Genomic DNA, 115,343 nt, shown 5'->3' with positions numbered 1-115,343 from the left:
CGCTATGCATATGGTTTATGAACCTAAATCGAGTTGGATATCAAAAATCACGGATAGAGATGGTGACATAACAGAATACACGTATGGCGTTTTCTATAAAGAAGATGGCTCTAAAGACAATGAACATTACTCCACAAAAGTTACTAGAATAGATGAATACGGCGATAAAAACACAAATAGTTATGAGTATTTTATTGGTATAAAAGAAAACAGTGAGCGTTATACTAAAAAAATCATAACAACTATTCGTGGCATTGTTACTGAAACTACTTATGATGAATTATGTAGTAGTCCCATTGAAATTATTAGGAGCAATAGAAAAACTACATTTAAGTATAACAATAGGTGTTTATTAATAGAAAAGTTTAGCGCATCAGATTCTATTTATATGAAGTATCATCCAACACTTGAAAAATTAAACTATGTAAAGAATTATAATGGCGAGTATATCTTTGAATATAATGATAATGGAAATCTAACTTTTGCTCAAAAAAATGAAGAAACTTGGGTTAAATTAATATATAACAACGAAGGTAAAATAACCGAGATGCAACAAGAAGACAAAGTACTTGTATTTAAATACAATAACATAGGTAAACCTATTAAAATTGAAATTAAAGACGTTGGCGCTATAAATGTAACCTATGATGAATATGGTGAAATAGAAAACGTTTCAAGTGACGATGGTCATAAAACAGCTCTTATAGTAACTCAAGCCTTTCAAAACCTATTAGCGTTGGTAAAACCAGCAGGTGTAAATTTAAACATGTAGCATCTAAATTATTTGCCTAAATTAATTTTAACTTGAAGCTATATTTCAGGGTAACTTTTCTATTTACACACTTGACAGGACATTACCATTTATGAAGACTTGTTTAAGTCTAATCATCTATTATTTTAATTATTTCATTTATCAACTCTTCTTTGGTTGAGGCATTTAAATTAAAAGACCTCAATTCTTGACCACATCTAAGTTTTAAAGAGATAGCAATTTTATCTTCACTAATAGTATAACCGCCACTTATTTTACAGGCATTAGGGAATTTTGCAGAGTCAAAGTAAACCAATGAAGAGCTTCTCCCTTTTGAAGACACAATTGACAATTCCTGATTCAGCATTTCAGACAATCCTAAATTATCTTCAAACTCATCTGCATTAATTAATGTAGATCTAACAAATACGGTCTTTGGACTTGCTAGTGGTATCGCACCCCTATCCTCGAGTCCTAACATTCCAATATCAAATGAACCTCCTCGGGGTACAAGTAATTGTGGTTCTTGTACTCCTCCAATACCTTCAGCTAACTTTGGAACAGTTTCCCTAGCATAGTTCATTATTGTAAAAATATCAACATATTTATCTTCTTTTAAAGCAGCACCTTTTATTGCTTGTAAAATTGAGTACGTAAGTAAACCTTGACCATACATGCTTGCTTCATAACTAACGGCATCAGCAGTACAACCTGAAATTATATACATCCCTGTACGGTCTTTCATTCTGTCAATAGCTTTTATTTGAGATGGTTCAATATCACGCTCTGAAATTAGATTATCAACTGCTTTTCCTGAACCACAAGCATCTATGATCATAACTTGTTTTAAAGCTGGAATATCTTTTAACCAATCTACCCATTCCGAAGTAGAAATTGTATTATTTTCTCGTATTACTGGATCATTAAATACTTCATTACTCGTTGCTGTCGCATCTGATGTGAGAAAATAAAAATCTCCCTGGTCTCCACCCCAAGTTATGCCATGACCACTTAAATAAACGGTGATAATGTCTTCTGCATTAGCCTTAGCGCTTATTTCTTGAAATACGCTTTTAATGTTTGCTTTGCTTGGTAATTTATCAGTTTTAGAAGTTATCGTGTAAATATGAGTCCTATCTTTATTAAATAAGTTCTCTGCACCTAATTGCATTGCTTTAGATATGGCTTCAGCATCATTTACAGTGTATTTTAAATTTAGTTGGCTATTGGCATAATCTCCAACACCAATAACAACTCCAAAAAACTGAGGTTGCTTTAGAACTTCTTTTGTTATTAATGTCTTTGATTTAGAACCTCTTCCTTGTACAAAACCATCTTCTGAAGATGCTTTTACTGTAATTTCATTTTCACCATCTAATAGATAAGGATGGTCTTTTATAGACACAATAAATGTTTGCTCATTTAAGGTATAATCCATATCAGGTGGTCTTACATCATTAATAGCCTCTTTACCATTAATAAATAATGTTACCCTACCATAACCTCCATCACGTTTTATCAAATGAATTGTGACACTTTCATTTGTAATCATTAAAATTTCTACTTTCGGTTGAAGCTTTAGTTCACTCATATTTCGAACATCTGGCAGCTTCTCACCTTTCATCACTTTATCCCACAACCCAGGTAACCAATAGCGATCTTTTAATTGTGAAAACTCAATAACTTCTAATCCTTTTGTCCAATACATTAATTCCATGGCTTCTGGTGATGCATCGAATAATCCTGATGGATGTAAATGAACCCATTTTTTTGGGTCATTTTCAAAAATAAAATGTCTTATAAACTGTTTACCTGAATCAAAGTCAAACACAATAAAACTCCCATCTAATGAGGCGGTTACAATGTATTTATTTGTTGATGAAATATCTGAGGAGGTGACTCTTGAACTATGGCCAGTAAAGGTATTTAAAAGCAATCTAGATTCTACTTCATAAACTTTAGAAGTTTTGTCTTCAGAAGAGGTAACAGCATATTTACTATCTTGACTAAAACTTGTTGAAAACACCCAAGATGTATGGCCTTTTAGAGAGTGAATAAAATCGCCTGAATTGATATTATATATCTTTGAGTCATTGACATATTGGTCATTCCATGCCAAATAAGTATCATTAGGACTTATTTCAGCAGAGATTAATTGCATTCCCCCGGTATTTAAAACATCAATGGTTGACCCTGTTTTTGCATCAAGTTTTCTTAACGCTAAATCTTCACAAACTGCAAAAATAAATTTGCCTTCTGAGCTAAACTTAGAGGAAGCGATATAGATAGAATCTAAATTGAAAGCTCTCAAGGTAGCTCCTGTTTTAAGTGAATAAATTTTAACGTTTTCTTTATTTATTTTTTCTAAATCGTAATTGTAAAATAATGTTGCTAGCAATTGATCACTTGTTTTGTTAATATCGATAAATTCGATTGAAGCATTGGGGTTTTTAATTGAATTTAATAAATTCCAATTTTTAGCGTCAAAAACATTTATTGTTCCATTTTTTGCAGCTGTTACAAAATAATTTCCATCTAAACTATATTTTAAATCTAAAAGCGCGTCTTCACTTTGAGTGATGTATTTTAGCGTTTTTCCTGAATTTAAATCAACTATTAAACTCTTTCCATTTGTATTTGCTGTTGCTATTTGATTACTATTTGGACTAATTTTTATTGAATTTATTGGATGAGATCGGCTCTCAAATAATTTTATTAACAGTCCAGAATTTACATCATAAAGTTTAGATTTATCATCAGTTGCAAAAACAATAAGTTTACCATTATCACTAAAGCGAACATTGTTTAACATTCCTATAAAATCATTAAATGAATGGATTAATTCACCGGTTTTAACATCATAAAGTTTACAAGAAGCAGGCTCAGCTGACGTGGTTAAAAAAAAATTTCCATCTGGACTATACTGAACTGAATCATTAGGTGAAAAATAAAATGTGTTCATCAAAATTCCAGAGATTGTATTATATAATTTTACCTCACCATCACTAGACCCCAACAGAATATATTCATCATTTGTACTGAATTGTACAGAATTAATAGACTTTAATTGGTCATTAAATGAATGGATTAATTTGCCAAACTTAATATTATAAACATTAACATCATTATTTTCATAGCCCACCACAACTAAATCGCCATTATTACTAAAATTTAAAGAAGTAACCCATCCTTTTTCATTTGTCCAAGAGAATAGTGCTTTTTCAGATTCGAGATTAAACACATCGACTGTTCCGTATTTACTAACTACAATAGTGTTTTTTAGAGGACTGAATTTGACAAATGCTTTTCGCTCAGATGATTCTGTGGACAAACTTCGTATCCAATCCCCAGAAGAAAAATCATATAAACTTACTTTACCATACTCTACTGAAGTTACTACATAATTACCATCATGACTAAAAATTGCTGAGTAGGAATTAAAATCTCCCAATTCAAACATGAATGTGCCTGTTTCAACATCAAATACTTTAGGAGTGCCTTCTTTTGATGTTGCAATTATATATTTTTCATTTGGACTAAATTGAATAGAGGAAACACCCCCACTCTTAGAAACGTCCATTGTGTGTAATAGTTTACCAGAAGTTGTTTCAAATAATTTAGCTGTACCGTCCCAAGATGCGGATAAAATGTATTTTCCTTTTTTACTAAATTGAGCATCGATAACGGGTCTGTCATGTCCTAATGGCAACCCTAATTTTACTTCTTGACAAAATGAAACAAATGAACTCCAAAAAATTAGAATAGCTAAATAAATATGTTTTTGTAGTACTTTCATTTTTACTTCACGATAATTAATTTTTCTCAAAAAACAATTTGTTTGATACCAATATACCCAAATTATTATAATTTAGTTTACCAAACTCTATAATCAACTGAAATATTCTCTATCCTTGACGTTGGTTGTTGTTTTCCATTTGATAATTGTAAAACCTGCTCACCAACATAAGCTTGAAGCTCGCTCAACATAATTTCACCATCGTTGTTTAAGTCGGCCTTTTGAGTGCTTATACCATTTAACATACAATAGGTAAATAAACCATTTTGCCATTTTTCTCCTTCATAAGCAAACTCCATTCCGCCTGCTGAAGAAATAATAGTGGTTCCATTACCACGACGAAGGTCTGAAAATAATAGTTTGCTTAATGTTGAAATTTGGTCCAAACTTTTATTTTTGGTCTTGAGTAATTTACCCTTAGAACCTCTACTGTTTACTGGAGAATCCTTGATTTCAGCATTAACAACAACTTCATCAACATCTACTTCTCCACTATGACAGGCATCAACAAACATCATTTTTTTTAGAGGAGCAATATTATCTAATTGTGCTTCTAACAAGTCAAATGGAATACCTTTTGAAGCTGGTGCATTAAAATCAATATCGTAACTGGCCAAAAAGTAATTGTATTCTGCATCCAACAAGCCATGGCTAGCTACAAAAACCATAACAACATCATCTATATCAGCAGATTGCAAAAAGTTTGATAACGCTCCAACACTTTCTATAGTGACCTCAGTATTGGTTAATAGCTTGGTATGGATTTTACCGTACAGACCGCTTTTTGAGAATTGAGACACCACATCACTTGCGTCTTTTGCTGCATATTTTAAATTAAAATCTGAATTTTTATAATCACTTACACCTATTGAAATCAAGTATAAATCTGGTTTTTCCTTACCAGTGGTAGATTCTATAAAAACAGTTTCTTTTAAGCTTTCAACACCCGCATTGTTAAGTACACTTAGTTGTATTTTATTTTCTCCTTTAGTTAAGTTCAGAGTTATTTCTTTATTTATTTTTTTAACGTTCAAAGTTGAAATGTCTATTCCATTCATTCCATAAATAGGTGTGTCATTAATCCAAACATTTATTCGATTTAAGTCATTTTTACTATCCCACATACTTAATTTCAACTTAAGTATATTATTACTCGTAAATGCTGGTAAATCTTCTTTGTTTTTGATAATAATTTCAGGAATATTAAGATCATCTTCTAAAACAGAATAATCAACACCCATTTTTTTTAATCTCTTTTTATATTGATAGTTGTAAGCAATAACAGTTGTGCTGTCAGCTTTCCCTAATCGATTCAAAACAATGTCAGGTCTGTTATATTTAAGATCAAATTGTTCTGGTCTATAAACTTTATTATTATGTAAAAACCAAATATATTTAAAGATTCCTTTTGATGCCATATAATAGTTGTCATCAAAAAAAATAATAAATTCATTAGAATCTGTTACAATAATATTTGAACTCTTACTGTAATCTTTTTTATTTATTAATCGTATAGTATTTTCATCAGTTATTTTATTTTCAATAAATTTAGATTCATCATTCTCTATCCAACTATATATTTCATCAAACTCAGTTACTTCAAATAATATCTTTTCTGTATTGCCTTCTGTAAAAGTATCATTGAATAAATAATCACTGTTAATTTTTAAGAAATGTTCGTTTAATGTATTTATATAATAATAATTATCAAAATTTATTATTGGTTTTTTATAATTTAACAAAATCGTTGCAACTCCATTTTGCTGTCCAACTCCTGACCTAATTTCTCTACTTTCTAATGATTGTTCGGGTCTATCAAAATCTAACTTCAATAAAGAAAATAGTAATTCATTTTCATAAACCCCACTACTATTATCTTCATAATTTATTTTAATAGATTTTTCAAGCAGATTATAATGCTTTTTGAGTTTACCTTTATCAAAACCCCCTTCTTGCATATATTCAGGATAGTACCAATTATTTAATTTCCAGAAATTTTTAATTAAAAGGGTATTATTATTAAAATACATTACATCATAAAAAAATTTATGTTTTAATTTATCTGAATTTGAAAAATCTATATTGTCGGAATAATTTAAAAATAATGGCCAAAAATGATCAACTGAATTTAATCTTAAATATAATTTATTATCATTATTTTCTAGTGTAAAGAGTGATGATATATTGTCTTTTTGATGTTCTATTATTTCATGAGATAAAAGGTTTATATTTAGAACTTCAGCCCCATTTTTTAAAAACGAAATTGTTTTGTTGCTTACTTTTATATCATTTATATCTATTAACGAATTAATATCATTCAAGTTATAAACTTTAGTTTTGTCATCTCTCCTAAGTCTAGTCTCATTTTCAACAAGAGCATTTTTTTGGACTAAAATCTTTTTGCCATCAATTAAAAAGTAAAAAGCATTTGGTTTGAAATCCACATATTCAAATGTGCTTTTGAGATAAACATAACTACCAATATTTTCTTTATAAGCAATTACATAATTATCATTATTTGTTAAATACATTAAATCATAATTGTTGTTTTCAATTACTGGAATTTCCAAAGACGAATCAATATCGTAAATTCTATTCTCTGTGACTACAATATCATCAAAATCATAATAGGACCCCAAAGTAAGCCTTTTTGAAAATAATGCAATTTTATTATCTTTTGATATTTTTAAATCTCCAAACCATTTGTAATCATCCATCTCCATAGAATAAAGAATTTTCTCTGATTTCAAATCAAGCTTGATTAATTTACCTGATGCCCCATTATTACTATTTTGAGCAGTTAAAAATAATATATCACTAGAAGATATTACAATATTGTTAATATCACCAGAATCTTTAATTTCAATTGTCTTCCATTCTCCTGTAGAGTAATTGAAATAATTAATAGTATTATCAAGACCAAAAACGAAATAATTCTTGTTAGATTTGAACGTTTTTATTTGACTATCTCCATAAAAAGAATCAAATGCTTTTCCACAATTATAGATAAAATTATTAATTTTATTTTTATTAATTGGGCAAAAATATATTTCATTATCTACGCTAATAATTATTTTATTATCAATTTCAATATATTTTGTATTTTCTTTGCTTAAAACTGTTATTTTATTTATTCTCTTTTTTTTATTTAAATTGTACACGCTAATGTAATCTGTAACATCAGGACTTTCGACATTATTTTTTTCTGGAAATATAAAATTTTCATTATCTTCAGTAAAGCTTCCTTCTAAATTTTTAGGTTTACAATATAGACAAACACTATTATAATTTGGGATTATATGCTCCTCACCTTTTACCAAATCAAAAAATTTTATGGCATACCCTGAATTTAAACTTATAAAATTATGGTTATTTGAAATTTCAAACTTATAATCATCCTTTAGATATGGTTGTGAATAAAAATCTTCAGGTATTTCTTCTGTAATTATATGCTCCTGTTTACTTGAATTAACTAAAATCAGTTTTTTATCTTTTAATACAATATAAACTACCTCATTACCTATGTTTTTAATAAGAAATAAGTGAAAACTATCTATGTAATCAATTGAATTATTAATTGACAGTGTATTATCTATGTAGCTCCAACCATAAAAATCCCCACCATAACCTCCTAAAATCAATTCTTCGTTGTTATTAAATGCGAAGTTGGTAGGAGAAATATTTATACTTGTATCGTTTAAAAGCAACCTACCCAGTTCTTTTTTATTTTCATAATCAAAAATAAAAATATAACTGTCTGAAAATTTAATTCCACTAATTAAATAGATTGCAATCTTGCTAGAATCTGGACTAAAAAGTATTTCTTTTATAATTACATTTTCATCAAGAGAAAAATCATCTTTATTAATTTGATGTCTTAATACTCTATTTTTTACATCAAAAACACTTATATTTTCACGTGAATTGTCGTAAGTCACAAAATATTTATTGTTAGGAGATTTAACAAGTTGATCAATATTACTTAAGTTATTTAAATGTATTTCAGCAACTTGGGCATTTAATGTAAAAACATTTATAAAGATAAGGAGTAAAATAATATTCAATGTTTTCATACATAAAAAGTGTTAAAATAGTTTAATGTTTTTCGTATTGTTCCACACAATATAAAAAATAGACTTATAACGAATAAAATAAATTACCAAATTCTATAATCAACTGAAATATTCTCTATCCTTGACGTAGGTTGTTGTTTTCCATTTGATAATTGTAAAACCTGCTCACCAACATAAGCTTGAAGCTCGCTCAAAATAATTTCACCATCGTTGTTTAAATCGGCCTTTTGAGTGCTTATACCATTTAACATACAATAGGTAAATAAACCATTTTGCCATTTTTTTCCTTCATAAGCAAACTCCAGTCCACCTGCTGAAGAAATAATAGTGGTTCCATTACCACGACGAAGGTCTGAAAACAGCTCTTTAGATAAACTAGTAATATCATCTAAATTTTTACTCTTAGACATCAACGAATTCCCTTTTGAGCCCCTTACATTATTATCTAGAACTTCGGTGTCGTTTATAGTACTTAACTCTACTTCATCAACATCTACTTCTCCACTATGACAGGCATCAATAAACATCATTTTTTTTAGAGGAGCAATATTATCTAATTGTGTTTCTAATAAGTCAAACGGAATTCCACCTTTAGAGGGATTGTTAAAATTAATATCATGGCTTGCTAAAAAATAATTATAATTCTCATCTAAGACTCCATGACTTGCAACAAATACTATAACTGCATCATCTATATCCGCTTTATTTAAAAATTTAGAAATATTTGAAATTTCTGATTTTGTAACATTTTCATCAATAATTAATTTAGAATATACATTTTCATATTGCTTACTTTCTGAAAATTGATTTAGGATATCTTTTGCATCTTTTGATGCATATTTTAAATTATAATTTTCATCAAAATATTCACTCACTCCGATAGAAACAAGATATAAATCTGGCTCTACTTTTCCGGCAGTACATTCAACTTCAATTGTTTCTTTTAAACTTTCAAAACCATTTTCATTCAAAACACTTAGTTGTATTTTGTTACTATTTATTGCGAGTTCAACCTGAATTTCATCTATTAAACCAGCATCATTTTTACTCAGTACCTCATAGTTTACTGGAACATCGTTTATCCAAACATTTAATTTTACAATTTCAGATTTTTTTGAGATAGAATTTAATTTTAAAACAATTGATTTATCGTTTGTTATAGAAGGCAATTCAAATTTATTTGGAACATTAACAATGGGTAAATCCATATTATCTGTAAATTGCTCCTCATTAACACCGCTTTTCTTTAATCTTTTATGATACATATTATTGAGAGCTCCAATTATTTTACTCCCATAACCAAGTCTTTTTAATACAATATCTGGGCGGTTATACTTAAAATCGAATTGCTCTGGTTTATATATTATATCTCCTTTTTGAAAATACGAATATTTCAAAAGGTCCTTAGTTCCCATATAATAATTGTCTGCAAAAAATATTGAATAACTATTGTCTTTTGTAAAGAATACTTTTGCATTTAAAGTTGAATCTTTTAAACTTATCAAATCAAAAACGCCTCTTTGGTCAGAATTTTTAGATAAAAAAAATTCATTCCCTTTTTTAGATTTCCAGTCAAATAACTGAGTGTAAGGCGTGATTCTTGATTCAAGATGATCTTTTTCTTTTTTTAAGTTTAACCTTAATGTTCTATTAGAAGATTTGTCACTCACAAATATTTCGTCATCAACTGCAATAAATGGAACTTTTGCTAAATGCTCAAAAGCATCTTCTAATACAAAACTACTCTTTGTTTGATCTTTAAAATTAATAAACTCATAAGTTACTGATTCAAAAAGAACTTCCTCTTCCTTTTCCAAATACTTATAATTAACAGTTGTAAATACATTCTCAAATTCAGTTTCATTAGAATCAAAGGGTCTTGTTTCGGCATCATAATAATTAATATCAAAAGACATCTCGATACTTGGATAATTCCAATATTTTTCTGGAACCCAAGGAGCTAAGTATTCATAATCTTCTGGAGATTTTATTACACTTATCATTGAATTATAGGGTGCACTTAATACCACTTGAGTTTTATTGTTAATATAACCTAAATCATAGATTATATCTAACCCTTCAAACTTTGTTAGTTTATAACTCTCCTCATTTAAATTATCTGTATATGCAATATTATACCCTAACTCTAACTGCTCTATTTCATTATTCATATCATCCTCTATAGGCTGAGAGTCCTCTTCTATTCCAACTAAATAATAATCTTTGTGATTGGCATTAATCTTGGGAAAGTACGGATATTCATTTAAACTATCAGACACCTTACCGGTCTTAAGGTTAAGCTTTAAAAGCAAATTACCACGAGATTCAATTGCTACAATTTTCCCTTTTTGTTTAATGTTGATTAAATTTTCATCAATTTCATCAAATAGAGAGGCTGTTATTTCTCCTAAATTAACACTTTTAACTCCCTTAGCTGATTCTAACTCAAATTCATTTGTAGGCGTTTTTATAACTTGCTTAACTCCTTCTTTACAGTTCTCACAAAAATCCTCATATTCATAAACTTCTTCAGTATACTTTAAATGCAACGAATATTTCTTGTCTTTTTCGTAAAAAATAAGATTGTCTGGAAAAAACTCAATAAACTTAAAATCATCTTTATTGTAAACATAGCTACCTTGCCCCTTTATATAACCAACAATAAATTGATTATTGTTGGTCGCATAAATTGTATGGTAATATCTACTCTCAAATAATCCTTGTTGTGTTATATCCTTAAACGATTCTATATCTATCAGTACATCAACAAATCCCAATCCCTCCGAAGGTTTTAAATTTAAAAGAAGGTTTTCATTATCTTTGGTTATCTTAAGTTCACTGCATTCCTTATAGTCTGCAAGATCGAGAGATCGAGCTATATTTCCAGAATTTAAATCTACCTCCAGAAGTTTTACCACACTCCCTCCTTCAACATAATAAGTATATGCAAGTAAAATTTTGTCATCATACAATTCAAGAGCATTAATTCTTGCCCATTTTAAGTTGGCTTCATATTGTTTTAATTCATTAATTTCGATTAAATCTAATGTTTTATTACGACCTGTCGAGGCATTAAATATCGAAACTTTTAAACCATTAAATACCGAAATAAAATATTCATTATATATTTCAAACAAGTAATTCTCTGGCAATAATGCCCTACAAGATGTCTTGAATTCAATTTCAGCTTTTAATTTTGAAAAATCATATTTTTCAGAAATAGAGCCGCTAATAAATTTAAACATTTCATAATCTGTATTTTTTACGGATGCTACATCTGTAATTTCTAGAGACAGCATATTGTAATTTTTAATATTGCAAATCCCTGTATTCTCTTCTATTGAAGAGACAAAAATAAATTCTTCTCCATCTTTTGAGACTAAACCGTTTAGTCCGTATGTTTTTTCATCAGAATAATTATATAGAGGAATACTATCTGCAATGAAGTTATTATTTTTTAAATCTAAAACACTCAATGTTCTTAAACCTAAAAAGATAGCATGTTTTAAATTTGGAGTTAAGTTAATATCTGTAGCCCAAGTCTCCTTAGGGTCAAAAAATTTAGGGGTTGCAATTATTTTTTGGATCAAAGTATCATTTGGGGTAAATAAACTTAATTGATCATCATCAAGCAAAAGACTGTATTTTACTTTATCTATAGATATAGATCCTAATATTTCAAACCCATCCCAAGAACTAGCTTCTAAACTATTAACTAATGTTTTTTTAGTATTATTAATGTTTAATTTAAACCAATTAATCTCGCTACAATAGGAGTTGCAATCTTTTAGCAAAACTTCATTTTCAGCTATAAAACTTCCGTAAAAAACCCCTTCGAGTGGAATTTCTTTAATGAGCTTTTTCATACGTATTTCATAAACAAAATATGTAGCTTCCCATGCTTCCTTTTGTTCGGAATAATAAAAACAGATATAACCTAGGTAGTTTCCTTCTGGGCTGAAACTAATTGAAGAAAAATGAGGGTAATTATCACCCTTAACTTTTTGAGGGTTTGAATCAACCGAATATAAAACAACGTTATTATTTAAATCCCATAATGTTATTTTAGAATTATTACCTGATGTAGAACGATTCAATGCCATTAGTGCATTATCTGAACTTAATACACCAGAGCGGCCATCTTGTCCGTCGTTTCCAAAATTAGTTTTAAATTCTACTTTTTGGGCTAGAACAATGGTTTGACAAAAAGTTATAAAGAGCAGCTGTAATAAAATTCGCTTCATACTTACCACATTTTTAATTTAGAATTTTTATTAACTTCTCTTAAATCTGGAACCTGTTTACCTTTTGTAATAATCATTACTTCTTTCAACAGTTCTTCTATTGTTTCATTCGTAATATCAACTGATTTTTGAAGGCTAGCTTCATCATAGGTGTAGTTATTACCTTTAAGTTTCTCCTTCAATAAATTTACATAAGATGAAGTAAATGCTCCATTTCCTAATTCTCTGTGTTCATAAGCAACATCTTCTCCCGAAGAAGCCGAAATTATCGTAATTCCACTTGTAGATAAAAAATCTTCAAATAAGGTTGAAACAATATCTGATACTTTAAACTCTGATCTAGTACTCGTAGATTTTGATTTAGAACCTCTTTTACTTGGGTCTTTGCTATCATCAACTATTACAACTTCAGATTTAGTCATATCTAGCGTGTTTCCAGAATGGCAAGAATCCATTAGTAGTAATTTGTGATCTGATTGACATTCCTTCAAACTTTCTATAATAACATTTAAGGAAACTCCATTTTTACTCACATTATTAAAGTCCATATCATAAGGCGCAAAATAATAGTTAAGTTCTTTATCTAAAACACCATGACCTGCTAAGAACACAATGACTTGATCATTGGGTTTCACATTTTTAAAAAAACTTATAAGTTCCTCTTTGATTTTTTCTGAATTGGCATTTTCATTGGTTAAATACTTAACAAATGAGTTTTTAAAAGAGTAAGGTTTGTTTTGAGATAATAACCGGCTACTACTATCATAAGTTTCTTGACTTACCAATGGACGAGATTTTTTTATCCAAACAGGTTTATTGTTAAAAAAGCTAATTCCCCCAAAATCTAAGAGATCCTTGTCCTTAAAAATCGATGTATTTATCAATTCTCCTAAAACTGAATATGATGTGAGTTTATATTTAAAATCATCAGCATATTCATCTAAAATGGAAAAGAATTTACCATCCTCAGAACAATAAATTTTTGGTGAATAACCAATAGGCTCTTTTATTTTAACAAGTAAAGGAATAATGGTTTCAGCAGTTAAATCAACAAAGAACAACTCATTACTTTCTGCTGATGTTGAATAAAACAAAAAGTTACCATTCCTTGAAACTCCATTAAATTGACATGTGTAGAAATCTTCTGTTGAAGTAATTAGCAATCCATCACTGTCTAATTTATTGAATTTGTTAATATTGAATTTGATGGTATTATCAATAGTATTTGAATTAACGTTACCTATGCTTAAAGTAGCTTCGTTATTAAGGTAATTAAAATAAGCCCAACGGTTTTGACTTAAAGGAATTAAACTTTCAGGAGGTGTGATTGAGTAATCTATTTTAAATGGTAACGTGATTTTTGTAAATAATTTAGATTTAAAATCATAACTAAAATTTTCGCCATTACTAGCCCTCATATAGAATCCTGTATTGTCTGGATTAATGAAAATTATTTTATCGAAATCGTGCTCAAATTCCGATATTTTAAATTCATTAGGTAAAGTTATAGCCTCAGTAGTTTGTAAATTAAAATCCCAAATAAAGTATTTACCATAATCATGTTCTAACCATAAAGTTCTATCAGCGTTTATAGCATATAATCCTCCTATGTTTTTATATTGCTCTAAATATTTTTTTAAACTTTTTTGATTGTCTCCAGTTTCATCAGCTAAACTATAATTTGTACCATAAAACTTTGTATTGTAATTATCTAATGTCTTCTGATCGAGAATACCATAAATTTTAGCGATATCTAAAGCGTCTTTATCTGCAAAAGTGAGATTAAAATCAGATTGTATATAATCTGAAACACCTACCGCAAGGACATACATATTTGGGTCATCCAATATAATATTTTGAGGCTTCTCATTATTTTGAATAGCTGATTTTTGATAAATTGATTCATTGTTCTTAGATCGTATTTTAAGTGCTTCTTTTAGCGTTGTGAGATATTCATTATTTGGTTGTCCAAATTGTGAAAGTATTTCTTCTGGATTATAGAATTGATCATTAATTGTATTAAAATTTACTCTTTTATTATTGTTAAAGGCAATTAAATAATCGTCAGGATTGGTATTACTAAAATAATTACCCTTTTCATCTAAAAACACTTGGCTTTTTTCATCTGGATGAAGCATTGTGACATTCGCTTTTAAAGAGTTTGTGTCATAAATGGAAATTTTACCATTGTTAAAGCTTATCATTAGTTTTGAAGCATCATCATTTAATGAAATGCTCTCAGGAAATTCTGAAGGAAAAAATTGAAGTTGATCATTATTTAACAATACACCAAAGTCTTCAACTATTAATCCAATTTTTTCATTTGAAAATGTGATATCCGTAAAAAACAAACAATCTAAGGTATTACTATTAAAAGACTTATTTTCAGCATCGAAACTAATGGTTAAAGATTCTTTATTGCACTTATCAATATCAATAGCGTTAAAACTAATGCTTATTCCAAACTCATTTTCATCTAATTTAAAAACTTTATAACTTCCATCTGTAAGCTGCTTTTCGAAGATAATTTTTAAACCATCAGTAGTTCTAATTTCTGCTTTATTATTTGCATTAATTGTTAGTAAATAAGTGCCACTGTTAGACAGTTTTCCAAATTTAAATTTGCCATTAAGTAACTTGATGTCTTTGTTTTGAACTAATGCAAATTCTTGTGGTTCAGTGTAACCTCTATTATAATAAACAGCTTTACTTAACAAAAGATAATTTAATTTATTATTATAATCAAGTATGCTTTTGTACTTAGGGTGCTCATCTGCGATTTTAGAAATTTGGTCTTTAATAAAGTCATATTTGTAAAAAGCATATGTATTTTCATTTCCAATTTTGTAACCATAAAAAGGGTGAACACCATTACTTTTATCAAACATAAATGTTGAGGTCGTAAATTCTTTAGTTTTATGCTTCACTTCCAAGTAGTTACTAAAATCTAGTTTCCCAAATCTATTATTAAAGGTGCCTGTTTCAAAATATTTAATTCTATATTTATATGAAGCCAATACTTCGTCAGAGTTAAGTTCATTTCCAACAACCATCCAATTACCATTTGGTAAAAAAGTTCCTGAATAAAACTTTGCAGCTCCTTTAGGGTAAGTATTTTTGTGAATTTTGTTTTTATTGTCAAATACATTAAATCGTAATGTACTGGTACAATTAACATTATTACTGTAAGTAACAAATGGTTCAAAAAAAACAAATTCATTCTTAGATTTCAAATAAACACTTCTTGTAACACCTTCTTTATAATTTGGCATGAAAGAATAAAACTTATCATTTTTTTTCTCAATCACAAAAGGATTATTAGGTAAAGAGCCTTTTCTAGTAAATACAATTTTGTAATTCCCCTCTGATTGATAGCTTGAAACATTCACAAACCTATCAAAATAAAAATCTGTAAGAAACAGTGGGTTATTAAAGTTTTTATTTTTTGATATGTTATATACAGCAATCGTATTGTTTTTTTGATGAACTAATAATGCATACAAATTATTTGTTATTCTATCAAAGAACAAATGAGCTAAATAATTATTTTCAGGTATTGACAATGCTATTTCTTCTTCAGCTGTTTTAGTATTAACTACCTTTAGTTCAACCTGTCTACTTATTTCTTCACCTACAAAAGCAACCGAGAATAAATCATTGGAAACTGCAGCTACTTTTACATTGTACGTTGAGTAGGCCGATGTAATTTTGTTCAATCTGTTGTCGAATATTTCGAGTACATGTAAATATTCATTTTTTGATTCACCAATAATCACATTGTCTTGCCTATCAATAAAATTTCCAGAAATTTGATTTTTATAAATTACTTTCTGATCAAAAACTCTAACACCTATTAAAGAATCTTTTGAGGCATCTCCATAATCAAACTTTTGATTAAATATTAAAATAGAATCATTTACTACTAAACGCATATTTTGGACTGGAATCCCAGTAGCTTTGCGTAAAGTTTTTACAAAACCATAATCTAAAGTATTGTACATTAAAATTTTGCCTGATACATCACTTGAAATAAAAAAAGATTCATCTTTTGTAAGAATAACATCTGTTATTTCAGATGAATGAAAATCTTTTAACTTAATTGATACCGAATCTGAAGATTGAGAAAAAGTAAAACATGCTGTAAATGCTAATATTATCGTAAATATTTTTTTTGAAACATTCATAGCTTAATTACAAAGATTATACGTTTGACAAAGAATTGATTCAATTTCTTTGTCTGATATTCCTAAAGATATTAAATCATTAATAAAAGCATTATACTGTTGTAAATTTTCTATATAAGCCTCTCTATCTATGAGTTCAAATCCAAAAAATGGAATATTGTTTACATTTGGAAATGCTTGTGTTGTTACGCTCCACTCAAATTTGTTACTTTCATTAAATATCAAGTTATCAGCGTATAACGAAAGTTCTGACCCATTAGTTTCAAACTTAACACTTTCACCAGTTGTTAAATTTTTAACGAATACATAATAGTAGGGTTCGTCAATTTCTAAATCCCATTTTAAAGTAATTTTAGAACTTGCTAATTTGGTTTTATTCTTTGGAAATTGCATTAAAACTTCACCTCTAAAAACCCCTGCAATCATAGTTTGACCTGCACTTTTATTTAGCAATTCAAGCCATATATATTTTAAATAATTTGCGGTTAAGCCTGAGTTTTGTTTTTTTTGGTAAAAATTAAGCAATTCATTAAAACTGTAACTGCCTTCTTCATTTATAAAATAAACATTTCCTTTATTATCAATAGCTGTGATTTGAGATTTTTGAAGTACTTGTAAACTCTCTTTACTTTTAATAAGACCTCCTTTTGAGAGTGTTTTTTGACTATTTGAAAAGGTTTTTAACACCGTTCCGTATACTTCAAAAACACACAAACTATCTTGCGCCAAAGCTGAATTAAAAAAACATAGGACTATAATTAATCCAACAAGTGACTTTCCCATTTAAACCTTTTTTTTAAATAGACTAATAAATGAATATAAAACACGACCATTTCTAAACCTAACAATGTCAAAACTAAAACTGGAGTTATATAAATATGCCAATTAAATTTTAAAAGTAAAAGTGCTAAATACAATAGTACAATAGACAAGACCAGCTGAACTATTTTAATTAAGAAATCATACAAAAACGGGCTCTTTTCAAATAACTTAAGACCAAATAAAACAGAAAAAAAGCAACAAATAATTGCGAAAAAATAACTTAAGCCTTTTGGCATTTTTTTTATAAAATTTTCATCTGTTAGCATTTTTATAATATTTGCATGGATAATAATGCCATACATATCAGGAATAGATTTCCCTGCAACAATAGGATTTAATGGCGTGAAATGCTTGTCCTCAATATCATAATTATTACCTGTAGGGGTCCCTAAATAACCAAACAAAACTATTGAATTATTTATTGCTGGAATCGACTCCTTATCGTTAATTTCCTCAATATCAAAAGTTAAGAAAGAACCTTCGTTTCCACTGTAATTAATTGGAATTCTATCTTCTAATCTTTTCAATACTTTTTCCTTAGATATATTTCCAGAAATCATGGCTAACTGTGAGGAAAAAGAATACAAAGTATCTGATTCTATTGTAGCGCCAACAAAATCCCTAATTATAGCATCCTGATTTTTTAAGTTAACATTAATATAACCCTCATTTTCATGATTATTATTAAAATAATCATGATTTTTTACAATAGCGTTATTATCTAAAAAGTAAGAAGTAACAATATTAGGATGATTTAAAGCGGATTTTAATATTGAATCCACATATGGATATCTTTGCTCTTTAAATATAATATCCACCCCTATTGCTTTCGGGTTTTGCCTAACTACATTATCAATTGCCTGAGCTATAGTTAACCTATCATGATGCTTTACATTTACAATAATTATATCACGATGAACCTTTGAATCAAAAAAGGTTTTAGAATAATAAACATCGGTAAAACTAAAATCTTTAAAAGCTTTTGTAAAAGGATTTAAAATAGAGACATTTATTAGCAAAGAATAAAAAATTCCAGCTATAGTTATTGTAAAAATTGTACAATACAATGCATCTAGCCATATTTTGCTATATCTTTTTTTAAGCATTATGTAATTTTTATCTTTAATAGTTCAATTTTTATGTCATAAATATAACAATATAATTGTTTAAAATTTAAAAACCCACATATTTCCTAAATTACATCTTTTAAAAATAAAACTAATTTGGCAAATAAAAAACCTCAATATTAAAATAGGTCATGACAAGTTCTATCATTTATTAATAACTTATAAGCTACTCATTCCTAATGTACTTTCCTGAAATAGATTGACTAAAAATTTGACAACTTAATATTCAAAAGCATGAAAGAATCAATTATTTCATGCTTTTGAATATCACAACACAATCACCAATTACAATTACTACATATTTATTTTTGATACCAAAAAATCCATTAAAATAGAGGTTTTAATTATATATTTTTACTGTTGCAACTAGAACAAATATTTGTGATAATTTTTTATCACATTTTTATCACGTGTTTTATCACTATTTATTTTTAGCAAGACCTATATAATCAATAGTAGGATTTAAAAGGTAATCTTCTAATACTTGATAATCAAAATTTTTATTAGTAAATGAATGCTTACAAAAACTAAATGACCGATAAGAACTATCATCATTTCTCACTTTCATCAAATCAAAAAGAACTTTATCAAACTCTTCCCTCAGTTTTAGAGGTAAATTATCATCAATTCTTTTAATTGTTTCAATATACCTGTTTAATACCTGATTTGAAGTTTTACATTCACTTTTACTTCTTTTGGCAAATACCCAAGCTACTAATTGTAAGAATTCCGTTGAATTTTTAAAAGTTTTACCTTTTAAATGAGCTACCTCTTTTTCATACAGGCTTCCATCCACAAACTGGACTTGCAACAAAAAACTGTACAATTAATTGCGAGATTTAAGCAGCTACATTTTGATTATACATTTCTATTTCAAATTCATTAATAGTTTTACACCCTAAAGTTGAGTGTATCCTTCTTTTATTATACCAAGTTTCAATCCAAGAAAAGATAGATAATTCAGCTTGTGATCTATAATTATACTTGTGTTTATAAACCCATTCCGTTTTTAAGCTTTTAAAGAAGGATTCTGCAACAGCATTATCCCAACAATTCCCCTTTCTACTCATAGATTGTATCACTAAACCTTCATGTTTTTTTATGATATCTGTAAAGCGACAACTAGCATACTGAACGCCTCTATCAGAATGAAAAACGAGTTCTTCAGTAATTACATTAGATTTAATAGCCATATTCCATGCAGGTACTATAGTATCCTTTGTCGTTAAATTATCACTCATAGACCACCCAACTATTTTTCTATTAAACAAATCTATAATTACCGTTAAATACATCCAGCCTTGCTTCGTTTCGATATAAGTGATATCTGAGACCCATACTTGATTTTTTCTAGAGATTTCAAAATTTTGATTTAAAATATTAGCAGCTACAGGGTATTTATGATTGCTATCTGTAGCAGCTTTAAATTTTCGCTTTCTTCTAGCAAATAATCCATTAGCCCTCATAATTCTGGCTACTCTTGGCTTTGAAATAAAATGTCCCAACTTTTCTAATGCTACTTTTATTCTTGGAGCACCATAACTTTCAAAGCTATCGTTAAAAATAGTAGTAATGGATGCTGAGAGTATTTGATTATATGACCATAGTTTTGATACCTTAGCCTTTAACCAGTTATAATATCCACTAGTACTAACTTTTAGAACTTTACACATCTTCTCAACTGAAAACTTAAATTTATGGTGTTTTATAAACCTAAATTTTTCTTGTCGCTCTTGGAGAAGATGCTCACTGCCTTTTTTAATATCTCATTTTCTTCTGAAACGTCTTTCAACTGATGCTTTAATAGTGCTATTTCTTTTTGTTCATCTGTTAATTTTGGCTTACCACGACCTAAAAAACTGTTCTTTCCATAATCTTTTGACTCGCTTCTCCAACGATGTATTACAGAATAAGGAATATCTAACTCTTCACATATTTGCTTAACACTACCACGTGCATAGCTTAATTCCACTGCCTTTTGTTTAAATGATGTACTGTAATTTCTGTGTTGTCTTTTCATAATTCAAAGTTAATTGATGTAACTCTAAATCTCGCAACTTTATGTCCGGTCTAATATAGTAAGTCCTCTTATTAGCATCTCCATAAAATGGAGTTATACGTTTTAATCTTCCTGTTTTAGGATTTCGGAAAGAAAAGTAAACGTACCAACGTTTCTTTAAATCACCATTGGCTGTATAAATTTTTGGGGTAGAAAAATTCTTCTTCATTGATAAATCGTATGCAAAATCGTATGCACTCTTGCTTTCAAAGGTAAGGATTTCATTAAAATTAGACATAAAAAAAACGGTTTAGAAAGCTAAACCGTTGTTTTTGCAGGACTTGATCCTTAGTAGCGGGGACTGGACTCGAACCAGCGACCTTCGGGTTATGAGCCCGACGAGCTACCTACTGCTCTACCCCGCGATTTGGATTGCAAATATACAACTAAATCACAATAAAACAAGCATCTTTATTTTAATAATTAAATTTTTTCTTTCAAAAAAAAGACAAGCGCATGCAACACTTAAAGTAACCTTATGAACTACAAACACATACGTCATTATTAAGAACAACCTGTTTTTAAAATAATTCTGAAATAAAGTTAAAAAGCAGTCTCCAAACACTATAGAACTACCATATTTTTCTTGAAATTATTTAGTCAAAAGCTATTAGATCACCTAAAAATGTAAAACCAAACGCAAACAAATTCTTTTTAACCACTAACTTTTCTATAAAACCTATGGACATCAAATTGAATTCAAGTAACTTTGCAACTCAAATATTTTAATTTATGGCACACAAAGCAGGTTTTGTAAATATTATTGGAAATCCGAATGTTGGTAAATCAACTTTAATGAATGCATTGGTTGGTGAGCGTTTATCAATTATTACTTCAAAAGCCCAAACTACGCGTCATCGTATTTTAGGAATTGTAAATGGTGATGAATTTCAAATTATTTTTTCTGATACTCCAGGAATTATAAAACCAGCCTACGAGTTACAAGCATCTATGATGGATTTTGTAAAATCAGCTTTTGACGATGCCGATGTGTTAATTTATATGGTTGAAATTGGCGAAAAGGAATTAAAAGATGAAAACTTTTTTAATAAAATTAAAAATTCTAAAATTCCAGTTTTACTATTAATCAATAAAATTGATACTTCTTCACAAGATCAAGTTGAAGAAAAATTATTGTATTGGAAAGAAAAAGTGCCAAATGCTGAAGTTACATTGGTTTCTGCTCTTGAAGGTTTTAACGTGCAAGGTGTTTTTGATCGAATTTTAGAATTACTTCCTGAATCTCCTCCATTTTACCCAAAAGATCAATTAACCGATAAACCTGAACGATTTTTCATCAACGAAGCCATTCGTGAAAAAATATTATTACATTATAAAAAAGAAATTCCTTATTCAGTTGAAATAGAAACTGAAGAGTTTTTTGAAAGTGAAAAAATCATAAAAATCCGTTCAGTAATTATGGTTGAACGCGAAACGCAAAAAGGAATTATTATTGGCCATAAAGGTGCGGCTTTAAAACGTGTTGGTGTTGAAGCTAGGAAAGATCTTCAGAAGTTTTTCGACAAAAAAATTCATTTAGAATTGTACGTTAAAGTAAATAAAAACTGGAGAAGCGACAAACGACAATTGCGCAGGTTTGGTTATAATGATTAAGTTTTTGGTTGAAAGGGGGAAAAGTTTGACACTATCCCGTAAAGGTTGAAAAGTGTAATTTGGTTGTTGACTATTCCGTTTTACACTAACCTTCATTTATACTTTTTCGTTTGTGACTTCTCACTGCTGAGTTTACATAGCCACTTCTCACTTCTCACTTAACTTACGCTCTAATGTTTTCATCATAAACTTATAAAGTTCATCCATTTGTTTATGACCTGTTTTTTTTCCTATTCGCCCTAAAAAATACATGATAAACCATATCGCTGGCAATGCTAAAACCATGGTTAAAGCAAAAGAATAATCGGTGTGTATAGACCATTGCACGTATGCCATTACCGAAAAGCCAATAAATGCAACCGCCACTGCAAAATGAAAAAACATAAATAAAGTCCAAACTTGTGGCTTTGGGCCAAACAAACCTTTTACTATAGTTTCTTTATCGTTGATTTTTTCAATTTCAATATTTAATTGTGGCGACCAAAAATGATTTTCTTCCGCAGGTACATCTATAATAATATGTTCATCAACAATTTTACTGCAATACTTACAATTTCCTTCGTTTAAATTGGCTTTAAATTTTGAAATAATCTCTTGCTGACTCTCACTAAAATCCATTTTAAATCGCGGTCGTAAATGTATATCACTGTTTTTTTCGGCTTCCATTTAGTTAGTTTTGGTTTGTAATATACTATTTTTTAACAAATTATATATTTAGAAATTTACAAGTCACCTATTTCAAATTAAAATATTGTACTTTTGCGAAAAATTAAAAAAATACCAATGAGTAATATTGTAGCCATTGTAGGAAGACCAAATGTAGGGAAGTCAACATTATTTAATCGTTTAGTTCAACGAAGAGATGCAATTGTTGATTCCGTTAGTGGAGTTACGCGTGATAGACATTACGGTAAAAGTGATTGGAATGGTAAAGAATTCTCTGTTATTGACACAGGTGGTTACGCCGTTGGTTCTGATGATATTTTTGAAGAAGAGATAAGAAAACAAGTTGACTTAGCAATTGATGAAGCTGATGTTATTGTTTTTGTTGTTGATGTTGAAGAAGGTATTACGCCAATGGATACTGAAGTTGCAAACCTTTTGCGTAAAGTTAAAAAACCAATTTTTATGGTGGTTAACAAAGTAGATAACTCTATGCGTGAAGATGATGCTTTAGAATTTTACAATTTAGGCTTGGGTGAATTTTTCACCATATCATCAATAAATGGTAGTGGAACAGGAGATTTATTAGACGCTGTAGTAAAGGATTTAGAAGATGATATAGTTGTTCAAGATGAATTACCTCGATTTGCAGTAGTTGGTCGTCCTAATGCCGGAAAATCATCGTTCATCAATGCATTAATTGGTGTAGAACGAAATATTGTAACCAATATTGCTGGTACTACAAGAGACTCTATTGATACAAAATACAACAGGTTTGGATTTGAATTTAACCTAGTTGATACTGCTGGAATTAGAAAAAAATCAAAAGTAAAAGAAGATTTAGAATTTTATTCTGTAATGCGTGCAGTACGTTCTATTGAGCACTGTGATGTTGCTATTATAGTGGTAGATGCTACGCGTGGTTTTGAAGGACAAGATGAAAATATTTTTTGGCTAGCTGAAAAGAATAAAAAAGGGGTTGTTATTTTGGTAAACAAATGGGATTTGGTTGAAAAAGAAACCAATACCATGCGTGATTTTGAAGCACAAGTACGTAATGAAATTGCGCCTTTTACTGATGTACCTATTATTTTTACAAGCGTTTTAACAAAACAACGTATTTTTAAAGCTATTGAAACGGCTGTTGAAGTATATGAAAATAGAAAAAAACGTATTCCTACAAGTAAGTTAAATGAAACAATGTTGGACATTGTAAAAACGTATACACCACCTGCTTACAAAGGTAAGTTTGTGAAAATTAAATATTGTATGCAGTTGCCAACTCCAACACCTCAATTTGTTTTTTTCTGTAATTTACCACAGTATATTAGAGAGCCATACAAACGTTTTGTTGAAAACAAGTTGCGTGAATTATACGACTTTAAAGGAGTTCCAATTGTAATTTATTTTAGACAGAAATAAACATTTACACACCTATATAAAAAAGAAACCCATACTTTGTAAAGTATGGGTTTCTTTTTTATAATTTAATTGAAAAATTCTTATTTACCAGCCTCCGCTAGCTCCACCTCCGCCGAAGCCTCCGCCTCCGAAACCACCACCGAAGCCTCCACCTCCAAAACTTCCGCCTGAGCTTCCGCTTCCAAAGCTACCGCCTCCAAATCCACCTCTACCAGCTCTACTTAATAATATGGCAGTTAAAATATCAGTTGCATTACCTCCTCTATTCCCTCCATTACGTCCTCCTTTATCTTTCTTAGAAAAAACGATCATTAATATTATGAAAATAATAAAAATGATAACTCCAAAAGGCAAACCTTCTTTTCCATTTTTATTTTGAGGTTGCTTATTTTTATAAGAACCATTTAAAACTTCAAAAATAGCGTAGGTTCCGTAATCTAAACCGGCATAATAATCCCCTTTTTTAAATTCAGGAATTATTACCTGTTGAATAATTCGTTTTGATAAAGCATCGGTTAGTAAATGTTCAATTCCATAACCAGTTTGTATGGCAATTTTACGATCATCTCTAGACAACAAAACAACAATTCCATTATCCTCTTTTTCTTGACCTACACCCCATTTGTGGCCCCAATTTGCAGCCAAAATATTGATGTTTTCTCCTTTTAAACTTTCAATAGTAATTAATACAATTTGTGTTGAAGTTGAATCGGAATACTTTATTAATTTATTTTCTAAAGTTGCTTTCTGGTTTTCTGATAATACTTTTGCGTAATCGTAAACGCTGGTTTGAAAATCTGGCTTTTTCGGAATATCAAACTGTCCAAATGCCAAATGAACAAACAAAACCGCTATTAAAACTGATACGTATTTTTTGTATAATGTATGAATTTTTATCATTTATCCTTTTGAAATTTCATCAGACAATTCGTTTGTATCATCTGACATATATGGAAAATATTCTTTTAGTTTTTTTCCTACTTCTAAAATAGCCAATTCTAAGCCTTTAGAAAATTCTCCTTTTTTAAAATAAGAAAGTACCAATTCTTTTTCTTCGTCCCAAAAATCACCCGGAACCAACTTATTAATACCTTCATCACCTAAAATGGCAAACTTCTTACTTTCTACAGCAATGTAAAATAACACGCCGTTTCGCAACTGCGTTGCATCCATTTTCAACGTATGAAAAACTTCTAAAGCTCTTTCAAACGTTGGCAATTCTGTTTCTTTTTCAATATGAACCCTTATTTCACCCGAGGTATTTTTCTCGGCTGCCTTTATGGCCTGTATTAAAACTTGCTCTTGAGTGGCTGTTAAAAAATCTTCTACTTTCGACATTCTTAGATCTAAAATTCTACTTTTGGTGCTACTTTACTCCCTTCTGCAGCTTCAAAACGAGTCATTTCTTCAAAATTTCCAAAGAAATTATTCAACATATTGTTTGGGAACGTTTTAATATGCTTGTTAAATAAATTCACCTCTCCGTTGTACCTGTTTCTTTCCACATTTATGCGGTTTTCTGTTCCTTCTAACTGACTTTGTAATTCTAAGAAATTTTGATTCGCCTTCAACTCAGGATATTTTTCAACAGTCACTAACAATCGTGATAATGCACCTGATAATCCTTCTTGTGCTTTTTGAAAAGCAGCCATATTTTCAGGAGTAATATTTGTAGGATCAATCGTTGTTTGTGTTGCTGCTGCTCTAGCTTTAATAACTCCTTCTAAGGTTTCTTTTTCATGTGCTGCATAACCTTTAACTGTTGAAACCAAGTTTGGTATTAAATCTGCACGTCTTTGGTATGCACTTTCAACATTAGACCAGGCCGTTTTGGCATTTTCTTCTAAATTAACTGATGCATTGTAAAATCCTTTTGCCGAACTGTAAACAGCAAAAACTATAACTCCAATAACTATTAAAGGTATTAACCACTTTTTCATTTGTAACGTTTTAAGATTAATTATTATTTATTTGATTAGTTGTTTAAATGCGTATGTTGTTACACTTGTAATTAAACTATTTTATGATAATTGATTTTTTATTTTTATAAGTTCGGCCTTGATACTTTCCAATCGTGTTATAATTTCATGATTACCTTTAACCGTTTTGGGGCTTTCTTTCATTTTAGTTTTTGCGCCTTCTAAAGTAAATCCTTTTTCTTTAACTAAATGATAAATTAGCTTTAAATTTTGAAGATCCTCATGTGTAAATAAACGATTGCCTTTGTTATTTTTTTTCGGTTTCAGAATATCAAATTCTTTTTCCCAAAAGCGTATATGAGAGGTGTTCAACCCAAAAGCTTTAGCTACTTCGCCTATTTTGTAATATCTTTTTTCTGGTAAGTCTATATACATTAATCAAGAGATTGTCCTTCAATTTGAGCCGCTTTTTGCATAGCTTCAAATTCTTCAGGAGATAAATTTCCGTAATAAAAATTAATTGGGTTCAATTTTACTCCATTTTTATGAACCTCGTAATGTAAATGAGGAGCTTGAGATCTTCCAGTGTTTCCAACAAAGCCAATTAAATCGCCTCGCTTCACTTTTTGATACTTTCTTACATTGTATTTACTCATATGCGCATATAAGGTAACATAACCAAATCCGTGATCAATTCTAACATGCTTTCCATAACCTGCTGAACCTTGATCAACACGTATTACTTTACCATCACCAGAAGCATATATAGGCGTTCCTCTTGGTGCTGTAAAATCCATTCCATAATGTTTTTTTCGTGCTTTGGTAAAAGGGTCCGATCTCCATCCAAAACCAGAAGCCATACGAGTTAAATCTTGATTTTTCACTGGTTGAATTGCTGGCATTGCTGCCAATAATTCTTCTTTATTTTCGGCTAGTTTCACTATTTCATCCAATGATTTTGACTGCACGTACAACTGCTTTGATAAAATATCCATATTTCGTGTAACATCAATAATCATTTCTGAATTATCAAAACCTTCCAATGCTTTGTATCTATTTACACCTCCAAAACCTGCCATACGTTGTTCCTCAGGTATAGGATTTACTTCAAAATACAAACGATAAATATTGTTATCTCTTTCTTGAATTTCTTTTAAAATAGTTTCTAATTGCTCAATTTTTTTATTGTGTAATTGCTCATTCAATTTCACAAACTCTAGCTCACGCTTTAATTCTTTTTCCTTAGGTGATTCAAAAATTGGAGTAAACACAACAAAACCTAGTAGCATAAAAATAAATGCTGCAAATACCGTAAATAATATTCTTTTAAATTTAGTACTCTTTTTACGATGTATCTTTTGATATGAAAGTGTTTCAGAATCGTAATAATATTTTACCTTCGCCATCTATTAAAATTATGTTATTTTTGTAAGTTGAAACGTGCAATTATTTAATAAAATTGCGGTTTAAAAATAACAAAATTACAAAATGTTTTACAAAGGTGGTTAAACACCTATTCTTTTAGCATATAATTAACGATGAAATCACAACAAATACGTCAACAATTTTTAGATTTTTTTGCTGCAAAAAAACACACCATTGTACCTTCAGCACCAATGGTATTAAAAAATGATCCTACGCTGATGTTTACCAACGCAGGAATGGTTCCGTTTAAAGAATACTTTTTAGGACAAAAAAAGGTTGTTAACAAACGTGTTTCCGATTCTCAAAAATGTTTGCGCGTTTCAGGAAAACATAACGATTTAGAGGAGGTTGGTAAAGATACCTACCACCATACCATGTTTGAAATGTTAGGTAACTGGAGTTTTGGTGATTATTTTAAAAAAGAAGCCATTGAATGGGCTTGGGAATTATTGACTGAAGTTTATAAAATAAACAAAGATTGTTTGTATGTTTCTGTTTTTGAAGGTGCTAAAGAAGATGGTCTGGAATACGACCAAGAAGCACACGACATTTGGAAGGAATTGATTGATGAAGATAGAATTATACGTGGAAATAAAAAAGACAACTTTTGGGAAATGGGAGCGCAAGGACCTTGCGGACCATGTTCTGAAATTCATGTAGATATTCGCTCTGCGGAAGAAAAAGCCATAGTCTCAGGAAAAAGTCTGGTAAATATGGACCATCCACAAGTGGTGGAAATCTGGAATTTAGTTTTTATGGAATTTAACCGTAAAGCTAATGGAGAATTAGAAAAACTTCCTGCACAACACGTTGATACTGGAATGGGGTTTGAGCGTTTATGCATGGTTTTACAAAATGTACAATCTAATTACGACACCGATGTTTTTATTCCAATAATTAAAGAAGTTGAAACTATTACTGGAAATGATTATGGTAAAAACGAAGAAATTGATATTGCGATTCGAGTAATTTCAGACCACGTTCGTGCTGTTGCTTTTGCAATTGCAGACGGGCAACTACCTTCAAATACAGGTGCTGGTTATGTTATTAGAAGAATTTTAAGAAGAGCCGTACGTTATGGTTTTACTTTCTTAAATACCCGCGAGCCTTTTATTTATAAATTGGTTGCTGTGCTTACCAAACAAATGGGCACTTATTTTCCTGAGTTAAAAACGCAAAGACAATTAATTACCAATGTAATAAAAGAAGAAGAAAACTCTTTTTTAAGAACCTTAGATCAAGGTCTTGTTTTATTAGACGGAATTATAAAAAATACACAAGGAACAGAAGTTTCAGGTAAAAAAGCCTTTGAATTATTTGACACCTATGGTTTTCCTATAGATTTAACGGCATTGATTCTTTCTGAAAAGAAAATGACGTTAAACGAGGAAGAATTTGAAACGGAGCTTAAAAAACAAAAAGCCAGATCAAGAGCTGCTTCAGTAGTAGAAACGGATGACTGGGTAATATTAGATGAAAATGACGATGAAGAAGAATTTGTTGGATATGATACCCTTACAGCAAAAGTTAAAATAACACGATACCGAAAAGTTTCTTCTAAAAAAGATGGAGACATGTATCAACTTGTATTTAATTTAACGCCTTTTTATCCTGAAGGTGGTGGACAAGTTGGTGATAAAGGTTATTTAGAAAAAGAAGATGGAAGTACGGTTTATATAGTAAACACTAAAAAGGAAAACAATTTAATCATTCATTTCACAAAATCATTACCGAAGGATTTATCAGGAACTTTTAATGTAGCAGTTGATGAAAAACAACGTTTTAGAACGGCTTGTAATCATACAGCAACGCATTTACTACACCAAGCTTTAAGAGAGGTTTTAGGTGAACACGTTGAACAAAAAGGTTCTGCAGTACATTCAAAACATTTAAGATTTGATTTTTCACATTTCTCAAAACTATCAGTAGATGAACTCACTGCTGTTGAAGATTTTGTAAATGCTAGAATTGAAAATAAATTGCCTTTACAAGAATTTAGAAATATTCCAATGGAAACTGCCTTGGAAAAAGGCGCTATGGCTTTATTTGGTGAAAAATACGGAGATACCGTAAGAGCCATTCAATACGGTCAATCTGTTGAATTATGTGGAGGTACTCATGTGCAAAATACAGGCGATATTTGGTATTTTAGAATTCAAACAGAAAGTGCTATCGCATCAGGAATTAGACGAATTGAAGCTATTACTGGTGACGCTATGAAAACTGAATTTTCTGAAAACAACAGAACACTTTTCCAAATTAAAGAATTGGTGAAAAATTCTAAAAACCCGGCAGAGCAAGTTTTAAATTTAATTGAAGACAACACTAAGCTAAAAAAACAAATAGACCAACTATTGAAAGAAAAGGCAAAAAGTGCTGCCGCTGGTTTAGTTAATGAAACTGAATTAATTAATGGTATTCACTTTTTAGCGAAAAAACTAGAATTAGACCAAAATAGCATTAAAGATTTAGCGAATGATTTAGGAAATAAAATTGAAAATTTGTTTTTAATAATTGGATCTGAAGCTGAAGGCAAAGCATTTTTAACATGTTACATTTCTAAAAACTTAGTTGCTGAAAAAAAATTAAATGCAGGGCTAGTTGTTAGAGAGTTAGGAAAACTAATTCAAGGTGGCGGTGGTGGCCAACCATTCTTTGCTTCTGCTGGAGGTAAAAATCCTTCAGGAATTGAAGAGGCTTTAAAACAAGCTAAAAATTATATTGTGTAAATGAATTTTAGAACCAATATACAGCTAAAAAAAGAGCGTAATCAAATTGATTACGGTTCTAGATTAATGCTGTTTGGTTCTTGTTTTTCTGAAAACATTACTAAAAAATTAGCCTATTTTAAATTTAATTCAGCTAGTAATCCGTTTGGAATTTTATTCAACCCAATTGTCATTGAGCAATTAATTACCAACGCCATTAATTTAAAAAAATATACTAAAGAAGACATTTTTCAATTAAATGAACGTTGGCATTGTTTTGATGCACATTCTGATATAAGTGCTGTTGAAAAAAGTGAGTTGCTTCAAAATTTAAATACTGCAATTACAACTACTCATAAACAACTTACTAAAGCTTCACACCTAATAATTACTTTGGGAACCGCTTGGGTATATCGTTTTATTGAAACAGATAGGATTGTTGGAAATTGCCATAAAATTCCGCAAAAAAAGTTTTTAAGAGAATTGCTTTCAACAGAAGAAATTATAGCTTCTTTAGATAATATAACAACACTTGTAAAAAGCATAAATCCTTCAGTAACTATTATTTTTACCGTTAGTCCGGTAAGGCATTTAAAAGACGGTTTTGTAGAAAATGCTCAAAGTAAAGCACATTTATTAGCTGCAATTCACCAAATTACAAACGTTAAAAATCAGCTTTATTATTTTCCTTCTTATGAAATAATGCTAGATGATTTACGAGATTACCGCTTTTATGCCAATGATATGGTGCATCCAAATGAAACGGCTATTGACTATATTTGGGAGCAATTTAAAATGGTTTGGATCGCTGAAAAATCACTTTTAACAATGAAAGAAGTAGCTACTGTTCAAAAAGGGTTGGCGCATAAACCCTTCAACCCAGCATCTGAACAACACAAAAAATTTCTTTTGAACTTAAAAGAGAAAAAAGAACGTTTATTCAACAATTATAAAATAAACTTTAACCTATAAAACAAAAAAGAGAAGCCAACACTTCTCTTTTTTATGAAGTATTTTAAAATATTTAATTTACAAACTTTGCAACATTCTGCCAAGGACCTCCATTAATTATATCAATCCCATTCTGACTTAAAAAAGACGTTGCTTGTCCACTTCTTGCTCCACTTCTACAAACAGCAATTACTTTTTTATTCATTGCTTTTATTTCAGCAACCTTAGTTGGAATACTGTTTAAAACAATATTTTTCGAACCATTTACATGACCACTAGCAAATTCATCAGCAGTTCTTACATCAATAACAACAGCCCCATCTTTTAAGTAATCTTCAATTGGTGATTCACTGTTACCTCCTCCAAATAAACCAAAAAAACTCATATTCTTTCTTTTAAAATTTTGTGCAAATATAAACGATTAAATACGAAACCTAGTAACACCTGTTACTAATTATTCTATCAAATTTTTATTAAAACATCAATTTTTAAAAGAATCTGTTAATTTTTAAATAGAAAATGAAGCCTATAAAACGTGTTGAAACCATCATTTATATGAATTTTGAACTATGAATTGTATATTTATCTTTTCAAAATAAGAAAAATGAGAAGAGGTTATAAAAAAGCAAAATTACTAATTGGCTTAAGTCTAATTGTGTTTGCTATATTTCAGTAATATTCAAAAAGAGAAGTAAACACCTGAAAGAACAAGTACTCACCCCGAATTGAAAAAACAAAGAGGCTATTTAAAAGTTACAAAAGTAACTTTTAAATAGCCTCTTTGTAGTTTAATTTAGTAAGTCTGAATCTTCAGATTCTAACTTAACATACACATCTTTTACTTTTTGAGCATGCTCTTTATGTAAAATTAAATTTGCCGATGGTGTAGTCACAAAAATAGTGTTTTGTAATCCTAAAAATGCCGTAAAATTATCGGTACCAATAACCATATTTCCATTCTCATCTGTTGAATGACCTTTTGAAACCAGATAATCATATACAGAGTCAAAAGAACCTAGATCAGACCAATTAAATTTAGTTGGAATTACCTTTATTTTCTTACTTCTTTCCATAACAGCATAATCAATACTTATACTTGGAATATCCATAGACAATGCTAAATCAAGTTTACCTTGCTCATTGTTCTCCCAAGCAATTTTAGATTTTTCATATACTTCTGGGGTAAAATCTTTTAATTCACCAAGCATTACCCCTGCTTTAAAACAAAACATTCCACTATTCCACAGAAAATTTCCTTTTGAAATAAATTCTTTTGCAGTTGATTCATTTGGTTTTTCTCGAAACGAAATTACATCGTCGTTTTTGTATTCAATATAACCGTAACCTGTTTCAGGTTTTGCAGGCACAATTCCAAAAGTAACAATTGCTCCTTCCTGTGCTTTACTAACTGCTGATTCAATAGCTGTTTTATAAGAACTATCACCTTCAATTACGTGATCAGAAGGTGTTACAATTAAAACATCATCAGGATTTGCTGCAAAACAAGCAAATGCAATTGCTGCTGCCGTATTTCTTGGAGTAGATTCAATAATATCAATATAGCTTAAGTCTAATTTATTTAGTACTTCTTTACTTAAATGGCAGTTATCTACATTTCCAACAACCATTACCTCATCAGTTAAAATGTTGTTTCGCTCAACTGTCATTTGAAATAATGATTTTTCTTCAAAAATCTCTAAATACTGTTTTGGACGGCTTTTTCTTGACAACGGCCATAACCTACTTCCTACTCCTCCAGTTAAAATAACATTTATTGTTTTACTCATAACATTTCTTTATTTTATATTTAAAATCTCTTTTATTTTTCAAAAGGATGCTTAGCCAACGGTTTTTTAGCAAACGGATGGTAATTTCCTTTTGTTCCTATTGGTTGTGCATGCCTAACTTGGTGTACTATTTCAATTGCTTGCCTTGGTGCTTCTAATCCATAGCCATTTCCTTTCAATATTTCTTGATAAGAAATAGTGTGCAAATCTGTAAATCCGCCACTAAACTCTAATTCTTCCCCTTCAATAGTAATTGAACGATACGTTGTTTGACCTTTTGCTTTAATTTCTTCAGGCAGAACATCATAATTAATAGATAAAAACCAACGCACTCTTGCTTTTTCAAACTCTAAATACCCTGCAGAACGATCGTGTGTATTTATATGAACATCATTTTGTTTTAAATCACCAAAAATCCACGAAAGCATATCAAAAAAATGAACTCCAATATTGGTTGCAATTCCACCAGATTTTGAAACATCTCCTTTCCAAGAAGTATAATACCAATGGCCACGTGATGTTAAATAAGTTAAATCTACATCGTATATTTTATCTTTTGGACCGTTTTCAATCTTTTGCTTCAACGCAATAATGCTTGGATGCACACGCAATTGTAAAATATTATAAATTTTATTTCCTGTTTCTTGTTCAATTTTAGAAAGTGCGTCAATATTCCAAGGGTTTAACACCAAAGGTTTTTCACAAATAGCATCAGCTCCTTGGCGTAATGCAAAACGAATATGTGCATCGTGTAAATAATTTGGTGTACAAATACTTACATAATCTAGTTGCTTATTTTGCTCAAATGTCAACTTTGAAATATGACGGTCAAAACGTTCAAATTCAGTAAAAAAATCTGCATTCGGGAAATAACTATCAATTACCCCAACACTATCAAATTTATCTAGCGCAGCTACTAAATTGTTATTTGTTTCTTTAATAGCCTTCATATGTCTAGGAGCAATATAACCCGAGGCTCCAATTAATGCGAAATTTTTCATTTTCCTGTTTTCAACTTTTTTTGAATTGACTTTTTAAGTTAACTCAATTATAATTTTCCGTGTACTTCACAATCTAACACTCCTTTAACATCGTAAATAACGCCGTTTTTATTTAACAAACTAGTTAAATTTAATGCTAAAAACTCTTTATGTGCCACTGTTAATACAACTGCATCATATTTTTTGGCAGGAATTTCAGTAACAATATCAATTCCATATTCTTTTTTTACTTCGGAAGCATTTGCCCAAGAATCAAACACGGTAACTTCAGTACCAAAATCTTCCAAATTTTGAATGACATCAACCACGCGTGTATTTCTAACATCTGGACAATTTTCTTTAAACGTGATTCCTAACAACAATATTTTAGACTCGTTAACTTGAAAATTTCTTTTAATTAACAACTTCACTACTTCAGCAGCTACATAACTTCCCATACTGTCGTTCATTCTTCTTCCTGCTAAAATAATTTCAGGATTGTAGCCTACTTCCTGTGCCTTTTGAGCTAAATAATAAGGGTCAACACCAATGCAATGTCCACCAACTAGACCTGGCTTAAAAGGTAAAAAGTTCCATTTTGTTCCGGCAGCTTCTAAAACATCTTGAGTGTTTATATCTAATAAATTAAATATTTTAGCCAATTCATTTACAAAAGCAATATTAATATCGCGCTGTGAGTTTTCAATTACTTTGGCTGCTTCAGCAACTTTAATTGAAGGTGCTAAATGTGTTCCTGCGGAAATAACGGAAGCATATAAATTATTTACACTTTCTCCAATTTCAACTGTTGAACCTGATGTAACTTTTAATATTTTTTCAACGGTATGTTCTTTATCTCCCGGATTGATTCGTTCAGGCGAATAACCTACAAAAAAATCTTTATTGAATGTTAGACCTGATAATTCTTCAAGAATAGGCACACAAACTTCTTCGGTAGCTCCTGGATAAACAGTAGATTCAAAAATAACAATATCATTTTTCTTAAGTACTTTGGCTACTGTTTCACTAGCTTTTAATAAAGGTGTTAAGTTTGGCTTGTTATTTATATCTACAGGTGTAGGCACTGTAACAATGAAATAATTACAGCTTGAAATCTCTTCAATTTCAGTAGTACAAAACAATCCGTTTTCACTTGTTGAACTCTTAACTAATACCTGTTGAAGAATTTCATTTTCTATTTCTAAAGTGGTGTCAACTCCTTTTTTAAGTTCTGCTACTCTTTCTTCATTGATATCAAAACCAATAACTGAATATTTTGTAGCAAACAATCGAGCCAATGGCAGACCCACATAACCCAATCCTATGATTGCTATTTTAATTGTTTCTTTCATTAAAATTAAGCCAATTTCTGAGGCTTTTTATTGGTATTTTTCCAAATACCATTGTACTGTTTTTAAAATACCCGATTCAAAATTTTCATCGGCCTTCCAACCTAAATTTGTTTCAATTTTTGTTGCATCAATAGCATATCTAAAATCATGACCTGCTCTATCTTCAACATAGCTTATTAAATCTTTATAGCTTTTATTTTCTAAAGGTTTTAAAGTGTCTAAAATTTCACAAATTTGACCTGCAATATAGTTATTATTTCGCTCGTTTTCCCCACCAATATTATAAACTTCACCGCTTTTTCCTTTAAAAAAAGCTACTTCAATTCCTTTACAATGATCTAACACATACAACCAATCTCTAATATTTTTTCCATCTCCATAAATTGGAATATGTTCACCAGCCAAAGCCTTACGAATTACTGTTGGAATTAATTTTTCATCATGTTGCTTTGGACCGTAATTATTAGAGCAATTTGTTATTACAGTATTCATTCCGTAGGTGTGATGATAGCTTCTAACAATTAAATCGCTACTTGCTTTTGATGCGCTATATGGTGAGTTTGGAGCGTAAGCTGTTTCTTCTGTAAACAAACCTGTTTCGCCTAAGGTACCATAAACCTCATCGGTAGACACATGTAAAAAACGACTTTCTTCAAATCCGTGTTTAAAAACAAATGGCTTTTCCATCCAATATTTATAAGCAACATCTAACAATGTAAAGGTTCCTTTTACGTTAGTTTCAATAAAAACATCGGGGTGACTTATAGAATTATCTACATGAGATTCGGCAGCTAAGTGAATTACATCTGTAATTAAATAATGTTGAAAAACACGTTCAATTAAACCTCTATCACAAATATTTCCGTGTACAAATTTGAAATTTCTAGCATTTTTAACCCTGTTTAAATTATGAACATCTCCCGCATAGGTTAAGGCATCAATTACTACTATTTTGCAGTTGTGGTTTGATTTTATTAGATGCTCAACTAAGTTTGCGCCAATAAATCCTGCTCCTCCAGTTACTAATATTGATTTCATTTTTGTCTGTTTTTATAGATGAATACTATATATATTTTTAAAGGATCTTTCCTATTAGGAATTTCAACATAAAATATTTCTTCATTTTTCCGCGTATTTGGCTAACTGAATTTCTGTTAATTTATCTTCGATTTATCAGTAGCAACCTTTTTGAAAATGGAACACAAGCTGAAAATAATTCCTATTATATGATTCTTTCATTGATACCGCATGCGAAAATAACCAATTATTATCTATTTTCACTTACGTACAAATATAGATTTCTAATTACATAAATAAAATAACACTATTTTAAGAAGCAATCTAAATTACCCATTAAAAATATACTGCTTTTCCACACAAATAGACGTTTTTTCCATACAAACTACTGTTTTTCAGTGCTAAACGGTAAATTCACTTGATTTTTAATTTAAATTAAGCTAATTTTATAGCAACAAAAATTAAGCATAAATTATTGTTAATATTATTTAACCCCTAATTCTATTCAACATGAAATCAAGTTCTATATATGAGTATTGCACTTCAGATGCAGTTATTCAGTTTGCTAAAAGAAATTACCAAACATATTTAGCCCATTATAAAGCAAGAAATTTAAAACCAATGCCGTTTGAAGAGTTTGTAAAAAATTACAGCAGTTAAGCTAATTAATTACTATATACATATTCTTCATTGGGATATTACCCCATAATATCTTTCGTATTCTAACTACTGTTTTTAAATTCATTTAATACTCATTTATTAATTCGCTCTGCTCTATTAATAAATCAGTAAACTAACGTATCATTACTATAACTACTCCATCTACAAATTAAATCTTTTTAATTAATTTTTTTTTACTAAGTTTGTTAATAGCCCCCTTTTATTGCTATAAAAAAATCATAAAACCTTTAAAATAAGTTTAAAAACCTAAAATTAAATGAAAAATTACTCACTATTTTTTGCATTGCTATTTTCTATTTGTATCACTGCCCAAACAAAAAAAATTGACCCTACAGCCATTCTTATTTTAGATCATATGAGTGATGTAATTGGAGAACTAGAATCGTGCTCTTTTAGCTTATCTAGTTCTTTTGATAGTAAAGATCCTGATTATGGTTTGATTAAAAAATTCATTACATCAGATATTATTTTCTCAGGCCCAAACAAAATGTTATCACATATTGAAGGAAATAACGGTAAAAAAGGGTTTTGGTATAATGGAGAGCAGGTTGCTTATTATTCTTATACTGAAAATAATTATGTATTAATTGAAGCTCCGGAAAACACTATTGCTACAATTGACAAATTGCATTTTGATTATGGAATTCAATTTCCTGCTGCTGATTTTTTCTACCCTGCTTTTACAGATGACTTATTGAATGATTTTCAAAACATTCAATATATAGGAAAAGTAGCAATTGAGAATGAAGAGTGTTTTCATATTAAAGCTGAAAATGATGAAATGATTGTTCAATACTGGGTATCAAATAACGCCTACAGAACACCTAAAAAATATTTAATTATTTATAAAGAAAAAAACAATTCACACTATGAGGCTACTTTTAGCAACTGGCAACTAAACCCTAAAGTTCCTGAATCTATTTTTGAATTTACGCCTCCAGAAAACGCAAAAAAAATTAAAATACTTGCTAAGAAAAAATAAATTGAACATTTAACGATCTTATTATGACATCAAATAAAATTATAAAAAATATAAAATCTATTATATTTATATTCTCACTAACAGTGGTACTTCCTTTAGGAATGAATGCTCAAAGAATGGGACACTCAGCTTCTAGAGGCGGAGGAGGACACTCAGCTTCTAGACCATCAACTAGCAGACCAACAACTTCAAGACCTTCTACAAGTAAACCAAGTACAAGACCTTCAACTAACAATAGATCAATAAATGGAGGTCATAAAAAAACAACAACAAGACCTTCAACAAGACCTAGCACAAATAAAGCGACAACAAATCGCCCAACAACACGTCCTACTACAAATAATAAAACAACAAATAAGCGACCTACCACAAATAATAAAAACAAGGGTAATAAGATAGATAACAGCAAAAGAAACATAAATATTGACAACAGTAAGAACATAAATATTAACAGAAACAACACTAGAGTAAACGCTAGTTCTAGACATTATACTAGACCGCCATACAGATATGGCGGACATAGATATTACTGCCATAGACCATACTTCTACCATCCTTACAGACCATTTTACTGGGGACCTGTTTGGCACCCATGGGGTTTCTTTGTGGCCACACTAGCAACAACTGCAATTATTATTAGTATCGAAAACCAAAAATATCATTTCGACTCAGGGGTTTATTATGTTTCTTCAGATGGAGGTTATACAGTTGTACAAGCTCCGGTAGGAGCAACAGTTAAAACACTACCAAAAGAAACTGAAAAAGTCGTCGTCAACGATACCACCAACAATTACTATTATGGTGGTGCCTACTATGAAAAATCAGATGAAGGTTATACGGTTGTGCCTGCCACAGCAGGAACCATTGTTCCTAACTTACCTGAAGGTGGAGAAGAAGTGAAAATTGGAGATATTACCTATGTACAATTTGGAGACACCTATTACCAACCTATACAAGTTGACGGAAAAAACATGTATGAAATAGTTGAGGTTAAAGAAGACGAATAAATCTTACCCTATTTTTAAATAGAAAAAAACCAGAGGAGATAGTCCTCTGGTTTTTTTATGCTTTTAATTTTATTTTTTATGAATTTAAATAAATCGCATAAAAAAAGCATCTCAATTGAGATGCTTTTTGCGGTCTGGACGGGACTCGAACCCGCGACCCCCTGCGTGACAGGCAGGTATTCTAACCAGCTGAACTACCAGACCGTTGCTCTTAGCGGATGCAAATATACATATTTCATTTAAACTAACACTATTAATTTTAAATAAATTGCATAAAAAAAGCATCTCAATTGAGATGCTTTTTGCGGTCTGGACGGGACTCGAACCCGCGACCCCCTGCGTGACAGGCAGGTATTCTAACCAGCTGAACTACCAGACCGTTGCTCTTAGCGGATGCAAATATAAGCGGGTTTTTTATATCTACAAAGGTTTTTGTGAAAATTTACAAAAAGTTTTTTCTACTTGTTAAATATGATATCAAAATTTGATGAAATCCTTTATGAATATCCACAGGAACATATTCTATTTTATACTGCATACATTTCATTTTCAACTCGTTAAAATATTTTTCAACTTCAGCTTTGTATTGTTGTTTTACAGATGAAGCGTATAAATTAATTTCTTCACCCGTTTCTACATCCACAAATTTTTTGGGAGAATTTTCAAAATCAAAGTTATACTCAAGCTTTCCATCGTAGGTATGAAACAAAACCACCTCGTGTTTATTGTATTTTAAATGGCGTAAAGCTTCAAACAACTCTTTTTCGTTTTTATCGGTTTGAAACATATCTGTAAAAAGAAATATAAGTGACCGTTGATGAACCTTCTCTGAAATTTCGTGTAATACCTTATAAGTCTCTGTTGTGGCTTTAGAATCTTCTTTTAAAAGTTGATCTAATTTAGACAACAACATTCTTCTATGCCTATCACTACCTTTTGCTGGTGAATAATATTCAACTTCATTACTATACACACTTAAACCAACCGCATCTCTTTGACGCTTTAATAATTCCATTAAGGCAGCCGAAGCAATTGCTGAAAATCCAATTTTTGATAAATTATCTAGTGTCGGGTTTTTAATTATGGGATAATGCATAGATGCAGAATTATCTATAATTAAATAACAACGCAAATTTGTTTCTTCCTCGTAGCGCTTTATAAATAACTTTTTAGTTTTCGCATATAGTTTCCAATCAATGTGCCGAGTACTTTCACCTTTGTTATATAGCCTGTGCTCAGCAAATTCGACCGAAAAACCGTGAAATGGACTTTTATGCATTCCTGTAATAAATCCTTCAACAACCTGACTCGCTAACAATTCAAGGTTATTTAATTCAGAAAGATGTTGTACTGATAAATTATCCATATGCATTTATTAATAAAGTAAATATACTATATAAATAGAAAAAGCCCGGCAAAATTGCCAGGCTTCCTAAAAATATTTTTTAAGTATATTTTATAAATGTGCGTCAATTTTTTGAGCATATGTTGCTTTTGGAGCAACACCTACTTGCTTTTCAACAACTTCTCCACCTTTAAAAACTAAAACAGTTGGAATATTTCTTACTCCATATTTTGCTGCAAACTCTTGATTTGCATCAACATCTACTTTTGCAATAACTGCTTTTCCTTCATATTCTGAAGTTAATTGATCCATTATTGGAGCAACCATTCTACAAGGTCCACACCAAGCAGCCCAAAAATCAACCATTACTGGTTTATCTGATTGTAAAACTACTTCGTTAAAGGTTGCATCTGTTACTTCTAATGCCATAATATATTTTTTAAATTAATAACTCTAATTAAACTTCGACAAAAGTACATAAATATTTCACCATTACAATTCAACATTTATTACTTTTATTTATGAAACTATTAAAAAAACTGATTTTTAAGGTAATTAAAACACTTCTTTCGCTATTTTTTTAATATTGTCCGATTTACCCATAGAGTAAAAGTGTACTACAGGCGCTCCGTTAGCAATCAATTCTTTAGATTGTTGAATTGCCCACTCAATTCCTACCTCACGAACTTGCTTATTATCCTTACAACTTTCAATGGCCGAAATTAAATCTTCAGGCATATCTAATCTAAAAATTTGCGGTAAAATTTGTTGATGTCTTTTTACAGCCACAGGTTTTATACCTGGAATAATAGGCACGGTAATCCCAATACTTTTTGCTTTTTCTACAAATTCAAAATATTTCGCATTGTCAAAAAACATTTGGGTTACCACGTAATCGGCTCCAGCATCAACTTTCTCTTTCAATCTACGCAAATCTGTTTCCATACTTGGTGCTTCCAAATGTTTCTCAGGATATCCTGCAACACCAATACAAAAATCTGGTTTATTATTGGTTTCAATAATATTATGTAAATACTTCCCTTCGTTTAATTCTCTTATTTGAGCTACCAAATCTGAAGCATATCGGTTTCCTCCTTCTGTTGGAATAAAAAACGATTCGTGTTTCATAGCATCACCACGCAACGCCATAATATTGTCTAAACCTAAATAATGGCAATCTACCAACACATATTCTGTTTCTTCTTTGGTAAAACCTCCACATAAAACATGCGGAATTGCATCTACATCATATTTGTATTTTAACGCAGCACAAATACCAACAGTGCCCGGACGCATACGTGTCATTTTTTGCTCTAACAACCCGTTTTCCTTCTTAATATAAACATACTCCTCACGAGAAGTTGTTACATCAATAAAAGGTGGTTTAAACTCCATTAACGGGTCTACATTATTGTATAAATCCTGAATATTCTGCCCTTTTTGAGGCGGTACAATCTCAAACGAAAACAATGTTTTACCGTTTGCTTGCTTAATATGATCTGTTACTTTCATTCTTTTATGCTTTTTGCATTTAGCAATTCGCCTTTAGCTTTAACAGCGAAAACCTTTACAACTTTTTAACTTTCTCTTTTTGGGCGTTTCCTTTCAGGTCGCGCTATACGTTATATCTTTTTTTACGTTGCACTTCAAAAAAGGATACCACTTCTATCGCTAACGCAACTTTTGGCTTTTGGCTTTTGCAAACCTAACAGGTTTTTTTAAATTTCAATTAATTTTCCGCCAAATTAGGATTCAACCATTTTTTAGCCGTTTCTAAATCCATATTCTTTCTAATTGAAAAATCTTTCACTTGTTCTTCAGTAATTTTACCAAGACCAAAATATTTAGATTTTTCGTTCCCAAAATAATATCCCGAAACTGATGCTGCCGGCCACATAGCCAAACTATCTGTCAATTCAACCCCAATGGTTTCTTTTACACTTAATAAATCCCAAATAGTCAACTTTTCAGTATGATCTGGACAAGCAGGATAACCTGGCGCCGGACGAATACCTTTGTATTCTTCCTTAATCAAATCTTGGTTAGATAACACTTCATTTGAAGCATACCCCCAATATTCTTTACGTACTTTTTCGTGTAAATATTCCGCAAAAGCTTCAGCCAATCTATCAGCTAATGCCTTAATCATTATCGAATTATAATCATCGTGGTCTTTTTCAAATTCAGCAGCTAATTCAGCCGTTCCAAAACCTGTAGACACACAAAATGCTCCCATATAATCTTCAACTCCCGTTTCTTTAGGTGCTACAAAATCGGCCAATGCAATGTTTGCAATACCTTCCTTCTTTTTTGATTGCTGACGCAAAGTCACAAACTTAGCTTCCACTTCATTTCTACCTACATCACCATAAATTTCAATATCATCACCTACAGCATTCGCAGGAAAAATTCCAAAAACAGCTTTTGCCGTTAATAATTTTTCATTCAAAATTTGAGCTAATAACATTTTAGCATCGCTAAACAAATTTGTAGCCTCCACTCCAACTACTTTATCTTTTAAAATGGCAGGATATTTCCCTGCCAATTCCCAGGTTCTAAAAAACGGAGTCCAATCTATATAATCAACTAATTTTGTTAAATCAACATCTTCAAAAACTTGAATTCCTTCAAAGTTAGGTTTTGTAATAGTTGTACTATTCCAATCAATGTTGAATTTATTTTTTCGTGCATCAGTCAAAGAAACATATTCTTTTTTACTAGATCTGTTTGCAAAACCTTCACGAACTTTTACATAATTAGCCTTTATATCTCCAACATACTGTTGATTGGTTCTCTTATTTAATAAATCTCCAACTACAGTAACCGCTCTTGATGCATCATGCACGTGAACTACTGCATTTTTATATTGAGGGTCAATTTTTACAGCAGTATGCGCTTTTGAAGTTGTAGCACCACCAATTAACAACGGAACTTCAAAATTTTGACGTTCCATTTCTTTTGCTAAATACACCATTTCATCTAAACTAGGTGTAATTAAACCACTCAAGCCAATCGCATCTACATTTTCATCTTTCGCTGCCTGAATAATTTTTTCAGGAGGAACCATGACTCCTAAATCTACAATATCATAATTGTTACAACCTAAAACAACACCTACAATATTTTTACCAATATCGTGTACATCACCTTTTACAGTTGCCAATAATATTTTCCCGTTCGATTGACTCTCACCCCCTTTATCTAATTCAATAAAAGGTAACAAATAAGCCACTGCTTTTTTCATGACACGGGCTGATTTTACTACTTGAGGTAAAAACATTTTACCCGAACCAAACAAATCTCCAACTACATTCATACCAGCCATTAAATTACCTTCAATAACTTCAATTGGTTTTGAAGCTTCTAGTCTAGCCGCTTCAACATCTTCAACAATAAACTCATCCAAGCCTTTTACTAAAGCATGTGTAATACGCTCTTGCAAAGGTTTTTCTCTCCAACTTAAATCGACTTTACGTTCTTTTGAGGTGCTCACCACACTTTCTGCAAAATCTAATAAACGCTCTGTTGCATCTTCTCTTCTATCTAAAATAACATCTTCAACGTGCTCTAATAAATCCTTTGGAATATCATCGTAAACTTCCAACATTGCCGGATTTACAATTCCGATATTCATACCTGCTTTAATGGCGTAATATAAAAATACCGAGTGCATTGCTTCACGCACGGCATTGTTTCCTCTAAAAGAAAACGACACATTACTTACACCTCCACTTACGTTTGCGTTTGGTAAATTCTCACGAACCCAACGTGTAGCTTCAATAAAATCTATGGCATTTCTTCTATGCTCTTCCATTCCTGTTGCAACTGGAAAAACATTCAAATCGAAAATAATATCTTCAGAAGGGAAGCCAACTTTATCAACTAAAACATCGTAAGAACGTTTTGCAATTTCTACACGTCTTTCATAATTATCCGCTTGCCCAACTTCATCAAAAGCCATTACAATAACAGCCGCACCATACATTTTTATTTTCTTTGCATGCTCAATAAATTGAGCTTCTCCTTCTTTTAAACTAATAGAATTCACTACACATTTACCTTGAGCTACTTGCAAACCAGCTTCAATAATTTCCCATTTAGAGCTATCAACCATGATTGGAACACGTGCAATATCTGGTTCTGCAGCAATTAAGTTCATAAACCGAACCATTGCTTCTTTTCCATCTAACAAACCATCATCCATATTAATGTCGATAATTTGCGCACCACCATCAACCTGATGACGAGCAATTGCTAGCGCCTCATCAAATTTCTCTTCTTTTATCAATCGTAAAAACTTACGAGAACCAGCCACATTGGTACGTTCACCAACGTTTATAAAATTACTTTCTGGAGTAATTACTAAAGGCTCTAGACCCGATAGTTTTAAATATTTTTTTTCTGTATTCATTTTTTTGAAAATAGATTCCTGCCTACGCAGGAATGACAGTCTAAATTTAATTTATTAAAACCCAACAACTAACAACCAGCAACCAATCTTGGCTTATATCCTTCAGCAATTTCAGCAATAGCTTTTATATGTGCAGGAGTTGTTCCGCAACATCCTCCAATAATATTTATTAAATTCTTATCTAAATACTCTTTAATTTGATTCGCCATCATTTCTGGAGTTTCATCGTATTCTCCAAAAGCATTTGGTAAACCTGCATTTGGATGCGCTGAAATTCCTAAATCTGATTTTTGCGCCAACACTTCTAAATGTGGTGTTAACTGACTTGCACCTAACGCACAATTAAACCCAACTGTTAACAAAGGAATATGCGATACTGAAATTAAAAATGCTTCAGCCGTTTGACCTGATAAAGTTCTTCCACTTGCATCAGTTATTGTCCCACTTAACATTATTGGAATATCAATATTACGTTCAGCTTTTATTTCTTCAATAGCAAATAAAGCCGCTTTTGCATTTAAGGTATCAAAAACAGTTTCTACTAATAACACATCTACACCCCCATCAATTAAAGCTTCTGCTTGTTGCTTGTAAGCCACTCTTAAATCTTCAAAACTAACGGCTCTAAAACCTGGGTCATTTACATCTGGAGACATACTTGCCGTACGGTTTGTTGGACCTATAGAACCCGCTACAAAACGAGGTTTATTAGGATTCTTTGCTGTATATTCATCTGCCACTTCTTTGGCTATTTTAGCCGACTCAAAGTTCAACTCATACACAAAATCTTCCATTTCATAATCAGCCATTGCAATGGTTGTACTTGAAAATGTATTGGTTTCAATAATATCAGCTCCTGCTTCTAAATATTTTCCGTGAATGGTTTTAATAGCTTCAGGCTGCGTAATTGAAAGCATATCATTATTTCCTTTTACTGAAACGTTGAAATCTTTAAATTTTTCACCTCTATAATCTTCTTCAGTAAACTTATACTGCTGAATCATAGTTCCCATAGCTCCGTCAAGAACAAGGATTTTATTTTTTAATATATTTCGGATGTCTTCCATGGTATCATTTTTACATAAACAGTCGGAAGTTATTAAGCAGCATTACTCAAAGAGTAGGTGTTATCTGTCCATTTTAATGGTAGAACGTAGCACCTTCTTTAGTTTAAAGGGTTGCTAAGGCTTCAACAGGTCTATTCCCTCAGCCTTTCTTAATAACTAATTAAGTATGTTTATGAACTTTGTGCAAATAAACGGCATATTCTTATGAATTACAAACAACTGTTCTATAATATTCAAGAATTTCACAAGTTTATATTAATTGTAATACGAGTTCCATTATTTTTTGAAGAATTGATAAAAATTCGTCCATTTATATAACTTATCCGCTCTTTCATAAAAAACAAACCCATTCCCGCTTCACTCTTTTCTACTAATAATTTTTCAGCGTCGAAACCTTTCCCATCATCGTCAATCACAATACTTAATACCTGATTTGAATGACTAATTGAAACCAATATATAATTGGCTTCAGCATATTTTAATGAATTATTTACAGCTTCCTGAACTACACGATACACATTGGTTTCTACCAAAGAATCAAACCGACCTTTAAAATCGGTTTTATTTTCAAAAAAGATTTGTTTTCCTGTGAAACTAGCTAAACGCTCTGTTAATTTTTGAATGGTTGGCACAATACCATAATCAACCAATTCAGGTGGTGTTAAATTAAACGTAACCGCCCTAACTTCCTTAATCAAACTCCCTAAAAGCTCTTTTAACTTTTCAACTTTAACTGCAGTTCCTTCAACATTTTCAGAATTAATAGATTCAATATTGAATTTTAACGCCGTTAACATTTGACCAATACCATCATGAATATCTTTTGCGATCCTCTTTCGTTCCTCTTCCTGCGCCTCTACTATTTGACTTGCTTGTATTTTTTGCCGATTTACTTGTTCAGTAAAACGTTCTTCATTTAGCAAATCAATTTCACTTTGCGACTCTTTTCTACGGGTAATATCAGTACACAAAATCAATACACGTTGATTATTCCTCAATTGATTCATTGGGATTATAGACATTTCTAACCATAACTTTTGTGATTTTTTAGTTGTAATCTCTAATTCTCCTACCCAAATAGACCTTTGCTTTCCTTTTAACAACTCTTTTACAGCTTGCTGCTCCCCACCTTCTAACAGCAATAATTCTTCTAAATAGGCTTTTTCATCATTAGGCGTATCAATACCCAACAAGGTTTTAAACTTTTTACTCATATGAACCATAGATCCATCTTGAGCAACACTCACAAATAAAGCGGCATTGTCTAATGCATAATTTAAACCTTTTAATTCTTGCAGTGAAGCTTCCTTTGCAATGTAGAGTTCTTCTATTTTTTTCGCTTTCTCCTGAGCTTCTTTTTTTGTAACAATTAAATCGTGAATTACTTTTTTAATATGAATTGAAATTGGTTTGAACAAAAACAACATTTCAAATAGTAAAATCAACAAAGAAATTACCAGCAAAATAAATTCTTTCCTTTTTAACTCTTTTACTTTTTGTTGACTAATTTCATCATATTTAAATACAATTTCATTCATTTTATTCAAAAAAGGACCTTCAGCTTTTTTTAAATTTGAAATGTATTTCTGGATAGACTCAGGTGCAACGGCTGAGTTTTCCGAAACTAGATAAACAATGACATTACAAGAACTCACAATTTGCTGATGATCTGAAGCTATCTCTTTAAATAAGGTATTTAATTCTGGGCTGCTTTTAGTTAGTTCACCTAACTCACTTAATTCATTTTGCAAGTTTTCATGTGATAATAAAAACGTTTGATTGCTTTGTTTTATGACTGCAACTATTTTTAATTGTTCACTTTTTGTAGCGCTCAATAAAAATAAAGATTCCTTTACCAACTTTTGACTCAACATACGTTGACGCCCTGCAATGTTGATAATTCTTGAATCGTTTAATTGAGAATTTAAGTGTTTTTGAATTAAAATTTGAGCAATGAATATGGAAGCTGCTATTAATAAAAACGCCATTAAATATAACCTTCTAAATTTATAAAAGGTTGAATTATCTAATGATATGTCATTATTTGATTCACTCATAAAAAAGCTTAAAAACTCACTTAGCTAAGTGCTTTTTTAATTAAAGCCAGTGCAGCTTCTGGAAGCTGTAATTCTAAAGCAGCTTTATGTCCTTTCTCAGACATTTTTATCCAAGTTTTCTGAACAATGTCAATCAACTTTTCTTCAGGATATTTTTCAGAAAATTTAGCAAAGTAAAATTCTAAAAACACCAAACAAACAACATCCTCTAATGTTTGTGTATCGGCATTTTTTTTCAATTTTTTTTTCAATAATAAAAAAGAAACTTCATTAATAATATCTTGTGAATAGCCACATTCCTCTAAAATTTCAGCAGCTTTTTTTGCATGAAAATCTTTCAAATCTTTTCGCCAAGTTAAATATCCAACTCTATTCATTTCGTAAGAATCTCTTGGAATTTCCCATCTGCAAATATGCTGACAACAAACTGCTAATTGCAATGCTTCATTTGCATCTGGAGCAAACTTATTCAACTGTTCTGACATTCTTACCGCATACAATAACTCCTTCGGAAATTCGACTTCGTTATACAATTCCTTATTTGGATCTAATGAATTTGCTTCATTAAATAATTTAATCGCTTTTTTAAATTTCTCTAACTGCATAATGGGTTTATTAAAAACCAAATCTATTCAGAAAATCCGATATACACAAAGTTGTTTTCAACTTTCACAGGGTAGGTTGCAATTGCTTCTAAATCTCCATTTAAATTTTCACCTGATTCTAATGAGAATGTTTTTTTATGCATTGGGCAAGCAACTTTTGGAATTCCTTTATCGTCTCCAATCATTCCGCGAGACAACACCATTTCCATTTTATGCGGACAAACATTTTGACAGGCATACCAATGGTTTCTTCTTTGGAAATTAAAAACTGCAATTTGTTTATCTTTATATTTTACACAAACACCACCATCTTTTGCAAACTTGCTTACTTCAGCAGCTTTAAACCAAACTTTCACTTCGCTTTCTTTTACTGTATTATAGGTATTTAAAATTGTATCCATTCTATTTAAGTTTAGTTATTATTTATCCCAAGCAATAGGTTGTAATTGCTCTCTCATTGGTACAAAAACAATAGTATCATCGGTATCTTCTGAATTTACAAAATGCTGAAATCTTGAAACCATGTCGTCATTTTCAATAGCCTGTTTCCACTCACATTGATAAGCATCAACCAACCCTTGCATTTCAGTCTCTAATTCTGCAGCAATATTTAAACTATCATCAACCACAATTTTTATTAATTGATCAATTCCTCCTTCTAATTTATCTAACCAAGTTGAAGTACGCATTAACGGCGCAGCAGTTCTTATATAATACATAAAATAGCGATCTAAATACTTTATAACCGTTTCATTATCTATTTGCTCAGCTAATAATTGCGCATGTCTTGGTGTAGCTCCTCCATTTCCACCAACATATAAATTCCAACCACCTTCAACAGCTATAATTCCGAAATCTTTTCCACGAGCCTCAGCACATTCACGAATACAAGCCGAAACACCTCCTTTAAATTTATGAGGAGAACGCAGCCCCTTGTACCTATTTTCTAATTCAATAGCAAAACCAACACTATCGTCCATTCCGTATCTACACCACGATGATCCGACACAACTTTTTACCGTTCTTAAAGATTTTCCATAGGCGTGACCACTTTCAAAACCTGCATCAATTAATTCTTTCCAAATTGCAGGTAAATCGTTTAACTGCGCTCCAAATAAATCGATGCGCTGACCACCGGTAATTTTTGTATATAAATTGTATTTTTTTCCAACTTGCCCAATTACTATTAGTTTATCTGGTGTAATTTCACCACCAGGAATTCTTGGCACCACAGAATAAGTTCCGTTGCGTTGAATATTAGCTAAAAACTTATCGTTAGAATCTTGTATTACCTCTTCTTTATTAGCAGTATCATTGTATAAACTTGCAAAAATTGAAGCCACTAAAGGCTTACAAATCTCACAACCATCACCTTTTCCGCAAGTATCAATAGCCTCATCAAAAGTTTTTAGTTTCTTTATTTTAATAACCCCAAATAACTCTTGACGTGTATATTCAAAATGTTCGCAAATACTATTTTTAACTTCTTTACCTAAAGATTTTAAGGTTTCATTTACCAAATCAACCACCATAGGTTTACACCCTCCACAACCAGTAGTTACTTTTGTTTTTGCAATTACATCTGCCAAATTATTACAACCCCCTTCGGTTATTGAAGAACAAATTGCACCTTTAGTAACACTTTCACAAGAACAAACCTGCGCGGCATCTGGAATATCCATAGCACTCCCAAAAGATGAGCTTCCTTCACCTCTTGCCCCTAAAATTAATTCTTCAGCATCTTCAGGAATTGGCAAGCCGTTTAAATATATTTGATGAAACATATTATAATCGGAAGCATCTCCAATTAAAATTCCACCCAATAATTTTTTTCCATCATGACTTACATTGATTCTTTTGTATAAATCTTTGGTTTTATTTTCAAAAATTATTGAATATCCTTTTTCAACAGGCATAAATGGCTCCCCAAAACTTGCCACATCAACACCAATTAGTTTTAATTTGGTAGACATATCAATATCAGGACTCATTAAAGTTTCTGATGTTCCTAAAATTTGATCTACAGCAACATCGGCCATTTCGTAACCTGGCGCAACTAAACCGTAAATCATATTATTATAGAGCGCCACTTCACCAATTGCAAAAATTTCGGGATCTGAAGTTTGCATTTTATTGTTCACAACAATTCCGCCGCGCGTACCCATCTTCAAACCACAAGTCTTCCCCAACTCATCACGTGGACGAATACCTGCAGAAACAACCAACATATCTACATTAATTTTATCATATTCTCCAAATTCCATCCCAGTGATTGATTGTTCACCTAAAATTTTATTAGTAGCTTTTGACAAATGAATATGAATTCCCATTGTTTCCAACTTATTTTTCAAAACGCTACTTCCCCTAGTATCTAACTGACGCGGCATTAACTTTGAAGCAAACTCTACCACATGCGGCTCTAACCCCATATCCATCACAGCTTTCGCAGCCTCTAAACCTAAAAGTCCACCACCTAAAACAGCGGCTTTTGCATCAGGATTGCTCTTTTTAAGTTTATCAGCATACGCCATCATTCCCTCCAAATCCTCAATAGTTCTATACACAAAAACACCTTCTTTTTCAACACCCTTTATAGCTGGCACAAAAGCAGAAGACCCTGTAGCTAACACCAAATAATCATAACTAAATGTTTTATCGTTGATAGTAGTAATTGTTTTTGAAGCTCTATGAATATCTGTTACTCTTTCATTGGTAATTAATTCAATATTATGTTCTTCATACCAAGAACGCGGAGCCATTTCTAATGCTTTAGCATCGCCATTTTCAAAAAACTCACTTAAATGAACTCTGTCATAAGCAGGTCTTGGCTCTTCACCAAAAACCGTAATCTTAAAATTTTCAGCTGCTTCTTTTACTACAAATTTCTCACAAAATTTATAACCAACCATTCCGTTTCCTATTACTAAAATTGATTTTATCTGCTTCATTTTATTTATTTTTATTTGTCAGATGGAATTCGCAAAACACTACTTTTAATTTTAATCAAAACTTGTACAATGCTCATTTCTTATCTTTACGCATTAAGTATTACAAATACAAAACTACGTATTTTTACGTAATATAACTACGTATTTTTATTTTTTTTACGTATTATTGCATTATTATACTATTTAAAACTAAAAAAGTCTACATATGAAGAATCAAAACAACAGCACAAAAGTCACACTAGTTGGCGCAGGACCAGGAGACATAGACTTAATAACTATAAAAGGTTTGAACGCCATAAAAAATGCAGATTGCATACTATATGATGCCTTGGTAAATCCAGAAATTTTAAAATATGCAAAAAAAGATACACCTTGTATTTATGTAGGGAAAAGATTTAACAATCATAGATTAACACAAGAAGAAATAAACACGCTTCTAGTTGAAAAAGCTTCAGAACACGGACATGTAGTTCGACTTAAAGGCGGAGATTCTTTTGTATTTGGAAGAGGAAGCGAGGAAATTGAGCACGTAGAATCTTTCAACATTCCAACTGAAATTATCCCAGGAATTAGCAGTGCATTAGCAGTACCTGCATTGCAAGGAATTCCTTTAACCAAAAGAACCGTAAATGAAAGTTTCTGGGTAATAACCGGAACAACCTCCAACGGAAACATTTCAAAAGACATTAAATTAGGAGCGCAATCTTCAGCTACTTTAGTAATTTTAATGGGGCTACGTAATTTTTCATTAATTATGGAAGAAATAAAAAAATGCAGACATAAATACACGCCATTTGCTATTATTCAAAATGGATCACTACCCGATGAAAAAATAACAATTGAAACTATCAATAATTATAAAAATGCGCTAGGCTTCATAGATTATAATAAACCTGGAATTATAGTAATAGGTGATGTTGTAGCAGAACATTCTTCATATTTAGACGAAGAAATCCAACGTGTATTAAATTCCTCTTTTTAAACACAAAACCAAAAAAATACACACTTCACAAATTCCCTACCTTCAATTTGAAATATTCAAAAATTATTTAACTAAAAAATAGTAGATTCACAATAATCACACACCTACGTATTATTCAATATATAAAACTACGTATTAATACGTATAAATACGTACATTTGCTCAAAACCAATTATTATGAGCATTATCACACTAAACAAGGCAACCAAATTAGAATTACTAAAATTCAGTAAACCAGCAACCAGAACTTTTTGGATTACTTCCATTTCTTTTTTCTTATGCTTTTTCGCCTGGTTTGGTATTGTACCTTTTATGCCAGATGTGGTTAAAGATTTAGGATTAACCCCTGATCAAAAATGGAACTCAATTATATTAGCAGTTTCAGGTACCGTTTTTGCTCGTTTATTAATTGGAAAATTAACAGATAAATACGGACCAAGATTATGTTATACTTGGCTTTTAATAATAGGTGCCATTCCAGTTATATTAATTGGCTTTGTACAAACGCCACTTCAATTTTTAATTTGTAGATTATTTATCGGTTTTATTGGTGCTTCGTTTGTAATTACGCAAGTACACACTTCAATCATGTTTGCCCCAAGCATTGTTGGAACTGCAAACGCAACATCTGCCGGATGGGGTAATTTAGGAGGTGGAGCCAACAGGTTAGGAATGCCAATAATTGCAGCCGCAGTAGTTAGCTTTGGAATTGCTGAACAAGCAGATGCCTGGAGATACTCTATGATTATCGCAGGAATCATTTGCTTTTTAATGGGTATTGTTTATTACTTTTTTACGCAAGACACTTTAAACGGAAATTTTAAAGATTTGAAAGCAAAAGGGCAAATGCCAACAGCAAAAAAAGATCAAGTTGGATTTTTAGAAGTATTAAAAGATTATAGAGTTTGGATCCTGTTTTTTGTATATGCCGCAAGTTTCGGAATTGAACTAACCGTTTACGGAACTATGGATGACTACCTTCAAAACACTTTTCAATTAAAAAGAGTTACCGCAGGAAACATTGTTTTATCATTTGCATTAATGAATATTTTCGCAAGAACATTAGGCGGTTTTTTTGGCGACAGATTTGGTAATAAATACGGCTTAAGAGGTCGTGTAATTTTTCTAGCATTGATTCTTGCTTTAGAAGGTATTATGTTAGCAACTTTTTCAAGCATCACCATATTATCAGTAGGAATTGCATTTTTAATTGCATTTAGTTTAACAGTACAAATGGCAGAAGGCGCCACATTCTCCGTAGTTCCATTCATTAATAAAAAAGCAATTGGTTCGATTTCAGGAATAGTAGGAGCTGGAGGAAATGTCGGCGCTTTTTTTGCAGCTATGCTGCTAAAATCAAAATCTGCAATTGCTGAAAAAACTGCGATAGCAGCCAACCAAGGAATGAGTCAGGACATTATAGAAGCCGCCCAATCTGCCGCATCATCAACAGCAGTCTCGAGTGGTTATTTTATAATTGGAGGTGTTATTTTAGCAGCTTCAGCAATTACACTTGCAATTAAATTTTCAACTGAAGAAGAAACCGAAACCACAGAACTTAAAACAGAACCAACATTAATTTTAGCTGATAAATAAAATTTATATGGTTTTAAAAAATAAAATATCATGTGAATTATGTAGTAATGAAAAATGCATTATAAAGCAAAGCCTTTCTTCTGAATTATTGCAAGAATTAGCAAAAGAAAAAAACACGCTCATCAGTAAAAAAGGACAGCATTTTATTTTAGAAGGAACACCTGTTAATGGTCTATTTTTTATTCAGAAAGGAAAAGCGAAAGTTTTAAAAACTGGAATTTACGGAAAAGAACAAATATTACGCTTTGTAACTGATGGTGAAATTATAGGTCACCGAGGATTTGCAATTAGCAAAAATTACTCCATTAGCGCATCAAGCATAGAAGATACTGTTTTATGTAATTTTTCAAATGAAACACTAAAAAAAATGCTACACACAATTCCGAGTTTAACCTATGAGTTTATGCTATTCTACGCCGAAGAATTAAACCGGTCTGAAACCAAAGTAAAGACAATTGCTCAAATGACAGTTCGTGAAAAAGTAATTGACTCCCTATTATATATTCATCGGAAATTTAAAGAAAACCCGAAAGGATTTATCAACATTCAATTAAGTAGAAAAGAAATTGCAGATTTTGCAGGAACTACAGAGGAACAAGTTATCAGAACTATTTCATTCTTAAAAAAAGACAAACTAATTCAAACACAAGGAAAAAAAATTAAGATATCAGATTTAATAAATTTGAGAAAAGAAATTTCAGAACATAACTACTTTATAGACAGCTAAACCAACTCCCAACTCCACTTATAAAATACGTAGCACATTAATTTGTCTACGTATTTTTTATTCACTAAATATCAGGTACTTATGTTTATTTTATGTTTTTACGCAGCTATTAATCTGTTTTAAAAACACTTCAAAACAAGTCATTTTACATACCTCACTAAGCCTCATACCTATATATTTGCAATATAACTACGTATTTATACGTATTCAATTAAACAACTATTAAAATCAATAATTATGAAAGCAAATTTATTTAAAACACTCGCAGCTATCGCCTTACTTACGCTAAGTGCATGCGGAAGTTCTGAAAAGAAAAAAGAAACTACAGTACCAAAAGCAGCAGTAGCAAAAACAAACAAATTAACAATTGAAAAACCACAATTAACTTTTGGTTTCATTAAGCTAACAGATATGGCTCCATTAGCTATTGCAAAAGAAAAAGGTTTTTTTGAAGATGAAGGATTATTTGTTTCTGTGGAAGCACAATCTAACTGGAAAAATATTTTAGATCGTGTTATTGACGGTCAATTAGACGGCTCACATATGTTAGCTGGTCAGCCAATTGCTGCAGGAGCAGGATTTGGAAGACAAGCTGAGTTAGTTACAGCCTTCTCAATGGATTTAAATGGAAATGGAATTACGGTTTCAAATGATGTTTGGAGCAAAATGAAACCAAACATTCCTCTAAATGGAGATGGAAAACCCGTACATCCAATTAAAGCTGACGCCTTAAAACCAGTAATTGAAGGTTATAAAGCTGACGGAAAAGCGTTTAAAATGGGAATGGTGTTTCCTGTTTCAACACATAATTACGAAATTAGATATTGGTTAGCAGCAGCAGGAATTCACCCTGGATTGTACACAAAAGAAAATATTCAAGGACAAATTGATGCCGAAGTATTATTATCTGTAACACCTCCACCACAAATGCCTGCAACCCTAGAAGCAGGAACAATTTACGGATATTGTGTTGGAGAACCTTGGAATCAACAAGCTGTATTTAAAGGCATTGGAGTTCCCGTTGTAACCAACTACGACATATGGAAAAACAACCCTGAAAAAGTATTTGTAATGACCAAGAAGTTTGTTGAAGAAAACCCAAATACAGCAGTAGCAGTTACCAAAGCTTTAATTAGAGCAGGAAAATGGCTAGACACACCTGGAAACAGAGAAGAGGCTGTTAAAATTTTATCAATGTCGCAATATGTTGGAGCTGACGAGGTAGTATTAGCCAACTCTATGACAGGTACCTTTGAATACGAAAAAGGAGATAAAAGAGAAATGCCAGATTTTAATGTGTTCTACAGATACAATGCAACTTACCCATTCTACTCAGACGGTGTTTGGTTTTTAACTCAAATGAGACGTTGGGGACAAATTCCAGAAGAAAAACCAGCTGCTTGGTACGATGCTAAAATCAAAGAAATTTACAGACCTGATATTTGGGAAAAAGCAGCAGACTTATTAGTTACTGAAGGTTTGATACCTGCAACTGATATTCCTACAACTGATGGTTACAAACCCGCAACTACAGAATTTATTGATGGAAAATCATTCAACGCAAAAGATCCAATTGGCTATATAAACAGCTTTAAAATTGGAAACAAAAACTAACTAACTTCTTCTCCTCTTGAAATAAAACGAAAAGAGGAATCACAAAAAAATGAAACATTATTTGTTTAAAAACTTTAAAAATGAGTGATAAATTAATAAAAATAGTACGGTTTATTGGATTAGGTTTTTTAGAACCAGTAATCAGACTTTCAAGAGGAGAGGAAACCAAAAAGAATTTAACAGAGATCTTAAAAAAGATTGTTGCTCCTTTAGCATCTATTTTACTTTTTATTTTGCTATGGCAAGGTGGAGCAACAGCTTTATACAATACTGAAGCTGAGTACAGAATAGAAAAAGCATTTAATGAACAAGGACAAGAAGGTGCAGATAAAATGGCTGCCTGTATAGCATCTGGAGATGTGAGCTGCCAACCAAATACACTACCTTCTCCTTCACAAGTAAAAGCTTCGTTTTACTCATTACTTGAAGATCACAAAATTATAAGTGCAGATAAAAAGGCTTTTAAAGAAAAAACTGCCACATTAAATAAGCAACGAAAGGCAGCAGGAGAAAAACCAATAACTTATACCGGTAGACCGTCATTTGTAGATCAGATTATTACCAGTATTAAAACAGTGTTTGCCGGTTTTTTATTGGCCATTTTTATTGCTGTACCAATTGGAGTTGTAATTGGATTAAGCGACACTTTAAGAAGTTCTATCAACTGGTTAATTCAAATATTTAAACCTGTTTCACCAGTAGTTTGGCTGCTTTTAGTTTTTATGATCGTAAAAACATTGACGAAAGATTCAGAGAGCGACACTTCTTTTATCATCTCATTTATTAGTGTTGGACTATGCTCTATGTGGGCTACATTGGTAAATACCGTAATGGGAGTTTCAACAGTTGACAAAGACATTTTAAATGTTGCAAAAGTGTTGAAATTAGGACCTATTCAAAAAGTATTTAAAGTGATTTTACCTTCATCACTTCCATTAATTTTCACAGGATTAAGAATTACACTTTCTGTAGCTTGGATGGTATTAATTGCCATTGAATTATTAGCGCAAAGTCCGGGATTAGGTTCATTTGTTTGGGAAGAATTTCAAAACGGAGCCAACGATTCAAATTCAAAAATTATTGTAGCCATGTTTGTTATTGGAATCATAGGATTCTTATTAGACAGGATTATGCTAACCATTCAAAAATTTGTGTCTTTCAACAAAGATTAACCCTAAAACCAACTATTTATGGCTTATTTAGAATTGAACAATGTAAGTAAAACTTACGGAAAGGGTGCAAATGCAACGGAAGTACTTTCTAACATCAACCTTCAAATTGAAGAAGGAGAATTTGTAGCAATTGTAGGGTTTTCAGGAAGTGGAAAAACAACTTTAGTAAACCTTATAAACGGACTATTACAACCAACTAGCGGAGAAGTTATATTTAAAGGAAACCCGATCACAGGAACAAGTCATGAACGTGGCGTAATTTTCCAAAACTACTCACTTTTACCTTGGCTAACTGTATACCAAAATGTGAGTGTGGCAGTAAAAGAAACATTTCCGAAGGAAAACAAAAAATTTAGAGAAAATAGAGTTAAAGAATATATAAATATGGTAAATTTAACTCCTGCCATCCATAAAAGACCAAAAGAATTATCTGGAGGAATGCGCCAAAGGGTTTCTATTGCAAGAGCCTTGGCAATGGATCCTGAAATGATAATTATGGACGAACCTTTAGGTGCTTTAGATGCTTTAACAAGAGGTAATTTACAAGATGAAATTTTAAACATTTGGAATAAAGACAAACGTACAGCGCTATTAATTACCAACGATGTTGATGAAGGTATTTATATGGCAGACAGGATTATTCCACTTCGCCCGGGACCAAATGCAACTTTAGGTCCTGAGTTTAAAATTAATATTGACAGACCTAGAGACAAAACATCGTTAAATGACGACCCTGAATTCAAGAAAACTAGAAATGGAATTATTGAATACCTCATGGAAATTGGAGAAGAAAGAACAACAACTGAAACTATTGAGTACACACTACCCGATTTAGAACCAAAATATTTTGATTAATTCAGTAGATTTTATCTGTTAAACTTAAAACTATGGCATTAAAAACACAACATAAAAGACCTGACATTATTATTGAAAACGGTATTCAATACACTTCAAAAGTAATGCTTGATTTAAATGATTTAAAGAAAGTATATCCAACCCCGAATGGAGATTATGTGGTGCTTGAAAATTTAAATCTTCAAATTATGAAGGAAGAATTTGTAACTATTATTGGTCATTCAGGTTGCGGAAAAACCACCATGCTTTCAATGATTGCAGGATTAAATCCAATTTCTGGCGGAAGCATTTCAGTACTAAGCAACCCAATTAAAGGACCTGGACCAGACAGAGGTGTTATTTTTCAATCACCTAGCTTAATGCCTTGGCTAACTACTTTAGAAAATGTAATGTTAGGCGTTCGACAAGTTTTTCCACATGCAAAAAAGAAAGAACGCGAAGACATTTGCAAATACTATTTAAGCAAAGTTGGTTTGGATGGCTCATTTCATAAAAAAGCAAGTGAACTTTCACAAGGAATGCAACAACGCGTAGGAATTGCAAGAGCATTTGCCATAAAGCCAAAAGTATTACTATTAGATGAACCCTTTGGAATGCTAGACTCATTAACCAGAGGCGAATTACAAGATGTACTCATTGAAATTTGGAACAAAGAAAAAATCACTGCCGTTATGATTACCCACGATGTTGATGAAGCTATTTTTTTAGCCGACAGAGTTGTAATGATGACCAGCGGCCCAAGCGCAAAAATTGGAGATATTTTAGATATTGATTTTCAAAGACCACGATCAAGAAAATCAATTATTGAACACGACGATTACTATAAATACAGAAAACATTTAATTGATTTTCTTGAACATTAAAAATTACTATTAACAACAAATACAATTACACATGAAACTTAAATTTACACTTTTATCACTACTAGTTTTATTTACAATATCTAGTAAAGCACAATTCTCAATTGATGCAGAATTAAGACCTAGAACTGAGTATCGCCACGGATTTGGAACATTAATAGCCAAAGACGCAGAACCAGGATACGGTATTTCAACAAGAGCGCGCTTAAACTTTGGATACAAAGCTGATGCTTATGAAATTTTTATGAGTATGCAAGACGTGATGGTTTGGGGAGAAAACAGACAAATTTTACCAAAAGATCTAAACAACTCGTTTGCTATTTTTCAAGCTTGGGCAAACATTAAATTAGGCGAAAACATGTCTACAAAACTAGGAAGGCAAGTTTTATCTTATGACGACCAACGAATTATGGGAGGACTAGATTGGGCACAACAAGGTAGAAATCATGATGCAATACTTTTAAAATACAATAAAAATAAATTTTTATTCGATCTTGGGTTTGCATTCAACCAAGATTATGACAACATTTCAGGGTTTCAATCTTCAGACAATACTTATTACACCAAAGGCTTCTTCTCTTACAAAACCATGCAATATGGGTATTTTAAAAATACTTGGGGTGATTTTTCAGGAAGCTTATTGCTCTTAAACAATGGTTTTCAAAACTATGACGTTTTAGACAACCAAGACGGAATTAGCAATTTACAAACTTTTGGAGTTCATTTAAATTATGGTAAAAAACTACTTGGAGTAGCAGGTAATTTATATATGCAAACTGGTGAACGACAAGGTGAAATTGACGTAAAAGGCGCTTATTTAGCAAGTTTAGATTTCACATTCAAAACTAACACCCTAGTTAATTTTGGATTAGGTGCAGAAATAATTAGTGGAAACGATGGAGACGCAGGAGAAACCGGTGCATTCTTCCCTCTATACGGAACCAACCATAAATTCAATGGTTTTATGGATTATTTTTACGTTGGAAACCACGCAAACTCAATTGGTTTAGTTGATTTCCACGTAAGTGCTAATTTTACCTTAAATAAAAAATCTAGCTTATTGGTTAAAGTATTAAACTTTTCAGGCGAACAAGAACTACTTAGCGGTGAAAAATCATTAGGAACAGAACTTGATATAGTATATGCTTTAAAATTAAATGGGTTTACATTTAAAGCTGGATATTCTCAGATGTTTGAAAGTGATGGAATGTACGAGTTAAAAGGATTAGACAAAAACTTAGCTGCAAATACTCAAAATTGGGCTTGGGCAATGCTAGTTTTCAAACCAAAATTTTTATAAAAACTGAAGCAATTAATCAAAAGCAGTTTAAAAGTGTACACAATTACGTAAACTTTTAAACTGTTTTTTTGATTTTATACAACACTTATAATCTTCTACGTATATTTTAAAATTACGTATTTAAACTGTATCTTCGTAACTACAAAAAACCTAACCTTTGAAAGATAAAATTAGCATTGTTTTAGTTGACGATCACGCTATTGTACGTGACGGAATAAAGTATTTATTAGAAGAAGATGATAAATTAACAATTATTGGTGAAGGATCTAATGGTCTTGAAGCAATTGAATTGGTTAAAAACCTACAACCCGACTTATTGATTATTGATGTTAGAATGCCCGAAATGAGTGGTATTGAGGCTTTAAAAATCATAAACAGTCAACCTACAACAACCAAATCTATTGTATTATCCATGCATGATTCTGAAGAGTATATTTTAGAATCAATTGATGCCAAAGCAATGGGTTACCTTTTAAAAGACGCCAGTAAAGCAGAAGTTTTAAAGGCAATATATACTGTTTATCAGGGTGAAAAATTTTTTAGCGGAGACATTAGTAATATTATCGTAAATAATTTGCTCAAAAAATCTTCATCTCAAATCACTACACCAAGCGATACTTCAATCCCTTCGGAAGAAAATTCAAAAAACACCTACAACCTTACTAAAAAAGAAATTGAAATTCTTCAATTAGTACTTTTAGGAAAAACAAATAAAGAAATTTCAGAAGAGTTAAATAAAAGCAAAAGAACCATTGAAACTCACCGTTTTAACTTGATGAAAAAAATGGATGTAAAAAACCTAATTGAACTTTCAAGCAAGGCAAAAGAGCAAGGTTTTATTTAAAAAACACTTCACTTAAATAGCGAAAATTACAATTTATTAAAAAAATACGTATTTTACTACGTATTTATACGTATTTTACTATCTTTGTAATGTTCAACTTACGGACTTAAAACGCTATTCACATGTCAAAATCAAAACCACACAAAACTATTTGCTCTTATTGCGGAGTAGGTTGTGGAATTTTAGTCAACCAAGATTCAAACGGAAAGATAACTGTAGAAGGCGATTCAGACTACCCAGTTAACAAAGGAATGCTTTGTTCAAAAGGAATGAATTTGAATTATGTAGCGCAAGAAACTTCAGATAGAATTTTATATCCTGAAATGAGGTGGAGCAAAAATCACCCCATGCAAAAAGTATCTTGGGATGAAGGCTTGGACAGAGCCGCTGCAGTTTTTAAAAGCATTATTGAAAAACACGGCCCAGATAGTGTTGCGTTTTACGTTTCAGGACAGTGTTTAACTGAAGAATACTACTTAGTAAATAAATTGACCAAAGGTTTTTTAGGAACCAATAATATTGACACCAACTCTAGACTTTGTATGAGTTCAGCAGTTGTTGGTTATAAAAAAACAATTGGAGATGACAATGTGCCAATCTCTTATGAAGACATTGAATTAGCAGATACATTTTTAATTGCAGGTGCAAACCCTGCTTGGTGCCACCCTATTCTTTTCAGAAGATTAGAAAATCATAAACAAAAAAATCCAAATGTAAAAATTGTAGTTGTTGATCCTAGAAAAACTCAAACAGCATCTATAGCCGATTTACATTTACAAATAAATCCTGGTACTGATGTTGTTTTATACAATGCCATTGCTCGGAGATTATTTGATAAAAAAAGAATCGACAAAAGTTATATTGAAAAACATACCACAGGAATACAACAACTAAGAGAATTAGTTTACCAAACTTCATACAAGGACGCAGCAAAAATTTGCGGAGTAGAAATAAGTGATATTAAAAAAGCAGCCCAATATATTGGAAAAGCAACTGGCTTTATAAATATGTGGACGATGGGGCTGAACCAAAGTGTAATTGGAGTTGATAAAAATGTTTCTTTAATAAACCTTTCCTTAATTACAGGACAAATAGGAAAACCTGGAGCTGGGCCGTTTTCATTAACAGGACAACCAAATGCCATGGGAGGTCGTGAAGTTGGTGGAATGGCCAATTTATTAGCTGCTCATAGAAATTTATTAAACGAACAAGACCGAATTGATGTTGCTAATTTTTGGGGAAGCGAACCTATTTCACCAAAACCTGGATTAACAGCTACAGAAATGTTTGATGCTTTAGACAGCGGAAAATTAAAAGCTATTTGGGTTATTTGTACAAATCCCGTAGTTAGTTTACCTGATGCAAAAAAAGTAGAACGCGCCTTAGAAAAGGCTAATTTTGTAGTTGTTCAAGACATTTCTCATAATTCTGAAACTACGAAATATGCAGATTTATTACTGCCAGCTGCAGGATGGATTGAAAAAGAAGGCACCATGACCAATTCTGAAAGAAGAATTAGTTATTTACCTAAAGTAATTGACGCCCCAGGCGAAGCACTTCATGACGCCGAAATAATATGGAAATTCGCTCAAAAAATGAATTTTCAAGGTTTTGAATATGAAAGCATAAGCGACGTTTATGACGAACACTGCGCTTTAACTAAAGGAACCAATATTGATATTTCAGGATTATCACACAAAAGATTGATTGAAGAAGGCAGTTTTCAGTGGCCAGTTCCGCATGAAACACACCCAGGGACTCCGCGTCTTTTTGAAGATCACAAATATGAAACTTCAGACAAAAAAGCACACATAACCACACCTCAAAACATCTTAAATTTATCAGAAAAAGTTTCAGAAGAATTACCATTAATACTAACTACTGGAAGAGTTAGAGATCAATGGCACACTAGAACTAAAACCGGAAAAGTAAACAGATTAACCACTCATATTCCATCACCTTATTTAGAAATGAATAAAATTGATGCGATGGAACGAAATATTAACGATGGTGATATTGTTGATATTTACAACAAAAGAGGTATTGTAAAAGTAAAAGTAAAATTGAATTTTGATATAAAAGAAGGTGTTGTTTTTTTACCAATGCACTGGGGAAAAATTCAAGGAAACGATTTTGGAAGAGCCAACAACTTAACCAACAATTTAATTGACCCTACTTCAAAAGAACCCGATTTTAAATTTGCAGCGGTACAAGTTTCAAAACATAAAAAAGAAAAAGAAAAAATATGTGTAATTGGTGCAGGAGCAGCGGCATACAGATTTGTACAAACGTACAGATCTTTAAATTTAGTAGATGAAATCTCTATTTTTTCAAAAGAGGAAAACCCTTTTTACAACAGGGTTTTATTGCCCGAGTATGTGAGTGAAGATTTAACTTGGGAGCAACTTCAAAAATTAAAAAAAGGAGAGGTTGAAAAATTAAAGCTAGACCTTCATACTGGAGTTCACATTACAAAAGTAAATTCAGAAGAAAAATACATTATAGATAGTAATAGCAAGAAACATTATTTTGACACCTTAATAATGGCTACAGGTAGCCGTGCGTTTGTACCTAATGACGTACCGCTGCATTTACCTGGCAGGTTCACAATGCGTAATAAAAATGATGCCGATAGTTTAAGAAATTATTTAGCTAAAACAGGACTACCTGCAAACGAACAAAACGTTGTTATTGTTGGTGGTGGTTTATTAGGCTTAGAATTAGCAGCTTCACTTAAAAAGAAAAACATAAATATCACCATTATTCAAAGAGCTCCACGTTTAATGGAACGTCAATTGGATAGAATAGCTAGTGAACTATTGGCTGAAAATGTTCAAGAGCGTGGAATTCAAATCTATTTTAATAATGAAGTAAGTACAGTTTTTGAAGATGAAGACATCCCTAACAAACTTTCAATATCATTAAAAACTGGTAGAATTATAAATGCTAATGCCATTGTGTATGCCATTGGAACATTACCAAACATTGAACTAGTTAAAGGTACACATATAAAGTACGGAAGAGGTGTAATTGTAAATCAATACCTACAAACAAGCAATCCTAAAATATTTGCTTTGGGTGAAATTGCTGAGTTTGAAAACGCTTTGTTCGGAATTACTTCGGCTGCTGAACAACAAGCTGATATTGCTGCAAAATTTATGCTAGGCGATTTAAATAGTATTTACAAAGGATCTGTTTTAATGAATATTTTAAAATTTGAAGATTTAGACCTTTGCAGTATTGGAATGGTTTCTATCCCAAAAAACGACCCGTCTTATGAAGAAGTAGTTTTAAAAGATGTCAACCAACATTTTTATAAAAAATGTATTATTAAAAATGATCTTTTAGTCGGTGCTATTTTAATGGGTGATAAAAATGAATTTGCAGAATTTAAGCGATTTATTGAAGAAAAAATTGAATTGTCAGAAAAGCGGACCGAGCTACTACGAGGAAAAAATGAAACAAAACCTGTGTTGGGAAAACTAATTTGTTCCTGTAGCCAAGTTGGTGAAGGAAACCTATTAGAAACCATAAATAATGGCTGTACAGATTTTAATGAATTGTGCTCCCAAACCGGAGCAGGATTGGGCTGTGGAAGTTGCAAACCTGAAATAAGTGAACTTTTAAAAAAGGCTAAATAAATGGATACAACACAAAAATTACAACGTATTTTTATTAAAGGTGGTGTTTTATCTCCAGGAGAATTAAAACAAATCTTGAGAATGACTGAAGAGTTAGGGCTATCTACCATTAAATTTGGCTCAAGGCAAGATATTTTAATTCCGTATAAAGAATCAAATAAAAAAATTACCAATTTATACCCAACAATTAACATTGACTACAATCAACAGCACGATTTTCAAAATATTGTATGCTCGTATGTTTCATCTGATATTTTCCCGTCAACAGATTGGTTAAAAGGATCTACTTATTTATATATTTTAGAACAATTTCGTTTCAAGCCCACACTAAAAATTAATATTAGTGACCCTAAACAACAATTAGTTCCGTTATTTAACGGACAATTAAATTTTATTGCTTCAGAAAACGAAGATTATTGGCATTTAAATTTAAATCTTCCAGGTTGGGAAAATGACATTGAATTCCCTGTATTAGTTTACAGTTGGGATATTCCAAAAATTGCAGAGGCTATTGAAGAATTTTATGAAGAAACTACAGATATTTCATTATTATTCGATTTAATAAACGAAAAAATTGATACAAATAGTAGAACCATAAAACAGCAACTAGAAATTCCGTTTCACCCATTTCCTTATTATGAAGGAATGAATAAAATGGGCGATAATGAATATTGGCTGGGATTGTACTGGAGAAACAATGAATATAACGTTGATTTCTTAAAAGATTTTTGTGATTTCTGTTTAGAAAGTAGCATTGGTAAAATTTGTATTACACCTTGGAAATCTTTCATAATTAAAGGGATTAACCGAAAATACAAACTAAGTTTAGAAAAATTTTTAGGAAAAAAAGGAATCAACGTTCGACACTCATCATTAGAATTAAACTGGCACTTACCTGTAAACAATACAGAAGCTTTAGAATTAAAAAAATCTATTGTTCGAAATTTTGATCAAAATGATATTAGCACTTATGGTTTAAATTTCAGTATTTCAGACCGAATTAAAAATGAAACCTATTTTACTTCCGCAGTTATTGAAAAAAACCAAGTACCAACTATTGTAAAAGAATACAATGTTAGACCTACATTTAATGTATTGTATTGTAAAAACTTCAACCCTAATACTAAAGAGTATTTAATGTACGCTCAAGATGTTGATAAAATGGAATTACCCGGCTTATTAATGGAATTGAGTAAATTGTATTTTGAAAAATTAGGTGAAGTAGACGATTCTGAAAAGAAGCAAATTGAAGATGCTAAAATCGAGAAAGAAGTTTACCAATGTTCTGAATGCTTAACTGTGTACGATAGTGATTATGGAGATGCCAAAGCACATATTTCTGCTGGAATTTTATTTACTGATCTTCCTACACACTACAGATGTTCCGTTTGCGAAACATCAAAAGAGAGCTATACTTTGGTAAAGATTTAAACCAACACCCAATTTAAAACAATATTTATCAATAAAGTAAAGTATAAAAACTATGTAAATATACAATCTTATCAATTCCTCAACTCAATATTATTATATTATTATCATTTATCTATTTTTAGTGTCGTTTTTATTTCAATAAGTTAATTTTAATGTTTTTTACTCAACGAATAAGCATTTTTATCGTATTATTTATATATTTATAGAAAATTAAAATTTGAAAAAAACAACCCAACTTCCGTTATTTTCCTCTTATGAATTTAATTCAAAATTCTATGATGAACTTTTTAAAGAAAACAAAGAAACGAGAGAAATTTACAAGAGACTCTTCAAACTCTTTAGCCAATATTCTGTCACAGAATTTAACGCTTTAAACAACAGAGCTAAAGAATCTTTTTTCAACAACGGAATTACTTTTCAAGTTTACAACTCCGACCAAGTTTCTGAAAAAATATTCCCCTTTGATTTATTCCCGAGAATTATTAATAATAAGGAATGGACTACCATAGAAAAAGGAGCGCTTCAAAGAAGCAAAGCATTGAATCATTTTTTATGGGATGTATATCACGACCAAAAAATTATCAAACAAGGAATTGTTCCTCTAGATTTAATAAGCTCTTCGGAAAACTTTCTTTCTCAAATGGTAAATTTAGATCCACCAGAAGGCATATACAACCATATCTCTGGAACCGATTTAATTAAGCATTCTGACGGAAATTATTATGTATTGGAAGATAATATACGTTGCCCATCGGGTGTTAGCTACGTAGTTGGAAATAGAGCCGCTGTTAAACATGCTTTATTTGGTGTATTTAACAAATACAATGCACATACCGTTGTAGATTACGGCGCTAATTTATTAGATATTATGGAGTCTGTAAAACCAAAAGGTGTTGACAACCCTGTTTGCGTTATTATTACTCCTGGCGTTTACAATTCGGCTTATTATGAACATTCCTTTTTAGCTAAACAAATGGGGATTGATTTAGTTGAAGGTAGAGATTTATTTGTTGAAAATGATTTTCTATACAAACAAACAATTTACGGTCCTGTTAAAGTAGATGTTATTTATAGAAGAATAGACGATTTATTTATTGATCCCTTGGAATTTAGAGAAGATTCTGTTTTAGGAGTACCAGGTTTATTTTCAGTTTACAAAAAAGGCAATGTATCTTTAGTAAATGCTCCCGGAACTGGTGTAGCTGATGACAAAGCCGTTTACACGTATATGCCTGAAATAATTAAATATTATTTAGACGAAGACCCAATTTTAAATAATGTTCACACTTACCATTGCAGTAGAGAAAAGGAGTTAAGTTATGTTTTAGAAAACATAGACAAATTAGTTGTGAAACCTGTAGATGAATCTGGAGGGTATGGAATTTCAATTGGAAACAAATTAACCAAAGAAGAAATTCAAAAAGTAAAAGAAACCATTAAAGCAAATCCACGAAAATATATTGCTCAACCCATTATGTCCCTCTCAACTCACCCAACTTACATTGAAGAAAGTGAGTCTTTTGAACCTCGACATGTTGATTTAAGAACTTTTACACTATTAGGAAAAGATAAAGAATTCGTTTTAAAAGGAGGCTTAACAAGAGTAGCACTTAGCAAAGGAAATTTAGTAGTAAACTCATCTCAAGGCGGCGGTTCAAAAGACACTTGGGTTTTAAAAAAATAATGTAATATGTTAGCAAGAGTAGCAAATAACCTATTTTGGATGGGACGTTATATAGAGCGTTCAGAACACTTGGCAAGATATTTAAGTGTTAATTATTTTTCATCATTAGATGCACCTAGCGAGTTGTCGCAATCAAGACAATTTGTTTTAAGGTCTATTCTATTTATGGCAAGTAATGAAATACCTAAATCAGATGTAAAACTTAAAGAAGAAGATGTATTATTTAATATTGGATTAAATATTAAAAAACCTTACTCAATAATTTCATCCTTCAATTTTGCACATGAAAATGCGCGAAGTTCTCGAGATTTAATTTCAACAGAACTTTTTGAGTCTTTAAACACCATCAATCATAAGATAAAAAATTATTGCGCCAAAACTTTCGTAAAGAACGGCTTATACGATTTTACTTCTATGATTACAAAATCAACTCCCGAATTACGAAGTAAAATACAAGGAACTATTTTACATGATGAACTGTACGCAGTAATAATGTTAGGTATTTATTTAGAACGAGCTTTACAAGTTACAAGGATCATAAATTCAAAATGTAGCGATGCCTCTGTTGAAAACATGAAGCATCAGGATATTAAAGGAAACACACATCAATGGTCAACATTATTAAAATGTATTGCATCATACGATATGATGAGAAGATTTTACAAAAAAACACCTACAAGAAATACAACATTAGAATTTTTAATTTTAAATGAAGACTGCCCAAGATCTATTAAAAGTTGCTTAAATCAAATAGAAACTTATGTGAACATTCTTGTGAAACACCATAAAATTGAAAACAATTCTGCAGCTTTTTTAATTAGAAGGCTCAATGCCGAATTTAAATATAAAATAATTGAAGATATTGAAGAAAACATACAAGTTTTTATCAGCGACTTAATCAATAAATTAGTAATTATTGGTGAAAAATTAGATGAAAATTATTTTAAAACAACAAATTATTCAATTATAAAAAGCATATCTGTTTCAACACAAAGTCAATAAATAATTACTGACTTTGTGTTTGGCTTTGACTTTGTGTTTGCTCTAAACTTGGTCTTATATCTACAGAAACTTCCATATTATTTTCTCCCGAACTATAAGTTACTCCTTTCAAAGGAGGCACATCCAAATAATCTCTACCATGCGCAACTATAATATGTTGATTTTTTGGAATCTGATTATTTGTAGGATCAAAATCAACCCAACCAAAAGCGGGAATATAAACTGAAAACCAAGCGTGAGAAGCATCAGTTCCAACTAATTTTTCTTTACCTTCAGGAGGTAAAGTTTCAATATAGCCACTTACATATCTTGAAGCCAAACCAACTGACCTTAAACAGGCAATCGCTATTTGAGCAAAATCTTGACAAACACCTTTCTTTTCTCCCATCACTTCATTTAGTGGTGTTGCAATAGTTGAGAAACTCGAATCAAAATCAAAATCAGAAAATATGCGTTGCGTTAACTCATAAGAAGCTTCAAAAATAGCTCGATTTGGTTTGAATGAAACCTGAGCATATTTTTTAATTTCCTTGGAAATATTTGAAATTAGAGGAGAATCTAACTTAAATTGTTTTATCTCTAAAATTTCAGGCTGAATACCTTTTAACTTTTTAATAGCATCTTTTAAAGTTACTTTATTTGATGCATTAAAGTCTGTAATAGAATTCTGTTTGCTATAATCTCTAAAAACTTTACTACGTGCTGTCACCTCTAATTCTTCGTGATATTGTTGAATTGAAAATCGAGTAATTGTATTCCCAAAAAAATCAACTCTATGTGAAATATCTGTAGGTACGGGACTAATTTCTAAGTTATAATCTAATAAAGATTGCCCAAAAAAACTTTTAGGTTTTAACGTTGCTAAATTATGACAAAATGAAGCTCCATTCTCATATTTATAACGAGTAGTATGTACAATATCAAAAACCATTAACTTGCTTCATTTGTTTTATTTATCAACTGATTTTGCTGATACATATGATTAAAATAAGTGTTTGAGATAGACAATGAAGTTTCATGAAGCACATCACTTAACTCCTCTAAAAACGCATCGAGTAATAATCGCATATTTGACTCTGAATTAACACGTATCAATTCTTCAACACTTAAACTTTGAATCTTTTCAAAAGCTTTAGCAATGTTTTTTTGACATTCTGAAAACTCATTATTACTATTATTTGGTAATTGATCTATATCTTTTTTCAACCTTTTAATTTGATACGCAAGTGACTTTGCGTATTCTTTATCTAATAAAATTAGGCTAATTACGTTTTCTAAACTTAAATATGATCTGTAACTATGTCTGTAAATATTTAAACTCTCGTGGCTACTTAATAATGATTCTAAAACCTCATACTCCAACTCTTGATTATGCTGTACTATAACTAGGGATCTAAACTTTGCAATAGTCATTGTAGCTTCTTCCATTTGAAGACCTATAAAATAAAGCAACAACCCTTGTTTCACCAATATACTTTCTTCGGTAAGCGACATAAAGGCAATTAATCGTGTAATAATTCTATCAAAAAATTTAACTAAAACCGGAATTGTATGTATTTCTTCATCTTTTAAATTTTTCAATAATTTTTGAATACTATCAAAAACGCGCCACATATCTCTAGACCATAAATTTCTAAGCGAATAGTAAGAATAGGTAAAACTTGAAATGGTTTGCGCAAAACTCCCTACTTTATTTTCGTCTAAAATTACAGATACTATTTCTTTCAAAGGATTCAGCAAAGCTGCTTCTTCATTTTTACCAGTAAAACCAGGAAATGTAGATGTAATATTTGTAATAGACTGAAATAAAATCCTTAAACTCTCTGATTCAGATTTCCGGTCATTAAACTGAACATTTGCCATTTGATTTAACACCATTCGTAAATATCTTGCAGTTACAATAGTTCTTCCTAAATACCTGCCTGACCAAAATAAATTTTCTGCAGTATTACTTGATACATCATTAATCCCTGTAGATAAACTTCCTGTTGTTTTATGCCATGAATAACGTTGAATATTGTGCTGCTTTTTATCGCTTACCACCCAAAAATCTTTACTAGTTCCTCCTTTTTGATTAGACACCAACAATTCTTCTCGCTCTGCAGCAACACGCACTAAGCCACCTGGCATTACACTATATCCATCATCTTTAGCCACTGAAAAAGTACGGCAAACTATTTTACGAGGCTCTAAATGCCCATCTACAAAATTGGGAGCCGTAGAAAAATTAATATTCTCTTGCGCCACAAATTGATACGGTGCTTTTAAAATTTCCTTTTTAAGATCTTGAAGTTCTTTTTTGGATAGAAATTCTCCAAAATAAATATGCTCTCTATGCGTACGATCAATTCTTTTAACCACCAGTGATGCAAGATGATTTAATACATATTTCAACTCTTTTTCTTGTCCGCACCACCAAGATGCAATTTGAGGTAATATTAAATCTTCATTTAAAAAATATTTGCAAACACTGTTTAAAAAAGGAATTAATCCTGGATTTTCAAGAATTCCGCTTCCAACTGGATTCACAATTGCTATATTTTGAAGCCTTACAACTTCTAACAACCCTGCAACTCCTAAATACGAATCTTCTCTTAACTCTAGAGGATCCATAAAAACATCATCAACTCTTCTATAAATTACATCAATTTGCTTTAATCCTTTTAAAGATTTCATCCACAACTTGCCATCTCGCACCACCAAATCGCTTCCCTTTACTAAAGGATACCCTAAAAATGAAGACAAATAAGAGTGCTCAAAATAAGTTTCATTATGAGGACCTGGAGTTAAAATTACAACCGTAGGATTTTCCTTATTTGTTGGTGCTGCTTTTAACAATAATTGATTAAAGTCTTTAAAAAAAGAAGAAGTTTGCTCAACATTTATATCTCCAAAAACCTCAGGAATCACCTTATTTATTGAAAGCCTATTTTCTAAGGCGTACCCCATTCCTGAAGGTGCTTGAGCTCTATCATTTACAACCCACATACGTCCATCAGGACCTCTAGCTAAATCTGCAGAATGAATTAATAACTGTTTGGCTGTTTTGTATTGAATTTGATCACAATCACGTAAAAAACCTCTATGTGAAAATATCACTTCAAAAGGAATAATTCCTTTTTTAATTAATTCACGTTTTCCATAAATATCTTTCAATAAAAGATTCAACACTTCAGATCGTTGTTGAATTCCTTTTTCAATGGTTTCCCATTCTTTTTTTTGAATGATAAAAGGAACAATATTTAACTTCCACGGACGATTTAATCCTTTTGGGTCGTTATAAACATTATAGGTAACTCCATTTTCAGCCAACAACCAATCTATCTCACCTTCCTTCTCTTTTAACTTTTCAGCACCAATATTTGAAAGATTATCTAGTAGTTTATCCCAATTTTTATCAATACCTAAGTCTGATGAAAACACCTCATCATATCCTTTAAAATCTTTAAAATAATCTTTAAATAACGTGTTTGTACTAATTGGCATTCGAGTTCTTATTTTTTTCTTAAATCTAGCGTATTTGGAAATTCAAAATTAACAGGAATTTCTTTATATCTAAACTTTTTAGAACTTTCTTTTTCTTGAACACTTCTAGTTGAATTATCATCATCTTGAATCGTTTCTTCAATTGGATCTATTTCACCTTGCGTATGTCCAAATTCCCAAAAACGATTAATTCTTCTTGACTCTGCTTCATTACTATTCACGGGGTATGTATCATAAGATCTTCCTCCCGGATGTGCCACAAAATAAGTACAACCTCCAATAGAACGTCTATTCCAAGTATCAACAATATCAAACACCAATGGTGTATCTACGCCAATAGTTGGATGCAATGCTGAATAAGGATCCCAAGCTTTGTAACGGATACCAGCAACATATTCACCTTTCACCGTAGTACTATTCAATAATACTTTTACACCATTACACGTTAACACATATCTATCATCATTAAAATCAGATACTTTCACTTGAATTCTTTCTAATGAAGAATCTACATACCTTGCTGTTCCTCCACCTGTCATTTCTTCACCCAACACATTCCAAGGCTCAATTGCCGAACGCAATTCAATATGGATATTGTTAATATCAACCATTCCATGCAACGGAAATCTAAACTCAAAAAACGGATTGAACCAATCTTCTTTAAATTTATAACCTGCTTTATTTAACTGTGCAACTATATCTTTAATGTCCTCACGTACATAATGTTCAATTAAAAATTTATCGTGTAACTCTGTTCCCCAACGCACTAAATCATGCTGATATGGCTTTTTCCAAAACCAAGCAACCAAGGTTCTCACCAACAACATTTGCATTAAGCTCATTTGTGGGTGGGGAGGCATATCAAAACCTCTCAACTCTAAAATACCTAATCTTCCTGAGGAAGAATCTGGTGAATATAATTTATCAATACAAAACTCTGCACGGTGTGTATTCCCTGTTAAATCGGTTAATAAATGTCTAAATAAACGATCAGTCAACCAAAATGGAACTTCACCATCTTTTGGTATTTGGCTGAATGCTATTTCTAGTTCGTATAGGTTTTCCATACGCGCCTCATCTATTCTTGGTGCCTGACTTGTAGGCCCTACAAATGCACCTGAAAACAAATAAGATAATCCTGGATGATGTTGCCAAAACGTTAATAAACTTTGCAGTAAGCTTGGCTTTCTTAACAGCGGACTATCTGCAGGAGATGTTCCTCCTAAGGTTACATGATTTCCTCCACCTGTACCGGTATGCTTACCATCTAGCATAAATTTTTCAGTACCTAAACGCGCCTTTTTAGCTTCCTCATAAATAGTGAATGTATTTTCAGTAAGTTCTTTCCAATTATTTGTTGGATGCACATTCACCTCAATTACCCCAGGGTCAGGAGTAATCTTCATAGATTCTAATCTATGATCTTTAGGAGGATCATAGCCTTCTAAAATTACAGGTATTTTTAAATCTCTCGCTGTTAATTCTATGGAAGCAATTAAATCTAAAAATATTTCAGCACTATCTAATGGTGGTAAAAATAAATATAATTTACCTTCTCTAACCTCGGCACACATGGCTGTTCTCACAAAATAATCATGCGTATTTTCTGAAACACCTTCATTTAAAAAAGCTTTATACCTTATTAAAGCTAATCTTTTAAAACTTGGTAATTTTTTCTTTTTCGAAAAATTATCTGGATCATACTTAGGAAACTCACTTCCTGGCTTCTCAATTAACGAATCTAAAGGCAACCTTAATCCAACTGGAGAATTTCCGGGTGTTAAAAATATATGCTGTCTTCTAAACTCCCATTGATTTGTGTACCATTGTCCGCCTGAATTATTTAAAGGTAAAACATAGCCTACAGGGTCTGATGTTCCTGTTTCTAAAATCTCATTTAATTTTTTTCGAACCAATGAGCCATCTTTATCTTTTGATGGATCAAAATCAACAGGCAATTTTCCTTGTTCCCATAAAAAATAAAAAGAATCTTCATAAGTAGGAATAATAAACTCGTTGGTTATTTTTAAATAATTTGTGAGTTTTTCTAGAAACCGATTGGCAGCATTCTCGGGTAACACATAAGCGTCTGAAAATGCCGCTAATAATTTTTCGTTATGCCAAATAGGCTTACCATCTTTTCTCCAACACAATTCAAATTGCCAACGAGGCAAAGGCTCACCTGGATACCATTTACCTTGTGCCTGATGCAACACGCCTCCCTTAGCAAACTTATCATAGAATCTTTTTGTAAGATTTGCTGCCAATGCTCTTTTATGCGCTCCATCAGCATCTGTATTCCATTCGGGAGACTCCATATCATCAATAGAAACAAAGGTTGGCTCACCTCCCATTGTTAATCTAACATCTCCTTTTTCTAATTGCTTTTCAACTTTAAAACCTAGTTTATAAATCTCACTCCATTGCTCATCGGTATATGGCTTTGTAACACGTGGCGATTCAAAAATTCGTTTTACTGAATTTTCAAAAAAGAATTCAGTTTCACAAACATCCGTCATTCCTTCAACAGGAGCTGCACTTTCAAAATTTGGAGTACAAGCTAAAGGTATATGACCTTCACCCGCTAACAAGCCCGAAGTAGCATCAAAACCTATCCAACCAGCACCGGGCAAATAAACTTCTGCCCATGCATGTAAATCGGTGAAATCTTCTTCAGGACCTGAAGGACCATCTAATGATTTTTCATCAGACTTTAATTGCACTAAATAACCTGATACAAAACGTGCTCCAAAACCTAAATGACGCAATGTTTGTACAAACAACCAAGCGTAGTCTCTACACGAACCACTTTTTTTCTCTAGAGATTCTTCGCAAGTTTGCACACCAGGATCTAAGCGAATATTATAGTTTAAATATTCATAAATTTTTCTATTGATATCTATTAAAAAATAAATAGTTTTTCTAGGAGTAACATCAATTGTTTTTAAAAACCCTTCTAAAAGCTTTCCTCTTTCAGTTACCTCTAAATATGGTGACAATTCTTTTTTTATGGTTTCTGAATATTCAAATGGATATTCTTCAGCAGATTCTTCAACAAAAAAATCAAAGGGGTTTATGGTTTTTAAATCTGCAATAATTTCAACATCAACAGATAATTCTGTTGTTTTGTCAGGAAAAATTAAACGTGCCATATAATTTCCAAAAGGATCTTGCTGCCAATTTAAAAACTGATTTTCAGGTTTAATTTTTATAGAATAGGATTCTATTGGAGTTCTGCTATGCGGTGCAGGTCTTAATCTAAAAATATGAGGAGATAAAGATACTGGTCTGTCGTATTTATAGGTTGTTTTATGAGAAATTACAATTTTTAAAGCCATAAGATTTATTTAAAAACATTGTTTATTAGACGCTATTTTTTGTGAAATTTCACAAAATACAGATTTTTTAAAATTAACAATATTTCAACAAAAACAAGTTTTTACTAAACATAATATTGTATTTTTAAACAAATCACTAAAAACGATAATTAATTCACATAAAAAACCTCAATATCAGAATTTAAATTCATGTATATTGAAGTAATTATAAAATACGAAGATTTTTAATTCAGTTAATAAGAGGGAAATTATTCATTCTTGTTAATGATTCCTTTAGTAAGTGTGTTTAAAGTGTCAACTTTTTCTTGAAAGTCGCCTTTTATTGTTTTTCTGAAAGCATTTAAGTTTTGAGCCAATTCATCTATATTTTCTGGAATTACTTCTTCAAAAAACTGACGTAAACGCTTTGCCAAAGTTGGTGATTTACCATTGGTTGAAATGGCTATTTTAATATTCCCTTTGGTTACAATTCCACCCATATAAAAATCGCAATAAGGTGGATTGTCAGCTACATTTACCAAAATACAACGCTCTTTACAATCATTATACACTTCAATATTAACAGGCACAACATCAGTCGTAGCAATTACCATATGCCGTCCTTTTAGGTAGGAAACCTTGTATACATCTTCAATTAATTCAATAGCATGTTTTTGCGCTAACTCAATCAATTCTGGATGAAATTCTGGAGCTACAACTGTAACCTTTGCATTTGGACTAGACTTTAACAAGAATGTTAATTTCTCAAGTCCAACATTTCCCCCTCCAACAATTAAAACATTTAACTGCGCTACTTTCAGAAATATTGGGTATAATTCGTTTTGACTCATAATAAATTAGTTCAACAAGAAACAAATATAGTAATGATTATTAATTTATTTTGAATTTAAAACTTCTGCATGAATATTTTCATAAAACGAACGAAGTTTGGCACTTTCTTTCACCACTTCACCAATTACAATTATTGCAGGAGATGTTAATTGTTTTTGAGCAACCACCGCTTCAATCGTATCAATAGTCCCTAAACCTAACTTTTCACTTTTGGTAGTACCATTTTGAATAATAGCCGTTGGCACTTCAGATTTATTGTACTTTTTAAAAATAGCAACAATCTCGTTCAACTTGCTCATTCCCATTAAAATTACTACTGTAGCTGTTGACTGCGCCGCTAAACACACATCATTAGATAATTTCCGTTCTGAAGTAGTTCCTGTAATTACCCAAAAACTTTCTGAGACACCTCTTTTGGTTAAAGAAATACCTTGACTTGCAGGTACCGCCATTGATGACGAAATACCTGAAATCACTTCAGTTTCTATCCCAAAAGATTCAATATAATCAATCTCTTCAGAACCTCTTCCAAATACAAAAGGATCACCTCCTTTTAAACGAACAGCTTCACCATATTCAAAAGCATTTTTTACAATTAATTCATTTATTTCATCTTGTGAATATCTGTGAAAACCTTTTCTTTTTCCTACAAAAATCTTTTCTGCATTTGGAGCATACGCTAACAATTCACGGTTTATTAAGGCGTCGTATAAAACCACCTTCGCTTTTGCCAACGCCTTTACACCTTTCACAGTTATTAAATCTGGATCTCCTGGACCTGCACCTATTAAGGTTACTTTAGGTGTTATTTTATTTTCCATCAGTAATCACTTGTGCTCTGTATGCATCTACCTTTTTATAATACAATTGAGCATCTATCAAATAATTTTGTGCAAATTCTTGAGTTGGCTCATTATTTTTTATTTGAAAAATGAATTCAGAAAATGGCACTCCTAAATCAATTTTATCGCTAAAAATCGCTTCAAAATCAGCAATAATTCCAGCGTGCGTATTTGTTTTTTTCCCTTCTGAAATTAACAATGCTTTTGCTGTATTTACAATACTTGAATAAGCGTAATAAATACTATCTGAATATTGGTTTAAATTTAATGATGCTGCTGAATTATCTAACTTTTCTTCACTTTCAAATAACAGTGTTGCAATTAAATCTATTACAACACCAGCACATTCACCTACTCCAACCGCCTTTTCGTAAGCTTGTTCGCTTCCCCAATCAATAAAATCTGATTGCTCTAAATTTGTGGTATCTGATAATGATTTTAATAAATCATAAAAATACTTTTCTCCTTGACGATCGTAATAATTTATAAACGATTCACCTACCGCAACATTTTCTTGATAATCAAATAAAATAGAACGTAAAGCTTGCGGCCCTCGTTTACTTGGAATTTTTAACACTTTATCTGCAATTCTTCCTTCACCATTTCCTAACACACTTCCACCTAACAACACTTGCAAAGCAGGAGCAACGTAATTTCCAGATTTAATAGACATGCCCTGAAAACCAATATGCGCCATTGTATGTTGCCCACAAGAGTTCATACAGCCACTAATTTTTATGGTAATATCTTTGTTATTTGCATATTGAGGGAACTCTACTTTTAACACTCTTTCTAACTCTGCAGAAACACCGGTACTACTTGCTATACCTAAGTTACACGTATCTGTTCCTGGGCAAGAGGTAATATCTAAGGTACTTTCATAACCTACATCAACAAAACCTAACTTTTGCAATTCAACATAAAAAAATGGCAATAATTCATTTTTTACGTGACGAATTAATATGTTTTGACGCAATGACAAACGAATTTCATTCCCCGCATAATTCTTAACTAAATCTGCTAAAATTCGTGCTTTATCTGTGTAAAAATCGCCTAAATGTACTTTGATTCCAATAGCACTAAATCCTTCTTGTTTTTGCGCAATTACGTTTGCTGTTTTCCAAGCTTCAAATGCAGCCTCATCCTCAATTACTACTACAGGAATTTCTTTAATATGATCTAAATTTATTTCTGAATCAAAATCAGTTGTGTCAATTGGAAATGTAGTTATTGACAATGCTTTTTGCTCTTCTTCAACTAATTTTACAAATGCCTCAAAACCAATATCTTTAATTAAGAATTTCAATCTGGCTTTGGCTCTTTTTGAACGCTCTCCATACCTATCAAATACACGCAATACAGCTTCAGTAACTGGAATAATTTTATCAGCTTCAATAAATTCAAATAAGGTATCCGCCAATCTAGCTTGAGAACCCAAACCACCACCAATCATCACTTTAAATCCTATAGTTCCATTTTCAATTTTAGCTATAAAACCTAAATCGTGCATAAAACTCAATGCCGTATCTTTATCAGTTCCTGAAAATGAAATTTTGAACTTACGCCCTAATTCTTGACAAATAGGATTTCTTAAAAAAAATTCAAAAACTGCATGTGCGTAAGGAGAAACATCAAAAGGCTCGTCTTTGTCAATACCAGCTGTTTCACTTGCTGTTACATTTCTAACTGCATTACCACAAGCTTCACGTAAAGTAATATCGTCTTTTTCTAGTTCTGCCCAAAGTTCAGGTGTTCTATCTAAACTTACATGGTGAATTTGAATATCTTGACGCGTAGTAATATGCAATCTTCCTCTAGAATATTCATCAGAAACATTGGCTATTCTATGCAGCTGTTCGCTTGTTAATTTACCGTAAGGCAACTTAATACGAATCATTTGAACACCAAACTGACGTTGCCCATAAACACCACGAGCCAAACGTAAACTTCTAAAACGTTCTTCATCTATTTCACCTTTGTAAAACAGTTGAATTTTTTTCTCTAAGTCAATAATATCCTTTTCGACGATCGGATTTTCGATCTCGCTTCTAAAGCTTTGCATTGTATGTGATTTTTTTAGTTAGTAATTGTTGTATCCCAAGCCCACACCTAAATATGAGCCAAAATAAAATATATGTAATTGATTTTTAGATAATTAACCTAGTCAATAAAACCTACCCCAACGGTATTATTACTTTGTGGATCAATTAAAATAAACGCCCCATTTGTTCTGTGTTCTTTAAATGAATCAAAGAAAATTGGCTTGTTTAATTGAAATGAAACCGATGCAATATCGTTCATTTGCAAACTTGAAACCCCTTCTTCAATTCCAGAATAATCTGGATGAATTTTATTGTGAATTGCACTCACTTTGGTTAATACTTTATTTACGCCATGCTGTAAAATATATTTTGAACCAGCTTCCAATTGTTTCCCATCCATCCAAGAAATGGTAGCTGTAAATTTCTTATCAACTTTTGGCAATTCATTAGCTTTTACAATCATATCTCCTCTACTTACATTTACATCATTTTCTAATGTTAATGTGATGGAAGATCTGCGTGCTGCCGTTTCGTATTTTTTATCGTAGAAGTAAATTTCTTTTACTTTTGATTTTGTTTCTGAAGGTAACACTACAATTTCATCTCCTACTGAAATATCTCCACCATAAACTTTACCTGCATACCCTCTATAATCGTGGTATTCTTCAGTTTTTGGACGAATTACATATTGAACAGGGAAACGTGTTCTTCCGCTATTATACACATCTTTTGTGTCAATTTTTTCTAAATGTTGTAATAATGTTTCTCCATCATACCAATTCATACTAGTTGATCCTTCAACAACATTATCACCTTTTAAAGCACTTACTGGAATAAATGTAATTTGTTGATCTTCGTAATCACTTTTTTCAACTACTTTTTGAAAATCGGCTTTAATTTCATTGTATCTTTCTTCAGAAAAATCAACTAAATCCATTTTATTAACCGCAACAATTACATCTTTAATTCTCAATAAATTATTGATAAAAAAGTGACGATATGTTTGCTCAATAACACCGTGACGCGCATCAATTAAAATAATAGCTACTTGTGAAGTGGATGCTCCTGTAACCATATTTCTTGTGTACTCTACGTGTCCTGGAGTATCAGCAATAATGTAACTTTTTGTTGCTGTTGAAAAGTAAATATGAGCTACATCAATTGTAATTCCTTGCTCACGCTCAGCTACCAAACCGTCTGTTGCTAAAGAAAAATCTAAATAATCGTATCCTTTTTGTTTTGAACTACGTTCTATTGCTTCTAATTTATCACTTGTTAACGATTTTGTATCGTACAACAAACGTCCTATTAAAGTACTCTTTCCGTCATCTACACTTCCTGCTGTTGCTATTTTTAAAACTTCCATTTTCTTGTTTAGCTTTTTACCATTCGCTCTTGGCTATTGGCTTAATTTTATGTTTTTTTTAATTTGCTAAAGGCTAAAAGCCACTAGCTAAAGGCAAAATTTTCTTTCGAAAATTTTAGAAATACCCTTGTTGTTTGCGCTCTTCCATTGCTGCTTCAGATCTTTTATCATCAATTCTAGCACCACGTTCTGAAATACTTGAATCTCTAATCTCCTCAACTACCTTACTAATTGTAGTTGCATAAGAATCTACAGCTGCTGTACAACTCATATCTCCAACCGTTCTAAAACGAACCATACGCTCTTCAACTTCCTCTTCTTCATCTCTATAAACGTATTCTGATGCTGACCAAATAAGTCCGTCTCTTAAAAACACTTGACGTTTGTGTGCAAAATAAATTGAAGGAATTTCTAAATCTTCACGTTCAATATACGTCCACACATCTAATTCTGTCCAATTTGAAATTGGAAAAACACGAACATTTTGTCCAAAGTCAATTTCACCGTTTAACATATCAAATAATTCAGGACGTTGGTTTTTTTCATCCCATTGCCCGAAATCATCACGCACTGAAAATATACGCTCTTTAGCTCTTGCTTTTTCTTCATCACGACGTGCACCACCAATACAAGCATCAAATTTAAACTCTTCAATAGCATCTAATAAAGTGGTCGTTTGCAACATATTTCTACTTGAATATCTTCCTGACTCTTCCTTCACTTTTCCTTCATCAATAGAATCTTGTACATTTCGTACAATTAATTCTAAGCCTAATTCTTCAACCAAACGATCTCTAAATTCAATAGTTTCAGGAAAATTGTGTCCTGTATCAATATGCATTAATGGAAAAGGAATTTTAGCAGGATAAAATGCTTTTTGAGCCAATCTTACTAAAGTAATTGAGTCTTTTCCACCAGAAAATAATAATACTGGTTTTTTAAATTGCGCTGCAACTTCTCTAAAAATATAAATTGCTTCGTTCTCTAATGCGTTTATTTGTAACGTATCTGTCATTATTCTATTTTTATGAATGCAATCCACATTCTCTATTCGATAATACTTTTGTTGGGTCAAAATACTTAAACTCATTTGGCAAATTACGCTCTTCTAAATAAGTATCTAATTGTTCATCTGACCAATGATAAAAAGGGCTAACTTTTAACAAACCGTCTTTACTCATAGAAACAATATCAATACTGTTTCTAAATGCTGTTTGGCCTGCTCTTAAGTTTGTAAACCAAACATCAGGCTTATGCTCTGCCATTGCTCTATTAAAAGGTTCTAACTTTACTTGTTCTGTAAAAATAGCGTGGTTAGGATCTTCAATTTGAGGAATTCCCATTACAGCATCTCTGTAAGATGATGTTTGTTTTGGCACATATAAATGCACATTTAATTCTAAAGAATTAATCAATTCATTTGCATGCTTATACGTTTGAGGTGTGTTATACCCCGTATCACACCAAATCACTTTTAATTCTGAATCTACTTGTGTACAAGCACTTAAAATTGCCACCTCATAAGGTCTAAAATTTGTAGTTACCAAAGGATTTTTAGCAATACTTAAAGCCCAAGTAATTATTTCCTCAGGTGATTTCCCTTTTAAATCTTTATTTATTTGTTCTATATCTAAATTCTCCATTATTTGCCCCATTTTACAATATTCCAAAGTCTTTCATGAAAAAAGTACAATACCATTTTTGTTAACACCTCAATTGACCCTATAGACAATGCCAAGGTAATTTCCCCTGTTATAATCCAAGAAATAACAATAGTATCTATAGTACCTAATATCCTCCAGCTTATAGCCTTTACAATACTTCTTGCAGGTTTTTCAGAAGATTTATCACTTTTAAATGAATCTTCCTCTTTGTTGTTTTTGTTTGAAATAAAAAATTGATCTAACACCATTCTATTTATTAACTATTTTTTCGGGTACAAACATACACTTTTTTTATTACCCTACCAACTCGATAGGCTTTTAGATTATTAGTTGTGTAAGTTTTAACATATCTACATAAATATCCCTAAAAATTTACGATTTTAACGCTTGAGTAATGTCTTCAATTACATCATTTACATTTTCTAACCCAACTGAAATACGAACCAAACCTGGCGTAATACCTACTTCAAGCTGTTCATCTTCACTTAATTTACTATGCGTAGTCGATGCTGGGTGCGTAACAATAGTTCTGGTATCTCCTAAATTAGCCGACAATGAGCACATTTTAATACTGTTTAAAAATTTACGACCAGCTTCAATACCTCCTTTTACCTCAATAGCAATAATATTTCCACCTAATTTCATTTGCTTTTTAGCAATTTCATATTGTGGATGCGATTTTAAAAACGGGTATTTTACTTTTGAAATAAATTCATTATTTTCTAAAACCTCGGCAATTTTTAACGCATTTTCACAGTGCCTATCAACACGAACTGCCAATGTTTCCAAACTTTTACTCAAGGTCCAAGCGTTGAAAGGCGCTAATGACGGACCCGTATTACGCGCAAATAAATAAATTTCACGAATCAAATCAGCTTTTCCAACGGTTACTCCTCCCAAAACTCTTCCTTGTCCATCCATTAATTTGGTAGCAGAATGTACCACTAAATCTGCACCATATTTTATAGGCTGCTGAATGTAAGGTGTTGCAAAACAATTATCAATAATTAATAATAAATTGTGTTTTTTAGCAATTGCACCCAACAACTCTAAATCTATAATATCAACTCCAGGATTTGTTGGAGATTCTGCATATAATATTTTTGTTGAAGGCGTAATTAGCGCTTCAATTTCATCAGGATTATTAATATCAAAATAAGATGTTGAAATATTCCACTTCGGAAAATACTTGGTAAACAACGTATGTGTTGAACCAAAAATTGAACGTGCCGAAACAATATGATCTCCGCTACTTAACAACGCAGCAAAGGTTGAATAAATAGCTGCCATACCTGAAGCAAACGCATAACCATCTTCTGCACCTTCCATTTTCATTACTTTCTCAACAAATTCAGAAGTATTTGGATTGCTATAACGCGAATAAATATTTTTAATTTTTTCTTCAGTAAACGAAGCTCGCATATCTTCAGCATCATCAAACACAAAACTTGAAGTTACATACATTGGTGTTGTATGCTCCTGAAATTGAGATCGTTCTATTTGCGTACGTATCGCCTCTGTTTCAAAATTTTTGCTATCCATTTTAATCTATTACTTTTTTTGGGCGTTCCCTTTCAGGTCGCGCTATCCGTTAAATCTTTTTTTACGTTACACATCAAAAAAGGATATCACTCCTATCGCTAACGCATTTTAAACCTGTTAGGTTCTATATTTTATTTCTTAATTTTTTTCTGCCAATCGTAAAATATCACCAAATACACCTCTTGCAGTAACTGCAGCTCCGGCTCCGGCTCCTTGAATTACAATTGGTTTTTCTCCATACGATTCTGTAAATACTTCAAAAATAGCATCGGCACCTTGAATTTGACCTAAAGCACTATTCGCAGGTACTGAAATTAATTTCACTTCTAACACTCCTTTATCTTGTTGTAAATCCCCAGACAAGTCACCAATATATCGCAGCACATGACCTTCTTTTTGAGCATCTTTTATTGCTTTATAAGGCGCATCCATTTCAGCTAATTTACCTAAAAACTCTTCTGAAGAACCTTCTCTTAAATCTTCAGGAATCAAGTTTTCAATTTTCACATCGGTAAACTCATTTTGCAAATCCAATTCACGAGCTAAAATCAATAATTTACGTCCAACATCATTTCCACATAAATCTTCACGCGGATCAGGTTCTGTATAACCCTTTTCAATAGCTTCTTTTAACACCTCACTAAAAGGTCTGTCTTGCACTGAAAAATTGTTAAACAAATAACTTAACGAACCAGAGAACACACCTCTAATTTGCGTAATATTTTCACCAGAATCGTGTAATAACTTTATAGTATCAATTAATGGCAAACCTGCGCCAACATTGGTTTCGTATAAATATGCTTTTTTATTTTCCTTTAATTTTTTACGCAATTCTTTATAAAACTCATAATCTAATGTATTGGCAATTTTATTTGAAGAAATTAAATCGAACCCGTTTTCAACTAAATCAATATAATTTTGAACAAAGGCACTATTTGCCGTATTGTCAATGGCAATTAAATTTTCTAAATGATTTTTCTCTGCGTAATCTATAATTGTTTGAACATTATTGTCTTCAGAAGCATTTGCTAAATCTTGCTCCCAGTTTTGGTCCACTCCATTTTTATTCAACAACACTTTTGAAGAATTTGCCACAGCAAAAATATTTAAGCTGATGTTCTTTCTTTTTATAATATTTTCTTTGCTCTTTAAGATTTGGTTAATCAACGTTCCACCAACTAATCCTTTACCAAAAATAGCTATGTTAATATTTTTTGATACTCCAAAAATTTCACCGTGAATTACATTTACCGCTTTATTTAAATCGGTTTTCTTTACCACCAAACATACATTTTCACCAGTAACCGTATTGTTAATTAATATTGGTGTAATATGGTTTTTAATTAAAGCGCTATACGGCTGATTGAAAGAGTGTAAGCTTTGCCCTACAATTGAAATTACCGACACATTTTCTGTAATATAAATCTGACTTACATCTTTACTTTGAAACTCTGTTTTAAACTCTTCTTCTAAAACTCTTTTTGCTTTGTAACCATCTTTAGCGTCAACAATAAACCCAATTCCTCTTTCCGAAGAACCTTGAGAAATAATACTAACACTAATTTTTTCTTTTCCTAAAGCTCCAAAAATTCTACCATCAACACCAACTTTACCTAACAATCCTCGCCCAATTAAATTTACCAAAGCTACATCTTGCTCAACTGATAATGATTTAATTCCGCCACGCTCTGTTTCAGAACCAATTAAAGTTCCCGTATTATCATTGTTAAACGTATTTAAAATCCTTAACGGAATATTTTTTTCAATTAACGGAATAATTGTTTTTGCGTGTAAAATGTTTGCTCCAAAATTGGCCATTTCATTGGCTTCTTGATAACTTAATTTTTCAATTTTTTGAGCATTTTCAACTAAATCAGGGTTTGCCGTGTAAATACCATCAACATGCGTGTAATTTTGAAATTCTTGAGCATTCAAAAAATTAGCAATTAATGAAGCTGAATAATTACTTCCATTTCTTCCTAAGGTAGTTGTTTCACCTTGTAAAGTTGAACCAATAAAACCAGTAATAATTTGAGTAGTATCTTCAGGCTGTGTTCTAAAATATTCGATCACATTTTCTTCTGAAGTTGTTTCAAAAGGCTGTGCATTTCCAAATTGATTGTTTGTTTTAATCAGCTTACGCGTATCAGCAAAAGTAGCATTTACGCCTTGCTTGTTTAATAAAAAAGCAATTGTTTTAGCCGACATTATTTCACCTTGAGCCAACACTTGGTCTTTTACTTTAGCACTGTAATCTCCCAATAAATTTACCCCTCTAAAAATTTCATCTAACAATTGAAACTCCGAAGATAAATCAATATCAGAAGCAACATCTAACTGGTAATTTTTCACCAATTCAAACTCTTCTTTATATGGTAAACTGCTCTTTGCTTTTTCTAAAATAGATTCTAAATGATCGGTAGTTTTACCTCTTGCTGAAACAACAACAGCTATTTTTTCATTATTTTTGACTTTAGTTGCAATAATGCTTAAAACACTATCTAAACCTTTACCGCTCGCTAACGATTTTCCTCCAAATTTTACTACTTTCATATTTTTATTTTTAGAACTTTTATTAAAAATTGGTTCTATAATTTTTCCTAATTGTTTGTACTCTATTAAAAATGCATCGTGTCCGTGTACCGAATTAATTTCGTTGTACGTAACATTGGGATGCGTAAGTGCTAATTGTTTGTGCGTTTCTTTGTTTTCTTCTGCCGTAAAAAATAAATCAGAATCAACACCAACTATATGAATATTTGCTTTGATAGTATCTAAAACATGTTCGTCTCGTCCTTTAGTTACATCAATAGATCTCAACAGCTGATTCATTAATTTATAGGCCGATAATTGAAAACGTTCTTGTAATTTTTTACCGTGATGTAGCAACCAACTTTCAACATTAAAAATCTCTAATTCATCATTTTTTGAACGTTGAAAACGCTCTTTAAAAGATTCAGGAGTTCTGTAACACAACATGGCGTGCATACGCGCATCGTGCACAGGATTACTAGAGTTAGTTAAAAATTGCTCTTGAATTTGACAGTTTGCAATTAACCAATCTGTAGATTTCCAATCGGTAGCTACTAAAATTAAATGCGCTGTAATATTTGGCTTAATTACAGCCATTTCCCAAGCAATTCCTCCACCTAAAGAACCTCCAATAAGTGCAAAAAGTCCTTCAATTTTTAATTCTTTCAATCCTAATAAAAAGATATTTGCAATATCACGTACTTCAAAATCTTTGTAATTTTCAATCAAAAAACCATCATAACCATTCCCAGGAATATTGAATGAAATAATTGTATAAAAATTAGTATCAATTACTTTATGTTCACCCACTAAATCTATCCACCAACCATTATCACCAGCAACATTGCTGTTACCTGTTAATGCATGATTCACTAAAATAATAGGCGCCGTATATAATTCTTGCCCAAATACTTCATAGGAAAGTTGAATGTGTTCATTTTTAATTCCTTTTTCAGAAATAAAATTAGTGAGTGTTATTTGTTTTAATTGATTCATCAATAATTATTTAAAAATAGCTTCCTTTTCAGGCTTGTTTGTACTTAAAAAATTATTGTTATGAGAAATGCAGAAATTACCTGTAGTAATTACGTTTCGTTATCTATCCATAATGGGTAGAATTTAGCACCTTCTTTAAAAATAAAGGGTTGCTAAGGCTTCAACGGGTCTATTCCCTCTGCCTTTCTTGATAACAATAGTCTATAAGTTTATGAACTAAAACGCAAATTAACGCAATTTAAAATTCTCACACAATACTTTCACAATAATCCTTTGTTAAATTGTTGTAAATGCTGCTTCTAAATCTGCTTTTAAATCTTCTATATCTTCTAAACCAACAGATAAACGAATTAAATCTTGCGTTACTCCTGATGCTTCTTGTTGCTCATTAGTTAATTGCTGATGTGTTGTACTTGCTGGGTGAATAATTAATGATTTTGTATCGCCAATATTTGCTAATAATGAAAATAGTTTAGTTGCATCAGTTACTTTTTTAGCCGCCTCAAAACCACCCTTCAAACCAAAAGTTACCAAACCACTTTGTCCTTTTGGTAGATATTTTTTAGCCAACTCATTGTATTTACTACTTTCTAATCCTGGATAATTTACCCAAGCAACTTCCTCTTTACTTTCTAACCATTGTGCTAATTCCAATGCATTTGCACTGTGTTGTTTGATACGAACTGGTAAAGTTTCTAACCCTTGAATAATTTGAAATGCGTTGAACGGACTTAAAGCGCCACCAAAATCACGTAATCCTTCTAAAATTAATTTAAACGTAAATGCTGCTACTCCTAAAGCCTCACTATAAACCAAGCCGTGGTAACCAGCTGAAGGCTCCGTAAATTCAGGGAATTTTCCACTAGTCCAATCAAAAGTACCTGCATCAATAATAGCGCCTCCTAATGAATTCCCTTGTCCGCCAATATATTTTGTTAATGAATGAATAACTAAGTTAGCACCGTGCTTAATTGGATTTAATAAAGCCGGACTTGCTACTGTATTATCTACAATAAATGGTACACCTGCTGCTTTTGAATGCTCAGCAATTGCTTCTAAATCTAATACATCTAATTTTGGATTTCCTAAAGATTCTACAAAAAATGCTCTAGTATTGTCTTGAACAGCATCTTTAAAATTCTCAGGGTTTGAAGCATCAACAAACGTAGTTGTAATTCCTAATCTTGGTAAAGTAACATTTAACAAAGTAAAAGTTCCTCCGTACAAACTACTAGAAGCTACAATATGATCTCCTGCTTTTAATAATGTTAGTAATCCTGTTGAAATTGCTGAAGTTCCCGAAGCAAAAACAACTGCCCCTACACCACCTTCAATAGCTGCCAAACGTTGTTGTAAAATATCGTTTGTTGGATTGTTTAATCGGGTATAAATAAAACCTAATTCTTTTAATGAAAATAAATTAGCAGCGTGTTCAGTATCATTAAACACATACGATGATGATTGATAAATTGGAACAGCCCTAGTTCCTGAAGTTTGTGTTGTATCGTGACCTGCGTGTAATGCTTGTGTTGAAATTTTTTGAGTACTCATAATGCTATATTTTTAATGTTTTTTTTTAATTTTTAAAATAAAAAAGTCCCTTGGGCATTAGGTATTACCAAAGGGACTCTTATCTATTTAGATATTCATTTCCTTTTATTTTTGGCAATACCATATCATTGTGCTACGCATCATTTGCATACACATTATACATTGGTTTGTCATGTTTTTTTGGAAAGTAAAATTCATTTTTCTAATTATTTTGTAAAAAAAAACCTCTGATTTCTCAGAGGTTTCTATATGTTTATGTTATTAAGTTTTAAACAATAGCAGCCTCTGTGTAAATTTTACACATCATACGGTACATAATATTAAACTTAATTGTCATTTTTTCGATTTTTATTGATGCAAATGTAATCACATTTTTTTAATATGCAACAATTGTTACCTATTTTTTTAATTCAGCATAACCAAAACTAACCGAAAAATCTACACACCAAATGTTGACCAATTTATATTTTCCAATATCTGTTCCATCAGGAATTGTATAATTATAATCTCCTTCAATCCCTTTTAAATCACCTAAGTTTACATACTCCGTAGCATCCGTATCAGTTGTTAAATAAACCAATAATTTAGGACCATTATCGGTTTTGAAATTTTTAAAATCTAATCGTGACATATCATCACTTACCGAAACAACCCCAGATGTTGGATGTGCTAGTGAAACAAAATTACCAACATACATATCGGTACCCATTTCTTGAGTTTCATCTACAACTATTTCGGTACTGTTTTCAATATCCATTTCATCATCATTGTTTGAACAGTTAACCAATAAAATCCCTAAACAAAGTAACGTAACTATTTTTTTCATTTTAATAAGTTTTAACTTTTGGTCGCAACAAAACTAATTACTTACAGAAATATTAAATTTTTATCAAAAAAAAACCTCTGACAAATCAGAGGCTTTTATATAATAGTTATTTTGTTTATGCTGAAAATGACGCTCCACTTGCCGCAACTGATCTATCAATCTTACGCATTAACCCTTGTAATACTTTACCAGGACCAACTTCAACAAACTCAGTTCCGCCATCAGCTACCATCGCTTGCACACATTGTGTCCAACGTACTGGCGCTGTTAATTGTGAAATTAAATTCTCTTTAATTTCATCAGGACTTGTAACTGCTTTTGCTACTACGTTTTGGTATACAGGACAGGTTGGCTCACTAAAAGTTGTTGCTTCAATTGCCGCTGCTAACTCTTCACGAGCAGGTTCCATTAATGGTGAATGAAACGCTCCACCCACAGGTAATTTCAATGCACGTCTTGCCCCTTTTTCAGTTAACAATTCACAGGCTTTATCAATTGCTGAAATTTCTCCAGAAATTACTAATTGCCCAGGACAATTATAGTTTGCTGCAACCACAACTCCATCAACACTTGCGCAAACTTCTTCAACAATAGCATCGTCTAAACCTAAAACAGCTGCCATTGTAGATTCTTGTGCTTCACAAGCTTTTTGCATAGCTAACGCTCTTTTAGAAACTAATAACAATCCGTCTTCAAAAGTTAAAACACCGTTTGCAACTAATGCAGAAAGTTCCCCTAAAGAATGACCTGCCACCATTTCTGGTTTAAAATCATCACCTAATACTTTTGCTAAAATTACTGAATGTAAAAAAATAGCTGGTTGCGTTACTTTTGTTTGCTTTAACTCGTCAGCAGTTCCTTCAAACATCACATCTGTAATATTGAATCCTAAAATTTTATTTGCTTTTTCAAACAATTCTTGAGCTATAGGTGAGTTTTCGTATAAATCTAAACCCATACCTGTAAATTGCGCTCCTTGACCTGGAAAAATATATGCTTTCATTTTTAATTGTTTATTGTATTAATTTTGAAAACGCAAAAATAGTAATAATTTGCTATATTCGTACCAACTTACTAAGAATGAATTCAAAACAAAAATCAGAAGCATTTACTATTTACCTGATTTTGGCATCAATGTTTATTGCGGCATTGGTTGCTTCAAATTTAATTTTTCAAAAATTCTTTTACTGGAACCCCTTTGGGTTCTTTCGCTTTGAATTATCTGTAGGTATTTTACCCTATCCTATCACCTTTCTAATTACCGATATTATTTCTGAAATTTACGGTAAAAAGAAAGCCAATCAAGTAGTTATTGCCGGGATATTTGCTTCGTTTTTTTCTATGGGAATTATTTTAGCTTCAAATTACACACCCGCCATTGAAAACTCACCAATTAACAATGAATTATTTTCTAAGGTTTTTGGACTATCTCCAATTGCAGTGTTGGCTTCTATGTTAGCATATTTATTTGCCCAATTTATTGATATTAGGATTTTTCATTTTTGGAAACGAAAAACAAATGGAAAACATTTATGGCTACGAAATAATTTCTCTACGTTTTCATCTCAACTTATTGACACCTTAACTGTTGTTACCTTGTTATCTGTTTTTGGTGTTTTACCTTGGAGTATGTTTACTTCCTTAGTTTTAAGCGGATTCTTATTTAAAATTTTAATAGCGTTGTTAGATACGCCAATCCTTTATTTTATTGTATATCTTTTCCGAAGTAGGTTTCATCTAAAAGATGGTGAAGAAATTAAATTGTTTAATTAGATTTTCAACCAAAAAATTATTAATTCCAAAATTATCGCTTCGTTATAGTTTATCTTATTCGTAACCGAGAGGATCAGTAAACAGATTTCAATCTTCAAACATCTTAATTCTAAATTTCATCTTGAAACTTATAATTTAGGACTTATTTTAAAGGGCGTTTTTTAATCATTCCACCTTTAGTGTCTTTAATGCTATTCATTATAATAAAGGCATCTTTATCTATTTTATCAATTTCAGTTTTTAATCTAGCAATCTCAAGTCTAGTTACAATGGTATAAATAATATTAAATTCATTAAAATCTGTCCCGTTTTTCTTAAAACCACCCTTACCTGTATAAATAGTAACACCTCTTCTTAAATCTTCGGTTATCATCAACCTAATTTTTTCGCTATGCTCCGAAATAATGGTAATCCCGGTATATTCTTCAACACCTTCAATAATAAAATCTATTGTTTTTGATGCAGCCATATAAGTTAACATGGCATACAAAGCAACTTCAATAGATAAAATATAAGCACCAAATGAAAATATTATGATATTAAAAATCAAAATAACGTCACCTATTGTTAATCCTGTTTTTTTACTTAAAAAAATGGCTAGTACTTCAGTTCCATCAATAACTGCTCCACCACGTATTGCCATTCCTATACCACCTCCAAGAAAAAAACCGCCAAATACAGCTATTAACAATTTATCAGAAGTAATTAAAGGATACGGCACAAAATGCACCACCAATGCCAGTGCTATAATGGCCAAAATACTTTTAATTGCAAATTGTTTTCCAATGTTTGAATAACCTAGAATGATAAACGGAAAGTTAACAACCACAATTAAAACTGATAAAGACCAACTGGTTGTTTCAGAGATAAGCAATGAAATTCCCATAGCACCACCATCAATAAACAAATTGGGCAACAGAAAGCCTTTTAAGCCAAAACCTGCAGAAAAAACTCCAATTACAATAAAAACAACTTCACTAATCGTATGGGAAATACTAACCTCAACCTTCGTTACTTCTTCTGATAATCTTTTTTTGGTTCCTTTGTTTTTTTGAAGCCTGCGCTTTACAGTCCCAACAATTATTTTATGAAAAAAATTAATCATACTAATTTCAACTATTTAATTGTTATTATAACTCTATACCCTTCATTATTTCGAACATTAAACACAGTGTTATCTTCAAACAATAAATATTGACCTTTAATGCCTTTTAATTTCCCTGAATACAAAGGTGTTTTTTCTAAATTTAAGGTTTTAATTTTGGTTGGATATTGGTGGACGGGATAATTAATTTCTGTAATTTTTCCATTATTTTCCAAAAAGTACTCCTTTGCCTCATCAGGAATGTATGCCTTTAATTTTTCACGTTCTTCAATTAAATCAGCATCCGATACTTCATTTTTCAGCATTTTTTGCCAAACAGTTTTATCAGCCACGTATTCTTTTAGTGCAACTTCTGTAATTCCGGCTAGGTATCTATTAGGAACTTCAACAATTTCAATAGCTTTACTTGCTCCTTGATCAATCCAACGAGTTGGAACTTGAGTTTTTCGGGTAACACCAACTTTCACGTTACTTGATAATGCTAAATAAACAACATGTGGTTTTAATTGTACCTTTTTTTCATAGGTTAAATCGCGGTCTTCAATATCTAAATGGGCTTTACTTAATTCAGGGTTCATAATCCAATCTCCTACCGCTGCACTGTCGTAAAAACATTCATAACAAAAGCCTTGTCTAAATATTTTTTTTTCTTTTCCACAACACAAACATTGATACCCTTCAAAGCTAATTTCAAGTTCACGATCTAATAATTGATTCATATTTAGAAAATCGTTTTCCACATCTAAATAATAAGAAACCTCATTATTTAACTCCGTCATCATTTTTTTTAAAACAGTTTGATATTGCATAAAAGTTTTTCTTATTTTTAACTTGTTAAAGATACTTAATAAAATATGCCATTTCCAATAGTAAATTCAATAATTTCATGGTTTCTAAAAAAAAGAATACACCAAGTAGAACTTTTTTTGAAATATCCAATTGAAGTTCAAAAAGAGTTACTTTACAGGTTGCTTCAAAAAGCAAAAGACACTGAAATAGGACAGAAATATCATTTTTCTGAAATAAAATGTTACAACGATTTTAAACAAAAAATCCCTATACAACAGTACGAATCTTTTGAATATTTGATAGAACGAACCCGAAAAGGTGAACAAAATGTGTTTTGGCCAACACCTATAAAATGGTTTGCTAAATCTAGTGGTACAACAAATGCCAAAAGCAAATTTATACCGGTAAGCGATGAAGCTTTGGAAGATTGCCACTTTAAAGCCGGCAAAGATATGTTGTGTTTGTACTTTAACAATAATGAAGACGCACAGCTATTTACGGGAAAAGGTTTACGACTTGGAGGAAGCAGTGCTGTTTACGAAGACAATCATACTTATTTTGGTGATTTATCAGCTATAATTATTGAAAATTTGCCTTTTTGGGCTGATTTCAGCAGTACTCCTAAACAGGAAACTGCTTTATTGGGCGAATGGGAGACTAAAATGACAGCGATGGTTGAAGAAACTATTGAAGAAGATATTACTAGTTTGGTTGGTGTTCCTTCTTGGATGATGGTATTTTTAAATCGCGTTTTAGAAAAAACAGGAAAAAACAATATTTTAGAAGTTTGGCCTAATTTAGAAGTCTATTTTCATGGAGGCGTAAGTTTCAATCCATATAGAGAACAATTCAAAAAATTAATTCCGAAAAAAGAGTTTAAATACTTTGAAACCTACAATGCTTCGGAAGGATTTTTTGCTATTCAAGATACAAACTACGGAACTGATATGTTGTTAATGTTAGATTATGGAATTTTTTACGAGTTTATTCCAATGGATACATTTAATGGTGAAAATTCTGAAGCCATAGCACTTGAAGAAGTGCAATTAAACACAAATTATGCGCTTGTAATTACTACAAATAGCGGTTTATGGCGTTATTTAATTGGAGATACGGTAAAATTCACCTCATTAGATCCTTACAGAATAAAAATTACAGGAAGAACCAAACATTTTATAAATGTGTTTGGAGAAGAATTAATTATTGAAAATGCTTCTGAAGCTTTAAATAAGGCTTGTTTAAAAACAGGTGCTGAAGTTTGTGAATTTACTGCTGCTCCAATTTTTATGGAAGATAAAAAAAGTGGTGGTCACGAGTGGATTATTGAATTTAAAAAACAACCCGAAAATATTGATTATTTCACTGAAATACTTGACAATTCGTTAAAAGCTATCAATTCAGATTACGAAGCAAAACGATATAATAATATGACCTTAGCCATGCCGAAAATAAACATCGCTTCAAAAGGTTTATTTTACCATTGGCTTAAACAAAAAGGGAAATTAGGAGGACAGCATAAAGTACCAAGATTGTGTAACTCAAGGAAACATATAGAAGAATTGTTAGCATTAGATAAACAAGAAGTTTTACACTAAACTTTTTAGATTTGGTTGCTTAAATTTTACGTTCAATAACGTAATTAACCATTGTTAATAAAGATGCTTTATACTCAGAATCTGGGTAGGTTTGTAGAATTTGCAATGCTTGTTCTTGGTAGTCTTTCATTTTAGCGATTGTATATTTAATACCGTCTTTTTCTTTTACAAATGCAATCACTTCTTTTACGCGACCTTTATCTTTATTGTATTTTTTTACAGAATTTAACAACCATTTACGCTCCGAATTCGAACAAATATTCAACGTATAAATTAATGGCAATGTCATTTTTTGTTCTTTAATATCAATACCTGTAGGTTTCCCAATTTTTGCATCGGTATAATCAAACAAATCATCTTTAATTTGAAAAGCAATTCCAATAAGCTCTCCAAATTTTCTCATTTTTTGAATTTCTTCTTCTGAACTTCCTACTGATGCAGCTCCAATTCCACAACAAGCAGCTATTAAAGTGGCAGTTTTTTGACGAATAATTTCAAAATAAACGTCTTCTGTAATATCTAACTTTCTAGCTTTTTCAATTTGCAACAATTCACCTTCGCTCATTTCACGAACAGCTATTGAAATTAATTTCAAAATATCAAAATCGTTATTATCAATTGAAAGTAATAAACCTTTCGACAATAAAAAATCACCTACTAAAACGGCTATTTTATTTTTCCATAAAGCATTTATTGAGAAAAAACCTCTTCTGCGGTTGCTATCATCCACAACATCATCATGAACTAACGTAGCGGTATGAATTAATTCGATTACTGAAGCTCCTCTATAAGTTCTGTCTTCAAACCTTCCGCCAGAAACCATTTTAGCCACCAAAAAAACAAACATTGGTCGCATTTGTTTTCCTTTTCTTCGAACAATATAATGGGTAATTCTATTTAATAAAGGAACCTTGGTTACCATGGCTTCTTTGAATTTTGATTCAAAGAGTTCCATTTCTTTTAGAATTGGTTGCTTTATTTGTTCTACGGGTTTCATTAAGAAATCAAAAATAAGAAAAAATACAAGGCGAAGATTAACTTTTATTGGCTAATTGCCCGCAAGCAGCATCAATATCTTTACCTCTGCTTCTTCTAACATTTACAATAATGTCATTCATTTCTAAATTAGAAATATAATTATTAATAGCATCTGGTTTTGCTTGTTGAAATTCACCATCATCAATTGGGTTGTATTCTATTAAATTTACCTTACAAGGCACGTATTTACAAAACTTTACTAAAGCTTGTATGGCTTCTTTAGTATCATTTATTCCGTTCCAAACCACATATTCATACGTAACTCTGCTCTCCGTTTTCTCGTACCAATATTCTATAGCTTCTCTTAATTCTTCCAAAGGAAAAGCTTTACTAAAAGGCATTATTTTAGATCTAACTTCATCAATAGCTGAGTGTAATGATACCGCCAAATTAAATTTAACTTCATCATCAGCTAATTTTTTAATCATTTTTGGCACTCCTGAAGTAGAAACTGTAATTCTTTTTGGCGACATTCCTAAACCTTCTGGTGAAGTAATTTTTTCAATAGATTTTAATACATTGTTGTAATTCATTAAGGGTTCACCCATTCCCATATAAACAATGTTTGAAAGTTTGCGATTGTAATACAGTAAACTTTCTTTATTAATTGCAGCCACCTGGTCATAAATTTCGTCAGGGTTTAAGTTTCTCATTTTCTTTAAACGTGCTGTTGCACAAAAACTACAATCTAAACTACAACCAACCTGGCTAGAAACACAAGCTGTAGTTCTTGTTCCTGTTGGAATTAACACCGACTCTACAATTAAACCATCATGTAAACGTACAGCGTTTTTAACCGTTCCGTCTGAACTGCGCTGCATTTGATCAACCTCAATATGATTGATTACAAAATTTTCTTCTAGCATTTGACGCGTTTCTTTTGAAATATTGGTCATATCTTCAAAAGAATGTGCGCTTTTTGCCCACAGCCATTCATAAACTTGGTTACCTCTAAAAGCTTTATCATTTTGAGCAACAAAAAAAGCTCTTAATTCTTCTTTTGTTAATGATCGTATGTCTTTTTTCTTATCCATTATCTCACAAGTTTATAAAAAGATTCCCGCATGAGCGGGAATCAGGTATATTCAAAAAAAATAGTATAGTTTATATAATTAACATCGCATCTCCATACGAGTAAAATTTGTATCCTTCTTTTACAGCTTCGTCATAGGCTTCCATTAAAAAATCGTAACCAGCAAAAGCAGCAACCATCATCATTAAAGTAGATTTTGGTGTGTGAAAATTAGTAATCATACAGTTTGCAATGCTAAAATCATACGGAGGAAAAATAAATTTATTTGTCCAAGCATCGTAAGAATTTAAACGATGATTTGATGAAACTGAACTTTCAACAGCACGCATAACAGTAGTACCTACAGCACACACACGTTTTTTTGCATCAATTGCGTTGTTTACTACATCGGCTGTTTCTTGAGAAACGACACACTGTTCAGAATCCATTTTATGCTTTGATAAATCTTCAACTTCAACAGCACTAAAAGTTCCTAAACCAACGTGTAAAGTAACCTCTGCAAAATCAACACCTTTAATTTCTAAACGTTTCATTAAATGTTTAGAAAAGTGTAAACCTGCAGTTGGTGCAGCTACAGCGCCTTCTTCTTTAGCGTAAATTGTTTGATAACGCTCCTCATCTGAAGCTTCAACTTCTCTTTTAATGTATTTTGGAAGTGGAGTTTCTCCTAACTCTTCTAATTTTTTTCTGAATTCTTCATAAGAACCATCATATAAAAAACGCAACGTTCTTCCTCTTGAAGTAGTATTATCAATAACTTCAGCAACTAAACTTTCGTCATCACCAAAAAATAATTTATTTCCAATTCTAATTTTTCTTGCAGGATCTACCAAAACATCCCATAACCTGCTTTCGGCATTTAATTCTCTCAATAAAAAAACTTCAATTCTTGCTCCCGTTTTTTCTTTCTCACCATACATACGTGCAGGAAAAACTTTTGTGTTATTCAACACCATTAAATCACCTTCATCAAAATAATTGATTAAATCTTTAAACTGCTTATGTTCAATAGTTTTCTCTTTTCGATTTAACACCATTAGTCTAGATTCATCTCTGTGTTCCGCAGGATATTCTGCTAATAAATCTTCAGGTAATTCAAATTTAAAATGTGATAATTTCATGTATTTTTTTTATAGAATGAGCGCAAATATACAACATCGGCATAGGCGTTGTCAAGTGATTTGCAATAAAAGTTTGTTAAAGAGTCTTTTACGATGTTACTTTTTTAAAGTCTTCCCAAAAAGTTGGGTACGATTTTGACACTACATTTGCCTCTTCAATTGCAATTGAAACCCTTGTTGCCAAAGGCGCAAATGCCATTGCCATTCTATGATCATCATAGGTTGCAATACTAATATTTTCGTTTATTATTTTTGAAGAAGCTAATTGTAACGTTTCGTTGGTAATTTCAACTTTGCCACCTAATTTTTCAATTTCAGTTTTTAAAGCAACCAATCTATCAGTTTCTTTAATTTTTAAAGTATGAAGCCCGGTTAAATAACATTCCATACCCAATCCAAAACAGGTTACAACAATTGTTTGTGCAATATCTGGAGCACCTATTAAGTTTAAATCCATCAATTTTGAAGGATTTAAATGTCCTGTATTTTTTAATATTATTGAATTGTTTTCAAAAGTAGTTTCAACACCTAAATTTTTATAAATATTTGCTAAAACCGAATCACCTTGCAAACTATGTTGCTTATAGGAAGAAAGTTTTACTTCAGAATTAGGACTTAATGCAACCAAACTGTAATAATACGATGCCGAACTCCAATCTGATTCTACTACTACAGTTTTATCTTCAATTGTTGGTTTTGGTTGAATTAAAATAGTATCATCATCCCAAGAAAGTTCAACTCCTAATTCAGCTAACAAAGCCAATGTCATTTTTATATAAGGAACCGAAGTAATTTCACCTTTAAACTTTAATTTTAGTCCGTTTTGTAACGTTGGTGCAACTAACAATAATGAAGAAATATATTGAGAACTTACATTCCCTTCAATTTCAACAACACCTTTCGTTAATTTTTTTCCTTTAATTTTTAACGGAGGATAACCTTCTTTTTCAACATATTGAATATCTGCACCTAATGAGGTTAAGGCATCAACCAAAATTTTAACAGGTCTATTTTTCATTCTATGCGATCCCGTTAAAATAACTTCAGAATTTTCTTTTACTGAAAAATAACTTGTTAAAAAACGCATAGCCGTACCTGCATGACCAATATTTACTTCAGAAGTAGTATTTACCAATGCTTTTTGCATTAAAATAGCATCATCAGAATTTGAGGTGTTTTCAATTTTTAAATTTGGATAAAATTGTTGTAAAACCAACAATCTGTTTGTTTCACTTTTTGAGCCTGTAATTTCAATAGTTCCACTTACAGTTTTAGTTATTTTATCAATCTTTAATAATTCCATACAATAGCGCTTTAGCAACTTAATTAAAAAATATTTTATTTTCAGGCCACAAAGTTAATGCTCAAAAAATAGTATCCAAATTTAGTGAGCAATATTAGGCATTTTAATACAAGAGAAAAGTTGCTAATCTAATAGATTCTGTATCCCTGATAGGTTTAAATTTAAAACTTATTTTTTAATAAACTTATAATAGCCTGCCATAAACAAACCGTACAACAAAGACATACCTAACTGAATTTCAAAGAATTGCAAGAAAGTATCTTTACCAAAATAAAGCGCTATCATTCCATCAAAACTTCCTGTGTTAAAAATAGCCATGAATATTTTTATAATTGAAACGGTAATTAAAAATAGCAATCCAAATCGGATGGTTAACTTTATAAACGACTGACTTTTGTATTGATTCATTTATTTTAATTTTTGATTGTTATGATGGCGATCGTGATCACGTTTTGTTTTTACATCCATTTTTTTATCAAAAGCAGCTTGTAAATCAATGCCCGTTTGATTGGCTAAACACAACACAACAAAAACAACATCGGCTAATTCTTCGCCTAAATCTTTATTTTTATCGCTTTCTTTTTCACTTTGCTCACCATATCTACGTGCTATAATACGTGCAACTTCACCAACTTCCTCCGTTAATTGCGCCATATTTGTTAGTTCATTAAAATAACGAACGCCGTGTTCCTTAATCCAATTATCAACTACTAATTGTCCATCTTTTAAATCCATTGTATTCCTTTTTATTGAAGTTCAAATATACTGAACTTCTCATATAATTAATTTTCTAAATATTTCAAAAACGCATCTCTTGAAATCTCATCAGCCCCTAAACTGGCTAAATGATTGTTATACACCTGGCAATCTATTAGTTTATAATTTTCTTTTTCTAATTTTTGAACCAAATAAATAAACGCCAATTTTGAAGCGTTACTTACTGTGCTAAACATACTTTCACCACAAAAAACAGTTCCTAAATCTATTCCATATAAACCACCTACCAATTCATTGTTCAACCAAACCTCTACGGATTTTGCTATTCCTTTATTATGCAATTCAATATAAGCTTGCTGCATTTCATTGGTAATCCAAGTTCCTCCTTGATCTGGCCTGTATACATTTTTACAATTCGCAATAACTTCTGAAAAATTTTGATTGAATGTTACTTTAAATGCACCTTTTCTTATGACTTGCTTCATACTTTTTGAAATTTTCAAGTCTTTTGGAAACAACACCATTCTAGGATTGGGACTATACCAAATAATTGGTTCACCTTCATTAAACCAAGGAAAAATTCCATTTTTGTAAGCCAACTCTAATCTTTCAACCGATAAATCTCCTCCAACAGCCAACAAACCATCTTCATTGGCATACGTTACTGGCGGAAAAAAAAGTTCTTTTGAAAGTAAAAACATAACTGCTAATTTCTACAAATATAACTAAACAAAAAAAGAGAAAAACTTTCGCTTTTCTCTTTTTTATATATTATAAAACTTACTTAAAATGGTAAGTCGTCTGGTTCACTATCACTAACATCAGCAGTTTTTTCAAAACTATCAACTGGAGGTGCTGTTGGTGCTCCTGCTCCTTCAGCTGCTGCTGCTTCAATTCTCCATCCTTGTATAGAGTTAAAATACACAGCTTCACCTTGTGGGTTTATCCATTCTCTACCTCTTAAATTGATAGAAACTTTCACATCTTGTCCAACTTGATAGCTGTTTAATAAATCGCATTTGTCTTGAACAAATTCAATCATTAACATTTGAGGATATTGCTCATTTGTTGTAACTACCATTTCTCTTTTTCTAAAACCGCTTGCTCCAAAAGTTTTAGTTTCGTCAATTTTTTTAATTTTCCCTGTAACTTCCATGTTTCACTTTATTTCATTAAAAAACACTTTTTATAGTGCTTATTATTTCTTTATTTTAAAAATATGCTTTCGCAAATGTAATTTTTTTAAGGCATCAATTCCAAAATATTCTGTAGGTTATTTTGTAAACTTATCAACATCAAAGCCAATAATCAATCACAAATAATTGTACTAAAAAATAATATCAATTTAATTTATTAGTTATAACAACATATATTTTATATTTGAATCATGGCTTCATACAAAAACACACAAATAATTCGTTGGTTGGTATTGGTCGCTTCTTTTATTATAGTAGCGCTTATTTTGTGGAATACGTACGATTTCTTTATGAAATTTAAAACGGAAGAACGTGCCAAAATGGAAGTTTTAGCCAAGGCCTATGAAAGATTAAGCAGTGCGGACTTAAATGCTGACATTTCCTTAGAATATAAAATTATTGGTAACAATCATAACATACCTATGATTGTTACCAATGAAAAAGACAGTATTACCGATTGGTCTAACTTAGACTCTTTAAAGGTTAAAAAAACAACGTATTTAAAGGAGCAATTGGCGATTATGAAAAGTCAGAATTCGCCAATTACTATCAGTTACAAAAATGCAAACATCAATCAATTTATTCATTACAGAGATTCTGATTTATTAACGAAATTAAAGTATTACCCTATTGCGTTGGTTTTAATATTGGTGCTATTTGCGAGTGTTATTTACCTGTTTTTCAAATCCAATAAAATAGCCGATCAAAATAAATTATGGACAGGAATGGCTAAAGAAACGGCCCATCAAATAGGCACACCTTTATCTTCATTATTAGGTTGGGTTGAAATTTTACGCTTAGAAAACATCGACAAAACAACCGTTGAAGAAATTGAAAAAGATGTTGAGCGTCTAAATATTATTGCTGAACGATTTTCAAAAATTGGTTCGGTTCCGGTTTTAAAACAAGAAAATATTGTTGAAGCTACAGAAATAGCTTTCAATTATTTAAAATCTAGAAGTTCTAAACAAGTATTCTTTAACTTCAACACTTCTAACACTCTTATTTATTGTAATATTAACTTACAACTGTTTAGTTGGGTTATTGAAAATTTAGTAAAAAATGCTATTGATGCAATGGAAGGAAAAGGTAACATTGAACTAACCATTTCTGAAACTACCAACCATGTTAAAATAAACATTTCAGACACAGGTAAAGGGATTCCTAAAAACCTGCATCAAAAAATATTTTCACCAGGACACACAACAAAAAAACGTGGTTGGGGCTTGGGCTTATCACTGGCCAAACGTATTATTGAAGATTATCACAATGGAAAAATTTTCGTTTCAAAATCTGAAATAGAAATAGGAACTACTTTTACTATTTCTCTAAAAAAATAAACCTATAAATTAGCTGAAATTGCTTTTGAAACTGCTTCAAATTCTTCTGGCTGCAATGTTACTTTTTTTATAAATTGAATGTCTTCCATTTTTTGCAACGGAATTAAATGCACATGTACATGTGGCACTTCTAAGCCAATAACCGACATTCCAATGCGTTCACAAGGAATTGCTTTTTCCATAGCCAATGCAATTTCTCTTGAAAAACTCATTAAGCTATTGTACATTGCTTCGTCTAAATCAAACAATTTATTTACTTCTTTTTTAGGAACTACCAATGTATGCCCTTTTGCATTAGGGTTGATATCTAAAAAAGCATAAAAATCTTCGTTTTCAGCTACTTTGTACGATGGAATTTCTCCACTAATTATTTTCGTAAATATTGAACTCATATTATTTTTTATTTCAAAAATAAGAAACCCTTTTCAATTAAAAAACTGAAAAGGGTTCTCTAAATTTTATAGTTAATTTTTAACTTCTCGAAATCTCTAAAACTTCAAACTTCATAATACCACTTGGCACTTGAATTTCAACAACATCACCAAGAGACTTTCCTAACAATCCTTTTCCTATAGGAGAATTTACAGAAAGTTTACCTTCTTTTATATTGGTTTCAGAATCAGCCACCAATGTATAGGTAAATTCCATATTGTTAACCGTATTTTTAATTTTCACTATGGAATGAATTAAAATTTTTGAATTATCTAATAAAGATTCATCAATAATTCTGGCGTTAGAAACAACCTCTTTTAATTTTGCTATTTTTAATTCTAATAATGATTGCTCTTCCTTTGCGGCATGATATTCTGCATTCTCACTTAAATCTCCTTTATCACGTGCTTCTGCAATATCATTACTTACTCTAGGACGATCAACCGTTTCTAAATGCTCTAATTCAGCTTTTAGTTTTTTCATTCCCTCTTCGGAATAATAAGATATTTTACTCATAAGTTATCATTTTAATAAAGACAAAAAATCTCAAAACTGGTATCCAGTATGAGATTCATTACAAATGTACAAAATATTTGTAAATTGCGCCCGTTAATACATAAACTTGATAGTAAACTTATGCGAAAATTATTTTTTATTTGCTCACTGATCTCATTATTTTCATGCGAAAAAAATGATACCATAGATTTGTTACCAAATGTACCTGTTGATGTAACCATCAATTTAAATTTACCTGAATATATTGATTTACAAATACCAACAGGCTGGGTATATACTTCAAGTGGAATGGATGGTGTTAAAGGAATTTGGGTACAGTATACTGGCGGAACTCCAGCTTATAAAGCTTTTGAACGCGCCTGCCCAAATAACGATTGTAATGCTCCCATGACTTTTGACGGTAGTTTAAAATTCAAATGCGCTTGTGATAATAGTGAATATAGTGTAATTGATGGAGCCCCTCAAACTTCAGGAAATTCGCAATACGCAAGAGAGTACCGCGTTCTTGAATTAAATGCTACTACAATAAATATTACCAATTATTAACTCGCTAATTAAAAACAGATTACTATTTTTGTGCGAAAGCAATAAAAGTGAAAAATTATTTCTCATCAAATTTTAGATTAGGCGTTTTAGGAGGCGGTCAGTTAGGAAAAATGTTGCTAACTGAAACTCAAAAATTCGATATTTATACCGTAATTTTGGATGGCGCTGCCGATGCTCCTTGCGCACAAATATGCAATGAATTTCATCAAGGTAGTTTAATGGACTTTGATACTGTTTATAATTTTGGTAAAAAAGTAGACCTTTTAACTATTGAAATTGAACACGTAAATATTGATGCGCTAATTAAATTAGAAGCTGAAGGTTTAGAAATTTATCCGCAACCAAGCGTTTTAAAAATTATTCAACACAAAGGAAAACAAAAAGATTTCTTTGTTAAAAATAACATTCCTACTTCACCACACAAACGATTTTCAAGTTTAGCCGAATTAAAAAAAGAGCAATTCAATTTTCCTTTTGTGTGGAAATCTGCTCAATTTGGTTATGATGGAACAGGAGTAAAAATAGTTAAAAGCGAAAGCGACATTAATCTTTTAGCAGATACAGATTGTATTGTTGAAGAATTGATTCCTTTTAAAAATGAATTAGCTGTAATTGTGGCACGTAATAAAAGTGGCGAAATAAAAACATATCCTGTTGTTGAAATGGAATTTCACCCAGAAGCAAACCAGGTTGAATATGTAATATGTCCGGCAAGAATTTCTGAAGAAGTTGCATTAAAAGCTAGAGCAATTGCATTAAAAGTTGCAGAATCTTTTGAACATATTGGTTTATTGGCTGTTGAATTATTTCAAACAGCAAACGATGAAATTATTGTAAATGAAGTTGCTCCAAGAACACATAATAGTGGCCATTATAGCATTGAAGCATCTTACACCAGTCAGTTTGAACAACATGTACGTAGTATTTTAAATCTTCCTTTAGGTAATCCCGAAAGCAAAGTTGCCGGTATTATGGTAAATTTAGTGGGTGAAGAAGGATTTTCGGGCAATGTAGTTTACGAAAATATGGCAGAAATTCTAAAAATGGATGGTGTTACACCTCATATTTATGGAAAAAAAGAAACGCGCCCTTTCCGAAAAATGGGTCATGTAACCATTGTAAATAATAATTTAGCTGAAGCTAGAAAAACAGCCGAAAAAGTAAAAAACACAATTAGAGTAATTAGTAAATAATTAAATTATGAACAAAGTAGGAATTATTATGGGAAGTGATTCAGATCTTCCAATTATGCAACAAGCCATTGATATTTTAAAAGGTTTTGATATTGAAACTGAAGTTGATATTGTTTCAGCACACCGTACTCCTGAAAAATTATTTGATTATGCTAACAGCGCACATAAAAGAGGCGTTTCAGTAATTATTGCTGGTGCTGGTGGTGCAGCGCACTTACCTGGAATGGTAGCTTCATTGAGTCCGCTACCTGTAATTGGAGTTCCTGTAAAATCTAGAAATTCTATAGACGGTTGGGATTCTGTCCTATCAATTTTGCAAATGCCAGGAGGTGTTCCTGTTGCAACTGTTGCTTTAGATGGCGCACAAAATGCAGGTATTTTAGCCGCACAAATTATTGGTTGTTCCAATCCTGAAATTTTAACTAAAATTATTGAATTTAAAGAAAGCCTAAAACTTAAAGTTTATAAGGCTGCTGAAAATGTAAAAAACAACTTATAATTTTAATGCCGACACAGCATCTTCTACAATAATTCCTTGGTTATTTTTATAACTAAAATAAGGGATTATTGTATTAATATTTATAATCGTTTTATTTTCTTCTTGCAATTGCACTCGTGTAGTTTCCATACATTGTATATTTATTCTATTTTGAAAACGCCTTAAATACTGAATTAGTATTTCTTAAAATAGGAAAACAAAAATTTAACATATTATGTTCTATTTTTAAGACACCAAGCCTCATAACAAGTCACATTTAATAATATATTTGCTTAAAAATCACCTAAAATCATGAGTAACCCATTACTAAAATCATTTGATACACCATTTCAAACAGCGCCTTTTTCTAAAATTAAAAACAAGCATTTTAAGCCCGCATTTATTGAAGGTATAAAATTAGCAAAACTTGAAATTGATGCTATTACAAATAACTCAGAAGCTCCTTCATTTAAAAATACAATTGAAGCTTTAGATTTTAGCGGACAAACACTTGATAGAATTTCAAGTATTTTCTTCAACTTAAATTCTGCCGAAACAAATGATGAAATTCAAAAAATAGCACAAGAAGTTTCTCCTATGCTTTCTGAATTTGCAAATGACATTACATTAGATGAAAAACTTTTTAAACGTATTAAAACGGTTTATAAGAAAAAAGATGAATTAAATTTAACTACTGAACAAGACACTTTATTAACAAAAAAATATAAAAGTTTTGTACGTAATGGCGCTAATTTAAATGAAGTAGACAAAACTGAATTACGAAAAATAGATTCAGAACTTTCAAAACTAAAATTAACGTTTGGTGAAAATGTATTGGCTGAAACAAATGCATACGAACTTCATTTAACAAATGAAGATGATTTAAAAGGACTTCCCGAAAGCGCAATTGAAGCAGCTAAAATGGTTGCCAAACAAAAAAATAAAGACGGATGGGTATTTACCCTTGACTATCCTAGTTACATTCCTTTTTTAACCTATGCCGATAATCGAAATCTTAGAAAAACAATGGCCTTGGCTTTTGGTGCTAAAGCCTTTCAAAATAATGAAAACGATAATCAGCAAATTATTTTAGACCTTGTTAAATTACGTTATAAACGCGCTAATTTATTAGGTTACAAAACTCATGCACATTTTGTATTAGAAGAACGTATGGCTGAATCACCTGAAACCGTAACTAACTTTTTAAACGATTTGCTTCCCAAAGCTAAACCAGCTGCTGAAAAAGAATTTAAACAACTTGAAGCGCTTGCTAAAAAAGATGGTGTTGAAACATTGCAAAAATGGGACAGTGCGTATTATTCTGAAAAGTTAAAAAAACAATTGTTCGATTTGGACCAAGAGCAGTTGAAGCCTTATTTTAAATTAGAAAATGTGATTGAAGGTGTGTTTACGATTTCTAATAAATTATTCGATTTAGTTTTTGAGGAAATTAATACAATTGACAAATATCATGAAGATGTAAAAACATATAAAGTTACAGACACCTTTGGAAACTATATTGCCATTTTATATGCCGACTTTTTTCCGAGAGAAGGAAAAAGAAATGGTGCTTGGATGACTTCTTTTAAAAACCAATGGATAAAAGATGGTGAAAATTCAAGACCACATATTTCAATAGTTTGTAATTTCACAAAACCTACTGAAACAAAACCGTCTTTACTTACTTTTAATGAAGTTACAACACTCTTTCACGAATTTGGACATGCATTACACGGAATGCTTGCAAACACAACATACCCTAGCTTATCAGGCACAAATGTGTTTTGGGATTTTGTGGAGCTGCCAAGTCAGTTATTAGAAAACTGGTGTTACGAAAAAGAAGCGTTGAGTTTATTTGCCAAGCATTTTGAAACAAAGGAACTAATTCCAATGGACTTTATCACTAAAATTAAAAAGTCTTCAAACTTTTTAGAAGGTATGCAAACATTAAGACAACTTAGTTTTGGAATATTAGATTTAGATTGGCACGGTAAAAATCCTTCCACAATAACTAATGTTAAAGAATTTGAAACTAACTCTTTTAAAGGCACCCAATTATTTCCTGAAGTTGAAGAAAATTGTATGAGTACTTCATTTTCACATATTTTTCAAGGTGGATACTCTTCTGGGTATTATTCATACAAATGGGCTGAAGTATTAGATGCCGATGCTTTTGAGGCTTTTTTAGAAAATGGAATTTTTGATAAAGGAATCGCTTTAAAATTTAAAACTAATATTCTTGAAAAAGGGGGGACTGAAAAACCAATGAAATTATATGAAAATTTCAGAGGTAAAAAGCCTACTAACAATGCATTACTAAAAAGAGCTGGACTCTTAAAATAGCAATATTTAACCTTAAAAAAAGCGAATCTGTGTATGGATTCGCTTTTTTTATGCTCTTTTTCATTAATAAACGGGTTATTATAACCTATAAATAGTAATGTTTTTCCTTTCAAAAGTAATGTTTAACCTTTCAAAAGGTGTGTTTTTTCCAATAAATGGTATGTTTATATAAATAAATGGTAATTTTATTGTGTTATTTGCTTGCTGAATCGAATTTAATTCTTAAATTTGAATAGAGATTAAAATAAACCCCACAATACAAAAAGATGTATTTAAGTAATAAAAAATATCGAACAGGAATAAATAAACAACCCCGCAACCCCATAACCCCAATTTTAGATAAGGTTGCGCTTTAGTTCATCAACCCAATAAATTAAAGCGTAGCCTTCTAAATAAAAAATAAACCTCATAAACCCCACAAAATGAGCTTCTCAAAAAAAACATATCCTTAAAAACAAAATAAACAATCCCACGTTCAGATGTGGTTACGCTTTAGTTTGTTTGGCTAGTTTAAATTAAAGCGTGCCACTTCTTAAAAAAAGACTATCAACCCCAAATACCCCACAAAGATGAAATCACTTACCCCAAAGCTTATCGCCGTTCTTATTTTAAGTATCGCCTTATTTTCTTGTTCAAATGATGAAGATGGTATTTATTTTGATGAAACTTCTGAAATTACTATTGTTGAAAAAATACAATATTCAACTATTGAATTAGAAATTTTAGATTTAGTGAATGCACATAGACAAAGTATAGATCTTCAAACTTTAAAAACTTTAGATATTGTATCAGGTGTAGCTGAAGGGCACACAAATTATATGATTGAAACTGGTCAAATAAGCCATGATAATTTTCCAAAAAGATCAGAAGTTTTAATTAAAAATGCAAAAGCAAAGGCTGTTGGTGAAAATGTAGCTTATGGATATGGCTCAGCTGAAGCAGTTGTTAATGGTTGGTTGAATAGTGAAGGTCACCGCGAGGTTATTGAAAGTACAAAATATACACATTTTGGAATTTCTACAGAGTGTAATTCAGAAGGTAGAAATTATTTCACACATATGTTTATTAATAAATAAAGGATTTTATATAAAGTTAGTACTCACCTAAAATTTTTGTATCATGAAAACAGCATTATTAAAGCCAGAAAATAAATTACATTTAAATGTAATTAAAAACAATAATAACAACACAAAAAGTCTGGATAATCCTATTAATACGCTACATCCTAAGTTTACATATACAAATACAAAAGGAGAAATTGTTTCACCTAAAAACCATGTAAACCTTTAAAATACTTACTATATACTTATTGATTGAAAAAAATGTCGTCCCCACATAATAACAATCATATAATAGTTCAATAAATATTATTTAAACATTTACAATAAAACAAAATAATAAAGTATTCTTATGGATACTTTTTCTGCTTTTAAACAAGGCTTGTTGTTTACCACAAAATTAATTTAACAAACACAAAAAAGCAGCCAATAATAACTTGAGAAAATTGTCGTCCCCACAACGGTAGTATATTCAAGAAGTATTAATCGACTGCTTATTTTAATATTTTATATCTGTTTTAAAGCAAGTTATAAATATAGTAAATATTAACTATCTATTTTGGTTAATTATTAAAATTTAAAACTCTTAAAAAACTAAACACCTTAGCTTTAGGCTCAATATCTACAACTACATAAATTTAATTTTCAGACATAGAAAAAGCAGCCGAAATTAATAACTTGAGAAAATTGTCGTCCCCACAACGGTAGTATAATCAAGAAGTATTAATCGACTGCTAGCTTATTATTTTAATATGATTATTTCATTTTTATAATCACAAATTCTGTTCTTCTATTCATTTGATGTTCTTCTTTAGTACATTTTACACCATTTGAACATTTATTAATTAATTGAGTTTCACCGAAGCCTTCATATTTTGGAATTCTAGCTGGATCAATACCTTTTGAAATTATATAATCATATGTAGATTTTGCTCTACGGTTTGAAAGCGCCATATTATATTCATCATTAGCTCTACTATCAGTATGTGATTCAAGCCTAATTACCATTTCAGGGTATTTATTCATTAAGGTTACAACTTTATCAAGTTCTAATGCTGCGTCAGGTCTAATATTAGATTTATCCAAATCGAAATAAATAGTTTCTAAATCCGCTAAAACAACAACATTCTCTATTGGTGCTAATGCAATATTTAAATCAACTAATATCTCTTTTTCTTTTTCTAAACCAAATGAACTGAAACTTTGTTCAACGCCTTGATATTTTTCTTTAGATCCTTTTAATATAAATTTCTCATCTCTAGAAATCAAATGTGTATAAGCTCCATTAGCTCCTGTAATAAAATAAGCTATTTCTTCTCCATTTTCACGTGCTAGAACAACTTTAGCCCCCTCTACAGGTTCATTATTAACAGCATCAAATATTTGCCCCTTTAGAGTCAATGGTGGAATTCTGGTAAAAGCATAAATATCATCCCCTCCCATTCCTCCTTTTCTATTTGAAGAAACATAACCTTTAAAACCATCTTTATCTAAAAAATACGCAAAATCATCTTTTTTGCTATTAATAGGTTCTCCTAAATTAATTACGTTTACAACTTTGTTATTTTCATCTAAAATAGATGCAAAGACATCCATTAACCCTAATCCAACATGACCTTCAGAAGAAAAATACAAAATCCCGTCTGCATGAATAAATGGGAAAGCTTCATTTCCTTCTGTATTTACAACACCTCCCATATTTACAGGCTCACCTATAACTCCATCAACACTTATTTCTGAAACATAAATATCAGTTCCTCCATAACCTCCAGGCATATCTGAAGAAAAATATATTTTTTTACCATCAGCACTCAATGAAGGATGGTAAACAATATAATCAGGTTTATTTAAAGAAACCGGCTTTACATTAACCCATTTTCCATCAACTAAATCTGCACTAAAAATTGCAACTTGCATCACTCCTTTTTCATCTTCTATTTTCTTATCTTCATGATAATTATTTCTAGAAAAATACATTTTAGTTCCATCAGCATTAAATGTTGCAGGGCCATCATGATGAATCGTATTAACATCCCCTTTTAAACTAAATGTATTATCCGTAGGTACTTCATCTTCAGCCCCTAATTGATACATATCTAATAAAGGTTGGTTATCCCATCCATAGACTCTTTTTACAGACACACCTTCATTTCGTGAAGAAGTAAAAAATATTTGACCATTTACTTCTACAGCTCCAAAATCATTATACTTAGAATTGATTTTCAGTTTTTTAAGTGTATTTTGTTCGTGAGAATTAAAAATTGCACTTGCTAAATCATCATTTTTAAAAAATTCTTTCACCCTAGAATCTTCTTTGTTACCTGCATCTCTATACCGTTTCATCCATTCTTTAGAAGCTTTATAATCTCCCGTAGCACGCAATGTTTGTGCATAGTACAAAAAATACTCAGATGGTACATTTTCTTGCTCAACTACTTTTTCATAGATTGGCAACGCTTTTTCAGGCTTACGTAACATAATATAAGCATCGCCTAATTTTCGCATTGCATAATGCTTATTAAAACTAGTATCAACTAGTTTTTCATAAGTTTCAATAGCTTTTACAAATGAAAAACTATTGAAATGTTTTTCAGCTCTTTTTTGTTTCTGAGTTTGACCAAACATGGATGTGCTTATCAAAACAAAAGCAACAATAAATAATTTTATATAATTCATAGTTTTTATCTTAATTTGGTTAAAAATATCTAGGTGATTTTAACTTGTTCTTAGTATATCTAAACTCATACATTAACAAAATTTCTTGAGAACCTGAAGTATATGGCTTAATTTCTCCTGTTGGAATTTCATAAGTATAACCAATTCTGAATTGGGGTGATACTTGAAAATCTACCAATGCTCCAAAAGCCCCTTGCTTTCCATTTGCTCTATAAGATGCACCTAACCAAAACTTTTCTACAAATAAAAAGTTTGCAGTAAAATCCGTGGAAATTGGAGCTCCAGTTGTATACTTCCATAAAACTGAAGGTTTAAATTTAACATCTTTTGATAGGTCTAAAACATACCCTCCAATTAAATAATAGTGAACGGTCTCTAAGGCGGCATATTCTGTTTGATTATTAACATCATGATTGATTAACCTTGGAATTGAAAAACCTGCATACCATCTATCTGAATGAAATAAAACACCTGCACCAAAATTGGGATTCCATCTATTTAATCTTTCATCAAAATAAGGATCTTGCCCAACTTCTACTCCATTATATAGATCCTCAGATAATTTATAATATGTTGCTCCTGCATCTACACCAAAAGCTAGTTTTGTTTTATCTCCAAGGTTTATAGTATAAGAAAAATCTGCATATACATATGTGAAATTTTCAAACCCAGCTTTATCATTTATTAACGACAACCCTAAACCAATTTTTTCATTTCTTAATGGAGAATTAATAGATAAAGTTTGCGTTTGTGGACCTCCATCAAAACCTACCCATTGGTTTCTACCCATAGCAACAATACTCAATACTTCTCTACTTCCTGCATATGCTGGATTAATAGCTATTGTATTATACATATATTGAGTAAACTGTGGCATTTGTTGTGCATTAGAATTCTCAAACCCTAAAATCAACATTACTAATATTATAATTATACGCTTCATAGATTCAATTTAAAATTAGTTAGTTCCTAAATATATATATCCTGTTCTTGGTTGGAAACCACTTCCAATTATATTAACAATATAATAATAGGTTCCTGTTGGTAATTTATTTCCTGACCCTAAAGTAGGTCCAGAATTATCATGATAACCACCCCAATTATTTCTATAATTATCGGACTCATATACTTGTTTACCCCAACGGTTAAATATCTTAACTGCTGCTGTAAATCCACAAGAAGAAACATCTGACACTGTAAATGTATCATTAATACCATCATTGTTCGCTGTTACAACTTTAGAAATCTCTATTGTTTCAGGTGATTCACAAGCTAAAACAACACAATCATTCGTTGCTCTAATAGCTATACTTCTTTTTGAAACACAATCCGTTCCAGCTGTATAAGTAAATGTATAGGTATCGCCTTCAACTAACATAGAAGGATCTAATAACATATCTGAACTCATTGCATTTGAATTATCATCGTCTGACCACACTCCAGTTGTATCTGAAACTCCTGATAAAAATACTAAAAGATCCAAAGGAGTCTCTGTTATACAAAGATCAAAGGTTTCAACTTCATCATACACTATTGGTATTACATTTAATGTTTGCACAAAAGCAGTTTCATTTTCACATTCATCTAATAATACCCAAACTCTAATTATTTGATAATTACCTTCAGCATCAGCCTCTGTTGATTGCTCCTCAAACATTACACTTATATCTGAACTACAATTATCTACTCCTACAATCTCTGCTGGATCTGGAATTTCAGAGCATACTACCGTAATTTCAATCTCTGGTGCATCTATTATCGTTGGTGGAGTTGTATCTATAACTGTAATTTCCTGTGTATGAGACACTGAATTACCAGCACAATCAACTGCTACCCATACTCTCTTTATAATATAGCTTTGTGAACAACCTCCTTCATTTGTAATAATTTCTTCTTCAAATTGAACTTCAACGTCTCCTCCACAATTATCTGATGCTGTTATTTCACCTACAATAGGTATCTCATTACATTCGGTTGTTAAATTATTAGGTAAATCACTAGTAAATTCAGGTGCAATTACGTCGTTAATTGTTATAGTTTGATTGTAAACTACTGTATTGCCACAAGCATCAGACGCTGTCCAAGTGTTAACTACTTGGCCATTACAAGAAGGCGACTCACTTTGTGTAAATGTTACAATAGGACTGTCATCACAACTATCAGTTGCAATTACCCCTTGATCTCCTGGAACTTCAGATAAACAAGTTACAGAGATATCACTTGGCATATCACTCAATGTTGGTGGTGTCATATCTTCTATTGTAATCACTTGATCTGCTGCTGTTTCATTTCCACAAGCATCTGTTGCTGTCCAAGTTCTTGTAATTACCATTGAATTTCCACACCCTGCTACTGAACTGTCTGACTCTG

At 31.4% G+C, this 115,343-nt stretch carries 89 protein-coding genes, 3 tRNA genes and 2 riboswitches (1 of these 94 running past the window's edge); of the genes, 30 read left to right on the top strand and 62 right to left on the bottom strand.

Annotated features, from left to right (window positions below; translation table 11 throughout):
- Positions 1 to 772, top strand: the end of a protein-coding gene (locus CHB67_RS12315; protein ID WP_089382091.1) for a DUF6531 domain-containing protein. 896 nt of this gene lie to the left of the window's left edge; 772 of the gene's 1,668 nt are visible here — the last part of the coding sequence; its start codon lies off the left edge, out of view; its stop codon occupies positions 770 to 772.
- Between the two features lie 109 nt (positions 773 to 881).
- Here CHB67_RS12315 and CHB67_RS12310 read toward each other — a convergent pair whose 3' ends face one another.
- The 9 genes from CHB67_RS12310 to CHB67_RS12265 all read right to left on the bottom strand — a co-directional run bounded on the left by CHB67_RS12310 (position 882) and on the right by CHB67_RS12265 (position 21,421).
- Positions 882 to 4,577, bottom strand: coding sequence for a WD40 domain-containing protein (locus CHB67_RS12310; RefSeq protein ID WP_217900269.1), 3,696 nt, complete (start codon positions 4,575 to 4,577; stop codon positions 882 to 884).
- Between the two features lie 47 nt (positions 4,578 to 4,624).
- Complete coding sequence (locus CHB67_RS12305; protein WP_089382089.1) at positions 4,625 to 8,620, bottom strand: caspase family protein; 3,996 nt, start codon at positions 8,618 to 8,620, stop codon at positions 4,625 to 4,627.
- Between the two features lie 83 nt (positions 8,621 to 8,703).
- The gene (locus tag CHB67_RS12300) at positions 8,704 to 12,864 is read right to left on the bottom strand and encodes a caspase family protein (protein WP_089382088.1); all 4,161 of its coding nucleotides are present in this window, start codon (positions 12,862 to 12,864) and stop codon (positions 8,704 to 8,706) included.
- 2 nt (positions 12,865 to 12,866) lie between these two features.
- Positions 12,867 to 17,048, bottom strand: a complete 4,182-nt coding sequence (locus CHB67_RS12295) for a caspase family protein (RefSeq protein ID WP_089382087.1) — start codon at positions 17,046 to 17,048, stop codon at positions 12,867 to 12,869.
- Between the two features lie 3 nt (positions 17,049 to 17,051).
- Positions 17,052 to 17,831 carry a hypothetical protein gene (locus CHB67_RS12290; RefSeq protein WP_089382086.1) on the bottom strand — a complete coding sequence of 260 codons (780 nt, stop codon included), beginning with the start codon at positions 17,829 to 17,831 and terminating at the stop codon, positions 17,052 to 17,054.
- On the bottom strand, positions 17,807 to 18,976 hold the full coding sequence (locus CHB67_RS12285; protein WP_089382085.1) for a CHASE2 domain-containing protein: 1,170 nt from the start codon (positions 18,974 to 18,976) through the stop codon (positions 17,807 to 17,809). Before CHB67_RS12285 ends, CHB67_RS12290 begins: the two co-directional genes overlap by 25 nt.
- A gap of 442 nt (positions 18,977 to 19,418) precedes the next feature.
- Positions 19,419 to 19,793, bottom strand: coding sequence for a hypothetical protein (locus CHB67_RS12280; protein ID WP_089382084.1), 375 nt, complete (start codon positions 19,791 to 19,793; stop codon positions 19,419 to 19,421).
- 43 nt (positions 19,794 to 19,836) lie between these two features.
- A protein-coding gene (locus tag CHB67_RS12275; RefSeq protein WP_089382083.1) for an IS3 family transposase occupies positions 19,837 to 21,017 on the bottom strand; the annotation gives its coding sequence in 2 pieces (ribosomal slippage) (positions 19,837 to 20,759 and positions 20,759 to 21,017; 1,182 coding nt in all).
- A 331-nt stretch (positions 21,018 to 21,348) separates the two neighbouring features.
- A tRNA-Met gene (locus tag CHB67_RS12265) sits at positions 21,349 to 21,421 on the bottom strand.
- 367 nt (positions 21,422 to 21,788) lie between these two features.
- On the opposite strand from CHB67_RS12265, the gene era reads away from it, so the two are divergent.
- Complete coding sequence (era, locus tag CHB67_RS12260; protein WP_089382081.1) at positions 21,789 to 22,670, top strand: GTPase Era; 882 nt, start codon at positions 21,789 to 21,791, stop codon at positions 22,668 to 22,670.
- A 147-nt stretch (positions 22,671 to 22,817) separates the two neighbouring features.
- Here the strand turns inward: era and CHB67_RS12255 are convergent, their stop codons facing one another.
- Positions 22,818 to 23,336, bottom strand: coding sequence for an ABC transporter ATP-binding protein (locus CHB67_RS12255; RefSeq protein ID WP_089382080.1), 519 nt, complete (start codon positions 23,334 to 23,336; stop codon positions 22,818 to 22,820).
- A gap of 117 nt (positions 23,337 to 23,453) precedes the next feature.
- On the opposite strand from CHB67_RS12255, the gene der reads away from it, so the two are divergent.
- Positions 23,454 to 24,755, top strand: a complete 1,302-nt coding sequence (gene der, locus CHB67_RS12250; RefSeq protein WP_089382079.1) for a ribosome biogenesis GTPase Der — start codon at positions 23,454 to 23,456, stop codon at positions 24,753 to 24,755.
- Positions 24,756 to 24,839: 84 nt separating this feature from the next.
- On the opposite strand, the gene CHB67_RS12245 is transcribed toward der, so the two are convergent.
- From CHB67_RS12245 to CHB67_RS12225, 5 genes are all read right to left on the bottom strand, one after another.
- Positions 24,840 to 25,655, bottom strand: a complete 816-nt coding sequence (locus CHB67_RS12245; protein ID WP_089382078.1) for a TPM domain-containing protein — start codon at positions 25,653 to 25,655, stop codon at positions 24,840 to 24,842.
- Positions 25,656 to 26,093, bottom strand: coding sequence for a TPM domain-containing protein (locus CHB67_RS12240; RefSeq protein WP_089382077.1), 438 nt, complete (start codon positions 26,091 to 26,093; stop codon positions 25,656 to 25,658).
- A gap of 8 nt (positions 26,094 to 26,101) precedes the next feature.
- The gene (locus tag CHB67_RS12235) at positions 26,102 to 26,695 is read right to left on the bottom strand and encodes a LemA family protein (protein WP_089382076.1); all 594 of its coding nucleotides are present in this window, start codon (positions 26,693 to 26,695) and stop codon (positions 26,102 to 26,104) included.
- Positions 26,696 to 26,776: 81 nt separating this feature from the next.
- The gene (locus tag CHB67_RS12230) at positions 26,777 to 27,109 is read right to left on the bottom strand and encodes a MerR family transcriptional regulator (protein ID WP_089382075.1); all 333 of its coding nucleotides are present in this window, start codon (positions 27,107 to 27,109) and stop codon (positions 26,777 to 26,779) included.
- Positions 27,109 to 28,080, bottom strand: a complete 972-nt coding sequence (locus tag CHB67_RS12225) for a M23 family metallopeptidase (protein WP_089382074.1) — start codon at positions 28,078 to 28,080, stop codon at positions 27,109 to 27,111. The genes CHB67_RS12230 and CHB67_RS12225 overlap by 1 nt, the downstream gene beginning before the upstream one ends.
- Positions 28,081 to 28,212: 132 nt before the next feature.
- On the opposite strand from CHB67_RS12225, the gene alaS reads away from it, so the two are divergent.
- Both alaS and CHB67_RS12215 read left to right on the top strand, forming a co-directional pair.
- Positions 28,213 to 30,828 carry an alanine--tRNA ligase gene (alaS, locus tag CHB67_RS12220; RefSeq protein ID WP_089382073.1) on the top strand — a complete coding sequence of 872 codons (2,616 nt, stop codon included), beginning with the start codon at positions 28,213 to 28,215 and terminating at the stop codon, positions 30,826 to 30,828.
- The gene (locus tag CHB67_RS12215) at positions 30,829 to 31,779 is read left to right on the top strand and encodes a GSCFA domain-containing protein (protein WP_089382072.1); all 951 of its coding nucleotides are present in this window, start codon (positions 30,829 to 30,831) and stop codon (positions 31,777 to 31,779) included.
- 52 nt (positions 31,780 to 31,831) lie between these two features.
- On the opposite strand, the gene CHB67_RS12210 is transcribed toward CHB67_RS12215, so the two are convergent.
- The 5 genes from CHB67_RS12210 to rfbB all read right to left on the bottom strand — a co-directional run bounded on the left by CHB67_RS12210 (position 31,832) and on the right by rfbB (position 36,915).
- Complete coding sequence (locus CHB67_RS12210) at positions 31,832 to 32,143, bottom strand: rhodanese-like domain-containing protein (protein WP_089382071.1); 312 nt, start codon at positions 32,141 to 32,143, stop codon at positions 31,832 to 31,834.
- Positions 32,144 to 32,546: 403 nt separating this feature from the next.
- The gene (locus tag CHB67_RS12205; protein WP_089382070.1) at positions 32,547 to 33,545 is read right to left on the bottom strand and encodes a mannose-1-phosphate guanylyltransferase; all 999 of its coding nucleotides are present in this window, start codon (positions 33,543 to 33,545) and stop codon (positions 32,547 to 32,549) included.
- Positions 33,546 to 33,577: 32 nt separating this feature from the next.
- Positions 33,578 to 34,546: a Gfo/Idh/MocA family protein gene (locus CHB67_RS12200; protein WP_089382069.1), complete on the bottom strand. Its 969-nt coding sequence runs from the start codon at positions 34,544 to 34,546 to the stop codon at positions 33,578 to 33,580.
- A 47-nt stretch (positions 34,547 to 34,593) separates the two neighbouring features.
- A complete protein-coding gene (locus CHB67_RS12195; RefSeq protein WP_089382068.1) occupies positions 34,594 to 35,877 on the bottom strand; it encodes a nucleotide sugar dehydrogenase in 1,284 nt (427 codons plus the stop codon).
- Between the two features lie 27 nt (positions 35,878 to 35,904).
- On the bottom strand, positions 35,905 to 36,915 hold the full coding sequence (gene rfbB / locus CHB67_RS12190) for a dTDP-glucose 4,6-dehydratase (protein WP_089382067.1): 1,011 nt from the start codon (positions 36,913 to 36,915) through the stop codon (positions 35,905 to 35,907).
- A 489-nt stretch (positions 36,916 to 37,404) separates the two neighbouring features.
- Between rfbB and CHB67_RS17225 the strand changes: the two genes are divergently transcribed.
- From CHB67_RS17225 to CHB67_RS12180, 3 genes are all read left to right on the top strand, one after another.
- Entirely contained in the window at positions 37,405 to 37,554 is a 150-nt protein-coding gene (locus CHB67_RS17225; RefSeq protein ID WP_176461269.1) for a hypothetical protein, read from the top strand.
- 277 nt (positions 37,555 to 37,831) lie between these two features.
- Entirely contained in the window at positions 37,832 to 38,557 is a 726-nt protein-coding gene (locus CHB67_RS12185; protein WP_089382066.1) for a DUF2092 domain-containing protein, read from the top strand.
- A gap of 23 nt (positions 38,558 to 38,580) precedes the next feature.
- Positions 38,581 to 39,564, top strand: coding sequence for a DUF6515 family protein (locus tag CHB67_RS12180; protein WP_089382065.1), 984 nt, complete (start codon positions 38,581 to 38,583; stop codon positions 39,562 to 39,564).
- A 130-nt stretch (positions 39,565 to 39,694) separates the two neighbouring features.
- Here the strand turns inward: CHB67_RS12180 and CHB67_RS12175 are convergent.
- The 11 genes from CHB67_RS12175 to nirB all read right to left on the bottom strand — a co-directional run bounded on the left by CHB67_RS12175 (position 39,695) and on the right by nirB (position 51,988).
- Positions 39,695 to 39,768, bottom strand: a tRNA-Asp gene (locus tag CHB67_RS12175).
- A 101-nt stretch (positions 39,769 to 39,869) separates the two neighbouring features.
- A tRNA-Asp gene (locus CHB67_RS12170) sits at positions 39,870 to 39,943 on the bottom strand.
- Between the two features lie 63 nt (positions 39,944 to 40,006).
- A complete protein-coding gene (locus CHB67_RS12165) occupies positions 40,007 to 40,930 on the bottom strand; it encodes a DUF58 domain-containing protein (protein WP_089382214.1) in 924 nt (307 codons plus the stop codon).
- A gap of 90 nt (positions 40,931 to 41,020) precedes the next feature.
- Positions 41,021 to 41,338, bottom strand: coding sequence for a thioredoxin (trxA, locus tag CHB67_RS12160; protein ID WP_089382064.1), 318 nt, complete (start codon positions 41,336 to 41,338; stop codon positions 41,021 to 41,023).
- Positions 41,339 to 41,464: 126 nt separating this feature from the next.
- Entirely contained in the window at positions 41,465 to 42,421 is a 957-nt protein-coding gene (metF, locus tag CHB67_RS12155; RefSeq protein ID WP_089382063.1) for a methylenetetrahydrofolate reductase [NAD(P)H], read from the bottom strand.
- A gap of 217 nt (positions 42,422 to 42,638) precedes the next feature.
- Positions 42,639 to 45,320 carry a methionine synthase gene (gene metH / locus CHB67_RS12150; RefSeq protein WP_089382062.1) on the bottom strand — a complete coding sequence of 894 codons (2,682 nt, stop codon included), beginning with the start codon at positions 45,318 to 45,320 and terminating at the stop codon, positions 42,639 to 42,641.
- 68 nt (positions 45,321 to 45,388) lie between these two features.
- A complete protein-coding gene (locus CHB67_RS12145; RefSeq protein WP_089382061.1) occupies positions 45,389 to 46,387 on the bottom strand; it encodes a homocysteine S-methyltransferase family protein in 999 nt (332 codons plus the stop codon).
- 57 nt (positions 46,388 to 46,444) lie between these two features.
- Positions 46,445 to 46,546, bottom strand: a riboswitch (SAM riboswitch).
- Positions 46,547 to 46,629: 83 nt separating this feature from the next.
- A complete protein-coding gene (locus CHB67_RS12140; protein ID WP_089382060.1) occupies positions 46,630 to 48,444 on the bottom strand; it encodes an ATP-binding protein in 1,815 nt (604 codons plus the stop codon).
- Positions 48,445 to 48,464: 20 nt separating this feature from the next.
- Positions 48,465 to 49,049 carry a DUF4202 domain-containing protein gene (locus CHB67_RS12135; RefSeq protein WP_089382213.1) on the bottom strand — a complete coding sequence of 195 codons (585 nt, stop codon included), beginning with the start codon at positions 49,047 to 49,049 and terminating at the stop codon, positions 48,465 to 48,467.
- A gap of 23 nt (positions 49,050 to 49,072) precedes the next feature.
- Positions 49,073 to 49,450: a nitrite reductase small subunit NirD gene (gene nirD, locus CHB67_RS12130; protein ID WP_089382059.1), complete on the bottom strand. Its 378-nt coding sequence runs from the start codon at positions 49,448 to 49,450 to the stop codon at positions 49,073 to 49,075.
- 18 nt (positions 49,451 to 49,468) lie between these two features.
- Positions 49,469 to 51,988, bottom strand: a complete 2,520-nt coding sequence (gene nirB, locus CHB67_RS12125; protein ID WP_089382212.1) for a nitrite reductase large subunit NirB — start codon at positions 51,986 to 51,988, stop codon at positions 49,469 to 49,471.
- 214 nt (positions 51,989 to 52,202) lie between these two features.
- Between nirB and cobA (CHB67_RS12120) the strand changes: the two genes are divergently transcribed.
- The 13 genes from cobA (CHB67_RS12120) (at position 52,203) to CHB67_RS12060 (ending at position 69,705) form a co-directional block, all read left to right on the top strand.
- Positions 52,203 to 52,979, top strand: coding sequence for a uroporphyrinogen-III C-methyltransferase (cobA, locus tag CHB67_RS12120; protein ID WP_089382058.1), 777 nt, complete (start codon positions 52,203 to 52,205; stop codon positions 52,977 to 52,979).
- A 177-nt stretch (positions 52,980 to 53,156) separates the two neighbouring features.
- Positions 53,157 to 54,575 (top strand): MFS transporter, encoded by a 1,419-nt coding sequence (locus CHB67_RS12115; protein WP_089382057.1) that lies wholly within the window; start codon positions 53,157 to 53,159, stop codon positions 54,573 to 54,575.
- A 7-nt stretch (positions 54,576 to 54,582) separates the two neighbouring features.
- The gene (locus CHB67_RS12110) at positions 54,583 to 55,302 is read left to right on the top strand and encodes a Crp/Fnr family transcriptional regulator (protein WP_089382056.1); all 720 of its coding nucleotides are present in this window, start codon (positions 54,583 to 54,585) and stop codon (positions 55,300 to 55,302) included.
- Between the two features lie 237 nt (positions 55,303 to 55,539).
- Positions 55,540 to 56,916 (top strand): CmpA/NrtA family ABC transporter substrate-binding protein, encoded by a 1,377-nt coding sequence (locus tag CHB67_RS12105; RefSeq protein ID WP_089382055.1) that lies wholly within the window; start codon positions 55,540 to 55,542, stop codon positions 56,914 to 56,916.
- Between the two features lie 80 nt (positions 56,917 to 56,996).
- A complete protein-coding gene (locus CHB67_RS12100) occupies positions 56,997 to 58,088 on the top strand; it encodes an ABC transporter permease (protein ID WP_089382054.1) in 1,092 nt (363 codons plus the stop codon).
- Between the two features lie 18 nt (positions 58,089 to 58,106).
- Positions 58,107 to 58,943 carry an ABC transporter ATP-binding protein gene (locus CHB67_RS12095; protein ID WP_089382053.1) on the top strand — a complete coding sequence of 279 codons (837 nt, stop codon included), beginning with the start codon at positions 58,107 to 58,109 and terminating at the stop codon, positions 58,941 to 58,943.
- A 32-nt stretch (positions 58,944 to 58,975) separates the two neighbouring features.
- Positions 58,976 to 59,806, top strand: a complete 831-nt coding sequence (locus CHB67_RS12090) for an ABC transporter ATP-binding protein (protein WP_089382052.1) — start codon at positions 58,976 to 58,978, stop codon at positions 59,804 to 59,806.
- Positions 59,807 to 59,837: 31 nt separating this feature from the next.
- On the top strand, positions 59,838 to 61,103 hold the full coding sequence (locus CHB67_RS12085) for an alginate export family protein (protein ID WP_089382051.1): 1,266 nt from the start codon (positions 59,838 to 59,840) through the stop codon (positions 61,101 to 61,103).
- A gap of 157 nt (positions 61,104 to 61,260) precedes the next feature.
- Entirely contained in the window at positions 61,261 to 61,947 is a 687-nt protein-coding gene (locus tag CHB67_RS12080) for a response regulator transcription factor (protein ID WP_089382050.1), read from the top strand.
- Between the two features lie 122 nt (positions 61,948 to 62,069).
- Positions 62,070 to 65,588, top strand: a complete 3,519-nt coding sequence (locus tag CHB67_RS12075) for a nitrate reductase (protein ID WP_089382049.1) — start codon at positions 62,070 to 62,072, stop codon at positions 65,586 to 65,588.
- Positions 65,589 to 67,019, top strand: a complete 1,431-nt coding sequence (locus CHB67_RS12070) for a rubredoxin domain-containing protein (protein ID WP_089382048.1) — start codon at positions 65,589 to 65,591, stop codon at positions 67,017 to 67,019.
- Between the two features lie 217 nt (positions 67,020 to 67,236).
- Positions 67,237 to 68,703 (top strand): circularly permuted type 2 ATP-grasp protein, encoded by a 1,467-nt coding sequence (locus CHB67_RS12065; protein WP_089382047.1) that lies wholly within the window; start codon positions 67,237 to 67,239, stop codon positions 68,701 to 68,703.
- Positions 68,704 to 68,709: 6 nt separating this feature from the next.
- Positions 68,710 to 69,705 (top strand): alpha-E domain-containing protein, encoded by a 996-nt coding sequence (locus CHB67_RS12060; RefSeq protein ID WP_089382046.1) that lies wholly within the window; start codon positions 68,710 to 68,712, stop codon positions 69,703 to 69,705.
- Positions 69,706 to 69,709: 4 nt separating this feature from the next.
- Here CHB67_RS12060 and CHB67_RS12055 read toward each other — a convergent pair whose 3' ends face one another.
- From CHB67_RS12055 to fabD, 15 genes are all read right to left on the bottom strand, one after another.
- Positions 69,710 to 70,636 (bottom strand): transglutaminase family protein, encoded by a 927-nt coding sequence (locus CHB67_RS12055; protein WP_089382045.1) that lies wholly within the window; start codon positions 70,634 to 70,636, stop codon positions 69,710 to 69,712.
- On the bottom strand, positions 70,636 to 73,191 hold the full coding sequence (locus CHB67_RS12050; RefSeq protein ID WP_089382044.1) for a circularly permuted type 2 ATP-grasp protein: 2,556 nt from the start codon (positions 73,189 to 73,191) through the stop codon (positions 70,636 to 70,638). Before CHB67_RS12050 ends, CHB67_RS12055 begins: the two co-directional genes overlap by 1 nt.
- Positions 73,192 to 73,199: 8 nt before the next feature.
- Complete coding sequence (locus CHB67_RS12045) at positions 73,200 to 76,529, bottom strand: transglutaminase family protein (protein WP_089382043.1); 3,330 nt, start codon at positions 76,527 to 76,529, stop codon at positions 73,200 to 73,202.
- A 248-nt stretch (positions 76,530 to 76,777) separates the two neighbouring features.
- Complete coding sequence (locus CHB67_RS12040; protein WP_089382042.1) at positions 76,778 to 77,359, bottom strand: precorrin-2 dehydrogenase/sirohydrochlorin ferrochelatase family protein; 582 nt, start codon at positions 77,357 to 77,359, stop codon at positions 76,778 to 76,780.
- Positions 77,360 to 77,404: 45 nt separating this feature from the next.
- Entirely contained in the window at positions 77,405 to 78,181 is a 777-nt protein-coding gene (gene cobA / locus CHB67_RS12035) for a uroporphyrinogen-III C-methyltransferase (RefSeq protein ID WP_089382041.1), read from the bottom strand.
- Positions 78,171 to 80,264, bottom strand: coding sequence for a HEPN domain-containing protein (locus tag CHB67_RS12030; protein WP_089382040.1), 2,094 nt, complete (start codon positions 80,262 to 80,264; stop codon positions 78,171 to 78,173). Before CHB67_RS12030 ends, cobA (CHB67_RS12035) begins: the two co-directional genes overlap by 11 nt.
- A gap of 98 nt (positions 80,265 to 80,362) precedes the next feature.
- Positions 80,363 to 81,610, bottom strand: a complete 1,248-nt coding sequence (locus CHB67_RS12025) for a sulfate adenylyltransferase subunit 1 (protein WP_089382039.1) — start codon at positions 81,608 to 81,610, stop codon at positions 80,363 to 80,365.
- A gap of 115 nt (positions 81,611 to 81,725) precedes the next feature.
- The gene (gene cysD / locus CHB67_RS12020) at positions 81,726 to 82,625 is read right to left on the bottom strand and encodes a sulfate adenylyltransferase subunit CysD (protein WP_089382038.1); all 900 of its coding nucleotides are present in this window, start codon (positions 82,623 to 82,625) and stop codon (positions 81,726 to 81,728) included.
- A 10-nt stretch (positions 82,626 to 82,635) separates the two neighbouring features.
- Positions 82,636 to 83,253, bottom strand: coding sequence for a phosphoadenosine phosphosulfate reductase domain-containing protein (locus tag CHB67_RS12015; protein WP_245813533.1), 618 nt, complete (start codon positions 83,251 to 83,253; stop codon positions 82,636 to 82,638).
- Positions 83,253 to 83,522, bottom strand: a complete 270-nt coding sequence (locus CHB67_RS12010; RefSeq protein ID WP_089382036.1) for a DUF2061 domain-containing protein — start codon at positions 83,520 to 83,522, stop codon at positions 83,253 to 83,255. Before CHB67_RS12010 ends, CHB67_RS12015 begins: the two co-directional genes overlap by 1 nt.
- Positions 83,523 to 83,646: 124 nt before the next feature.
- Positions 83,647 to 84,816, bottom strand: coding sequence for a trans-sulfuration enzyme family protein (locus CHB67_RS12005; RefSeq protein WP_089382035.1), 1,170 nt, complete (start codon positions 84,814 to 84,816; stop codon positions 83,647 to 83,649).
- 138 nt (positions 84,817 to 84,954) lie between these two features.
- Positions 84,955 to 88,344: a bifunctional aspartate kinase/homoserine dehydrogenase I gene (gene thrA / locus CHB67_RS12000; RefSeq protein WP_176461267.1), complete on the bottom strand. Its 3,390-nt coding sequence runs from the start codon at positions 88,342 to 88,344 to the stop codon at positions 84,955 to 84,957.
- 96 nt (positions 88,345 to 88,440) lie between these two features.
- A riboswitch (SAM riboswitch) is annotated at positions 88,441 to 88,541 on the bottom strand.
- Positions 88,542 to 88,620: 79 nt separating this feature from the next.
- Complete coding sequence (locus CHB67_RS11995; RefSeq protein ID WP_089382033.1) at positions 88,621 to 89,895, bottom strand: O-acetylhomoserine aminocarboxypropyltransferase/cysteine synthase family protein; 1,275 nt, start codon at positions 89,893 to 89,895, stop codon at positions 88,621 to 88,623.
- A gap of 397 nt (positions 89,896 to 90,292) precedes the next feature.
- Positions 90,293 to 90,721, bottom strand: a complete 429-nt coding sequence (locus CHB67_RS11990; RefSeq protein ID WP_089382032.1) for a DM13 domain-containing protein — start codon at positions 90,719 to 90,721, stop codon at positions 90,293 to 90,295.
- Positions 90,722 to 90,836: 115 nt separating this feature from the next.
- Positions 90,837 to 91,724, bottom strand: a complete 888-nt coding sequence (gene fabD, locus CHB67_RS11985; protein WP_089382031.1) for an ACP S-malonyltransferase — start codon at positions 91,722 to 91,724, stop codon at positions 90,837 to 90,839.
- Between the two features lie 77 nt (positions 91,725 to 91,801).
- Between fabD and CHB67_RS11980 the strand changes: the two genes are divergently transcribed.
- Positions 91,802 to 92,494 (top strand): queuosine precursor transporter, encoded by a 693-nt coding sequence (locus CHB67_RS11980; protein ID WP_089382211.1) that lies wholly within the window; start codon positions 91,802 to 91,804, stop codon positions 92,492 to 92,494.
- Positions 92,495 to 92,636: 142 nt separating this feature from the next.
- Here CHB67_RS11980 and CHB67_RS11975 read toward each other — a convergent pair whose 3' ends face one another.
- Together CHB67_RS11975 and CHB67_RS11970 are read right to left on the bottom strand one after the other, a co-directional pair.
- Complete coding sequence (locus CHB67_RS11975; protein ID WP_089382030.1) at positions 92,637 to 93,599, bottom strand: YitT family protein; 963 nt, start codon at positions 93,597 to 93,599, stop codon at positions 92,637 to 92,639.
- Between the two features lie 11 nt (positions 93,600 to 93,610).
- Entirely contained in the window at positions 93,611 to 94,408 is a 798-nt protein-coding gene (locus CHB67_RS11970; RefSeq protein ID WP_089382029.1) for a DUF2797 domain-containing protein, read from the bottom strand.
- 45 nt (positions 94,409 to 94,453) lie between these two features.
- Between CHB67_RS11970 and CHB67_RS11965 the strand changes: the two genes are divergently transcribed.
- Complete coding sequence (locus tag CHB67_RS11965; protein ID WP_089382028.1) at positions 94,454 to 95,983, top strand: GH3 auxin-responsive promoter family protein; 1,530 nt, start codon at positions 94,454 to 94,456, stop codon at positions 95,981 to 95,983.
- 19 nt (positions 95,984 to 96,002) lie between these two features.
- Here CHB67_RS11965 and CHB67_RS11960 read toward each other — a convergent pair whose 3' ends face one another.
- From CHB67_RS11960 to CHB67_RS11930, 8 genes are all read right to left on the bottom strand, one after another.
- Positions 96,003 to 96,980 carry a polyprenyl synthetase family protein gene (locus tag CHB67_RS11960; protein WP_089382027.1) on the bottom strand — a complete coding sequence of 326 codons (978 nt, stop codon included), beginning with the start codon at positions 96,978 to 96,980 and terminating at the stop codon, positions 96,003 to 96,005.
- A 37-nt stretch (positions 96,981 to 97,017) separates the two neighbouring features.
- Entirely contained in the window at positions 97,018 to 98,055 is a 1,038-nt protein-coding gene (rlmN, locus tag CHB67_RS11955; RefSeq protein ID WP_394335359.1) for a 23S rRNA (adenine(2503)-C(2))-methyltransferase RlmN, read from the bottom strand.
- Between the two features lie 70 nt (positions 98,056 to 98,125).
- The gene (gene queA / locus CHB67_RS11950) at positions 98,126 to 99,175 is read right to left on the bottom strand and encodes a tRNA preQ1(34) S-adenosylmethionine ribosyltransferase-isomerase QueA (RefSeq protein ID WP_089382025.1); all 1,050 of its coding nucleotides are present in this window, start codon (positions 99,173 to 99,175) and stop codon (positions 98,126 to 98,128) included.
- Between the two features lie 88 nt (positions 99,176 to 99,263).
- Positions 99,264 to 100,478, bottom strand: coding sequence for a 3-phosphoshikimate 1-carboxyvinyltransferase (locus CHB67_RS11945; protein WP_089382024.1), 1,215 nt, complete (start codon positions 100,476 to 100,478; stop codon positions 99,264 to 99,266).
- A gap of 168 nt (positions 100,479 to 100,646) precedes the next feature.
- Positions 100,647 to 100,886 (bottom strand): hypothetical protein, encoded by a 240-nt coding sequence (locus CHB67_RS17040; protein WP_141119720.1) that lies wholly within the window; start codon positions 100,884 to 100,886, stop codon positions 100,647 to 100,649.
- Entirely contained in the window at positions 100,887 to 101,213 is a 327-nt protein-coding gene (locus CHB67_RS11940; RefSeq protein ID WP_089382023.1) for a nucleotide pyrophosphohydrolase, read from the bottom strand.
- A gap of 47 nt (positions 101,214 to 101,260) precedes the next feature.
- Complete coding sequence (aat, locus tag CHB67_RS11935; protein WP_089382022.1) at positions 101,261 to 101,896, bottom strand: leucyl/phenylalanyl-tRNA--protein transferase; 636 nt, start codon at positions 101,894 to 101,896, stop codon at positions 101,261 to 101,263.
- Positions 101,897 to 101,979: 83 nt separating this feature from the next.
- The gene (locus CHB67_RS11930; RefSeq protein WP_089382021.1) at positions 101,980 to 102,351 is read right to left on the bottom strand and encodes a DUF3127 domain-containing protein; all 372 of its coding nucleotides are present in this window, start codon (positions 102,349 to 102,351) and stop codon (positions 101,980 to 101,982) included.
- A gap of 231 nt (positions 102,352 to 102,582) precedes the next feature.
- Between CHB67_RS11930 and CHB67_RS11925 the strand changes: the two genes are divergently transcribed.
- On the top strand, positions 102,583 to 103,731 hold the full coding sequence (locus tag CHB67_RS11925; RefSeq protein ID WP_089382020.1) for a sensor histidine kinase: 1,149 nt from the start codon (positions 102,583 to 102,585) through the stop codon (positions 103,729 to 103,731).
- A 2-nt stretch (positions 103,732 to 103,733) separates the two neighbouring features.
- Here the strand turns inward: CHB67_RS11925 and CHB67_RS11920 are convergent, their stop codons facing one another.
- Together CHB67_RS11920 and greA are read right to left on the bottom strand one after the other, a co-directional pair.
- The gene (locus CHB67_RS11920; RefSeq protein WP_089382019.1) at positions 103,734 to 104,123 is read right to left on the bottom strand and encodes an HIT family protein; all 390 of its coding nucleotides are present in this window, start codon (positions 104,121 to 104,123) and stop codon (positions 103,734 to 103,736) included.
- A gap of 79 nt (positions 104,124 to 104,202) precedes the next feature.
- Entirely contained in the window at positions 104,203 to 104,679 is a 477-nt protein-coding gene (gene greA, locus CHB67_RS11915) for a transcription elongation factor GreA (RefSeq protein WP_089382018.1), read from the bottom strand.
- A 120-nt stretch (positions 104,680 to 104,799) separates the two neighbouring features.
- On the opposite strand from greA, the gene CHB67_RS11910 reads away from it, so the two are divergent.
- From CHB67_RS11910 to purE, 3 genes are read left to right on the top strand one after another with little or no spacing between them, the layout of a single operon-like run.
- Positions 104,800 to 105,225, top strand: a complete 426-nt coding sequence (locus CHB67_RS11910; protein WP_141119719.1) for a hypothetical protein — start codon at positions 104,800 to 104,802, stop codon at positions 105,223 to 105,225.
- Positions 105,226 to 105,272: 47 nt separating this feature from the next.
- Positions 105,273 to 106,418: a 5-(carboxyamino)imidazole ribonucleotide synthase gene (locus tag CHB67_RS11905; protein WP_089382016.1), complete on the top strand. Its 1,146-nt coding sequence runs from the start codon at positions 105,273 to 105,275 to the stop codon at positions 106,416 to 106,418.
- Between the two features lie 7 nt (positions 106,419 to 106,425).
- Positions 106,426 to 106,917 carry a 5-(carboxyamino)imidazole ribonucleotide mutase gene (purE, locus tag CHB67_RS11900; protein ID WP_089382015.1) on the top strand — a complete coding sequence of 164 codons (492 nt, stop codon included), beginning with the start codon at positions 106,426 to 106,428 and terminating at the stop codon, positions 106,915 to 106,917.
- On the opposite strand, the gene CHB67_RS17400 is transcribed toward purE, so the two are convergent.
- The gene (locus tag CHB67_RS17400) at positions 106,912 to 107,046 is read right to left on the bottom strand and encodes a hypothetical protein (RefSeq protein WP_262494287.1); all 135 of its coding nucleotides are present in this window, start codon (positions 107,044 to 107,046) and stop codon (positions 106,912 to 106,914) included. The two genes, purE and CHB67_RS17400, sit on opposite strands and share 6 nt — an antisense overlap.
- Positions 107,047 to 107,208: 162 nt before the next feature.
- Between CHB67_RS17400 and CHB67_RS11895 the strand changes: the two genes are divergently transcribed.
- From CHB67_RS11895 to CHB67_RS17220, 3 genes are all read left to right on the top strand, one after another.
- Positions 107,209 to 109,239 (top strand): M3 family metallopeptidase, encoded by a 2,031-nt coding sequence (locus CHB67_RS11895; RefSeq protein WP_089382014.1) that lies wholly within the window; start codon positions 107,209 to 107,211, stop codon positions 109,237 to 109,239.
- A 569-nt stretch (positions 109,240 to 109,808) separates the two neighbouring features.
- Positions 109,809 to 110,315 (top strand): CAP domain-containing protein, encoded by a 507-nt coding sequence (locus tag CHB67_RS11890; RefSeq protein WP_089382013.1) that lies wholly within the window; start codon positions 109,809 to 109,811, stop codon positions 110,313 to 110,315.
- A gap of 43 nt (positions 110,316 to 110,358) precedes the next feature.
- Positions 110,359 to 110,529: a hypothetical protein gene (locus tag CHB67_RS17220; RefSeq protein WP_176461266.1), complete on the top strand. Its 171-nt coding sequence runs from the start codon at positions 110,359 to 110,361 to the stop codon at positions 110,527 to 110,529.
- Positions 110,530 to 111,053: 524 nt separating this feature from the next.
- Here the strand turns inward: CHB67_RS17220 and CHB67_RS11885 are convergent.
- From CHB67_RS11885 to CHB67_RS11875, 3 genes are all read right to left on the bottom strand, one after another.
- On the bottom strand, positions 111,054 to 112,973 hold the full coding sequence (locus CHB67_RS11885) for an OmpA family protein (RefSeq protein ID WP_245813531.1): 1,920 nt from the start codon (positions 112,971 to 112,973) through the stop codon (positions 111,054 to 111,056).
- Between the two features lie 19 nt (positions 112,974 to 112,992).
- The gene (locus CHB67_RS11880) at positions 112,993 to 113,916 is read right to left on the bottom strand and encodes a PorP/SprF family type IX secretion system membrane protein (protein WP_089382012.1); all 924 of its coding nucleotides are present in this window, start codon (positions 113,914 to 113,916) and stop codon (positions 112,993 to 112,995) included.
- Positions 113,917 to 113,931: 15 nt separating this feature from the next.
- On the bottom strand, positions 113,932 to 115,343 hold a 1,412-nt coding region (locus CHB67_RS11875), incomplete at its 5' end, for a gliding motility-associated C-terminal domain-containing protein (protein WP_141119718.1).

The sequence above is a fragment of the Lutibacter agarilyticus genome, assembly GCF_900188235.1.
GTDB classification, from domain to species: Bacteria; Bacteroidota; Bacteroidia; order Flavobacteriales; family Flavobacteriaceae; genus Lutibacter; species Lutibacter agarilyticus.
Note: the sequence above shows the minus strand (reverse complement) of the source record. Positions and strands in the feature narration are given on the sequence as shown.

Excerpts from the sequence above, each read along its gene's own strand:
- CHB67_RS12305 (WP_089382089.1), bottom strand. The coding sequence starts at position 8,620 with ATGAAAACATTGAATATTATTTTACTCCTTATCTTTATAAATGTTTTT.
- CHB67_RS12105 (WP_089382055.1), top strand. The coding sequence starts at position 55,540 with ATGAAAGCAAATTTATTTAAAACACTCGCAGCTATCGCCTTACTTACG.
- CHB67_RS12100 (WP_089382054.1), top strand. The coding sequence starts at position 56,997 with ATGAGTGATAAATTAATAAAAATAGTACGGTTTATTGGATTAGGTTTT.
- CHB67_RS12030 (WP_089382040.1), bottom strand. The coding sequence starts at position 80,264 with ATGCAAAGCTTTAGAAGCGAGATCGAAAATCCGATCGTCGAAAAGGAT.
- nirD (WP_089382059.1), bottom strand. The coding sequence starts at position 49,450 with ATGGATACAATTTTAAATACCTATAATACAGTAAAAGAAAGCGAAGTG.
- CHB67_RS12235 (WP_089382076.1), bottom strand. The coding sequence starts at position 26,695 with ATGAAAAAGTGGTTAATACCTTTAATAGTTATTGGAGTTATAGTTTTT.
- CHB67_RS12115 (WP_089382057.1), top strand. The coding sequence starts at position 53,157 with ATGAGCATTATCACACTAAACAAGGCAACCAAATTAGAATTACTAAAA.
- CHB67_RS12240 (WP_089382077.1), bottom strand. The coding sequence starts at position 26,093 with ATGTCGAAAGTAGAAGATTTTTTAACAGCCACTCAAGAGCAAGTTTTA.
- rfbB (WP_089382067.1), bottom strand. The coding sequence starts at position 36,915 with ATGAAATCAATATTAGTAACTGGAGGAGCAGGATTTATTGGCGCAAAC.
- CHB67_RS11995 (WP_089382033.1), bottom strand. The coding sequence starts at position 89,895 with ATGAGTACTCAAAAAATTTCAACACAAGCATTACACGCAGGTCACGAT.
- CHB67_RS12140 (WP_089382060.1), bottom strand. The coding sequence starts at position 48,444 with ATGAGTGAATCAAATAATGACATATCATTAGATAATTCAACCTTTTAT.
- CHB67_RS12085 (WP_089382051.1), top strand. The coding sequence starts at position 59,838 with ATGAAACTTAAATTTACACTTTTATCACTACTAGTTTTATTTACAATA.
- CHB67_RS12215 (WP_089382072.1), top strand. The coding sequence starts at position 30,829 with ATGAATTTTAGAACCAATATACAGCTAAAAAAAGAGCGTAATCAAATT.
- CHB67_RS11990 (WP_089382032.1), bottom strand. The coding sequence starts at position 90,721 with ATGAAAAAAATAGTTACGTTACTTTGTTTAGGGATTTTATTGGTTAAC.
- metH (WP_089382062.1), bottom strand. The coding sequence starts at position 45,320 with ATGAATACAGAAAAAAAATATTTAAAACTATCGGGTCTAGAGCCTTTA.
- CHB67_RS12045 (WP_089382043.1), bottom strand. The coding sequence starts at position 76,529 with ATGGCTTTAAAAATTGTAATTTCTCATAAAACAACCTATAAATACGAC.
- CHB67_RS11885 (WP_245813531.1), bottom strand. The coding sequence starts at position 112,973 with ATGAATTATATAAAATTATTTATTGTTGCTTTTGTTTTGATAAGCACA.
- CHB67_RS12075 (WP_089382049.1), top strand. The coding sequence starts at position 62,070 with ATGTCAAAATCAAAACCACACAAAACTATTTGCTCTTATTGCGGAGTA.
- cysD (WP_089382038.1), bottom strand. The coding sequence starts at position 82,625 with ATGACAGATACGTTACAAATAAACGCATTAGAGAACGAAGCAATTTAT.
- CHB67_RS11895 (WP_089382014.1), top strand. The coding sequence starts at position 107,209 with ATGAGTAACCCATTACTAAAATCATTTGATACACCATTTCAAACAGCG.
- aat (WP_089382022.1), bottom strand. The coding sequence starts at position 101,896 with ATGTTTTTACTTTCAAAAGAACTTTTTTTTCCGCCAGTAACGTATGCC.
- CHB67_RS12025 (WP_089382039.1), bottom strand. The coding sequence starts at position 81,610 with ATGGAAGTTTTAAAAATAGCAACAGCAGGAAGTGTAGATGACGGAAAG.
- greA (WP_089382018.1), bottom strand. The coding sequence starts at position 104,679 with ATGAGTAAAATATCTTATTATTCCGAAGAGGGAATGAAAAAACTAAAA.
- CHB67_RS11910 (WP_141119719.1), top strand. The coding sequence starts at position 104,800 with ATGCGAAAATTATTTTTTATTTGCTCACTGATCTCATTATTTTCATGC.
- CHB67_RS12070 (WP_089382048.1), top strand. The coding sequence starts at position 65,589 with ATGGATACAACACAAAAATTACAACGTATTTTTATTAAAGGTGGTGTT.
- CHB67_RS12230 (WP_089382075.1), bottom strand. The coding sequence starts at position 27,109 with ATGTATATAGACTTACCAGAAAAAAGATATTACAAAATAGGCGAAGTA.
- CHB67_RS17225 (WP_176461269.1), top strand. The coding sequence starts at position 37,405 with ATGAAATCAAGTTCTATATATGAGTATTGCACTTCAGATGCAGTTATT.
- CHB67_RS12245 (WP_089382078.1), bottom strand. The coding sequence starts at position 25,655 with ATGATAAAAATTCATACATTATACAAAAAATACGTATCAGTTTTAATA.
- CHB67_RS11930 (WP_089382021.1), bottom strand. The coding sequence starts at position 102,351 with ATGGAAGTTACAGGGAAAATTAAAAAAATTGACGAAACTAAAACTTTT.
- CHB67_RS17220 (WP_176461266.1), top strand. The coding sequence starts at position 110,359 with ATGAAAACAGCATTATTAAAGCCAGAAAATAAATTACATTTAAATGTA.
- CHB67_RS12095 (WP_089382053.1), top strand. The coding sequence starts at position 58,107 with ATGGCTTATTTAGAATTGAACAATGTAAGTAAAACTTACGGAAAGGGT.
- cobA (WP_089382058.1), top strand. The coding sequence starts at position 52,203 with ATGAAGAATCAAAACAACAGCACAAAAGTCACACTAGTTGGCGCAGGA.
- CHB67_RS11920 (WP_089382019.1), bottom strand. The coding sequence starts at position 104,123 with ATGAGTTCAATATTTACGAAAATAATTAGTGGAGAAATTCCATCGTAC.
- CHB67_RS12255 (WP_089382080.1), bottom strand. The coding sequence starts at position 23,336 with ATGGAAGCCGAAAAAAACAGTGATATACATTTACGACCGCGATTTAAA.
- CHB67_RS12135 (WP_089382213.1), bottom strand. The coding sequence starts at position 49,049 with ATGCAGTTAGAGAAATTTAAAAAAGCGATTAAATTATTTAATGAAGCA.
- CHB67_RS12165 (WP_089382214.1), bottom strand. The coding sequence starts at position 40,930 with ATGGATAATTTATCAGTACAACATCTTTCTGAATTAAATAACCTTGAA.
- CHB67_RS12300 (WP_089382088.1), bottom strand. The coding sequence starts at position 12,864 with ATGAAGCGAATTTTATTACAGCTGCTCTTTATAACTTTTTGTCAAACC.
- CHB67_RS12180 (WP_089382065.1), top strand. The coding sequence starts at position 38,581 with ATGACATCAAATAAAATTATAAAAAATATAAAATCTATTATATTTATA.
- CHB67_RS12205 (WP_089382070.1), bottom strand. The coding sequence starts at position 33,545 with ATGAGTAAAACAATAAATGTTATTTTAACTGGAGGAGTAGGAAGTAGG.
- CHB67_RS12225 (WP_089382074.1), bottom strand. The coding sequence starts at position 28,080 with ATGGCGAAGGTAAAATATTATTACGATTCTGAAACACTTTCATATCAA.
- CHB67_RS12145 (WP_089382061.1), bottom strand. The coding sequence starts at position 46,387 with ATGGAAGACATCCGAAATATATTAAAAAATAAAATCCTTGTTCTTGAC.
- CHB67_RS11880 (WP_089382012.1), bottom strand. The coding sequence starts at position 113,916 with ATGAAGCGTATAATTATAATATTAGTAATGTTGATTTTAGGGTTTGAG.
- rlmN (WP_394335359.1), bottom strand. The coding sequence starts at position 98,055 with ATGGATAAGAAAAAAGACATACGATCATTAACAAAAGAAGAATTAAGA.
- CHB67_RS11925 (WP_089382020.1), top strand. The coding sequence starts at position 102,583 with ATGGCTTCATACAAAAACACACAAATAATTCGTTGGTTGGTATTGGTC.
- trxA (WP_089382064.1), bottom strand. The coding sequence starts at position 41,338 with ATGGCATTAGAAGTAACAGATGCAACCTTTAACGAAGTAGTTTTACAA.
- CHB67_RS12295 (WP_089382087.1), bottom strand. The coding sequence starts at position 17,048 with ATGAATGTTTCAAAAAAAATATTTACGATAATATTAGCATTTACAGCA.
- CHB67_RS12285 (WP_089382085.1), bottom strand. The coding sequence starts at position 18,976 with ATGCTTAAAAAAAGATATAGCAAAATATGGCTAGATGCATTGTATTGT.
- CHB67_RS11945 (WP_089382024.1), bottom strand. The coding sequence starts at position 100,478 with ATGGAATTATTAAAGATTGATAAAATAACTAAAACTGTAAGTGGAACT.
- CHB67_RS12050 (WP_089382044.1), bottom strand. The coding sequence starts at position 73,191 with ATGCCAATTAGTACAAACACGTTATTTAAAGATTATTTTAAAGATTTT.
- CHB67_RS11975 (WP_089382030.1), bottom strand. The coding sequence starts at position 93,599 with ATGATTAATTTTTTTCATAAAATAATTGTTGGGACTGTAAAGCGCAGG.
- fabD (WP_089382031.1), bottom strand. The coding sequence starts at position 91,724 with ATGAAAGCATATATTTTTCCAGGTCAAGGAGCGCAATTTACAGGTATG.
- CHB67_RS12040 (WP_089382042.1), bottom strand. The coding sequence starts at position 77,359 with ATGAGTCAAAACGAATTATACCCAATATTTCTGAAAGTAGCGCAGTTA.
- metF (WP_089382063.1), bottom strand. The coding sequence starts at position 42,421 with ATGAAAGTAACAGATCATATTAAGCAAGCAAACGGTAAAACATTGTTT.
- CHB67_RS11960 (WP_089382027.1), bottom strand. The coding sequence starts at position 96,980 with ATGAAACCCGTAGAACAAATAAAGCAACCAATTCTAAAAGAAATGGAA.
- CHB67_RS12290 (WP_089382086.1), bottom strand. The coding sequence starts at position 17,831 with ATGGGAAAGTCACTTGTTGGATTAATTATAGTCCTATGTTTTTTTAAT.
- CHB67_RS12060 (WP_089382046.1), top strand. The coding sequence starts at position 68,710 with ATGTTAGCAAGAGTAGCAAATAACCTATTTTGGATGGGACGTTATATA.
- thrA (WP_176461267.1), bottom strand. The coding sequence starts at position 88,344 with ATGAATCAATTAAAACAAATAACACTCACTAATTTTATTTCTGAAAAA.
- CHB67_RS12200 (WP_089382069.1), bottom strand. The coding sequence starts at position 34,546 with ATGAAAAATTTCGCATTAATTGGAGCCTCGGGTTATATTGCTCCTAGA.
- CHB67_RS11965 (WP_089382028.1), top strand. The coding sequence starts at position 94,454 with ATGCCATTTCCAATAGTAAATTCAATAATTTCATGGTTTCTAAAAAAA.
- queA (WP_089382025.1), bottom strand. The coding sequence starts at position 99,175 with ATGAAATTATCACATTTTAAATTTGAATTACCTGAAGATTTATTAGCA.
- CHB67_RS12210 (WP_089382071.1), bottom strand. The coding sequence starts at position 32,143 with ATGAGTTTTTTTGGTTTATTTGGAGGAGGTAACAGTGAATCACCAATT.
- CHB67_RS12055 (WP_089382045.1), bottom strand. The coding sequence starts at position 70,636 with ATGGTTTTTGATATTGTACATACTACTCGTTATAAATATGAGAATGGA.
- der (WP_089382079.1), top strand. The coding sequence starts at position 23,454 with ATGAGTAATATTGTAGCCATTGTAGGAAGACCAAATGTAGGGAAGTCA.
- cobA (WP_089382041.1), bottom strand. The coding sequence starts at position 78,181 with ATGGAAAATAAAATAACACCTAAAGTAACCTTAATAGGTGCAGGTCCA.
- CHB67_RS11940 (WP_089382023.1), bottom strand. The coding sequence starts at position 101,213 with ATGGATTTAAAAGATGGACAATTAGTAGTTGATAATTGGATTAAGGAA.
- CHB67_RS11980 (WP_089382211.1), top strand. The coding sequence starts at position 91,802 with ATGAATTCAAAACAAAAATCAGAAGCATTTACTATTTACCTGATTTTG.
- purE (WP_089382015.1), top strand. The coding sequence starts at position 106,426 with ATGAACAAAGTAGGAATTATTATGGGAAGTGATTCAGATCTTCCAATT.
- era (WP_089382081.1), top strand. The coding sequence starts at position 21,789 with ATGGCACACAAAGCAGGTTTTGTAAATATTATTGGAAATCCGAATGTT.
- CHB67_RS12110 (WP_089382056.1), top strand. The coding sequence starts at position 54,583 with ATGGTTTTAAAAAATAAAATATCATGTGAATTATGTAGTAATGAAAAA.
- alaS (WP_089382073.1), top strand. The coding sequence starts at position 28,213 with ATGAAATCACAACAAATACGTCAACAATTTTTAGATTTTTTTGCTGCA.
- CHB67_RS12005 (WP_089382035.1), bottom strand. The coding sequence starts at position 84,816 with ATGGATAGCAAAAATTTTGAAACAGAGGCGATACGTACGCAAATAGAA.
- CHB67_RS17400 (WP_262494287.1), bottom strand. The coding sequence starts at position 107,046 with ATGGAAACTACACGAGTGCAATTGCAAGAAGAAAATAAAACGATTATA.
- CHB67_RS11970 (WP_089382029.1), bottom strand. The coding sequence starts at position 94,408 with ATGCAATATCAAACTGTTTTAAAAAAAATGATGACGGAGTTAAATAAT.
- CHB67_RS12195 (WP_089382068.1), bottom strand. The coding sequence starts at position 35,877 with ATGAAAGAAACAATTAAAATAGCAATCATAGGATTGGGTTATGTGGGT.
- CHB67_RS12090 (WP_089382052.1), top strand. The coding sequence starts at position 58,976 with ATGGCATTAAAAACACAACATAAAAGACCTGACATTATTATTGAAAAC.
- CHB67_RS12015 (WP_245813533.1), bottom strand. The coding sequence starts at position 83,253 with ATGGAGAATTTAGATATAGAACAAATAAATAAAGATTTAAAAGGGAAA.
- CHB67_RS12185 (WP_089382066.1), top strand. The coding sequence starts at position 37,832 with ATGAAAAATTACTCACTATTTTTTGCATTGCTATTTTCTATTTGTATC.
- CHB67_RS17040 (WP_141119720.1), bottom strand. The coding sequence starts at position 100,886 with ATGAATCAATACAAAAGTCAGTCGTTTATAAAGTTAACCATCCGATTT.
- CHB67_RS11890 (WP_089382013.1), top strand. The coding sequence starts at position 109,809 with ATGAAATCACTTACCCCAAAGCTTATCGCCGTTCTTATTTTAAGTATC.
- CHB67_RS12010 (WP_089382036.1), bottom strand. The coding sequence starts at position 83,522 with ATGGTGTTAGATCAATTTTTTATTTCAAACAAAAACAACAAAGAGGAA.